This is a genomic window from Clostridia bacterium (assembly GCA_016887505.1).
Taxonomy (GTDB): Bacteria; Bacillota; TC1; order TC1; family UBA5767; genus UBA5767.
This window is the reverse complement of record CP069393.1, coordinates 288,358-403,700: the sequence shown is the minus strand read 5'-3', so window position 1 is coordinate 403,700 and position 115,343 is coordinate 288,358. Positions and strand designations below refer to the sequence as shown.

Below are 115,343 nucleotides of genomic sequence, written 5' to 3'. Positions count from 1 at the left end.
AATATCTCTTTATCCTTTACTTTACTTTCCTTTACTTTACTTTGGGTATTCTCGGTATCGGAAACTAGGTTTTCGGTGCGAAAACTCGGCTTGCGTGGGGTTTCCGCATACCTTTTCTTGTAAACATCTGCTATTCCATCCACAAAGTTTTGACTCCAAACTATCTTTTTTTTATCCCATAATTCTTTGTCAATTGCGCCTAAACTTGATAATAAATTTAATACATTTGTGCAGCTCTCGGAGTCCATTATTGTCTTCGCTTGCAAAAATTCCCACACTTCAATTTCGTTCAAATCCAAGTAATGTCCATCGGTATTCCCAAGCATTTCTAACAACTTAAACCAGAAGGCATAACCATCATTTCCATACCTTCGTTCGATGATATATAGAGTTTTTTTATGTACACAAACATGTGGGAAATAGTCCACCGTTTGCTTTCTTGGTCTCGCCATTATTACACCTAGCTTTCCCTATATGGATTCTTTGTTTCGCTCATGATATAATGTCCTTGTTGATTAACGTTTGCTCCTCGTCCGGTGTTCTAGCACCAGAGGGGCTTTCTTTTTTTGTCCAAGCTAGGCATGACTCTTCTAAGTTATTAATCGCTAAACCAGTCATCCTGCATTTACCTAAGTTGTGTGGTCCATTGTCAATTCTGTTATTGCAGTTTTTACATGTATTCATCACTTGATCACCTCGTGTAATCCTGCACCAAAGTTATCATTGTTTTTGTACATTTCTGTGGTTTTAAAATCTTTTTCGGTATACCAAGTTTTACAAGGTAACCACCCATTAGTTGACGGATATTTCTTTAAAAATTTGAGTGCAGCATCTTTTTCATTCAACGCTTCCACGACTACCCAGCCGTCTTTATATGGTTGAGTCTCATAATTAGGGCAAAAAGTGAAGTAAAAAACTGGATTTTTGTAATCTTCTTCTGAGTCATCATTCAGATAATTAATCGCATCTTCTAGTTGTGCGAAGTCTTCCATCCAGGCATCTCCGGTTGTATTGTCAATTGCGATATATCTATCATTAGATATCTCAATAAATCGTCCGCGTGGCTCTCTCGACAAAATTATTTTATGCGCTTCTACGTGCGAAACTAGATTGATACTGTACAAACTGATCATGCTGTTTTTTCCTTTCTGGCCTTCTCTAAGTCAGTAATTTGGCCTTTTTTCCACTGTACATTGTTATACACTTCAGGGCTGAATAATTGCCACGTGTTTAGGCTTTCGAGATATTCCTCTTGTACCGCAATCGGCTGCTCTGTTATAACTACCTCAGCTATCTCTAGCTTTTCCTTGATAGCTTTGTAGCTTTCTTTTCGCATCTTGGGTGGTTCTACTCCGCTTGTCATTTTTTGGACCAATACCGTAATGCAGCCACCAAGTGCCATTGCTAAAAATAAATTAACTAGATCGTTCATTTCAACCTCCCTCTTAACCACGCCAGGCATTCGTCTGCATGTCTAAATTGTTTATCATCTACCTGGCCATTTTTATTATCAACTCCGATAAACATTCCTCTTCTTTTCACGAAGAATACTCCTCGTGGATAACTCGTGTTGCTCATATCCTGGTAGCACTCATCTGACACTTCTTTGATTTTTTCTTGCATGTAATTCCCTCCTTTTAGCAGCAATTTATACAGTATGGATATTCACCATGCTAAATGGTATAGTTAATACATAAGTTATATATTTTATTCATTAGCTAAAGAAAATATCTCCAATATTGATATCTGGAAATGCTCTTTTAAGTTTTTTTAGAAAATTGTAACTCGGTGTTCTAGATCCGTTTTCGATGTCGCTGTAAAAATTCTTTGGAGTACCAAGACGTTCTGTTACTTCACGTTGAGTAATTCCAAGACTTGCTCTGTATTGTTTAAGCTTTTTATTATGTTTCATTATTCACCTCTCATTTTGGATTCTATAAATTTAAGATATCTATTTATCATGCGGATTGCCGTCCCGCAGAAAGGAGGAAATAATATGACTGAATACTACACGAATACCAATAAGGACAAATATGGTAGATATGAAATACACACCGCTACTTGTTCTTACCTACCAAAACCAGAAAATCGCGCACTTATCGGATTGGCTTCTGATTGCCACGATGCAATCAGAAAAGCAAAAGCAAAATGGCCCGGCAATGAATTCGATGGTTGCTACTATTGCAGCCGTCCTTGTCACAAAGGTTAACTTTAATTAATAGGCTGTTTCCGGCAGCCTATTTTTTTATTTCAGGTGACCAGTCACTATTACTGCATCCCGATAATATAAACCCTTTATCTCTGCTACACAGAAGTCGAATTCTTCCATCGTTAGCCCGTCGTCAATCAGCTGTTCTGAGATAGTGTTAATCAACAGTGGTATGTTCTCGTTCTCGTAAAATCGTCTTGGCACTTCCTGCTCAATCTCTGGTGTTATTTTCACAGTCAAGTTACCTATGTTACGTTTTTCCTCATCCATCTTTCTTACCTTTTTCTCTTTCTCCGCCGATTACTGGCGGGCAATCTACATTGCAATAAATTCGTTATTTTCTATGTTGCTTCATGCCTACAATATGTTCATTTCAATTAATTGAAAGATAATATTAATTATCCCCACAACGATTATCGCAATTAGTATTTTATTCATTTCTTCTCTCTTTCCCTTATCACGCAGCCGATGTCCGTCGGTCAGTTATAAAACTATGGCTCTCGTTGATTAGATAACCTGCTTCCATCCAAGTCCTTAACATTCTCTGGATCGGTTAAATCCATGCCCTGGCTCTCTTTGACAAACCGTTCCAATTCATAATCTGGAATCTTAATTCTGCCAAGTTTTAAAGCAACAATATGCTTTGATTTAATCAGCGCATATACCATATGTGGATTGGTTTTTAACTTAGTTGCTGCTTCTTTTACTGTGTAAAGTTCCAAGCTTTTTCCTCCTGCATGTTATTCTTTATCGTCTTCTTCATTTACACTATTTATTAAAATAAAATCATTTGGTTCTTTGCCTAGAGCTTTGCAAATATCGGCAATATCCTCAGCAAGTATTTTTCTATTACCGTTCATCATTGCGCTGAATTGTTGTTCTGAAAAACCTGCTTTTTCTGCTACTGCCTTTTGTTTAATTCCTTGGTCTTTTAGATATTTTGATATTCTCTTAAATACCAATGAGCTCACCCCCTTCCGTGTACAGTTATTCTGTATGTTGTTATATTATCACAGCATATCTGTGTTTTCAATAGTTAAATCTAGTATTTCTGTATTTTCTATTTACAAATATACAGAATTTCAATACAATACATACACAAGGGGGAAATAAAATGGATAGGATTAAGGAAGTTTACAATCGAAAGGAATCTACAAAGAGCAGTAGTATAGGAGAAAACATTCGTACAGCTAGAAAAAGAAAAGGCTTAAACCAAAAGGAACTAGCTGATAAACTTGGCCGTACAAAAAACGTAATTTCAAATTGGGAAAGAGGAGACAATCAGCCAGATGTAGAAATGATTGCTAGGTTGTGTAGCATTCTAGATGTTACGCCTAATTGGTTGTTGTCATGGAACACCGAGCCTGAAACAATCGATACTATAGCTGCTCATAATAGTGGAATAACCTTGACACAAGAAGAACAGGAAAAAGTTAGAGAGTTTGCAAAATTTCTTAAATCCCAAAGAAAAGGATAAGCAATGACACTACACGAATTATTACTTGAAGAAGCGGCACAAAATAGTATTGATGTAGTTAATTATGATATCCCCGTAAGCGCATTAAAGGGTCTGTACTGTGATGGAATGATTATATTGGACAATTCCCTTGAAACCGAAAAAGAAAAGACTTGCGTGCTTGCTGAGGAACTAGGACATCACTATTTTACTGTGGGGGATATCTTAAATGAGTCTCCAATTGTAAATGCTAAACAAGAAAAGCTGGCCCGTTGTTGGGCCTATGAGCGAATTGTGCCCATTGGGAGTTTTATTGAAGCATACGAAATACAGCCCGCCAGCTGTGTGGATTTTTCAGAATATTTAGGTGTTACGGAGGATTTTTTAAAACAAGCCATTAAGCATTATGCTGTAAAGTATGGCAATAGGCTGGAGCTAAATGAATATGTTATTATATTCTCCCCTTTAGGGGTTATGAAGAGGGTGTGATGAAATGCAAGGATCAGTAAGGAAAAGAGGAGATAAGTGGTACTACTCGTTTGAACTTGCTAGCATAAACGGCAAAAGAAAACGTGTTGAGCGTGTAGGCGGACGCACAAAGAAAATTGCCCTTACGGCTATGCGTAAGGCAATAGAAGAATATGAGTTGGCTGGTCAAGTGGCAGATATAACAAAAATGAGTGTTGCAGATTATTTTGATTACTGGTTAAAAAACTACGTAGAAGTCAGTTTGCGATACAATACCAAGGTATCTTATGCGAGTACTATTAAGAATCACATAAAGCCTGCTTTAGGTTCAAAATATTTAAAGACCTTGAAACCAGCTGCTATCCAAGAATTATTGAATCAGATGCATTTAAACGGATACACTCACGGTACCATTGATTTAACGCGGGGGATTATGAGAAAAGCTTTAGGTATGGCAGTATATCCCTATCAGTTTTTGCACTCAAATCCAGCGCAATACACTAGCGTTCCGAAAACAGCAAAAAAAGCCAAGAAAGACCATCCAGAGATAATTACTCCTGAAGAGTTCAAACAAATATTAGAGTTGTTTCCTCGTGGGTCAAGATTCCACTTGCCGCTATTAATTGGATACCACACTGGTCTGCGAGCAGCAGAAGTATGTGGACTTACCAAAGATGGAATCGACTTGAAAGAAAAAAAGTTAAGTGTCAATAAGATAATGGTTTACGAATCTGGCAACGGTTACCATCTTGATGATCCTAAAACTCCAGATTCAATGCGAACCATCACTATAAGTAAGTATCTTGTTAGTGAGATCAAAAATCACTATCTAGACCAAAAAAAGAATGCACTAAAGTATGGACCTCACTACTCTCACTCCAATTTCGTTTGCACTGAAGAAAACGGACGACCTCTTAATACGAATATTTTGAAATATATGTATCGTATCATTAAAAAGAAAACCGGAAAGAGTTTTCATTTTCATCTTCTACGACACACACATGCATCTATGCTTCTTGCTGCAGGCGCTAACATTAAAGCAATTCAAGCACGACTTGGACATGCTCAAATTACTACGACATTAGATACGTATTCTCACATTACTAGTGATTTAGAAAAGACAACAGCAGCTTTCCTTGAAGACCTTGCAAATTAGGCTTGCTTACTTGAAAATAAAAGCGTCGGCAAAGCGTCGGCATAAGCAAATAATAAAAGGCCCTAGATAACTGGGGCCTTTTATTATTAGGACTATTCTGTTGTTTGACACTTTATCTTTCAAAATATGTCAGTATGCCGTTCACAATTCCTTCTGCCGCCAAGGAGCGGAAAGAAGAAGTCTGTAATAATTTTTCTTCCACAGGGTTGGATAAAAATCCAACTTCTACAAGGATGGAAGGCATATCCGTGTTTTTAATAACAAAAAAGCTTCTTAACTTGATGCCATTATTCGGACGGCCTGTATAGAGTGCCAAATTGTTCTGTACTTCTGTGGCCAAGTCAATCTTCTCATCAATATTGCCGTTTCCGTGGTAATAGTAGGTCGCCATACCACAAGCAGACGTATTTTCAGGAAAGGAATCAGAATGTATGCTGACAAAAATATCTGCATCTTCAGCGTTGGCCAACTTGACTCTGTCATCCAAGTCCATGTTGATTAGTTTTCCATCATCATGCGTAAGAATAACATTTGCGCCATGTGCTATTAAGCGATTTGCAACATCCATGCCAATATCATTGTTGACGATATACTCGTAGATACCACTTGGGCTGGTTGCCCCTACATCAAAGTTTCCATTATCCTTATACGCCCCATGACCCGGGTCAATAACGATTGTTTTTCCTGCCAGCAAGGCCTCTTTAACTGTAAAGGTAACTTCTTCCTGACCTTTTTTGGCATCTCCAGCAACATCCAAACTTGCAGCTCCGTCAAAGTGCAGTACAATGCGAACACCACTTTCTCCGTAAGAATCAATTTCTACCTTCTCTAACTTATCCCCACCAACTCGGACCGTATCTATAAAGTCCTTATCTATGGTTACATCGTAGAATTGAATCATAGCACGATTAGGATTGTCTAACACAAACACTTCATACAACAAGTCTTCATTACTTTCCACAACAACCCCTGCATCCGAAATATCAATATCCTCAATCTCCGCTAATTCCTTACGATCTCTTTCTTCAATCTGATCTGCATAACGAATCTCACTTCGAGCCACCCCCAGCCACGAGGCCACATAGCCGATTCGCCCATCCTGTAAAGAAATCTTATACCAGTCACCACTGGTTCCCATAATTTTGAAAGCTGCTCCTTCGTCTACGCTGGTAATCTTATCGTAATCTTTATCAGGTCCTTTTCGGATGTTTACATCATCGGTATCGATAATAAAAATCTTGCTCAAATTCTTCAGTTCAATTCCATCAGAACTAATCGTATTGCCAAATGAATCCAATAGGTCCACTGCTCGTTTTACGAGCCAACCCGTCTTACCATTTTCTAGTTCGATGGCATACCATTCATCTGTGCTGTCCACAATGTCATAGGTACTGCCAAAAAGCACCTGGGTGATTTTGTTACTGTCGTCTTCCATAACTTCTGGTGTTGAACGAACATTCACTACTGGCGAATTGATTTTACAGTACTTTGCTTCGATGTTATCATAATCGATTTCCTGAACTTCAATCAATTTAGCATAGTCCTGGTGTACATAGCCAGTCGTATTGGCATACTCAATCTTGTACCAATCTCCAGATTTTCCCAAATAGTTAAATGTATCTCCCCTGACTACTCTTCCCAAAATATCTGCCGTCATGGATGCACTTTCCCGAACATGCAAACTGCTTCCATACGACACATCTACTTGAACCTTCTTAACATCAATCACGGGAATTTCATCCTCATCATTAGAATCCTCAACGGAAGGTTCATCGTCATCATCTGTTTCTTCGGTAGTCACATAGCGGTATTTTTCTATAGCACAGTATTCCGCAGAAACCCATCCATTTTTACCATTGAAATCGATTTCATACCAGCCTTCTGTCGTATCTTCTACTGAATATATACTTCCATTCTCTGCTTTTCCAATCACATTATCCTGATCTGTTCTAGGAGATGTCCTTACGTTCAGAACAGTGGAAACCTGGATGCGAATCTTATCAACAACCTTGGTTCCCTCTTCTTGTTGAGGGGAAGTAAGCATAACCGTTTTACTAGAAGATTCATAACCTACTGTAGCACCCATCTGTTCCATGACAAATCTGAGTGGGACCATGGTTCTCCCCTCAACGATGATCGCTTTCGTATCGATCATCACGGTTTGGTTGTTTACCAGGGTTTCTTTAGAACCAATCTCCAGTTCTATATCCGTATTCTTTCCACTAACAGATACCTTCTTTTCTGCAGCATGCCATAAGACATCATAGCCCATAGAGGTACTAACAAAGCTAATCGGAACGATAGTACGTTGATTCTCATCGATATAAGGTTTTACATCCATCGACAAGGGCTGGTTGTCCAGCTCTAAATTTACATATTGCACTTCCCCAGCCCAAGCGAATTGAGCGGGAATCATGAGTAGCGCGCACACCATCATTATTATCCATCGCTTTGTTCTACGTTGCATTCTATACCTCCTGTTAGCTCTTGAACTGCTGTTTTTCTCCTATTAGGATACCCCATTTGCAAGCGTAAATAAAGAAGATAATCCTATTGCAAAGTGAAAAAGAGCCTATAAAAATAGGCTCTTTTACTAATTATTACAATACTTCTTTTAATGCCTTGATAAATCGTTTGTTTTCGTCCATTGTCCCTACCGTAACCCGGATATAGTTCGGGAAACCAAATACGTTTCCGGTCCGAATAATCACACCTTTTTGGAGCAGTTTATCAAAGACAAGATTATCATCTTGTTTGATATTTATCCAAATAAAGTTTGTATTGGTTTCAACATACTCAAGTCCCATTCCAGAGAGCTGTTCGTAAATATACCTTGCACCTTCATTGTTAACCTTCCGGCTCATCTTAAGGTGTTCATCATCATGGATCGCGCCAAGAGCACCGGCTTGTGCTACTGAGTTCACATTGAATGGCTCACGCGCCCTGTATACCCATGACAAAAGGGACTCATCAGCAATCGTATAGCCAACCCTTAGACCAGCTAAACCATATATCTTTGAGAAAGTGTACATTACCGCAACATTCTCCCAGCCAGCCTTCACATAGTCTAAGCCATGTGGATATTCCTTTGAAACAGCGTATTCATGATATGCTTCATCAAATATTACGACTACATTATCAGGAACTTTTTCCAAAAAAGCATCTATTTCTTGCTTGGTTACAATAGTTCCGGTCGGATTATTAGGGTTACAGATGAAAATCATCTTGGTTTTTTCATCTATTGCCGCCAGCATTGCATCCAGATCATGCTTAAAGGTATCCGTAAGTGGAACCTTTTTCAGAAAGCCACCCATCAGACTAACAGCAAAGTCATATTCAGAAAAACTAGGGTTTGCCATAATGGCATTATCGCCTGGTTCAATAAACGCTTCCGCCAACAATTTTATGATTTCATCAGACCCATTGCCCACAATAACCTGTGATGGTTTCACACCTTTGGCAGCAGCAATTTCCTGTTTCAAATAGAAGCAAGTACCATCAGGATAGAGATTTACTTTTTCAATGGCTTCTTTCATCTTTTCGACTGCTTTTTTTGAAGGGCCGAGTGGATTTTCGTTAGAAGCCAATTTAATTACATCATCGATACCAAGTTCCCGCTTTACTTCTTCAATGGGTTTGCCTGGTGTATAAGGTTTTATATTGTCCAAAGCCTTTCTGGCCTTGGTATTGAATTTATTCGTCATTACGTATTGTTTCCCCCTTAGAGACCATACACTTCGTCTCTGCTCAGAACTTTGATGTCTGTAGACTGTAGCTTCACTTCTGCATCTTCAATATTCTCTACTTTAAATACCACCAAAGCATCATCTGAAGCCTTGCTGACAAAAGCATACATGTATTCCACATTGATATCGTTTTCATTCAGCACTTTTAATACATTAGATAAGCCGCCTGGTTTGTCGGGCATTCTTACACTGAGCACATTGGTGATGCTCGCAGTTAAACCATTTTCTTTCAATTTGGCATAGGCTTCCTCAGGCTTATCTACAATCAGGCGTAGAATACCAAAATCTGACGTATCCGCAATTGAAAGGGCGCGGATATTGATATTATTTTCTGCCAAAATACTAGATACTGCAGATAGTCTGCCTGGTTTATTCTCAATAAAGACTGATATTTGTACGATTTTCATATGTATTCACTCCCTATTTTTTCTCTTATCAATGACGCGCTTGGCTTTACCGGTGCTTCGCTCAATGGACTTTGGTTCTACCAAACGTACCTTGACCGAAATACCCAAAGTGCTTTCAATCGAATTCTTAACCGTTCTTTCCAGGGCTTCAAGACCCTTTACATCATCTGTAAATAATCCTTGGCTTACTTCCACTTGCACTTCAATGGTATCCAAATTTCCAACCCGGTCTACAATAATCAGATAGTGGGGTTCAACCTGTCCAATATTTAGTAAGGCACTTTCAATCTGGCTGGGGAATACATTCACACCACGAATGATCAACATATCATCACTACGTCCACTAATCCGATCAATACGTACATGAGTTCTACCACATTCACACTTCTCATAGTGTGCAGTCGTGATATCTCTTGTACGGTAGCGAATCATGGGAAGGGTTTCTTTGGTGAGGGAGGTGATTACCAGTTCACCTTTTTGGCCTTCCGCTACTGGTTGTAAGGTTACTGGGTCCACAATTTCTACAATAAAATGGTCTTCCCAGATATGTAGTCCTTTTTTGTAGGGACATTCGATTCCAACTCCAGGCCCAATAATTTCAGATAAACCATAAATATCTAGCGCCTGAATGCCCAACAGCTTTTCAATCTTTTCACGCATCTCAGCTGACCACGGTTCTGCACCGAATATGCCCACCTTCAATTTAAGGTCTGTGGGTGCAACACCCAGGTCGTTCATTACTTCTGCCAAATTAAGAGCATAGGACGGTGTACAGCAAAGTACTGTGCTACCATAGTCCTGCATAATCATAACCTGCTTTTTAGAATTGCCTCCAGAAATTGGGATAACTGAGGCACCCAGTTTTTCACAGCCATAGTGGACACCCAAACCGCCGGTAAATAATCCATATCCATAGGCGTTGTGAATCACATCATTCTTGGTCGCACCAGCGCAAGCTAGGCTTCTCGCCATCAACTCACTCCAGATGTTTAAATCATGTCTATTATAGCCAACCACTGTCGGCTTACCCGTGGTTCCAGAAGAAGAATGAATTCTTACGATTTCACTCATGGGTACCGCAAACATTCCATACGGGTAATTATCCCTAAGATCTGTCTTCACTGTAAACGGTAACTTCGTTAAATCATCCAGCGACTGGATGTCGCTAGGGTCTATGCCTAATTCCTGAAATTTCTTCCGGTAATGTGGCACATCATGGTAGCAACGCTCCACTGTTTTTTGCAACCGTTCCAATTGCAATTTTTCCAATTCAGCGCGCTCCATCACTTCGTATTTCTGATTCCAATAATTATCCAATATGCTACCTCCCTATATGCAATAGATTAATCCTATACTACCATAAAAAGCCAGCCTGCGCCCCACTTTTAAACGCAAAATAAGGTGCAAGCAACAAAAAGGACCCGGAGTCTGTTCCGGGCCCTCACATATCCATTCTACTAGTTTTAAAGAATCGAACTTAGAAATTCTATCGTTCGTTTTTCCTTGGGTGAGGAAAAGATTTCGTCAGGTGGACCTGACTCAACAATTACACCCTCATCCATAAAAATCACTCTATCGGCTACTTCTCGCGCAAATCCCATTTCATGGGTAACCACAATCATGGTCATCCCCTCACGGGCCAGTTCCTGCATAACGGAAAGTACGCCACCAACCAGTTCTGGGTCCAAGGCGCTAGTGGGTTCATCAAAAAGCATGGCCTGGGGTTGCATAGCCAAGGCCCTTGCAATGGCCACCCTTTGTTTCTGTCCACCAGACAGCTGATTAGGATAAACATCTTTTTTGTCATCTAAACCGACCTTAGTCAAAAGTTTCAGAGCCAAGTCTGAGGCTTCTGCGCGTTTCATACGCTTCACTGTCAGAGGTCCTTCCATCACGTTATCGAGTGCACTCATATGTGGGAATAGATTAAAGTTTTGAAACACCATTCCCAACGAGCTTCTAAGCTGAGCAATATTCTCTTTCTTATCTTCCACCAAGCCCTTTTTACCTTGAATCATTCCGACCGGTTCTCCGTTAAAGAATATACTCCCCTTCTCAATTTTTTCCAGACAATTTATGCAACGAAGCAATGTACTCTTACCCGAGCCACTAGGACCAATAATACACACCACTTCTCCTGCCTCAATGTTCAGACTTACACCCTTCAAAACTTCCAGATGGTCAAATCTTTTATGAATATTTTTCAGTTCAATCATAATAACCTCCTAGATAATCTTGAATCGGCGTTCCATATAATCTATGCCATATACGAACAGGGTAGTAAGCAACAAGTAAATGACTGCTACACTAAGATAAATTTCCATCGAACGGAAATACGTAACATCCAAAAGGACACCCGTACGCATTAGCTCAATCATGGTGATAACCGAGACCAAAGAAGTATCTTTTAGCGAAGTAATAAACTCATTACCGAGGGGTGGCAGGATGTTTCTCATGGCTTGTGGTAATATGACACGTCTCATAGCATTCGCACTACTCATCCCCAACGAAAGAGCGGCCTCTTTCTGACCATGATCAATGGACTGGATGCCAGCTCGGATTATTTCGGCAATGTAAGCGCCAGCGCAGAGTGACAAACCTGTAACAGCTGCCGTAAAAGCATTCAGTTCAAGAACGCCAATCTGAGCTAGTCCATAATAGAGAACGTAGAGTTGTACCAGCAAAGGCACACCTCTTAGCACCCAAGTATACAGATTACCAAAGGCTCGCAAGGGCCAAATAGGAGACAGCTTAGCCAGCGCAACCATTAATCCGATTAAGGTACCAAACACGATGGCCAACACAGTTAGTTCCACCGTAATCAGTGCTCCTTTTATAAGCAAGGGAAAAATAATCCCCAAAAATTCCAGATCCAAAAATGAAAACATATTCTTTCCTCTTATTTCTTACTTACTTTTCGTAGGCAATCAGATCATCACCGAACCACTTAGTGGAAATCGTTGCCAAAGTGCCATCTTCTTTCATTTCAAGCAACACACGGTTGAATTCTGCTTCCAACTGATCATCTTCTTTGCGTAAGCCTATGGCATAATTATCGTCAACCAGTCGGCCTTCAATCATGCGGTATTCTCCCGGCTTAGTATCAATGAAATGTGCAGCCGTTGTAGCATCAACCACAATTACATCTATACGTCCAATGCTAAGATCCTGGAATGCATTGGGGTACTGGTCATAGAAAGATACATTTTTATAACCGAGAGTCTCACAAGCTTCTGCTCCAGAACTTCCAGTTTGGGTACCTACCAACATATCAGCAAGACCATCCAATGAATCGATTTCTGAATCTGCAACTACGACCGCACCAATACCTGCATTAATATATGGTTTCGTGAAATCGATTTCTTTTTCTCTATCTTCTGTAACGCTCATTCCATTGATGATTGCATCAAACTTTTTGGAATTTAGTGAGCCCATAACGCCTTTCCACTCTGTAGGCTGCCATTCAATTTCAATGCCCAAGCGGGAAGCCATTTCATTGCCCATGTCAATATCGAAACCAATTAAATCATTGGTTCCCTCCTCGCGATAGCCCATAGGAGCAAAGGTGTCATCAAGGCCAACAACCATTTTCCCTTCATCCTGTATGCGCTCCCAAGTACTCATTTCCGCATCCTCTGCCGGTGCATTTGCACAACCAGCCAAACTTAGCATCAACATCAGAATCAGGGTAATAGATACAATTTTTTTCATGTTTTTTTCCCTTACCTTTCTTTATGATAATATTCATGTGTATTCCTTTGATAGTGTATTGCATTAGCACGCTAAAGTCAATCACATCCAGAATAAGTGTACGCATCAATTTACTTCTTAAACTATTTCTAATCTTGACGCATTATCCCCTATACATTAGTATATAATGTTGCTAAGGCAAATATCAGGAGGTTACCATGTTTTACGATAAAGCGGTGACAATGGACCCAAGCGGCTTACTACGGTTTTCTGACCATATAGTGCACGCTGAACCCAAGTTATTCTATTTAAATGCAGCTAGAGAGTATTATCTGAATGCCGATACGGAAGATAATCCCTTGCTCTATGCCTTCTATGAAAGAAACTATTGGGAAGAGGATGAATCCATCTTCAAACAATATAATTTGAACTATAATCTTAAGCTAGTACGACCTGGCATCATTGGAAATGAGTATCTAAAGACCATCCCTCACTTTCACATTTTAGATGACTTAACGGAAGAAACCTATCCAGAGATTCATGAAATCCTTGAAGGTTCGGGCGTATTCTTACTGCAGAAGCACCGTTCCGTAGGTCAAATCCAAGAAGTGATTGCCATTCCCTTTGTGAAAGGGGACCACATCTTTGTAAAAAACGGATTTGGGCATACAACCATCAATACTGGCGAAGACCCTATCCTCATCGCTTCCTTAATCAAGAAAAATTCAGAAAAGGACTACCAACCTTATTCTGCAAAGGAAGGAAGCCCTTATTATCTAATTAAGAATGATGAGGGAAATCAAGAATATATTTTAAATGCAAATTATGAAAAAGCGTTAGGACTGGAAATTCAGACTTCTCCCTATGCAGATAACCCGCTACAGTTTGAAGGAAGTCTCTACGAATCCTTTGTGCATGACCCCGAGTATTTTTCGGTACTATGGAAATAGCTATGAAACCTAAATTCAAAAAAAAAGACTATCAACGCATTTATAATTGGACCCGTGAAGACAGCCCCTTAAGTAGGGAATGTGACTGTGGTAAGCTCTGTGGCAGCATATGTTGTTCCGATACTGACTCATATGGGATTTATCTATTGCCCGGAGAGGAAAGCATATTCACCCGAGAAGAAGATTGGTTGGACTGGGAGATCCAGGACGCATCCGATCCAGGATTCCCAGATTCTTGGAATGGTCTTGTCTATTTTTTAACCTGCAATGGACATTGCGACCGCGACAAACGTCCGATGCAGTGTAGAACCTATCCCGTTGCCCCCCACCTTACACAAGAGGGAGAATTTATTCTTGTAATAGAAACGCTCGAGACTAACTACCGCTGTCCTTTAATTGAAAACCCCAAGTTTAGAGACTCTTTTTCAGAAGAATGGCTGCACAATCTTTACCGCAGTTGGGCCATGCTTTTGAATGACCCTCTCATCTATGACTTGGTTTTAATGGACTCGGAATACCGAAAAGCAATGCATGACAACATCATCAAAGCATATCCTAAACCATAGATACAAAACCTGTAAAGCACTTCATCACGCTTTACTAGCTCTTTGCATATCTAGTATTTGGTTTGGTGTCTAGAAGTAACTGCAGTATGCTCCGTTTACTTAGGAGCATACTGTGCAAATCATTTCCTAGGCCATCAATTCTTCCCATTCCTGCATCAGTTGATTCAATTCCTCTTCACGCTTCTCAAGTTCCTCATTCACTTCCCTACATTTTGAAGGATCAGAATAAACTTCTTCCAGAAGTAACGACTGATGGATTTCATCCAAACCCTGTTCCAAGGAATCAATCAAGCGCTCAATTTCTCCGATTCTTGCTTTTCTGACTCGCTCTTGTTTCTTGTCTCCTACTTTCTTCGGTTTCACAGCGGTTTCGTTTTCCTTCGCTTCTAGACGCTGTTGTTGCAAACTCAGGTACTGGGCATAACCATCCGGTATTATATCCAACTTTCCATTCTCAAATACCAGCAATCTCTGGGCCATTCTTTTAAGAAAATAGCGATCGTGCGATACGAATAAAATAGTTCCTTGGTATTCTTCAAGGGCATCTTCTAGGGCTTGTCTTGCGTAAATATCTAGATGGTTGGTTGGCTCATCTAGTACCAGTAGATTTGGTTTTTTGTACATCAACACGGCCATGACCAACCTAGACTTTTCACCACCCGAAAGTCGTTCACATTTCTTGTATACTTCTTCTCCAATGAACCCATATTGAGCTAGTATTTCTCTAGCTTCTTGGTAATCCCGAGCACCTTCTTCCATCAAAGTATCTAGGACACTTAATTCATCTTGGATGAGTTCATGTTCTTGAGAAAACCAACCTACCTCCACATTGACACCATATTGGATCTTACCCCCAAAGGGAAGTTCTCCCACCACCGCTTTTAGCATGGTCGTCTTACCACAACCATTGGGACCGATTATGCCCACACGTTCTCCACGCATAAGCTCAAAACTAACATTATCTACAATAGTTTTATCCCCATATCCAACTGACACTTTCTTTAGAATAAGTACCTTCTTACCCGATACCACCCCTTGTTCTAAGTGCATTTTCATGTGTTGGTTCTCGCCACGTTTTTCCAATCGTTCCAAGCGGTCAAGTTGGCTTTGACGCCCTCTTGCTTGTTTGGATTTAATGCCAGCCTTGTACTTCTGAATATAGGCCTCAGTCTGCGCTATCTTCTCCTGTTGCTTAGCATAAAGTTTATTATGGTTTTCGACAATCTGCTCTTTTTTTTCCACAAAAGAACTATAGTTTCCTACATAGCTATATATTTTCCCTTGCTCAAATTCTAACACTCTATCAATGACTGCATCTAAAAAATACCTATCATGTGATACTACTAAGACCGCTCCCTTATAGTTACTCAGGAACTGTTCCAACCAAGCAAGAGCCTGCAAGTCCAAGTAGTTGTTGGGCTCATCTAGAATTAGGATGTCTGGTTCACGCAAAAGCGATCTTGCCAAAGAAATTCTCGTCTTTTGCCCCCCGCTGAATTGGCTCATCGGCCTTTTCAATTCTTCTTCGCCGAATCCCAATCCGATCACTACTTCCTTAATCCGAGCTTCCATTAAATAACCACCCAGACGTTCATATCGATCGGTTGCCCTAGTATAACGTTCTATTGCCTCCTTAAGCATTTCAGGGTCGTCTGTAGATTTCTCCATCAGCAGTTGGTATTTATGCATCGCCTTTTCAGCCTTTAAGATGTCCATAAACATCTCCAATAAATAGGACTGCAGATTTTCGGTTTCTTGTTCTGACTCTAATTTTTGAGATACCGTCGCAATCACCTTGTCTTTTGCAAAGATAATCTCCCCATCATCGTATTCTATATCTCCTAAAAGTGCTTTGATAAGCGTCGATTTACCACAGCCATTCGGTCCTAGAAGTCCAACTTTCTCTCCTATTTCAATGGAAAAGGAAATATCTTTCCAAAGATATTCCCCATTAAATACTTTTCCTAATTGCTCTACTCTTAATAATGCCATATTTTACTCTTCCTCTTTATCCTCCAGGCAAACGCCATAGCTCTCCGCCTCTTTATTTCCTCTGGGTTCTATATGGACAAGCACATCATAAATGCCTTCCACCTGCTCGGTAATTTTACGCTCAACTTCTTGAGATATTTGATGAGCTCTGGCTACATCCATGGTTGCTGGAAGTTCGATATCCATATACACCATGTAGTGTACGCCTACCTTTCTGACGCGCATTCTATGAGGCTTTTCCACGCCTTCTACTGATGAAGCCGTTTCTGCAATATGTTTATATATTTCAGTGTCGTCCAATCCATCCATCAACTCTTTATTGCTCTCCATAAACAAGCTGATAGCCGTCCAGATAATAAGAATTGAAATGAGGAGTGTCACGACTGCATCTATGCCATAGAATCCAGTCCAATGACTAATCAAAAGTCCTGCCAATACACTTACCGAAATCAAAATATCTGCCGTCATGTTCTTACCGTTGGCCACCAACATATTGGACTGGGTCTTCCGGCCAGCTTTGATTTGACTGAAAGCCAAAAAACTTTTCCCAAAAATGGATATGATGGTCACTATAATGGCGATCAAAGAAACTTCCACCTGTAGAACGGGATTCAGTAGTTGCCGAATGCTACTAATACCCAATTGAAGACCAGCATACAGAATTGCGAAGGCCAGCAAAGAAGTAGCCATCGCCTCGGCTCGACCATAGCCGAAAGGAAACTCCTTATTGGGTTCACGGCTAATGATACGAGATGCAAAAAGGGGGACACTTGAAGTCAAAATGTCCACAGACGAATCCACGCCGTCTCCGATAACACTCAAGGTATGTGTAGCAATGCCTACTGCTAATTTTATCACTGCCAAGATTGCATTGCCCACCATCGCTAAAATGGCAGCTCTACGGATGGCCTGCAGTCGCTTGTGTTCCATATTTATCCTCCGAATACCGTCTTGATAAAGACGCGTATTACTTCTCCGCCCCCTACTAAGGTTCCGATTGTACTACCGATATTCGCAAAAACAACGACCAGAAGAACACGAGTCACGCGATTCTTCCAAAATCCAGTAATACCCGTAAGATCTGTCGATAATTTCTCAAAATCTTCAACTTTTGGCTTTCTTACAAATGCTTCCACCAGACCAGCAAACCATCCGGCAGCTAGTAAGGGATTTAGAGAGCTAATAGGTGCTACTACGAATGCAGTAAGGATGCTTAGTGGATGCCCAAAAGCTAGTAAGGTACCTAGCGCAGAAAATGAACCATTCCAAAGAATCCATGCAAGGAGTCCCTCCCAACCTGAAGGGGCATCATGGCTAAACGTCGTTGCCACCAATCCTACAACTAGTACAGGAATCAGCCAGCCGATTTTTCGCCAAGACTTGTTCTTCTTTGGTACACTAGATATTCTCTGCATATCCTGTTCTTTAAACAGCTCTAGTTGTACACCCGGTAGATGGCCAGCACCCAAAATTGCCAAAATCTTTTTCCCGTTCGATTTTTTCAGTTTGTTTGCGATATATTGATCACGCTCATCAATTAGAGTTCTCTTCAATTGTGGAAAGGATTCAGCCATCTCATTCAGAGCAGCAGAAAGTGCATCTCCCTTACGAAGCGCTTCTAGTTCTTCTTCTGCAATTTCTTCGTCAGAAAAGATACTCATAATTAATGCTAGCATCACTTTGGCCTTGCCTCTTAGGTTCATCATATTCCAAACCCTAGACAAGGTAGTTTGGATATTTCTATCCGCTAGCAACAGCTTTTTATCCTTCTCTTTGGCAATCTGAATGCCCACCTTCATTTCTTCACCTGGTTCAATACCGAACTGCTCTGCAATACGTCTTTGATAAGAACCCAAAACTAGGTTTGCCAAAAGAAGTCCAGACTTCTTTTCCTTGATGATTTTGATAATATCCGTGCCCTTCCAACGGCTTTCTTGCTGCAAACTACTATAGCGTGATTGGCAAAGCTCAACCGCAATCGTATCCGGGTCCTCTGCTTCAACAATTTCAATCACTTGAGCAGCACTCTCCTTGGAAACATGGGCCGTGCCCAAAAGAATAATCTGTTTGTCTTCCAATTCTATGCGTACGATGTTATCTTCGTAACTATTTCGTATTTCGTTCAATCTGTTTTCCTCCAAAAGCTATGCTTGGTAATATGCTGTCATCCAGCGGATACAAGATTCGATATCTTCAAGACAGGCAACTTCCAAAGAAGAATGCATACCCAAGATGGGTACCCCAATATCTACTGCAGCAATTCCTGCCATGGCGCTAGTTAGTGGGCCAATCGTAGTGCCGCCCTTAATATCTGAATGGTTTTGATAGATTTGAGTTGAAATGCCTGCTTGCTTGGCCAACCCCATCAATTTTGCTCTTTGAGATGTATCTGTTGCATATTTTCCCTGTGCCGATACTTTTATAGCAGGTCCCTTTCCCAATAGGGGAGCGTTCTTTTTGTCATACCTAGATGCATAGTTCGGATGATATCCATGCGCAAGATCCAAGGAAACCAGGTCGCAGGCATCCATCATTCTAAAATAGTCCTTCCGGTCTCCGCCTTGAGATAATAGGAGACGCTCCAATAATTCCAGTAACATCGGTGAAAATGCTCCTTCGCTAGTCATACTACCAATTTCTTCATGATTCACTAAAAGTACTAGCTGAGCAGCCTTAGTAGGCTTACAATCCATCAGGGCTCGAATCGCTACATATGCTTCCGATAGGTCATCTAGCCTTGGGGCCATAAAGAGGCCGCTGTCTTCATCCAAAAGTGTACATCCTTCCGAAGAAACCAAATAGGTTTCCCAGGCAAGAATGTCTTCTTTTTCCAAAGACATCTCTTCAATAAGCCTTTCCTGAATCGGTCTATTCCTTAGTGACCATAAAGCCTGTAGGTTTTCTTGGATACTATCTTTTTGATTCTCAGCTTTTAAGTGTACTGCTAGAGATGGTATGACTGCTTTTTGCTTTGAAACAAAAAGTCTTTCCTCTGGTTTTTCAGGACCACCAATAAAGACACGCCCAGCCATGCGCAATGGGATATCTTTAAAGCTCTCCAAATTCATACCACCATAGCGCTCCAGTGAGAGTCTAGCCATGGCATCAAATTGATCTGCCTGCTGTTTTACAGCAAAGCAGGGTGAATCTAGATGGGCCATTACAATGTGCACACCACTTTTTTTTAGCGGTTCCGTTCCAGGCCTTATGGCCCAAAGAACGCCACCACTTTTCTTATAGGATGGTTCTGATAGATCCCCTTGGTATGGAATGAATCCAACATCACTAAGCATATCGGCCAAGTTTTGTGCCGCGTGGTATGGTGTATAAGATTGCTCCAAAAATCGGAATAATTCGTTTTGATTCATTGGGATATGACTCATGAATCCTCCTTCATGCACTGAAATCCTCCAAAGACCCAGCGTCTTCTTTTGCAATTCAGACAATTGACAACCGATTCCGTTGCCCATTCTTCTTCGTCGTCTTGCAAAAAGGACGCACACTGGGCGGCCATATGGTTGAATTCCGTTTCCCTACTTTGAATATCTAAACTATCTAATTCAATATATCGCATCAATAAACCTTCATTTCTTGCCGATTCAAGGTGCGGTATCCCCCGCTTCGATCACCGGTAATCATCAAAACAGACTTGCTATTTAGATAGGCCGTTTTTAATCTCTCCCCTAATTTAACTGCATCGGTCAATGTGATTGCTTCTCCTGAAACATGACGTACTTCTTCAATTTTAGGATGTGCTAACAATTCTTGCACTGTCGTTTCAGTGCACTCCCCCAAGGTGAAATAACCTATGAATCGGCCATTGTTGCCGCCCAAACGAAGTGATGCGCCAGCTAGAGCGCCAATTACCCCGATGCCCTCTCCACCATGTTCAGATAAGTGTACTCCATTCAAACGTTCTGCCAAACCATAGGCTTCATTTTTCTCAATATATTGGTTGAGAGCTCGCATACCATAGGTGAGAAGCCGGTCCTTATCATCTAAAAGTTCAGGAACCACAATACAGAGTCCCGGGTCGGACCCTTGCGCAGCATAGTTCCTTACATAATTCTCACAGAAGTCCGTCATCTCACGTAAAACTGAAAAGTCACTTAGGCCACAAACTGCCATTGAGGAATTATGAGAAGTATACCGGATATTTTCCATAATGGGCAACTGATGTCTGGTAACACCTTCTGACGTAAACCACCCCTTATCTGCTAATTCTGCCACCATTTCTTCTAGTAATTCTCCTGTGCCAATGGATGTATAGTTGTCCGTATCGTCTAAAGCTATGATGATTTTCATCCACTATTCCTTCCTCTTACGCATATCTTTACCGCTCAGAATATCCTGCAGTTCATCATCCGTCAACTGGTAATCCCAGAACTGCTCGTAATAGTCCTCGGCAATTTCTTCTATATCTATATCTTCAAATCGTTCCGGGTAAGCTATCTTGCCTGTATATAACATCGCTAAGGGGATCTCGATGGAATTCATATGTCCCCACCGAGAAATACCATTTGGCAAAAGATATACCCGGTCATCGTGTACAGCCTTCAATGATGACCAAGCACTTTCAGTCCGGATATATTCATCTACTCCACTTTCATTGCATAAAATAAGGTCCGGATCCCATAATAGGATCTGTTCAAGAGAACTATAATACTTGTTATCCGTAAACTCTAGTTCTTCATGCGCCGATACATTGATCAGTCCGGTCCGCTCAATCCAATCGGTCGACAATGAGTCGATCGGGTCTGTACGAATTGCCTCATTTACACTATGGTATACGGTCAGTTTTTCAGACTCTGGAATATCGGCAACCCGACTTTCCACCAATTCCACCATATCCCTATACCAGCTTACATAGGCAGCAGCCTTTTCTTGTTCCCCAAGAGCCTCACCCATGGATTCAATTGTAAATAATTGAGAATCAATGTCTGTAAAATCCACGACAAAATAGGGTATGCCAAACATTTCTAGCTTCTCTTTTTCTCCTTTGGCATAGTAGGTTTCTTTTTCAATAAATGCTAAATCTGTTTCTACCCGAACAATCTCTTCTATGTTTAATCTGCCTGAGTCCTTAACGACAGGGTTTTCTCCGACACCTGGGCAGGCCCGATTAAAAAGAATATCCCGAGTCAAGCCATTGGTGATACACACAATATCCTCATCGTGGCCTAGTAGACCCACGATATGTCCGCTTGCTGCAAAAATTGTACCCAAATGATGAGCATCCTCCGGAACAATGATTTCACGTCCGATTGAGTCGGTCACGCTCACCCCTTCGGTGGGCATAGGAATCGGTTCTTCCTTAGAACAGCCAACTGGCAAAATTAGTACTAGAAATAACACTATATATAATATAACAATCCTATTTTTATTAAACATTTATCCTCTCCATACATTCTGGGGAACGATATATCCCAAATCTTGATCTGTCATGATAACACGCGCCTGTACCTGATATACCTCTTTGATATTCTCTGTTGTCAATACTTCAGCTGGACTTCCACAAGCGTAATCCCTTCCATCATGCATGAGTAAAACCTTGGTTTTCACGCCCATACTTTGAAAGTAGAAAGCATGGTTAGGAAAGTGTGTGGCCATAACAATGCACTTATGTTCTTTTACAGCAAGTGTAGAAGCTAGGGTCAAAAATTCAAGTTCATTTTTAAAATCCAAATGTGCTGTCGGCTCATCTAATACGAGTATATTGCTTTCTTGAGCCAAGGATCTTGCTAAAAGCACCAGCTGGGCTTCACCACCTGAAAGGCTGGGAAAGGGTCGATCCGCGAACTTAGTAACACCCACTAATTCCATAGCACGCTCAACTTTTTTTTCATCCTCAAGGCTTGGCACCCCCAGTGGAGAAATATAAGGCGTGCGTCCCATCATAATCATATCCCGTACTAAATAGGGGAAGGTGGTACGTTTACTTTGAGAAACATACGATACCAAGGAAGCCATCTTGCTACGGCTAAGTGCCCGAATATCCTTTCCTTCAATCTGAACAGTGCCAGCATCCGGTTGATTTAAGCCTAACAATATATCCAACAAGGTGGATTTTCCACAACCATTCGGCCCCAATAGTATTAGAACCTGGGCATACTCCGCCTTTAAGTTGATTCCCTTTAGAATTGGTTTATTCTTTTTATAAGCAAACTCTATCGATTCCGCGATTAAGCTCATCACCATCCACCACCCTTGGTTCTAAGAAGCAAATAGATATAGAAGGGTCCACCGATTAGAGCTGTCAATATACTTAATGGCAACTCGCTCCCAGTAATGCTTCTTCCCAATGTGTCAATCAGGAGCAGGAAAGTCCCCCCTAATACAAAACTCACCGGAATCAAGGTGCGATTATCATTTCCTACGAGCATACGTCCTACGTGGGGAATAACCAGGCCAATCCATCCAACTACCCCCGCCACGGCAACAGATGCTGCCGTGGCTAAGGTTGCACCAGTTATAATCATGATCCGGATAAGGCCCACGTGTACGCCCATGGATTTTGCTTCCTTATCCCCCATACTTAGTACATTGAGGCGCCACCGGAAAGCAAAAATAATCAGCATCCCAATGCTAATCGGAATTAACGAGATGAGTACGTCTGAATACCAAACACTAGCCAAAGAACCCATAAGCCAAAAAACAATGGACGGCAATTGGTCATAGGGATCTGCCACATACTTCATAAAACTCAGCAGTGCACTAAAAATGGAAGAAACAATCACGCCACCCAATACTAGCATTACTTTGTTGTGTCGGTCATAGACACTTCCGATTAGTAAACTAGATAAAACGGCAATAATGCTAAAGACAAAAGACAATAGATAGATCATTCCATAACTACGGTTAAACAATATGATGGCTAACGCTGCACCAAAACCGGCGCCAGAGGATACTCCCAATATACCTGAGTCCACCAACGGATTATGAAACATTCCTTGGAATGCAGCACCGCTTACAGACAGTGCTCCTCCTACTAAAATGGCTAAAAGAGCCCTCGGCATACGCACATCCAATATGACCGCTCTTTCAACTGCAGAATAGTTTGTAGAGCCCCAATCGAATAGTATTTTAAACACCTTCTGTAGGCTCACTGGATACCGTCCCACCAAAATAGCGATGCTGAATGCGATAAAAAGTGACAATATGATTCCGATTCTTTTTAAGCTCTTATGAGGCATATGCTCGCGAGCCTATTATGCTTTCTTACGCCTGCGCACGAGAGCAAGCACAGCGACTGCAGCTAAAACGATTGTTCCAGCAGAAATAGAAGAAAGTCCAGATTTTTCTTCCTTCGTTGAAAAATGGATCACCAAGTCTTCTGCCAAAGTTACACCACTTTTAGAGCTCAGCTCTTTGTTCACAACTAGTTCGTAATCGGTATCCTCCTTTAGAGGCTCAAGCGGGGTAATAATTGCATCATTTCTTTTTTCACGATCAACTTGGTCATCGGCCAAAAAAACATCGATAGCAAGCTCATCTCCACCATTTTCCTTTAAGGTAAATTGAGTACGATTGTTATCTGCAACAGCCATATTGACTATATTTTTCGAAAATGTGAGTGTAATTGTAGCGTCTGTCGCAACCCCATATGCATTATCAGCTGGTGTAGACTGTTCTAGCACTAGTGGTGTCTTTCCGCTAGTATCCTCATCTGCCAACGCTACTGGTACCACGCTAAGTGATAGGAAAAGTACAACTAGTATTCCTGTAATTATTCTTTTGTTCATAATATTCCATCCTCTCCATATGTTATGCTTGCTCATAATATACTACCCTTTTTCCCTTCAAAAAGAAAGCATTACGCCCTCTTCTCATTCTTCATTTGAAAAAAATAGGTTTGTTTTTCTTTGCAAGTAAAATTCAGATTTCAAACATTGGTGACAGCTACATAAAAAAGAGGAATTTCATATCCCTTTGAAATTCCTCCTCAATTTTGTTTTGTACCCCTAGGTGCACTAGTTTTTCTTGTTGGACTCTGTAAAATAGGCTGTTAGCTCTGGTCCAGTCGCAAAGAAATTTCCCGATTCAGCTGCTGCTCGTTCGCTATAAGCTTTATTAGAATCTAGAGGCTTCTCATTTCTAGAATCATAAAGAACATAGGGAACGGCGTCTTTTACATGTGTTCTTATCCGTACCGGTGTGGGATGATCTGGAAGAATAAGCATCCGATAATCTTCTTTCTTTTCCTGCATACTCTCAATAATTGGAGCAATAACCTCTTGTTCAATCAGTTCCAGTGAATGGATTTTTTCTTTTAGCTCACCTTGATGTGAACACTCATCCGGTGCTTCTAAATGCAGATACAGATAATCAACCCCACTAGACAGCGCTTTTATTGCAGCTTCAGACTTCCCTCTAAAATTTGTTTTGATGGTTCCGGTTGCTCCTTCCACATCAATGGTTTGCATGCCCGCGGCCAAAGCAATCCCTTTTAATAAATCCACGGCTGAAATGACCGCACCCTTTAATCCATATCTTTCCTCAAAAGGATCCAATACCGTCTTTTTACCCATCCCCCAAAACCAAACGGAATTTGCAGGATTTTTGCCTTCACGAATTCTTCTTAAATTAATTGGGTGGTGTCTTAAAACAGCATCACTCCCTTTCATCAAGGAAAATAATGACTCTGCTTTTTCTCCTTTAGGCAGATAATTCCGAATAGGTCTTCCGCTTATATCGTGGGGAGGAGTAAGAATCACATTCATATCCGGCTTATCCCAAACCAAAGCGTGTCGGTAACTAATGCCTGGATAAAAAGTAAATCCCTCACCATCCAAAGCCTCTTTTAGGTCGCCAATCAGTACTTTTGACTCTTCGGTTGTAATCTCGCCTGCGCTATAGTCTACCATACTACGAGCTTCGTACTCTGTCTCATCCGACAAACTAACTAGGTTGCAACGCATGGTGGCCTCTGATTCTTTCAGTTCAATTCCCATACTAATAGCTTCTAGCGGTGAACGGCCAGTATGATAAATATCTGGTTCGTATCCCATTACAGACAGATTCGCTACATCGCTACCTGGGGCCATTGAATCTGGAACAGTCTTTACCAGTCCAATTTCTCCTCGCGAGGCCAGACCATCGATTAACGGAATATCTGCACTTTCCATGGGACTCTTACCGCCCAATACTTCATATGTTTCGTCTGCCATTCCATCTGTTAAAATCACTATGTATTTCATATCTTATCTCCCAATTCTTCAAAGCGACTGAATTTCCAACCTTCGTCAATATAGATTACATCCGCCATTATGCGGCGTACATAATCATCGTCTGCTTTTATGCCCTTAATTTCCAAAATAAAGACTACTTCGCCTTCACTACCTCTGCCGTTTAGCTCCACATTTTCTACTTCTATGGTTGCATCTACATAGAAGTTCATCATATTAGACAGGTAACTACGCCAAAAAGCAGGCTCCCGCACCTCAACGATATCATCACCGATGAGTCGTCCTTCGCATCCATCCGCAAAATAACTTAGGCCAGCTTGCAAATCATCATTTTTTAGGCTGAGTAACCATTCATCCAACATATTTGAGACATAGGGTATTTGACCATATTCCAAGGCCTGTTTTTCTTCGATCGGTGCAGACAAATCATTTGATGCTTCTTCTTCAATCGGCGCATCATCTGTTGTGCCTGTACATCCGCTCAATAAAAGCAATAGGCACAGAACTATTATCTTGCTTTTACTACGCATAGGCTCACCCTTTCCCTTGTATTGTTACAAGAATTAATATATCACGGTTCTCTTCATTTTGAAACCACACGCAAGCTTATAGTTGCCGTTCGCTTGTTGTTGTGTGATAATATACGGGTAGTTTGCAAGAAATAGGAGTTTAATAGGAGGTTCTAATGCATAATAAGATACAAATGAGTGTCCCACTAGTTGAAATGGACGGAGATGAAATGACCCATGTCTTATGGGGCTGGATTAAAGATATTCTAATCAAACCTTACGTGGATCTAAAAACCGAGTACTACGATTTGGGACTGGTCAAAAGAGATGAAACGAATGACCAGATTACAGTTGACGCAGCCCAAGCTACCCAGAAATATGGTGTAGCTGTAAAATGTGCCACCATTACCCCCAACGCCCAGCGTGTTGACGAGTACAATCTTAAAGAAATGTGGAAGAGCCCCAACGGCACCATCCGGGCCATTTTGGACGGAACGGTTTTCCGTGCTCCCGTTCAAGTTAGCAGTATTAAACCTTTTGTAAGAACTTGGATCAAACCCATCACCATCGCGCGTCATGCCTATGGTGATATATACAAGAATGTCGAACATATTGCAACTATGCCAGGAAAAGCTGAGCTTGTATTCACCGACGAAACGGGCCATGAAACTCGCAAAACCATTCATGATTTCGAAGGCCCAGGCGTAATAATGGGCATGCACAACACAAACAAGTCCATCCGTAGTTTTGCTCGTTCCTGCTTCGAGTATGCTTTGGATGTAAAAGAAGACCTGTGGTTTTCCACCAAAGATACCATATCCAAGCAATACGACCACACCTTCAAAGATATCTTTCAAGAAATCTTTGAAGAGGAATATGAAGCACGTTTCAAAGAAGCTGGTATCGTTTACTTTTATACCTTAATTGACGATGCTGTAGCTCGTGTAATGCGTTCTGAAGGTGGCATGATTTGGGCTTGCAAAAACTATGATGGTGATGTAATGTCTGATATGGTTGCTACCGCATTTGGCTCTCTTGCTATGATGACTTCTGTACTAGTTTCACCAGATGGAATTTATGAATTTGAAGCAGCACACGGTACTGTTACTAGACATTATTATCGTTACCAAAAGGGTGAAGAAACTTCTACCAATCCCATTGCAACGATTTTTGCTTGGTCCGGCGCCTTCAAAAAACGTGGTGAGCTTGATGGCAACAAAGAATTAATTGCTTTTGGTGAAGCCTTAGAAAAGGCTAGCCTAGAAACCATCGAATCCGGTTTCATGACCAAAGACTTGGCCTTACTATCCACCAATACGGATAAACAAGTCTTAAACAGCAAGCAATTCCTCGAAGAGATTGCGAAACGTATCAGCCTATAGTTGCAAAATATAAAAGAAAACAAAAAAGGTCCTATCCTTTAGGACCTTTTTATATTCAATAGATATGCTAAGAAAAGTAGCACTGCACGATATTAGACAAATAAATGACTATTCCATGTGTAAAATCAGTTTGACACTGAATAGTCTCTTTTTTCTCTCCTTTACCAACTTTTCTTCGCCTCATCCCTCAATTAGCCTATAATGTTGCTATACACTAAAACACAAATCAAGTGAGGAATCCTATGAAGCAGCAAAGCAAAGTTCATCTTTACTACCTAATCATCCTTATCCTTTTTGTTTTTTCCGGTTATTTTATTCCTACTAGCTGGTATGAAAACACCTATTTTGAACTGTTCTTTTCGCAGATTGCCCTACTTATGATTCCAACAGCAATTTTCTTGTTGTTCAATAAACGCCATCTCCATAAGTATCTTGCTATTCAAAAACTCTCCATGCAAGATATAATATTTATACCGTTTATCGTTCTACCTCTCATCTTTATAGGGGCTTTTTTCAATTCACTCATAGTATTTCTGGTTTCATCTTGGCATGGGCCAGTATATGCCCCTCAGTACGCAATAGATACAACCCTCCCTCTTTTACCCTACATCATCGGGATGGCTATTCTACCAGGTATTTTTGAAGAGACAATTCACAGAGGGATCCTACTTGCCACCTACCGTAAACAAGGTAAGCGCTTTGCCATGATAACGTCTGCACTCTTATTCGCTCTACTTCATCTGAGTGTAGCCAATCTCGCCAATACCTTCATGCTAGGACTATTCTTTGCCTGGTTAGTATATTTCACGGGTTCGCTACTCAGCTCAATGTATGCCCATTTTTTCTATAACGTATTCATCGTACTCTCAGAGTACTTAATTACTTCTGAAAAAATGCCAGAATACCTTAGCATCGATATAAATCAGCTTCTCAGCTTAATCCCCTTTACACTAGTAGCTGCCCTACTGTGGTTTCTCATATTCAGCCTATATAAAAAGAGTCACCCTCCGGTGACCCTTGAACCTGGTCGTCAAGCCTTGCGTAGCTTCAGTACACTACTTCAAACAGACGGCTTCTTTACTATTTGTCTAATCTTTATTCTATCTGTTAATGGATTTCTCTTATTTCTCTAGACTCAATTAATCTTGCTTGTCTTCACTAGTGCATAAATCTTTTAATGTACAGATAGCGCATTTCGGATTTCTAGCAAGGCAAGTTCTTCGCCCATGAAAAATTAACCAATGATGTGCATCCTTCCAATCTTTTCTTTCAAAAACTTGCATCAACTCTTGCTCCACCTTTTCGGGTGTATTCCCCTTGGCAAGTCCCAATCTCCTAGAAGTTCTAAACACATGCGTGTCTACCGCGAATGCTGGTATTCCAAACGCATTGGATAAAACTACATTGGCCGTTTTCCTTCCTACACCGGGTAGCGCCACCAATTCAGGCAAGGTCTTAGGCACCATGCCCTCCTGCTTTTCAAGTAATAACTTGGTAGTAGCAAGAATATTCTTCGCCTTATTACGATACAAGCCCACAGAACCAATCTTTTTTTCAAGTTCTTCTTGACTCAATTTAGCCATGGATTCAGGATTGCCATAGTCTAAGTAAAGAGAGCGAGTCACTTTGTTTACTTGCTTGTCTGTCGACTGAGCGGCCATCATGGTGGAAATCAGTAGTTGATATGGTGTTTCGAATTCTAGTTCTGTATCTGCCCCTTGATAGGTCTCCCGCAATGTGTCAATAATCATTTTTGTTTTACTACTCATTCTAAATGCTCCTTTAAGAAGGCAATTTCCCTTTTATGGCCTTCATCATCGTATGGTGTTTCTAAAAAGAACGGAATTTTTTCAAACGGTTCGTGACCCAAAATATCAAGCAAAAATGGCATGCCCAATTCACCTTCACCTATACCAGCATGACGATCCTTATGACTCCCCATCCCATACTTGCTATCGTTCAAATGGATAGCCTTCAGTCGTTCTAAGCCCAAAATAGTGTCAAATTCTTCTAGTACCCCTACCATATTATCCCGCAAGTCATACCCTGCATCATACACATGGCAGGTATCGAGGCAAATGCCAAACTTCTCCGGATGGTCAAGCTCGGATAATATACTTCTTAATTCTTCAAATCTTGCCCCTACTTCAGAACCTTTTCCAGCCATCGTTTCAAGCAAGATGGTCGTAGTTTCTCTACCGCTTACTACTTCATTCAAACCACGTACAATGCGTTCTATACCTACCACCACACCATCTTTAACATGGCTCCCTGGATGAAAATTATATAAGTGTGCTGGTAGTTGCTCCATGCGTAAGAGATCCTCACGCATCATATTCTTTCCAAAGGTTCGTACGTCCTCTTTTCCCGATGCTAGATTCAGTGTATAGGGTGCATGAGCAAGTAAGGGACCAAAATGATGTTCTTCCATAATCTTCTTTAATGCTTCAAGATCGGACGGTTCTAACTCCTTGGCCTTTCCACCGCGAGGATTCCTCGTGAAAAACTGAAAGGTATTCGCCCCAATATCTACCGCCGTTTCACCAGCCTTCTTGTATCCTTTCGCAATGGATAGGTGACTTCCTAAAATCATCTTGTCTCCTCTTCTAACGGTCATAGAATACACTGTCGCCAATGAATTCTCGAATGATGGAATTGTTGGGTATTGCTCCAGTATCCTCAATTGGTTCAAAAAAATCTACAATGTTTAGTAAGTTGACGGCTTCTGCAAAGTAAGGAGAACTTGAATCAAGTCCACACAGTAGTTTCTCGACCAAGGGTTTTAAAACTGCCAATTCGTAAATTAAATGTGAGTTGAACATCACATCCGCATTTTCTTGATACGGAAAAATATTTTGATCCTCTCCCCTGCGTACGCTGGACCACCTAGCCAAAGTATCCTCTGGTGAAATTCCTCTAACCCTAGCATCGCGTACCATACGGCGCATCAGTCTAGCATCCGTCGTCTTAATTCGATTGCTGCAATCCAAATTCAATTGGGTCAAGGCGCTAATGTAGATAAAGAACTTCCTACTCCTAGGTATTGCTTTTGTTAACACATTATTAATGGCATGGATTCCTTCAATGATAATCGGCTGATCCGCCCGTATCTTTAGTTTTTTCCCCTCCGAGTATGTTCCCTTCTTAAAATCAAACAAGGGAAGTGTAACTTCTTCTCCCTGTATAAGGGAGGTCAAATCATCATTGAATTGGTCCAAACGAATGGCATGAATAGATTCATAATCCACCTCTCCAAATTCATCTATCGGTGTTTCCTGTCTTTTGACAAAATAATCATCTAAAGAAATGGAAACTGGTTCTATCCCATTTACCATGAGTTGTACTGACAATCGTTTGGCAAAGGTGGTCTTACCGGACGAAGATGGACCCGCAATCATAATCAGCTTTAATCTTTCCCTGTCACAAGTAATCTGATCGGCTATGGCCATAATCTTTTTCTCATGCATTCCTTCGGCAATGCGCACCAGTTCATCCGTTTCACCCGAGCGAATACATTGATTCAAGGTGCCAGCATCGCTTACCCCTTGGATTTGACTGAATCGTTCACTGTCCCTCAAGATATTGAATAGCTTCGGTTGTTCCCGAAAAGGCGGTAGACGGTTGGGGTTGTCCTTCTTGGTAAGAAGCAACAAAAATCCTGGCATATAATAACGAAGTGAAAAATGTTTAAGTACGCCAGTGCGGGGCACAATATACCCATACATGTAATCTTGATACTCTTCCAACTTGTAAATGGAGGTGGTCTTTTTGCTACGATTATTCTCAAATAAGCGTGCCCTAACTAGATTGTTCATCGAAGTGAAAAGCTCAATTGCCTCTTTCTTATCAACGGTCTCTCGCTCAATGGGCAAATCCTGACGGATTAGTTCCTTCATGCGGTTTTCCATCCGTTCCACATCTTCTTTTTTGATGCGGCTTTGTCCCTGCAGTAAACAGTATAACCCATTGCTTATGGAATGCTCCGCACTAAGTGTTGCCAAAGGATAGAACTCTCTTACTACCTTGGCCAATAAAAATACTAATGAACGTTCTAAAATGCGGTGTCCTATGCTCGTTGATAAATCTAAAAATTCTACCTTGGCATCCTCAAAAAGTTGCAGTTGCAAGGGGCGGAGCTGGTTATTTACCTTAGCTACTACAACGGGATATTTATACTCTTCTTGTACCATCTCGCCTAATTCGGACAAGGTAATACCCTTTTCCACCAAATATTCCTTATCTCTAATGTGTACTCTAATGTTCCCCATACCATCCTCCATTTTTAACTCGTTTTTGTATCATTCATTTTTTCCCTTAATTAGAGTATAATCTATTCTGGGCCGGAAAGTAAACAACCTCCGGCAAGGGAGGTATCACTTGGAAGACAGCTTAACCTATATCGTGGAAGCTAAGTACAACGGTCAAACGCTTCAATCGGTATTGCAAAATGAATTTCACTTTTCCAGAAAATTACTACGAAGTCTCAAGGTCAAAGACGGTGTTTATCTAAACGGTAAAACAGGCTACTACTACCTAAGGGTCAAAACCGGCGATACCTTGTGTGTTGAAATGTCTGGAAATGAAGAAACTTCCGTCATACCAGAGAATCTTCCACTGTCCCTTGTCTTTGAAAATGAGGACTTTCTTTGCGTGGATAAGCCACCAAAGATTGCCTGTCATCCTGTGGGCATCTACCAAAGTGGAACCATTGCAAATGCAGTCTGCCACTATTACTTACATCAAGGAAAAACCCGCAAATTTCGGCCGGCTGGAAGACTTGACCGAAATACTTCTGGTCTTCTATTGGTCTGCAAAAGTTCCTTTGCACAAGCCTATTATGTAAAATGCAACCAGTTAGGAGAAGTTGAAAAAATCTATCTTGCGTTTGTGGAAGGACATCTAAATAAGCCCTCTGGGTGTTTAGACTTCCCCATTGACAGAATCGAACACACTTCTTTAAGACGTGCTGTGATGCCTGGAGGAAAATCGAGTCAAACACAATACCAGGTTATACAAGAAACTAAACATCATAGCCTAGTTCGAATCCGCTTACTAACAGGAAGAACCCACCAAATCCGGGTCCATTTTTCGCATATTGGACATCCTTTGGCTGGTGACGGACTATACGGAGGCAGTGAAATAGAAATGGAAAGACACGCTCTGCACTGTCACATGCTTCGGTTCCCTGACCCTAGAAATAAGGGTGAGAAAATCGAAATCATCTCTGAACTTCCGCTTGATATGCAAGAACTTTTATCTAAAGATCAATAATCTACATCAATATACTTGCCATCCTTGGTAAACCCTTTTTCCCTGATTTCTATATCCAGGTTTCGCTCCAATTTACCAACTACAAATTTTGTATGTTCCTCTACAAAAGTGATTACCGTACCTTTTCGTCCCGCACGAGCCGTCCGGCCACTTCTATGGATATAGCTGGTTTGGTCTTTGGGTACATCATAGTTGATGATGTAGCGAACGTCCGGAACATCCATCCCGCGGGCAAAGATATCCGTAGTCACCAGATAATCTACTTTTCCTGTTCTGAAATTTCCAATAATTCTTTTCCTATCCTGGGATGAAAGACCACTATGGATGCCTTGAGCCTTAAGACCGGCTTCTTGCATGCGTCCGGCTAGGCCCTTCACACCTGCATTGCGAGTAATGAAAACGATAGCCCGCTTAATTTTCAATTCTTCAGAAAGCCTTATCAATAAATTAAACTTCCTGGGGTCTTCTGCCATGATGAACTGGTGCAAAATATCCTCATTGGTTTTCTTTTTACTCATGAGAATTAGCTCAAATTTCCTTCCAATATCCCGCATCATTCGTTGCGCATCATCGGTCACTGTAGCAGAAAAGAATAAGGTCTGGGCATCATCTGGCAATTGGTTCAATAAATCTCTGACACCGTTATAGAATTTTTCATCCGCTAGCTTATCCGCTTCATCCACCACAATCATATTGACTGAATCTAGGTTCAACTTCATTACCCGTATCGCTTCATCAATCCGTCCTGGTGTTCCGATGATAATCTGGGGTTTCTTCTTTAGTTTATCTTTTTGTCTTTCTTTATTCGCTCCACCAATCAGCATTGCCTGCCTAAGCCCTGGCATTTTATACATGCCGAGTACATTATTCAGCTGGCCCGCCAATTCCCTAGTGGGCATTATGATGAGTGCCTGACAATTCTTCTCATCTATTTTAATTTTTTTCAATACTGGTAGCAAAAATGCTAGGGTCTTGCCGGTTCCTGTCGGAGACTGAACCAACAGATTGGCACCAGATAAGGCCTTTTCAGCTGTATCTGACTGCACTGCAAGTGGAGCAACTATTTTTTGTTTTTCGAGAGATGCCAGCACTTCTTCTGGCAAACCATATACTTTAAAATCTTTCATTATTTTCCTTCTTCCAACGACAAAGCACCAAAGATAGAGGACAGATATGTTTGTCCGTTGCGATCTAGGATTTCCAAATCAGATACCCCAACCTGCATCACTTCTACCCGTTCAAGATTGCTTCCGTTAACCTTATAGTATTCAACATAATCATGAATTACCAAAACTTGTGATTCTTCTTGCTTATACACCATCATAACATGACCTGGCATAAATAATAGTGAGCCGACCGGTAAATTACTGATTTTTCTGAGCTTGGCACTATCTGTGAGTCCTTCGTCAAAACGAATGCTTCTCAATCCGCCCAGTTCTTTTGCATACAGCGCCTGTGGACCAGAATCTCTGGGAATCCATAGGCCGAATCCACTATAGATATCTCTTACCATAGCAGAACAATCCCGTCCCTGATCAGCGCCACCCCAATCATACGCTTCGCCCAAAAGCTTGTCTGCCTGCTTGGTAATAGTATCTTGGGTAAAAGGCAAATATCCTAGGCTAACTACCGCGTTTTTGTCTACTTCCAATATGGCAAGTTCGCCTTGACCATCATAGGTAAGCCCATGAAAGCAGCCGCTGCTCAGTAGGGAAGAAAAGGCAGTGGTATCTTGAGCATCAGCAAGAGGCACAACCGTACCCATCGGCAGTTCAATTCGTTTTCGAGCACCACTTTGACTTACTCGAAGTGCTTCAACTCGGTTATCTTGAACCACGATAAAATTATCTCTATTTAGTATAGATTCCAATTTTTCCTTACTAATATTCGCCACATGCTCTTTAAGAATCCAACCCGCATAATAGTCACTAGCCACCAAAAGGTACTTGCCATCTTTGCTGGTCCCAAAAACAAATACTGGTTCTTGGGGATAAATAGCGCTTAGCTGCAACCGGTCGAATCCTGGATTCTTATTGGGATTAACATATTTATTCATGGTGGGCAAGGCCCTTAAAGAACCTCTAGTCAGTATCAAACCATAGCCATAATTCTTTTGTAGAGTAGCATTGGCTAAAATCCCAGATTTTTCTTCAGCAGACACAGGACTCAAGTTTTCTTTCGCCAAAGCTGATTTGGGCCAGGTAAAGCAATCCGAAAGAATCGTATCGATCTTCTCTGGTGTTAGGTCGAAAATATCAATATAGGCATCTGAGTTAGATGCTCGTCCGTTTAAACTATCTATTTCCTGAATAGCCAATAGCACTTCAGGCTCTGCATGCTTTTCAGGTTCTACCAATAGAGGTTTCACAACTATAGGGTCTTTTTCAGGTGTCGCTTCAAACTCTTTTTGACTTACGCCTGCTCCAACTAAAAAACCAAAGGAAGCTACGAATAGCATAATTCCAATACCCAACAGCATGCTTTTCTGGTTATCAACCATTGATTCCGTATCCTTTCTCATTTTCCTTTGCCAAAAGGGAAATCAGCTCAACAGGTGTAGCGATGCAATGAGTAGCCTCAATAAATTCTTCATCCAAACCATATCCGTAAAGTGCGGCAATACTATCAATGCCCAAATTCTTGGCTCCTTGGATATCATATATCCGGTCTCCCACCATCCACATCTCTTCTTGCACAATGTCTGGGTGGTTTTTCATTACTTCTGTAATAATTTCATTTTTATGAATTCTATTTAAACGAACATCTGAACCCACCAAGGTCTGAAAATATTTCGTTAGACCGAAATGGTCCAGTACAATCGTTACGTTTTTTTGCGGTTTGGCTGAAGCAACCGCCAAAACACAATCCTCGCTTAGTTTCTGAAGCGTTTCAACCATTCCGGGATAGGGCTTACCCATAAAGATTCCCTCTTTATTATAGAATTTCCGAAAAACCTTCAGCATAAGATCGATCTCTTCTTCAGGAATATCAGCGTAAGTTTGAAAACTATATTCCAACCTTGGTCCGATGAAACGCTCTAGTACCTTATCTTCTGGCACAGCCCTCTTCGTTTCTCTAAAAGTCTTCTTAAGAGAATCGAGTATTCCCGGTCCAGTTTCCACCAAAGTTCCATCTAAATCAAACAATATCAGTTTTTTCATTTTTTCCCTCTTCAATTTTCATTCTTTTCTTCCGCTCTAACATCTCATTTTTAGAGTAAACACAGCCGCAATAATCTTGGCGGTACAAGGCATACTCCTTAGATAATTCAACGGAACGTTTCATACCATTATTCTTCTTCAAATCACAGGGCAGATACTGTACACCAATACGTTCCTGAATGTTTAGCCCTAGCTGGTGAAGTAAACTTGCATTCTTATAAGGGCTAATAGACAAGGTTGTTGTGAAATAATCATAATGCAGTTGTTTGGCAAGTTCGGCCGTCTGCGTAAATCTTAGTTCAAAACAAACCTCACAACGCAGTCCACGTTCCGGTTCATTTTCAAGACCTCGTACCATATCAAAATAAACCTCTGGAGTATAGTCCGCAATGATTACCTTGGGGCGATTATTGAAAGGATAACTAGCTACAAAGCGTTTCAACTCTTCAGCACGGGCCACAGCTTCTTTTTCAGGATAAATATTGGGATTATAATAGTAGGCCGCGATATCAAAATCGTTGGACCAATCCACCAAAGGCACACTTGCACAAGGGGCACAACAGCAGTGCAACAATAATTTGGGTCTTATCCCCTTTTTGCGGTTGTTTTCTATAACCTCATTTGTCATCTTTTGATAGGCTTGTTTCTCGTTCATATTTCCCTCACAAATTGTTTCTAACTCCTAGCATTATAGCCTAGAAAAACGGCTTTGACCACAAAAGTCAAGCCGTTCTTATGATTGCTATATGCTCATCTGATTGTAAATCTTTGTTTCCGTTTCCTTGTTTTTATAGATAGATACCACGTTTGCTGGTTTTTTATCAATAATCCTAGCTGGCTCACCTACTGCTGTAGAGTTGGTTGAAGTATCCTTAATTACGATTGCACCAGCCCCTATCTTACTACCAGAGGCGATTCGGATATTGCCTAAAACTTTGGCACCTGCCCCCACAATGACACCATCTTCTAGGATAGGATGCCTAGTAACCTCATTCTTACCAGTACCTCCTAAGGTAACACCCTGATAAAGCGTCACGTTGTCACCGATTCTTGTAGTTTCACCTATAACAACTCCCATGCCATGGTCAATGAAAAAGTTTTTGCCAATGGTAGCTCCTGGGTGTATTTCAATTCCAGTAAGCCAACGGGATACCTGACTAATCAACCGGGCTAGGAAATACAGTTTCTTGCTAAACAGAAAGTGAGCAATCCTGTGATTCAAGGTCGATAAAACGGTGGGATAAAGTAGGACAATTTCCAAATAGCTCTTGGCTGCTGGGTCCTTCTTCTTAATATTATCCAAATAATTTTTCAAATTCTTAAACATCTTAGTTACCTCCAAACACTTTGGTTGAAATATATTTTTCTCCACCATCAGGTGCAATAACCACAATGGTCTTTGTTTCTGGAAGAGTCTTGGCCTTGATTAGAGCAGCGGCTACAGCAGCTCCAGAGGAAATTCCCAAAAATAATCCTTCTTCAGCAGCTAGCCTTCTTGTAACTTCATAAGCTACATCATCACTTATGCTAACGAGCTCATCAATCAGATCTCTTTCTAGAATTTCAGGAACAAATCCAGCACCAATGCCTTGAATTTTATGAGGCCCAGGACTTTCTCCCTTAAGTACGGAAGAGGCCAACGGTTCAACTCCAATAATCTCGACCTCCGGTTTATGGATTTTTAGTTGTTTCGCTACTCCTGTCAAGGTTCCACCCGTACCTATACCAGCTATAAACATATCTAGCTCTGGTACGTCTTCCAAAATTTCTTTTGCTGTTGTCGTTTCATGAGCTCTTACATTTCCTGGATTTTCAAATTGGTCTAATGACAATGCATGCTCGTTCTCACTTACCAATTCATGTGCCTTTTCAATGGCCCCTTTCATTCCTAAAGGACCAGCTGTCAGCACCAATTTCGCACCATAGCTCCGAATTATATCTTGTCGTTCCCGGCTCATGGTCTCCGGCATAACGATGATTACAGAAAAGCCAAGCAGATTTCCAGTTAAAGCCAAAGCAATACCTGTGTTACCACTGGTTGCCTCCACGATAACACTCTTTTCGTTAATCTTTCCTTGTTCCCTTGCTTGACTAAGCATTCCCAGTACAGCCCGGTCTTTTACAGAACCACCCAAATTGAATTTTTCAAGCTTCACATATATTTTTGGGCCATTGTCTTCTACCATTTTTCTCAAACGTACTACCGGGGTGTTTCCAATCAGTTGTATCGCATTTTCAACTCTCATATCGTCCTCCAAAATAAAAATACTCCGCCTCTTATAGAGGCGGAGTTATCCGCTATTCCACTCTAAACGTGAATTTTAAAGTACTTACATACTCGATCTCTGTAACGGGAGATCCCGGCATAGCCTACTCAATTTCGGTATGCAGCTCAAAAGGGCACTTCATAAAGCTTAGCGGAAGAACTTCTCACCAACCGTTCTCTCTCTTTACCGTTACACTTTACTACTTTTCTTTATCAAAGCCATTTACTACTATCTTTTAAAAAAATTATATCCACCTTACCAGCCCTTGTCAAGTTATATCCTACTAATTTGGTAGAGTTTCTAGTTTTTATCCTTTTTTCGTTCCGCACGTATGGTAAGTAGGGGCAAGCGCTCACGAATATTAGCTACCTTTCTAAAGTCCAACGTCCATAGAATCATAGCCTCTTCGACATCAGCACTAGTACAAATTTCTCCCCAAGGGCTCACGACCATTGAATGTCCATGGGACTGATAGGAATTTCCTTTTACGGGACTGGTGGCCACCATCACCATATAACACTGATTGTCCACAGCCCTGGCTCTACCCAAAATTTCCCAATGCGCTGGTCCTGTTATCGTATTGAAGCTAGCAGGCATTAGTATTGCTTCGGCCCCCTTCATACTGAGCTTCTGGATGTATTCTGGAAAACGGATATCAAAGCAGATGGCTAAACCAAATTTATGGCCAAATGCCTCAAAGACGATTGATTTCGATCCATGTGATAAGACACGACTTTCACGAAAAGTAATCTCCTCGGGAATATCTACATCAAATAAATATTTCTTTCTATACTTTGCAAGCCTCTCACCTTGTTGATCATAGACAAAACAAGTGTTATACAAAAACTGTTCGTCCCGTTCAGGGATACTACCGCCTACGACCACAATATTATTTTCTTGTGCTGCTCTCGAGAGCATTTGGCATGTTGGTCCCACCTCACCCTCAGCATAGCCACCAAAGGTTCGGATATCATAAGGAGTATTGAACATCTCGGGTAAGACCGCAATCTGTGCGCCATGTATTGCCGCCTCTACGATCATTTCTTCCGCCCTCTTTAAGTTCTCTTCTTTGTCCGCAACGGTTTTCATTTGACAAAGTGCAACGTTGATTTTTTCTATCATGCTCTTTCCTCCCTCATCAGTAACGAAATCATCAGCTGCTCAGCTGAGCGGCCACTCATACCATGCCCTGAGATCTCCCATTGCAAGGCTTCACGAATTAATTCTTCATCCTCGATAGTCAGCCCTTTTCGACTCGACATAAAACGTACCATTTCCAGATATTCTTTTTTATTCAAGCGCTGGAAGGTAAGCAATATACCAAAACGATCCACTAGCGATAGCTTTTCTTCCATGGAATCGCTCTTGTGAATCTCACCCATTTCATCCATTCGATCTGACCAATCTTCTCTTATGAAATGTCTTCGATTGGATGTAGCGTAAACCAAAATGTTATCTGTTTTCTCCTCCAGTTCACCCTGCATCAACGCTTTTAGACTTTTATAATCGTTTTCATAGTTTTCAAAAGATAAATCATCAAGAAAAAGAATATACTTTCCCCCTCGATTGCGCAATAGCTCCAGTAAATATTTCAAGTGTTTTAGGTTTTCTTTGTCTACTTCAATCATCTTAAGGCCTGCATCCTTGTAACGATTTAGAATGGCTTTTATGGTCGAAGATTTCCCAGTACCTCGTTCACCATAGAGCAAAGCATTTAATGCCTTCTTGCCCTCTAAAAATGCTTCGGTATTCATGCAAAGAATATGCTTTTCCTCTTCAAAACCCAACAAATCGTCCAAGGATACTTGGACAATGTTTTGTACGGGCCTTAGCTTTTCCTGGTATACGAAAGCACTGGCAGACCCCAGCACACCCGTACCGTGTTTGGCGACATATTCCCGAATTGCTTGTGCCAACGATTCAGTTGTACCATTCAAGAGTTCTTTTTCCACTTTACCATATCTTGTAGTCGCCGGACAAAGAAGTGAGGCGCTTATAGGAAGTTCTTTAAGCGCCCGTACTATAAATGCCTGGATTAATTTCAAATCTCGCAGCAACATTTCCCAATGGGGAAAGCTTTGCTCTTTTTCACAAGCCAAGGTGTAACTGTTCTTACTTAGCACAAGTCTTCTCGCTAAATATTCGCTTGGTGAAATACCTCCCTCGATTTCCAAAAGACGAGCTGATACATTGTACACGGCATTTTCATCACCATTTAGACCATCTTGCATATCTTGTATTAATTTATCTGTAACAAGTTTTCGATATACCGTCAGTGTGTTTAATTTCTCCATGAAGTACTCCTATTTCAGTTTCTTTCCACAATGTGGACAATAATTAAATGTTGGGATGATGCGTTTTTGGCAGTTGGGGCAGATACCTCCGCGAACCATGTTGTTTTCCAACATTTCCCAATAGCCGATGCTATCTTCGTCACCCTGCTCCAATTTTTCCCCTTTTTCCTTTTTAATCCAGTACAATGAACCGCACCGTTTGCATTGGACGCCATAGCGCGTATTCCAACGGAATAGAGGAAAAAAGAAGAATGAAAAAATTCGTTCGACTTTGAATAAAACGCCAGATTCCTCTGCCTCACATACTCGACAGGGATTTAGACGAATTGTCCTTATTCTCTCCTTATGATCCATTACTCCGATTATTCCCAGAAAAAACATTAATCCTCCTCAAACCACTCGATTCCTGCACGTAAAATAGGGTCGAGTGAACCATTCGCCTCTTGACTTGAATATGGGATTTCTACATCCATGACCAAGGGCTCATTTTCCAACTTTTTCATCGTAGTGTCATATAAATACGATGTAGACAACCTAAATCCATAATTCAAATATGGTGTGTCGACTGAGATATTCTTACCGAGAGCATGTACCTCAAATCCACGACCAATCAGTGTGGCATCTGCAAGTTTAACTAAGCCTACAATCAACTCATCTGGTGATTCCATATAATTTTCATCCACCAGCACCACCAAGGGCTTTGCATAGTAACCTGAAGCCGGTAGCACCGTAACACTTAAAGCAGGATAGTAAGCACGGTCAATCGGTTCATATTCAAAATCACTAAAGCGCAGTAATATTGGTGAATATCTAGTCTTTTCATAAAAAATGGTCTGCTCCGAAGCAGTAAAATAACCTAGTATTGCCTTTTCAAAGGTAATGTAGTCTATGGATTTATCAGCACCCCTCAGGTCTACAATCAGTCCCGAAGTATTCTGCATCCGGGCCATTTCGCTTTGAAAAAGTGGCAGGTTTTCCATATAGAGACTGTTTAAACGAATATATCCTAAATTACCGTCCTCTAGATACTCCCCATACGCAACTGAACTATTGGAACTAGAAGTCACCACTCCATTTACGCCAGTTATGTTTATTGCATCTTGCCATTCCAATAGCACCGTATACTCTGTACCATCATCCTTTCGAAAATCCAACTTACAAAATTGAGGATTTATCTTCTCAAGATACTGGTGGTAGTAGGTTCTGAAATAGCGTTCCATAAAAATATCCTGCGTCTCAGGAAAGAGACCAAAGATACTGTCTTCAAGAAGGGCATTATAAAGACCTAAGGCATTGCGGTCGTCGACCTTCAATAGAACGTCTCCCGGTTCAAGATACTGCATATAATCCTCATTTTCTCTATATATCTCATGATAATTTTTAAGGATTAATTGATCATCTTGCAAAGTCACATTCATCAACAGATTCCGCTCCACGCCTTCCAATATGCGGTCAGACAGTCTCGTGCCAGGGTCATCTAGCAAGCTAAGCATCTCAGAAATAGTATATAGATAAGCCTGCTCAGGAAGTGATTCATTCGTCACGATAGAACTATAATAATCTGTGATTTCCTGCCATTTATAGCCAAAACGAGATTCTTTAATATTTACGTACGGAAAGGAGTCACGAACGATACCTGTAACACTATTGAAAAAATTCAACCGTCCATCTAGTTCTTCGTTACCTGTCGTCTCACTAATTTCGTACAGTTCAAACTCCTCCCATTCTTCTGCGTTCAAAGAATTTTGGGCATACTGCAACGAAAATCGCAACACAAAGGCGACTACCAACACTATCAATATTAAACCTGACCATTGAAACTTATCGTCCACTCAACTACTCCTTAAAATAACAAGGCCTGTGCCTTATCTGTCAAAAAATATATTCTTACTGGAAACAGACAAAGGAATTCCATAGGCAATCGTAATCTTTTCACTAAAAAGCCCTAACCGCAAGGCAGCTATTCCTGCAGTATAAAAAACGCGGTTATCCATACGCTCGTCTGAAGCCACCGATATTGCTGAACCTACTGCAATGCCCAAATCCGTTATGGCCAATGCACAACGCCCTTGTGCCTCAAGCATACCTTGGCAATTGTCGAAACTGCACAAGCCACAAGGTACAATTCCACGAGCACCAGTTTTGGCACCAATAAGTACAACACCACCTGAATTGCGTATGCATTCAGCATCTCTTAGAAAGAAGTCCTTATCATTTTCTGTGCCAATTTTTTCAATCTCGTCAGCTAACGCAAAACGATCTTCTCCTGTCAAAAAAAATGTCTCAATCCCGTCAAACCCTTTTGCTTTTGGTGCAGTACGGGCAGCTGTACACATTTTAGCAGCTACAGCTGATATATGTTCTCCTACCAGTCTATCCGCGCTATAGTTCATGATATCCTCCTTATAAAGAACTCCAATGAGTAATCTGCGTCCAATCTAATGTGTCTTTAGAACGCCCAATTGTTTCTTCTTTCTTATAGCCCAAAGCTACCATGGATAAAACTTCAAAATTATCAGAAATATCTAATAGTTTCTTTAGATAATCATTGGAAAGAATTGTCTCCTCTTTATCATAATAACGGTTACGAATTTGTATCCAACAAGAGCCCAATCCTATTTCTTCAGCCATCAGTTGAATAAAGGTCGTTGCTATAGAGGCATCTTCAACCCAAGTATCTGTTATGGTCTTATCTCCCATGACTACAATAGCATGAGATGCTCCTTCAACCAACTGTGAGCCATGAAGTTTTGCAACCGATAGTTTAAGCAAAGTCTCTTTATCATCCACAACCAAAAAGTGACATGGCTTTCTGTTTCTTCCTGCCGGTGCCAACAAGGCTGCCTCAAGGATTAACTGAATTTTTTCATCAGATACCTTGTCCTCTTTAAAACTCCTGCAACTTCTTCTTTTATAATATAGATTTCTTAACTTATCCATAATCCCCTCCATGCCATAAAACATTATACATCCTTCTAGGCGGGAATTAAAGGCGACAAAAGGCAAAAAGAAAGCCGCGTTATACACGCGGCTTCTGACACCTTATTTCAACCGATAGGACGCTTGGACAGAAACATTTACTCTGACCTCACCAGGAAGAATCTCATACGATTCATCTGATGCTACATCAGCTTCCATCATATAATCAGCTCTGTAATAAGGCGTTCCATTATCATCACTTACGTTTAACGTCTGTATGCCATCGATACTTTCACCGCTAGCTGCAGCCGCCGCATCAGCCTTCGTTCTAGTACTAGCTACTGCTTCTTCTATTAAGGCATTCTTATATTCTTCTTTTTTGTCGTCCGATATCGTGAAGCTAACATTGTCTATCATTTCAGCGCCAGCAACAACCGCATCATCTATTACTTGTCCCACAAGTTCCAAATCCATAATCGTGATTTTTAAGCGATGAATTGCCTCATAGCCATCAATCTCACTTTTGTATGTCTCCTTGTTGTAGACATAGTTAGGGCGAAAATCAATACTAACCGTCTCAATATCTGTCTTATCAACACCGGCGTCTACAATGGCTTCTATCACCTTATCGCTAAGAGCTGCATTGTCTTTTTGGACTTGCTCGGTCTCGCCTCGTGAAGCAATCGATACATATATCTCTGCTTGGTCGGGTAGCACATCCATGAATGAATTAGCACTTACTGAAATTGTAGCTGGGTTTTGTGCTTCTAGCATCGCCTGCTGTGAGCAACCTCCCAAAACTAGAGTAAACAACAGGAGTACCATTGCCATAATCGTAATCTTTTTTTTCATCATTATCACCTTTCCTTTATTAATTTGTTTCAATACTCTAGACGCATCCCAATCCAACTTGTTCCCTATTCAGAAAGATAATACTCTTTGGCCACACCTTCTTTATCGGTCACCTTTAAATAGACAATCTCTGTCTTTGGGCTGACTAATAAATCATTCGGAGTAACTTGTAATCCGTCATAGTTCAAATTATACCCCGCCTCTTTCCAAGCAATCCATGGTACCTCAGAACAGTAAATCCAGTATTCTGTGCGATTGAACAAATAGTCGTATCTTTTTCCCAACAGAGACTCGGCCTTTTCTACTGCCACGGCAGCCTCTTCTTCTGTAGACCCCTTAACCCGAAGCATTAAGACTACATCATATCGTTCCCGCCAATTGTTTCTCCAATATTTGGTGATATTCTTATCCCAAGATTCCAGTCCGCTAGATTCAACCACTCGTCTATTATCTACCACTACACCCGAGTGTCCTCCCACAGCGATTGTGATCGGCAAATTCAAGGCTTCAAATGTTAGCGGAATATCTCCAGGTGCCCCCAAATGTTTTTCCCCTTCAACTAGTAGCGGTACGGTTCGATTGTCCGTTTCAAGTGGTCTGTTGGCCTCAACCTGCTCGATAAAGTTTTCCATCTTTCTATTCATAGTCCACCATTCACCACCAATTTGCAAACAGTAGAGCAGCAAAAGAAAGATGGCTATACGTCCTAGTAGCCTACGCATCGGATTCCTCCACGAAGTGCTGTTCAAAGCCTGTCTGCGGAGACTTGCAGTGTGTTTTAAAATACCTGTTTAAAATATCCACTTTCTCTTTACGTCCCATAAGTTTATATAATTCTAGCCAGTCTTCTAAATACATCAAGGGTATCGTCTGACCATGTATAACAAGATCGCGTTCTATGCTTTCCTTAGTAATGCTAATGCTGCCAATATAGCCATCCCCTCTAACTCCAAAAGCTGCTATAACATCGACGTCTACCTTTTCAGTAATAAGTGTGAAAAAAGATCTACTCGTATAGAGTTTTTTCCCTGGTTTTAGTCGTATTTCACCCAAATGCCTAAGAAGTGCACGTACTTTATCGGTGGATTCTTCATTAATGAATAAATCAATATCTCTCGCTTCATCTACTAAACCATTTAGATACAGTAGCATTGATGAGCCAATCCCAAATTCTATGTTTCCACTATGAAGTCTTTCTGCTATTTCTGCCAGCATTATTAGTTTATCTTCCAAGTCAGTTCACCTCGACAATCATTACTTTCAAATAGTTGCTCTCTGGATAAGCAGGCATTGGTGAAAAATCTTCTGGGTTCCGAAATTCTTCAACAATCCGGTATCTTCTACCACTTTTTTTAAAGGCCTGACTTGCAAATTGACGAAATTTACCCAATTTAAGCGTAGAACAATTGGTGGATAAAATCAGAATTGCATCCTTACCCGCCACCGCAATGGCCATTTCAATTAGTTCTTGATAGTCTTTTTCAGCTTGAAATATTTTCTTTTTTGACCTAGAAAAACTCGGCGGGTCTAGGATAATCATATCGAAAAGCAACTGTTTCTTTTTTGCATAACGAAAATAGTTGTAAATATCTTCAACAATAATTGTTTCTTCCGAAAGATCGATTGCATTCAAACGAAAATTATCTTCCGTCATGGACCTACTACGATTCGCCAGGTCTACCGAGACCGTTTTTGTGGCGCCTCCAGCCTTCGCTGCTACTGAAAAGGCACCTGTATAGGAGAAGGTGTTTAAAACCGCTCTACCACGCGCATACCGCTCTATAAGAGCCCTTCTTACCTCTCGTTGATCCAAAAAAATACCGTACATTGCACCATCATCCAAATTGACCCTGTACCGCACTTTGTTTTCCTTTACAAAAAACTCATCTGAATGACGTTCTCCTCTGACGAAGTCATTGCCTTCTAAATATTTTCCTTTTTCTTTAAAGCGACGTTTCTCATAGATTCCTCTGTAGTCCATGAGCTCACAAAATGCCTCAAGGATAGTCTCTCTATATTGATAGATTCCCTTGCTATACCAATGGAATACATAATAACCATCTAGACAGTCAATCTGCATTCCACCAATCCCATCACCTTCACCGTTGAAAAAACGGTAGCAATTGGTTTCATCCGAAACAAAACGTCCTTCTCTTTTTGCTAGTGCTTCCCCAAGCTTGCGAAAGAAAAATTCTTTATCAATCTTTTCTTCTTCCTGCAAGCTAAGAATCCATCCTAGCCCCTTATTTTGGTAACCTATATAACCTCGAGCCATCCACTTATTTCCATCATATAGTTCGAATAATTCTCCTTCAACCATGTTCCTACTATCACGCGCTAGTGCCTCTTTCGTAAGAAGTGGATACCCTTTTTTATAACGTTCCACTTCATTCTTTCTTATCTGCAGGCGTATGCTCATCTGCTCTTTCTCTCCTTTTGATTCTTATCCCCTGGCTACGTAAGCGTTCAATCCGGTCTGCCAAAAATCTGCCTGTAATACAGTATCCATTTTCCACATATTCGACCTTTGCATCTTGAGCCAAATCAAATATTTCTGGTAGACGTTCTCCCATATCATAGGGTAAGGTAACAACCGCATCTACTCTACCTGTATCCAAGTGTTCTTCAATAGCAGCCATAAGCACGTCAATATTCGTTCGATTACGACAAGAAATCGGTATTGCTTTCGGTATGAGTAGCTTTAGCGCCTCTACTTCCTGCTTCGTTATGGCGTCAATCTTATTCAAAACTACAATTTGAGGTTTTTCTTCCACCTCCAATTCATTCAGAACGGATAATACTGAACGAATCTGATGCATACATTCCGCATTGGATCCGTCTACTACATGAAGAAGCAAATCCGCACTTTGGACCTCATCTAAGGTTGCTCGAAAAGCGGCTATTAAATCATGTGGTAGCTTATGAATAAAGCCGACTGTATCTGATAAAAGAAAACAGCCATGCTTTTTAGTGCAGACTTTACGAGTTACAGGATCGAGGGTAGCAAAAAGTAAATCTTGAGCTTTTTGCGTCTCATCTGCCATAAGGTTCATCAAGGTAGACTTTCCGGCATTTGTATAGCCTACTAATGCTACTTGATAAAACTCCTTTTTCCCTGTTGAACGATGTTCCCTCGCTTTGAGAACAAGGTCCAATTGTTTTTCAAGAATATTTATTCTTTTACGGATAAGTCGCTTATCTACCTCTAGTTTTGTCTCTCCAGGACCCCTAGTACCAATACCTCCACCTAGCCTGGATAAAGAAGTGCCCTGTCCTGAAAGTTTGGGCAAAAGACTCTTTAACTGAGCCAATTCAACCTGCAATTTACCTTCCTTACTCTTAGCTCTACTTGCAAAAATATCCAAGATTAGTATAGCTCGGTCGATAACCTTAATACCCAAAGATTCTTCCAAATGCTTTTGTTGCCTGGGAGTCAGCTCATCATCTGCAACAACAACATTAATATTATGTTTTTGTATCTCCTGTCTGACCTCATCTAATTTCCCACGTCCTAGGTAACTGCCTGCAGCACTGCTTTCTCTTTTTTGATAAATTTCCGCTAAGACTTCAAGTCCTGCTGTCCGCGACAATTCTTTTAGTTCTTCAAGGCTGGGGTTTTCGCGCAAATCACCTGCTGTCATCACGCCGATGAGTAATGCTCTTTCTTTGACCACAATCTCCTTTGAAACACCATTTTGCATTCTTTGAAGACGGTGATTGGCTTCCAACATAGGAAGCACATCTTCATCACTCACTGATTCAAAACTTTGGTAGCTTTTATACTGTAAGCCATCTTCGCTCTGGTAAGCGATGGATATACCAGTAATTTCCCCTTTATCATTCAACCCTATCGCAGAAATTAGCCCTAAATCAAATTTTTCTAAAACTGACAAATCCAATTCACTTAGTTGGCTACTAGCATTTGGATGAGTATGGATGCAACGTAAATCGCCCGCAGAACTTTCTAAGTCCGGCGGTACAATGGCATCTCTTTTGTTACCCATCACAACGGTCAAAACCATACCTCTTCGATTTATATATATAGCGATTTCCTTTTGCAATCGATAACTCATAGCTACCATCTCTAGTGCCAATTCTTTTCCAATTAGCAAGTGTGGATCCATCTTTAGACCAATCCAGTTATTCATTTGCTCTATATCTACTTTTCGAACTGTATCCAAAGCACCAATAACTTCTTGTTGCATCGTATAACTCCCATCTTTTAGCAATCTGCATGAGACCTTTTCAAAGCACCCCATCATATTTTTATTATACTGAATTATATTGACTCTGTCATTGAGTCTCTTAATTTGAGAGACAGTTGGCAAAGAGAGCTCCCTCAATCGTAGAGGGAGCTCTCTTGGTATTATTCAATTGTTCTATCTTACTTCAACACTTACATTTAACCGATTATGACATAAACCATTGAAACCAATACATAAACAACCAAATCATATCCATGGTTAATTATGCCTAATTTAATGGTTCTTCCTTCAAAGCTCCAGTTTTTTACAATTGCTGGAATATTCGTGCCCAACCAAAGCAGTATTGCAAAGCCCAACGCACCAGCAATGTTCATAATCTTGAGATTGAGAATGAAGACACCGATTACATAGGATGTAAGTAGAGCAGATACTCCAGTCAAGCCATACATCATTCCCATTTTTCCCTGAGATGTTGCTAAGTCTTCTGGTGTAACGTGAGCTTCTTTCATCCAGACTTTTGCAAAGAGTACTGGCGAATACCATAGTGCACCCAATCCCATATTGAGCAGGGTGCCAATAACAAGTGCAAGTAGAGAAACTCTACATTCCATTAAAACACCTCCCGCTTAGCACATACAATCATGGTTTAATCTAGCATTCTACTTTAATAGCCTCTACTGGACAATTTTCAACTGCTTGTTTCGCCATCTCGATTTGTTTCTCATTGAGTTCATCTTTAATGGCCTCAGCCTTATCATCATCATTTGTAAAGAAAACTTCTGGCTGCTCATCCGTGCAAAGCCCACAACTTATACATAGTTCTTGGTCAACAAATGCTTTCATATGTCTTCCTTTCCAAAGAGAATTATCCTACCTTAGTTATTCTTCTAGTCCTCAAATGCTTCTTTGACATCCCATGCTTTCCATACATTACCAACTAAATCAATATTTGGCTTAAGTACCTTCTTGCCTGGTGTCCAGCCTGAAGGAGTTGCTTCTGTTCCTTTGGATGCACGAACCAACTGAAATGCCTTAATTTGACGAATGGCCTCAGCCACATTTCGTCCTACTGGAGGTGTGAGAACTTCAAATGCTTGTACATTGCCATCGGGGTCAATGAGGAATCTTCCTCGAGTTTCCACGCCCGCGTCTTCATCATAGATACCATACAAAGAGCCAATCGCTCCATTTTGGTCAGAAAGCATCGGGAATGGAATATCTTTGTTTATCATCTTCGATAATTCTTGGTCATTCCACATTTTATGGACAAAATGAGAATCCACTGAAACAGATAATACCTCTACACCCAAAGATTTGAAAGTATCATACTTGTCAGCAACTGCTGATACTTCAGTTGCTCAGACAAAAGTAAAATCCCCAGGATAGAAGCAGAGCAACACCCATTTACCTTTGTATTCCGAAAGTTCTACATTGACAAATTTACCTTGATAAAACGCCGGAGCGGAAAAATCCGGAGCCGGTTTACCTACCTTAATCATAGACTGTGCCTCCTTTTTGACTTCCAATGGCAATACTTGTTCCTCGGTGTTCGCCGTAGCCACAACACTACTTTTCGGTCGCTCACACCCTGCTTTAAATTCCTTTGGCATTAAAATCACCTCCAATAATGATTCTGCCTTAAACTGCGACAACGATAATTAAAACAATCGTTTGAAAATTAAATATGAAATGCTTGAGGTGGTAGCGCCTAATGTCGCCCCCCAAACAAGATCAACCAGTGTAATCAATAATGGCCAGTCACGTACTGTAGCCATATTGGTTAAATCATAAGTAGCATAGGAGACCAATCCAAAAAAGGCACCAGTCAACACAGCTTTCAAAACACTTTGCTGCACAAATGCAGGGTAAATACTGAAATACATCAGACCTGCAACGAATATTGCATAAAAGATAAAGGCGGCCGCCAGATTGAATTTATCCGCCATAAGATAGCCCAATTCTCTTTGGTAAAGGGCCTTAGCAATAAAGTTTAGCCAAACCATATCTATGGCAAGAAACACTGCAAGACTAATTAAATACATCCATATATATTTCATGTTACCCCCCCTTATCTTTCATTCTTCGGACGACGTGGGAAAAAAACACTAGTTCTTTCACTGTAAGCCTTGAATCCTGGCATATCTTTAAAGGCTCTTTCTAGCATCGGTACCCCTGAAACATAGCGCACCAAAACTGTGATGGTAATGGGAGAAATAATTACAGTCCAAGAAGCCCCCGCAGCCAAAGCCATAACGAAAATACCCCACCACATGGTCGCTTCGCCAAAATAGTTTGGATGCCTTGTGTAGCGCCACAAACCCTGGTCCATTATTTTTCCTTTGTTTTCCGGTTTTTTTAAAAATGCCTTCAATTGAGCATCCCCGGTCGCTTCAAAATAAAAGCCAATTATCCAAATACATACACCAAGCAGTTGGCCTAATTGAGAAGTCACTTCTCCTTGTAAATTAATATGCAAAAGTCCCTGTGCTATCAAATAAAGCAAAAGGCCTTGACCCAAAAAAAGTTGAAAATACGATCGAACAGCAAAACTGCTTCCCCAATCTTCCCGAAATTTTTGGTAGCGACTATCTTCTGGTTTTCCTGCATTTCGCTTATATATATGATAGGTCAGACGCACGCCCCATACGGTTACTAGCATAGTAACGAGTAGCCCTGATGATACCTCCGATGTTAGGAAACTAATCCAGGCAACTAGTACAAAACCTGCACCCCAGGCGATATCCAATATGGAAGCATTTTTTTTCGCAAGGGATAGAATGTAAATCGTCGTAAAATAAATCAAGAGGATGATTAAAATAGATGGATAAATCATAATTCTTCTCCTTTGATATAACCTACAGCTATTGCGCCTCGTCCAGCGTTCAGCGCTACTACTGATGAGATTTGAGTTGTGAAACTCGGTGGTTTACCCGTCTCTTCAAGCATGATTTCTCGTAGTTCTTCCAAATTTTTAGGTTCATCAGCATATACCAGTGCGTACTCGCTTATCCCGCTGTTATTAAATTCTCGCCTAATTTGCTTTCTAATTTCAGCTAATCCTTTCTCCCATGTAAGTGTTTTTTTAAATAAAAACCCTTTTCCTTCTTGGTCAATAGAAATAACAGGTTTCATTGTGATATGGGATAGGATTAAACTCTTTGGTTTCGAAATGCGACCACCTCGAAGCATATAGGAAAGATCCTGAACCAGTATTAGAGTTTTAACCTGTGATTTTATTCTCTCAATTTCTGATACAATTTGGCTATGTTCTAATCCTTCTTCAATTAGAGTGGCCATTTTCTTCACTAACAGTCCCTGCCCTACCGAATTATGACGCGAATCGATTACTGAAATCTGATATCCGTTTTTTCCCATTTCTTTTGCAATACGCAATACATTCTCATACGTCCCACTCATTTCACTAGAAACAAATAGTCCAATGATGCTGTCATATTTCATACTTAAAGCATATAGGGTCTTTTCGATAACATCGATGGAAGGCTGAGTACTAGTTGGATATAGTTCATAGTCATCCCAATCCTTGTAAAATGTGGCTGGTGTCATACTTAACTTATCTAAATATGCAACTGAGTCGCATATTACATTCAACGGAATAACACTAATACGCTGATCCCAAAGATATTCTTGGGGTAAATCTGCAATAGAATCAGTCACAACAGCAATCGTGTGGTCTTTTTGCTGAAGTATAAGACTTTGTAGTTTCATATCTTCGATACGATGCTCCAAAACTTGACCTCTTGTAAGTAGGAGTCGCATAATTTGATCTGGATAATCAGTGTGAATATGAACTCGCAGAATGCCGTCTCCTTGGGCGACAATCAAATCTTCTCCCCTATCCAGCAATAGTTCTTTTAACGCTGGTGCAGGCATGGAAGATTTTACCAAGAATTGAGAACAATATACATTCCTTTTGACTTCATCAAATTTATTAACGTGATTTGCCATCAAGGGTCCCATACTATGTTGGCTGGAACCTTTTGTATCTCCAGTCCTTATAAAATCAAGTATTCCCTCAACAAAAAACATAAATCCCAAGGCACCAGCATCCACCACATGGTTTTTACGCAATACCTTTAAACCATAACGTGTTTGCTCTACCATATACTCCAAATTTTTATATGCCTTGGCAAACAGTTTTTCCCACTCATTGTCTAAATGATTATTGATTAGTTGATCGCTAAAGCCTCGCATCACAGTTAGAACAGTGCCCTCAACTGGTTTTGCCAGTGCTTTGTATGTATAGTGAGTCGCTCCCCGAACCATGGAAGCAAATTCTCTCGTGGATATTCTTTCTTTGCCCTTTGACTCAATAGAAAGTCCCCTAAAATACTGGGCAAAAATTATACCAGAATTCCCATAAGCATTTTCTAGCGCTACATGGGATATCGATTGAAGTGTCTTATCTACTGCTTGGTCTTTCTTTGCATGTTGGACAATGGTACGCATGGTAAAGGCTAGGTTGGTTCCGGTATCTCCGTCTGCTACGGGAAACACATTAATTGCATTTAAATCTTGTTCCTCGGCAATCAGTCTATGTGCGCCAGATACAATAAAATTATAAATATCAAAACCATCTATATATTCCTTTTCCATGTTACCTCCTTAACAAATAATTCGCTAACTTGTAATATCATTATCACATAAAGGATATCCTAAGTAAAATTGTCAAGCACATAAAAAAACATGGCTTACGCCATGTTTATAGGACTTTACTTAAAAATGATTTGGTACGTTCTTCTTTTGGATTGGCAAATAATTCTGCAGGATGTGCTTCTTCAACGACCATACCTTCATCCATAAATATTACTCGGTTGGCCACTTCTCGTGCAAAGCCCATTTCATGGGTAACAATCACCATAGTCATTCCTTCACGAGCTAGTTGTTTGATTACTTCCAACACCTCTCCCACCATTTCAGGATCAAGTGCTGACGTTGGCTCATCAAAGAGCATAATATCCGGTTCCATCGCCAGGGCTCTAGCAATGGCAATACGTTGTTTTTGTCCGCCGGAAAGTTGATTTGGATAAGTATCCGCCTTGTCCAGCAGCCCAACTTTATCTAAAAGCATACGAGCTGTTTTCTCTGCCGCTTTTTTGTCCATTTTTTTCGCAATCAAGGGTGCCAACGTGATATTTTCCATTACAGATAGATGTGGGAATAAGTTGAATTGTTGAAAAACCATACCTACCTTTTGACGCAATTTATTAATATCTTGTTTGGCATCGGTAAGAGCCATACCTTCAATAAGGATCTCACCCTGTTGCGGCACTTCAAGCAGGTTAATGCATCGAAGAAAGGTGCTTTTCCCAGATCCACTCGGCCCAATAACAGCCACAACCTCACCTTTGTCCACATGCTCATCGATTCCCTTAAGAACCTCGAGTTCACCAAATTGCTTATATAAATTGCTAATGCTGATCACCTTTTCTCAACCTCCTTTCAATGACTCCCATTGCTTTCGAAAGTATGGTTGTCAGTATGAAGTATATGATAGCCGCTGATATCAGAGGCATCATCGGTTCGAAAGTCCGGCTTCGTATGATATCTGCGCCCTTCGTTAAGTCTTCTAAGGCAATATATCCTACTATGGCCGTTTCCTTGATTAAAACGATAAATTCATTCACCAACGCTGGGAAAATATTCTTCAGAGCTTGTGGAATTACTATGTGTATCATCGTTTGGCGGTAGCTAAGACCGAGAGACCTGCCGGCCTCCATCTGGCCCTTATCTACAGATAGTATTCCTCCACGTACGATTTCAGCCACATAAGCCCCACTGTTCACACCAAAAGCAATGATGGCTACAATAACCTTGGATATATTCACACTTCCAAAAAACACGAAGTAGATGATTAACAGCTGTGTGACTACTGGTGTTCCTCTAATCACGCTGATATAGGCTGATGCAATGCGTTGTAAAGCACGGGATTTTGACAACTTAAAGAAAGCCAATGTAAATCCTAGTAAGATGCCGAGTAGAATGGCAAAAAAACTCACTTGGATTGTAATGCCCAAGCCTTTTACCAAAAACATGTAACGATCTTCGGCTATGAAATTCGAATAAAAATCACTGGTAAAATTACTCCAAATCTGCATTAGATTCGCGTATTGAACCAATATCATGGAATCCCCCTCCTTCCTGCCTTATTAATCTAGAATAAGAAAAAGAAAGGGCTGGTTAAACCAGCCCTGTTACTAGTCGCCGATATATTCGTCATAAATCTCTTGATAGCGTCCGCTATCCTTTAGTTCAGCAATAATTCGGTTAACTTCGTTAAGGAAAGCATCATCACCCTTGCGGATAGCAATCGCATATTCCTCTTCGGTGAAGTATTCGTCAAGAACGACGATATCATCATTCTTTTCAGCGAAGACGGCTGCTGGTAAAGCATCAATCACGACTGCATCAAGTTTGCCATTTTGCAAGTCCATTACTGCATCCACGCCTTTTTTAAAACGCATAACAGTAGCACCCTCTACCTCGCTCGCTTCTAAATCACCAGTAGTACCTTCTTGCACTCCAATGGTTTTTCCGACCAAGTCTGCATTGCCTTTGATCATATCATTGTCAGCCTTTACGATGATTACCTGGCTAGCATTGAAATAGGCATCTGAAAAATCAGCATTCGCCAATCGATCTTCCGTCACGGACATACCAGCCAAACCAAAGTCAATTTTTCCACTTTGTAGCGCGCTGATGATTGAACCGAAGTCCATATCCTCAATTACCAGTTCCACACCTAGACCAGCTGCAATTTCCTTGGCAATTTCCACATCAAATCCGGCTACATCGCCGTTTTCATCGCGGTACTCAAACGGTGGAAATTCAGCATTGGTTCCCATAATCACTTGTCCATCTTTTTGGACCTGACTGAGAGTATCCTCATCATCACCACCACAACCGCTAAAACCCAATACGAGCATGGCACATAGCAGTATAGCAATTAATTTTTTACTTTTTTTCATAACTTTTATCTCCCTTCATCAATCTCAATTTCTCATTTTATAGAATTTCCCCTACTTTGTCCAGCACTTATTAAATATTACTTCATATATCCTTACCTTTCAAGCAAGCAGCATATTTGGTTCCACAATAGCCTATTACCTATTTGACCACTATCTGCTAAGCGCTTATAATAATTTGGTACAAGGGAAAGGAGTTACTCATGAAATATATTAAGACAGATTGGGAAATCCCCTATTTTAACTTCGCATTAGAAGACTACCTGCTGAATGTGGCGCCGGAAGATGATTACGTATTTTTCTATATTCACAAACCCTCTATCATCATTGGTAAATTTCAAAATACCATTGAAGAGATTAACAAGGATTTTGTCGAACAAGAAAATATCATTGTAGCTCGCAGACTTTCTGGGGGTGGCGCTGTTTACCACGACCATGGAAATCTGAATTTTTCTTTCGTTCATAAGGCCGGCAAAACCGATATCAATAACTTTAAGAAATTTACCCGTCCAGTTATCGAGGCCATGGAAGAATTAGGGCTTGATGCTGTATTATCTGGTCGTAATGATATCATGATTGATACAAAAAAAGTATCTGGAAATGCACAATGCTACAAGAACGGACGGATACTACATCACGGAACACTACTTTATAATGCAGATATGTCAAACCTTTCCAAAGCCTTGAAGGTTAAAGATTTAAAGATAGAATCTAAAGGTATTAAATCAGTTCGTTCTAGAGTTGGTAATATCGCTGACTACTTGAAACAGGATATGGATATTCAGGAATTCAAAGCATTTTTGCTGAAGCATTTTAAACAAAAAAGTGACATCAGTGAATTCCAGATTACCCCTGAAATTGAAGAATACATCGCGAAAAAGGCGGATGAACTCAAAAAATGGGATTGGGTATGGGGCAAATCACCAACCTACTCCCTAGAAAAGCTTGATAAGTTCACCTGTGGGCTAGTTAATGTCAAGATGAACGTTTCCAAAGGTGTAATTCGAGAGCTGCGAATTTTTGGCGACTTCTTTACTTCAGAAGAGCTTTCTAATCTGGAAAATGCATTAATTGGCGTTAAACTACAAAAGGAAGATCTAGATAAGGCACTAGCACCGTATAATATTGGAGAATACTTCCATCAGATGTGCAACCAAGACTTTGTAGAGTTTTTACTGCGTCAGTAAAGTTCTTACGCTTTATGCCGCCATTCTTTTGACTACTAGTCCGAAGGCTGGCGGTTTTATTATTGTATAACAATATACTGCAACGGTTACTCTTTCGGAGCCATTCCTATCGATTCTCGCTCCAGAATATGAAACTCATATTTTTTGAATACGACTTCCCTTTCACCTTCCAAAATACGTTTAACCAAAATTTCTGCCGCCTCTGTACCTAACTTATATGCATCATACAAAAGCGTGGTCAAAGGTGGATTCAGCGATTCGCTTCCAGGTTCATTATTGAAACCTATTATGGAAATGTCCTGCGGTACCCTTAAGCCCATCTTTTGAACGCACCCCATAGCGCCTAGAGCGATTGTGTCCGTAGCTGCAATTATCGCTGTAGGAGGTTTCTCCAGTGATATTAGTTCCTCGGCACTCATCCACCCATCTTTAGCGGCCCACATGCAACTTTGGATGTACTCAAGCGGGACAAAGAGTTCGTGTTTTTGCATTGCTTTCTGAAACGATAGAATAATCTCCATCCCAGTATGGGAATTGGCATCCCCACATATTAAACCAATACGTTTATGGCCATTATTCTTAAGAATCGCAATAAGTTCATCAAAGCCTGTGTTGAAATCAGGCATCAGTGTGTCTATATCAAAGGCCCTTCCATCTCTATCGATGAAGAGTCTCTCCGTTTCAACGGTAATATCCTCTATTGGTGGAGTTACACTGCTACCAGATGCAAAGATAACGCCATCAATATGTAATTTAGATATTTCTGTACAAATTAATCGTTCCCACTCAGCATTCTCATGTGAACTGAAAATAAGCATCGTGTATCCATATTTTCTCAACGTATCCTGCACGCCACGCGCTAGATTTGAAAATGAAAGATTGGTGAAATTCGGTACGATCAATGCGACGAGATTACTCTTTTGTGTTTGCAAGCCACGCGCAAATACATTTGGTGAGTAATCAAATTTCTTGATTACTTTCATAATTCTATCTCGCGTTTCTTGTTTTACCATATCTGGATGATTCAAGGCTCGTGAAACCGTTGAAGCGTTATATCCTGTCATTTTGGCAATCTCGACAATTGTAATTTTCTTTTTACTGTTCATGTTACACCTCTCCCACCACGAAAAGCATTCCACACAAAGCAGTTAATTTATCGCAGCTTAAAACATTCTACTATACTGCATAAGAATGAGCAATTCTTATCTTCGTACTATGTTATTCAAAATTGTTATAATTTGAAGGCAGGCAGAAATAAACCATAGTCAATCTGACTATGCGCAAGTAATTTCTCAAAAATCATCCTTACAGTCAGGGGCACTATGGTATTCCAAAACCATATACAAAATGAATGGGCCATGCGATCGGAAAAATGCTGTTTGGACATGCCTCTTTACATTTTTTCATAGTGTAAAATAACCAAAATTTGGAGTGGTGGTTAGCGTGGCCATTCCTTTTTTGGGGTCTATCCATGCACATCTCAGCAATTTTATAATCACATCGCCCATTTTCAAGAGATTTTCGTTACAATCCCGTATAGGAAAACTAAGCTGTGTCAAATACAATCAAGTAAGCCATCAAAAGGTTACTACAACTCGATACGTATTAGGACTGATTGATGCTTCATAAGCTTTCTGAATCTCGTCAATTGGGTATTGGGCATCAATGTAGTCATTCAATGAAACGACGCCTTTGTTAAGCATGCGGGTCGCTCTTACAAAGTCAGCAGCACCAGGATTTACAACACCTGTAACGGTCAATTGTGAATAGTGAATCAAATTAGGACTGATTGCAAGAGGTGTATCAGGGTGGAATGATCCATAAAGAACCAATTTACCAATTTGGGAAAGCATCTTAACTGCATCCTCTGCAACTTTAGAAATAGCAGGTGTACATATCACTACTTCTGCACCTTTTCCACCAGTTATTTTCTTAACATATTCTACGCTATCTATTTCTATAGGGTTAGAAACATGGCTTGCTCCTAGTGATAGTGCTTTTTGCCTTCTTGTCTCATCCACTTCAAGAACAACTACATCTGCTCCTTTTAATTTAGCAAGTTGCAAATGCAATAATCCCATGATACCAGCACCGATAATTACTACCGTGTCACCAAACTGAATGTTTGCTCTATCGATACTGTGAATTACACATGCCAATGGTTCAACTAAAGAAGCTTCTATCAGAGACTGTTTATCACTCAATGCAAACAATGCTTTAGGTTTCGCTACTAAAAACTCAGCTAATCCACCAATACCGTCCATTTCCGGAACTCTTCTGCCAGATTTCCCAACTTCAGTGCACATAGTGGTTTCACCCAATTTGCAGAAATCGCATTCACAACAGAAATCTAGTGTTCTTACGGCAACATTTTGTCCAGCATACCAAGCATTTTCATTTACATCTGAACCGAGTTCTTCAATTACTCCTGCTACCTCATGACCTCCCAAGTACGGGTATCCATAGTTTTTTGTACCATCGAATATTCTTTGTTCAAAAGTACAGATTGCACAGGCTTTCACTCTTACCAATACCTCGTCACTTTTAATCTTGGGTTTTGCAATTTCGATGACTTTAGCTTCCTTGATCCCTGTAATAGCACCAACTTTCATAATAGACCCTCCTTACTCGAGTTCCTTCAAAGCTGATTCAACTGAGGCTCCCTCGTGTACAACTTTAGCGATTGCCCTGCAATATGCTCCTGGATTTTCATGCTTCCATATAGAGCGGCCAATTGCTACACCTTTACCACCTGCTTCGAGTGATTCTTTGATATTCGTAAGCAATGCACGCTCACTACCATCACCAGGTCCTCCCAAAATGATTACTGGTTGATAACATGCTTCCACCAGAGCTTTGAAACTTTCTATATCTCCAGTGTATTGAGTTTTAATGAAATCCGCGCCATATTCAGACGCAATCCTACAAGCAAAACTTAAGGATTCTGTCGTCCATGTTTTACCATCCCAACCAAAAGGTAGCATTTCTGCGCATAATAACATATTCCACTCATCCGCTTCGCGAATCAAAGGCATTAGATTCCCAGCAAGGGACTGTACTTCCTGATCTGCTCCCGGAAATCCCATTGTAACTGCGCCATCAGCCCCCAACTTAATAATGTCTTCCATGGAAACCATTTTTTTACTAAAGCTAGGAGTGCCTAATTGTGATGTACCTCCATCAGCTCTAACAATAACCCCAGATTGCCCAAAAGCAGTTCCGTATTCCTTGGCCATACCATAGGTTGTTATAAACGCGTCTACGCCATTGGCTTTACCTACTTTGATGATGTTTTCAGGGTGATTTAAGAATGGATGAATATCCATACTGGCCCCATGATCCAAGGCCAGTATGAATGTATTACCATCTGTATTGAAAACCCTGCTCATTCTGGTTTTCATATTTTTTGCTCCTTACTTAACAATCTCATGCAGCACAAATTTATAAGGTCCAAATTCTCCCCCAAAATTCATTGCTCCAATATGCACTACACCAGGAATCTGACAGGCAGCCTTGATGGCTACGCCCAAAGCTTTGCCCATTTTTTCAGGAGCAACACCGAAGACTAGAAGGTTCAGGATAGAACCAGTGTCCTCAGGTACTTTACTGTTTTCGATTTTTTCTCTCAAAGAAGGTACATAATCTTTTTCACGATAAACCTGTTCAAGGCCGATTCCCATAGGGCAAACGCCATCAACAGACTTAACTGCTGCTTTGGCCGCACTAACAGCCAATACAGCCGCATTACTATCTTTGCAATAGCATACGAAGTGTCCATCACAGCCACCGGTAGCAATGGATATCTCTTTTTCAAACTTATAGGTACCTGTCAAGGTAGGAAGCACAAACATTTTTCTTCCATTGATTTCTTCTTCCCAACTATCGCTTTGAAGCTTCTCTGCATTTTCACGATCAAGTTCTGTAGCATCTTCCCGAGTCAAATGGTTGAACAAATGATCTGCAATATTTACTTTTTCCATGGCTACACCTTCAACCATGAAATCAAAGATTGCAGTGGTTGCTACTAGAGTAGCTAAATGAAATCTCAATGCTAGTTCATCTAAAAATTGTTTTCTAGATGCAGGTACTTGGGTCAGAGCTACTACAACACCGATACGTCCATCCGGAGTTTCCGTAGGAAGAGCAACTCTTTCAATACCACCATTAATCACAGAACCCAATTCTCCAGAACCTGCAGCGCCTACAAACTGATTGGCGCTTGCCATAGCCATTTCTTCATTCACGGCCGTAATTACAAAACGTACAACTTCGAGTGCCCAAGCTTCTGCATAAGTGTCAATTATTTCTACGCCATTAATTTTCATTATATTACTCCTCATTTTTAATCATTATTTTAAGACCATCGCGTTTAACAGCTGTTAAGAAAGCTTCTGAAATATCTTCAAGTGCAAATTTATGACTAATCAAAGCATCGCCATCAATCATTCCTTCTGCAAGGACTTTAAGAGCTTGTTCGAAATGCCAAGTTGTTGAATCATAGCTTCCTATAACTGAAAGTTCTTTGTAGTGAATATAATCACTTTCTAAACTAATGCTGTCCTTCATGTTCGCAGCAAAGTACAGAACTTGACCATATCTTGCAGCCATTTCCAGGGCTTGACCAAAGACAGGAGCTGCACCAGCTGCAATAACAATCTGATTGGCTCCTTTTCCTCCAGTAAGTTCCATTACCGTTTCAACTGCATCTACTTTTCCTGCATCAATTGTATAATCGATGCCCATATTCTTAGCAATGTCCAAACGTTCCTTCATTAAACCTACTATTGCTACTTTAGCACCGCGCAATTGTAACAGCTTGGCATGCATAATTCCGATTGCACCTTCACCAATAACAACAGCAAAATCTCCAACTGATACATCCAGTTTTTTATCCCCATATAAGCAGCAAGACAAAGGTTCAGCTAAAGCTGCATGATCCATAGGCAAGCCATCTGGTACAGTTACAAGGCACTTTCTTGGGTATACGCTATATTCCATAAAACCGCCTGAGGTATATCCACCATTAGTACAAGCATTAACATGACCAGAACGGCACATACTGCAAATACCACATGGTAAACGTCCATCCGGCACAACTCTGTCACCAACTTTTAAATCAGTAACATCGGGACCGACTTTATCAACCACTCCAGACAATTCGTGGCCCATACGGAACGGGTAAGTAATAACCCAACCCTTTGGTGCATTGCCTTTATATGCTTCGATATCGGTACCACACAGACCCGCAAAAGCAACCTTAATTCTTACTTCACCACTCGCAGGTTCTGGCATTTCAACATCTCTGACAACAACCTTTTCTTTCCCTTCTAATAATGCAATCTTCATTTCGACCTCCTTGGTCTAATTAATTGTTCGTAAAATAATCTGGCAATTCCATGCCATTATCACGCAAAGCCTTGTAAACAAACTCCTCCGCTTCTGCAAGTTCTTTTTCTTCATCTAGGCAAGTGATTACACCATCTTCCATGAGGATATTACCCCTTGCAATCACCGTCTTGATGTTATGGCTGTTGGCCGCAAAGACGATATTGTTGAAAATGTTGTTTAAGGGTCTTATATTCACGTCTCTTAGGTTCACAAGAATCATGTCTGCATCCTTACCCTCTTCTAGAGTTCCGATACGATCCCCCATGTTCATGGCGCGTGCGCCCAGCCTAGTAGCCATTGCCAATGCATCACGTCCCAGCACAATTTTAGGATCTAAAGTTGTTACCCTCTGCAGGAATACGAAGGCACGCATGGCTTCGAAGAAATCTGTATTGTCGCTAACAGCACAACTATCTATACCCAAACCTACATCCATACCGAGATCCAGCATTTTGGCTATCGGGGCAGCGCCATCAGCAATTTTCATATTACATTTTGGATTGTGAGCTATTCCCACATCATGACTGTGGAGGATCTTTATATCCTCGTCAGTAAGCCAGATGCTATGAGCAGCCCATACATCACTATCCCAGAAATTCATATCTTCCAGAAACTGGGTAGGACTTTTCCCATATAGCTCCATATACTTATCGAACTCATACTTGGTTTCCGCCAGATGGATGTGCACCTTGGCCTTGTTGTCATATGCCTCTTGACGCGTCCGTTGCAACATTTCTTTTGTATTGGAGTTCGGGCAGGCAACCGCATAAGCAAAGGAGAGCTGCTCATCACCCTTGCAACCTTCAATTAGCGCCTTGGATAAATCAAAGTACTGCTCCCAGCTTAGTACCGCCTCTTTAGGCGTCCAGTCACAGTTGTCGGTCAGAGTCAATCCATTTATCACTTTGATTCCCAGCTTCTTGTAGGACTTGAGGATTTCTACAGGAGTAGCCCATTCCATATTTATGGTTGTTGTAATGCCTGAACGAATCAGGTCAATTCCAGCATGCATCACCGAATGGTGATGGTAACCGTAATCCCCCTTACGGTACTGTGAAACGATGTGCTTGATGCGAGGAAAACTAACCTGGTCGATCCAATCGAGCAGATCCAAATCATCCCTAGACCCTTTCAGAAAATTCTGGGTAAAGTGAAAATGTGTATTCACAAAGCCCGGTAAAAGAGCCATACCATTCGCATCGATAACCTTTTTAGCGTCTAGCCTAATGCCTTCAGCATCGGGCAAAATCGATGTGATTTCACCGCCATCAACTGCCACGCTTCCTCTAAACCATGTCTCATTATCTGTCATTGGAAGTACCAAGGCATTGCGGACGACTAAATCATGTACACTTCCTTTTTCATATTTTGACGAGTCTTCAACAATTTGGTTTATGTCCATTTTTCTCCTTCCTACTTCTTTAAAAAAGCATACTTTGAGAAGGATAAAAATGTCTGGTATGCTTCTTCATACTCTGAAACCATTGCACTGTTTTGCTCAACGGTTTCAACATTCTGGAAACTTTCTGCAAGTATTGATTTAAATGGTTGACCTTCCAATTCACTTTTCGCCATAGCGAACAGAACATTGGTTACAGTCTCTTGTGCCGAGTATACGCTCACTTTTACCTGACAGATATCAGCAACCATTTGCACAAAGCCCTTGATTCTCACACCTCCTGCTGCAACGGCAATTTCATTAATCTCAATTCCGTTGCGTTCATAAATCTCAATTGCTTGCCGCAGACTGAAACAAATACCCTCCAGAACTGCTTTCAGCAGGTGCTCTTTTTTATGGGCCAACTCGAGGCCATAGAATCCTGCGCGGATACTATCGCTCCAATATGGACTTCTTTCCCCAGATAAATAAGGGATAAATACCAATCCGTCTGAACCGGGTCCGATGGTCTGGGCTGCATCGATCATACCTGGGAAGTCAGTTTTCTTTTCCCAAATATTTTCAAAAGCCCACATCAGTGAGGCACCCGTAGTAGAGGAAACACCTCCGTATAACTTACTGCCAAACATTTCAACCTTATATAGTTCCTTGTTTTCTGGCTGGTCGTCTTTACCAAGTTCAGCAAAAAACATAGAAGAAGATCCGAACGAATATACAAGTCTACCTTTCTTATGTGGAGCCCCACCTAGCAAAGCTAAAATATCACCAGCTCCTGCAAAAATTCTAACCTCAGGGTTAATGCCATACTTTTCTGCGATTTCAGGCAAAATATTTCCAGCATCCTCCCCATCCTTTAAAACGTTAGGTAATACGTTAGGATTCCAGTCAATCGCTTTTAATCGGTCAGCATCAAACTCTCCAGTATCCCAGTTCAAGATACCTGCACCCAATCCTTCAGTCGATTCTGTCGCTTTCAGGCCTGTCAATTTAAAACGAATGTAGTCTTTAGGCCATAAAATGCAATCCACTTCATTGACTATTTCTGGCAGATGCCTACTGAGCCAATACATTTTAGGTAATGAATACGTACTATTCAGCATGTAGGATGGTAATTTGAGTTTCTTTTCTAGAATACTAGTCTCTTCCTGTGCTCTACGGTCAAGCCAAAGTATACATGGCTTAAGTACTTGGTTGTTCTCATCCAGCATTACAAAGGAGTGCATCTGCCCTGTGAAACTCATTCCTCTTAGTTTTGCTAAGGAGTATTTTTTCCCTACACGTTGCAATAATGTCCAAAGAGCTTCATCCCAATTTTTAGGATCAAACTCTGCCCAACCCCTTTGTGGTGTCTCATATTCGTATTCAACGGAATCCTTGTATCGTATTTCACCGTCTATATCGTATAAGACTGCTTTGAGGGAAGAAGTTCCTAAATCAAAATTCAAACAATATGCAGATTTCACTCTTTTACCTCCCCTGTATGTATCGTCTAAAATTCCCAACCATGTTCTCTATTCCATTCACGCTTTGCACGACCCATAGCAATCACATTATCAGGCTTTAACCATGCTGCCAAAGAGTTACTGCTAGATAGCATATAATTGCCTCCCTTATGCAGATCATCCATCAGTCCTCGCACTTCTTCTTCGACATCCGCTTCGCTGCTAAGGCTCAAAGTATTCAGATTTACATTGCCAACTAAGGCAACCCGATCTCCGTAGTTCCTTTTCACCTCTCGAATATCCATCGCTTCCGGTTGCATCGGATGAATTGCACTCATTCCTAGCTTTAGCAAGTCATCTAAAACTGCAGCATAGTTTCCATCGCTATGATAGATCCAAGGCTTTTTTATGTGAGATGTAATCTGCTTGAAGTAGGGGTAAACAATTTCCATAAACATTTCTGGTCGAATGTAGGTACCACTGTTAAATGCAATATCTTCGCCTATCCATATAAAATCTATTTCTGGAAGCGAACTATATAATTCATCAAGCTTAGAGTAATACTCCACATAACGCTCCATGAGTTCTTTAACAAAATCCAAATTCGTGTATAAACTTACACAAAAATTTTCGAATCCCATGTCCATGCTTACAGGATCAAGACAAAGGAGATGAGCTACAAATAAAGCTAACCCAGAATCGCCGATAGCTTCCTTCGCTTTTTTAACATTCTCAATTAACCGTTCTTTATCAATATCTTTCGGCATAAGGAATTTATCCATATCATTCTGGTCTTTTATTCTGGCAGAAAATCCCAACACATCTCCATTGTTGATAACATCGCAACCAAATCGTTCCCAATGTGAAAACCCAACGGCATCTTGCCCAAATTCTTTTGCATATCTCACTCGTGTAGGCCAATCAACAGCATCATCTTTTAGGCCATAAGTTCTCGCAATTAATTCATCTCTAGTTTCTATTTCTACCCATGGCACTGGTCCAGCAACACTGCCATCCAGTATACCCATAATGATTTCACGAGAATTCATTGTTTTCTCCTATATCCACCAGTTGTGATCAAACGCATGATTTTTCAGACGTTTTACAGCTTCTTCTGGTAGTGGACCCTTCGCTATAGCCTTACAGTTTGTTTCAGTATGTTTTGAACTTCTCATACCAACAATAATGCTAGAAACTACTGGGAAACTGATGCAATATCTAATGGCAGCTTCGGCCATATTCTCTACAAATCCTTCGTCAATTAACCATTTCATTTCAGCAATCTTTTTTTCGACAATCTGTGGTCTGTCATCTTTAAAATAACTACCTAAAAAGCTTTCCTCAGGAAATACTGTGCTTGAATTAATTTTTCCACTTAGTGCACCTTCGTCCAAAGGACATCTGGTAATAATTCCTACACCTTTATCCGCAGCAGTAACAAAAATATCTTTTTCTGCTTCTTGTTGGAAAATGTTATGTACAACCTGAACTGTATCAAATTCTCCTTGTTTCATTGATTCAATACCATTGTCTGCCTCAGAATAGGGGAAATTGATTGAAGGTCCTACGAAACGGATTTTCCCTTCCTTCTTCAACTGTTCAAAAGTATCAATCCACTCAGCATCTCCTTGCCAATCATTGATCCAGACATGAAATTGTTGTATGTCTATATAATCCAAGCCATAGTTTTTAAGACTTTTTTCGGTGCATTCAATAATCCATTCCTTGGAATATGATTCTTTAATTGGAGTGCCTGGCTCTTGTGGAAATACCCAGTTGTTAGGTGGAATCTTAGATGTAACCACAAATTTATCACGATCAGCTTTAGAGCCAATAACCTTACCAATCAATTCTTCACTATGTCCATCACCATAGCCAAGTGCAGAGTCAAAGAAATTTACTCCAGCATCTATGGCCATTTCAATAGAACGAATTGATTCAGAGTCTTCAGCACCCTTCCAGCCACCAATTCCCCAGCCACCAAAACCTAATGCAGAAACCTTTAATCCAGTTTTTCCTAAATCACGATACAACATTTTTTTTCTCCCTTCTCTTCAGCGCGTTTAATATGAAATCATAGCCTTCATCAACAGTTAGCGGAATATCATCATTGGTAAATCCAAGATAAGCAAAATCCGGATCCCTGATTACATCGTTGCCAAACTGTGCAATCTGCGGCGGGTAAACACCGTATTCGAGTAACTTATTCACTTGACGGAAAAATATTTTGGGCGGTTCATGCATTATTAAATCGCCATTGTGCACTAATGCTACGTGATCAGCATATTCTAAAATTTCATTAGATCTGTGCTCGACCAATACAACAGTCATGTCATGTTCTTTTCTTAATTTTTCAACAACTTCAATAATTTCTTGTTTTCCCATTGGGTCAACCTGCGAAGTCGGTTCATCTAATACAATAATCTCAGGTCTTGCCATTAGAGCTGCAGCTATAGCTACCCGCTGTTTTTGTCCACCTGAAAGGTCTGTTGGTGCCTTCTGTAAAAACTCATCACTTACATTTACAGTCCTCAGCACGTTCTTCAATCTTTCCTCAATTTCGCTTACGTTAAGTCCCATATTTTCAGCTACAAAAACAATTTCTTCTTCTACGGTACCTCTTAGAAACTGTGCACTAGGATCTGATCCCACCATACCAACCTTTTGGGCTAGAGTTGCTAAATCAGTGTCAAAAGAATCATACTGACCTGCTAAAATTACATTCCCGCCAAGATCTCCTTTGAAGCGATGAGGAATCAATCCATTTATGGCACGACATAAAGTTGTTTTTCCTGAATCATTTTGACCCATTATCCCAATGAACTCACCTTTTCCCACTTCCAGTGTGATATCATTCAGGGCCTTCTTTTCATAACCTTCATAGGTCCAGGAGAAGTTTTGGAAACTAATCATTTGATTTCCCATTTTTACCTCCTTCCCATTGCTAATTTGAATTCTTTATTCAAACCTTTAACTGTCATAATTTCTTTATTAAATCCTTCATTATTCAATTTTGAAGCCAAAAGAACAATTTCCGGAGGGGTAACAAATGCTTCCTCTAGTTTTGGTATATTGTTAAATACCTTTGAAGTTTCATCATCTAGTATTACTTTTCCGTTAGCCATCACGATGGTTCTTCTAGCAAATTCAGCTGAAAAACGCATCTCATGGGTAATGAAAATAATTGTCTTATTATGTTCTCTGTTTAATTTTTCAAATAGTTGTAGAAACTGGTAGGCACGTTTGAAATCCTGGCCTGTTGTAGGTTCATCTACGATAAGCACCTCAGGTCCCAAAGCTAACACCGCTGCGATGGCAACCCTTTGCTTTTCTCCCATAGTCAACAAAAATGGATATTCATCTGCCTTATCCCACATATCAATCATTCGTAGTGATTCTTCCACTATTTTGTTTACTTCTTCTTCATCTTTCTTAAGAAGGCGTAGTCCAAAAGCTACTTCATCTCTTACACTTCTACGAAATAATTGTAGACTTGGATTTTGGTAAACATAACCAACTTTCTGCGCCAAAACTGCTGTAGATTCATCTTTTGTTTCCTTACCATCTACGATAACCTTACCTGTTGTAGGTTTTAGAATCCCGTTAAAAAGTTTAACTACAGTAGTCTTTCCTGAACCATTCTGTCCAATGATGGATAGCATCTCTCCCTGCCCTATATCCATCGATGTTCCAAATAAAGCTTGTGTACCATCAGGATAAACAAACTGTACATCCTGAACGCTTATATAGGCATTATCCATTATTTTCCTCCCATTTTTCTATGATTACTAAAGGCTTATCAATTCGCTCATGGATGACGGCACCCATTGTAAGACTGCGGAAGTTTCAGGAATAGCATTCAAGCCAATGAACACGACAAATAGTAAAATTGCACCGATCAATACCACTTTATCCTTTGCTTCCATGACTACATCTCTTCCGATAAATTCTGTTCTTTCAATCTTTTCACCAGTTCCTTCATCAAAGGGAACATAACCACGTGAATCGGCTGCATCAGACATAGAATCTGCTTTTTGCATCTCGATCATAACTAGTGGTACCAAGATAGCGATATAATACTTGAGTCTTCGAAAGATATTCATATTCATGAAGTCTAGGCCTCTGGCCTTCTGTGCTTCCAGGATTTGCATTGCATCATAGTAAAAAGAAAAAAAGCATCTTAGTCCGGTCGCAATAACAAGTCTTAAAAAGAATGGTACGCGTAGTGTTTTTAGTGCGATGTTGATATCTTTTTCATCAATAATCGCAAATACAAACAACGCTCCAAAAATTGCTGGCATCCAACGGAGCCACATAGCAATTGAAACGATGAGATTTTCGAAATGATATGTGAATGCGCCAATAGTAATTAAGTTATATTTATATGGTGGATCTATATAAATAGATGGAAAAAATGCATAGGTTAGAAATAGGAAGAAAGTTAGCGTTATGCCAAATGGCAAGAACTTCATAAAATATGCTTTCGGTACTTTTGCTATTCGATAAAGTGCCAATACCATAACCAAAAAGAAAATATTAATAATTGGATTAGCCATCAGAAACGGTATATTAAATACCAGAATCAGACTCATCCTTGCAAGTGGGTGTAAATTAGAGAAAACAGGAGTCTGTCAAGAAATTGGTGTAAACTTCCTTAAAGATTTTTCTTAACTCAATTCGTGGAAGGTCAAATACGTCCCTCGAAGTGAATTGCTAGCTGATTAATAATTTTACCCCAGTCCCGAGTCCTCATAGTCCATTTCTTGGTTATATCAATCATTGCCAGATACAGCATTTTCAACAGGGCATCATCGGTTGGAAACACACTCTTGGATTTCGTGACTTTGCGTAGCTGGCGGTTAAAGCTTTCGATGGCGTTTGTTGTGTATATCATCCTTCTGATTTCAGCCGGATACTCGAACATTGTTGCTACTTCATCCCAGTTGTCTTTCCAAGGTTTTACCGCGATATAATACTTCTCGCCCCACTTGTCTTCTAAATCTTGTAGAGCGTTCAAAGCGGAATCTTCGTTGATTGCTTTGTAGATTGGTTTAAGATCATTGACGAATGCTTTACGGTCCTTCCAGGACAGGTATTTCGTTGAATTGCGAATCATATGAACGATGCACCGCTGAATTCTGGTGTCTGGATAAACAGCCTGTATTGCTTCTTTAAAGCCATTCAGTCCATCGATAGACACTATCAGCACATCCTTAACACCACGATGCTGCAAATCAGTTAACACTTTAAGCCAAAATTTACTGGTCTCATTTTCTCCGACCCACATACCTACAACGTCCTTTTTACCGTCCAAATCAATACCTAGTATGATGTAGACTGCTTTGTTGACTATCTTTCCATCCTGACGGACTTTGTAGTGGATGGCATCCATGATTAGGTGGGCATAAACCTCTTGTAGTGGGCGTTGCTGCCATTCCTTTATTACAGGTAATATTTTCTCAGTAATCTGTGAAATCATGGTTGGTGATACATCAATTCCGTAAAGGTTATGTAGATGATCCTGAATGTCTCTGACAGTCATCCCTTTGGCATACATGCTTATGACCTGGTCATCAATACTTGAAACATCACGTTGGTTTTTCTTAATGATTACAGGTTCAAAATCCCCATTACGGTCTCTAGGTATGTCAATTTCCATTTCTCCATAATCGGAACGAACCTTTTTAGAACGAATGCCGTTACGGCTGTTTGTAGTATCCTTGTTCTTATAGTCATACTTGCTATATCCGAGTTCATGATCCAGTTCAGCTTCCAGCATTTCTTGCATGATGTCTTTGAACTGTGCTTTTAGTAGGGACTGGATGTCTTTGACATCCTTAAGCTCGCCTTCTTTCATGAGTTCGCGGATCAGTTGTTTGTCGATGAGTTTTTTCTGGGCCATTATAGTGTTCCTCCTTGAAGATAGATTTAGTTTATACAATCTCAGGAGTTTACACCAATTATTTTACACCCTCGAAAACAGTCCACTTTGGTGTATAACCGAAAATGGTCTTTTTATATGAACTCTTTTCTTCAGCTGTCATAACCTTAGTAGCCATGTTGTGTAATACCCCCTATATTTTTGGAGGAAATGGTGGATTTCCACCACCTCCTCCGGATAACATTAATAGCTAATTAACTGAAGCCACCATTCTCAATGCATAAATCAAAAGGCCAGCAGATAACAAACAATATAGCACGACATAAGTTTTAATAATTTTTGCCCATTTTAATTGTTGCTTCTTTGCTAATTCTTGTTCTGTACTCATTGTTTTCTCCTCTCTTAAGCGATCCAACGATCCTTCTCATTTGGAACATAGCCTCTAAAGCGTTGAATAAATGGAGTTAGGACCACCAATGCTAGGCCACCTAAAACAGCTCGACCAATGGCTGAACCAGCGAACCACCCAGGAAGGATTGCATATAACCAAAACTCAGGAGCTGCTTGACCTAGTACTACATACCAGGCGCTGAAAATACTGGATATACCACTTGCGATAATTGATGCAGATATTATCCATACTACCCAGCTTTTCAAGTCTCTTAATCTTGGGTCGCAACCAAACCATCTGAATGCAATCATCGGAACCGCAATTTCAAAAATTGTTGCTAATTGAAATAGTAGTACGATTGATATTGGCAAGCCACCAATGGTATTCCCAATAATCATTCCGACACATGCTCCTAGAATTCCCCAAACACCGAACCATAATCCTGATACAGCATAAAGGCTAACAGCCACATTCAAAGATACGATAACAGCAGAAATTGAGAATCCTAACATAGATATAACCTGTAAAACTGCAATAATACCTGCCCAAACCGCCGCTGTCATGATATGAATAGTTGATGGTTTATGAATGGCTTCTCGCACTCGAACTTCATTATCACCCATAATTTTCTCCTTTCAAAATTGAAAACATCATCGTTCGCAAACGTTTGCATTCGTGCTTTATGCAGCTCAGAATTTGGGTCAATTGTGTGGCACAAGAATCATTTGTGGCAATCATCCTGATAGTACAAGATATCTGGGTCTCCTTTAGATTGGCAAAAACACGCGTATTGCATCTTTGCACCATTCTATTACGTTAGACTACCCTTCCAAAATTGTACTGCGTCATGCCCGCCTTAGTATTCCCTCCTTTCGTTAAATTGAATCTGTGCTTTATTTGCTATTCACTTATGTTTGCGTATCCTATTGTATTTCTTTCAATTAAATGCATTTTATATGAACGTTTTACCACACCTGTTTGCGTTCCCTCAATTCTGGAAACCATCGTAAGTGCAGCATCTAATCCCAGATCATATTGATCACAAGCCATAGTTGACAGCCTTGGATAAAGATAGTTACTTAAAGGCTCATCGTTAAAACCTATTACTGAAATTTGTTCCGGTATTCTATAATTGATATTTTCCAAGTAACCCATCACACCAAAAGCAATAGAGTCTGTAGCGGCAATGATAGCCGTCGGCTTTTCCGGTTGTTGCATTAAACTATTACATGCTTTCCATCCTTCTGCAGCACTCCATAAAGCTTCTTTGATGAAGTCATCCTTTACATCTAAACCATATTTCTTCATCGCATTACGATATACTTTCTCACGGATTTTCCCTGTATATGATTTTCGCCCACCCATAAGCAATGCGATTTTTTTATGATTTCTATTTTTCAAGTATTTTATTAGTGTGTCAAAGGCTTGTACGTAATCAAAGTAAAGGGAATCAATTCCTTCCTTTGAAGCATCTCGATCTATCAAAACAATTTTTGTAGTCTGTGGAATAATATCCATGAATGGAAGTTGGTCGGTAGTCGACATGATAATTGCTCCATCAAGTCTCAATCTTGCAATATCACTTAGGATACGCTTTTCCCATTCCTCACTTTCATGAGTACTAAAGGTCAACATAGTATATCCTTTTTCCTGCAACCCAACCTGGGCTCCTCTAGCAAATTTGGTAAAAGACAAGTTGGTAAAGTTAGGAACTACCAGAGCGATCATACCGCTTTTTTTGGTCTGCAAACTTCGCGCAAGCAAGTTAGGTTGATAGTTATGTTCAATGAGAAGAGCCTGCACACGCTTTTTGGTTTCATCTTTAACCATTTCTGGATGATTAATTACTCTTGAAACGGTTGAAGGGTTCAGACCTGCCATGTTTGCAATATCCGAAATGGTGATAAGTTGTTCCTTCTGCTTCATGCGACTCCTCTTTCCAACTGAGCAAAACATACAATCCATTCAGTTTTATTTATAATCCCATTCGGCTACTCATACTATTACTAGAAAAATCGGCCTCCTGTTAGCTTTATAGGAGTATTCAAGGAGCAGCACATTTACAAAAGGCCGACGTTCTCTCTATATAAACTTATTTCTTATCAATCGTAGATACCATCAGATGGCAACGGCATTCCAAGTTCAGCTGACAATTTTCTCATCCGCAGGTACATTTCTTTGTGCTCTGGAATAGGTATCATTGTATCCATATCATATAGTTCGTTGATAGGTCTGCCTGCTGGTGGATCTTCCTTGTGCCATTTTTCGTACTCAGGAATCAACGTGTTTGCAATTTCATTGGCCTTTTTAAGCGTAATCTTGCCTCCAGCTTTATGACAAGCTGCTGCAAACCAAATATCAAGAGGTGTTAAGTGATTCTTATACTTTCCACCGGCAGATCTTGGTCCAATGGTATAGGTTAATCCTGATGCTGAATTCGCTGCAAATCCAACTATTGATTCTTTATAAAACATTTCAGTACATGGGCCTGCTACTTGGTTAATGGTTTTAAGCATAATCAAGTGAGTATTACGAGCTATTGCTTGAGTTGAAATACTTTGTGACCATAACGCATGACGGTCACAGTTGCCAGAATATCTGATGTCGTAGCATGGCGCACCTGACATATGGGCTTGGTGAATTGAATACTGCAATAAATCGTCCGCGATATTTGAAAGTGCTGTAGTTTCGGGGCCACCTGTGAAACCACCAATCATGTTAGGTGAACCAGACTCAATATATCCGCCTACCGCTAACGTTTGAACACATTTATGTAAAGAACAATAGTTAGTTTTTAAGGAAGATGGGATCAGTACCAAAGCTATTTGAGGTTGTTCCCACATAGCAAATGTCGCCAAATTTCCGTATTCTGTGCTAGAGCTAGATACCAACATATTGGGCATCCCTTGTCTGCCGGCTAAGTACTGTGCCTTTTTACGCATTTCCATCTCGTAGAATGAGGCCGCAGTCTCATAAGGCGTATTGGCCAACAATGGTGATCCATAAATTGTATCCAAAGATGGTCCTTCATGAACATCTACAAGTCTACTTTTTAAAGTTTCTGAAATGAGCGGAACATAGTATTCTTCATTCATTTGGATAGATAGAGGTCCACCAAAAGCTGGAGAAACACCATCTTCAGGTTTTCTAGCTTCAATTACTACCTCATTAAGGCCTTTTCCAAGGACCAATTTGGAGGGAGCCGCTTTGAGGCTAGCTTCCAATTCTTCTTCAGTAATCGTAGTTATGGTTTCTGTATCGGTATTATATAGACCCAATCTAAGAGCTACTTCCTTACCAGCCTTATAAAATGTATCCGCAAGTTCAAGATCCATGTTTACAGGATTCTTTAAATCGCAAGTTTTAAGCAAACCATATTTTTTGGCTACTTCATTAAGAGTCTGCGGAACTATTACATTATCCCATTCCCTTTCAGGTACTCTTCTTCCTCTTTTTCCTCGGTCCATATATTTGATTAGTTCTTTTATTGAATGACTCATCTATTTTCTCCTTTTGGCCTATTCGTAAATCAACGGTTCTTGTTGAGTATTGGCATCTGTTCCAACCAAATCGATACATAAATCGACTGCTAAGTTTGAAGTCCGTGAATATCCATCCGCTCCAATTTTCTTAGTCCAGGTAGGAGTAATGGGACCTCCTCCAACAACCACTTTATATTTATCTCTTAAGCCTTCAACCGATAGTCTAGATACCAGTTCCTCTTGGTAATATGCGCTAGTAGTCATTAAAGATGATACCGCAATGATATTTGCATCCACTTCTTTGGCTTTATCAATATACTCACCAACACCTACATCCGTGCCCATATTGAAGATTTTAAAACCATTAATTGCTAGCTGTGTTGCAACAAGATTCATCCCAATATCATGCAGGTCACCTTTTGCACATCCTATTACAACGGTACCTTTGTACGCGCTTTCTCCTTGAGCTTCGAGCAATGGAGCCATCTCAGCAATCAAGGCTTTCATTGACTCAGCACCCAGCATAAGCTCCGGCAAAAAGACTTCCAAATTGTCAAAGTCCTCGCCAAGTTTATCAAGGCCTTTAACACCTCCGTCATTTATTATGACATTGGGATCTAATCCTTCTGCGACTGCTTGTTTTGCGTACTCAATAGTTTTTTCCGTGTCCCCCTCGTAGATAACTTGAGCAATTTTCTCCAGTACTTCCATAACCATTCTCCTTGTCATAAATTGCAAACGTTTGTATACATTTCTAAAAAAATATTGCAAACGTTTGTATTTTTACATTTCTACATCTATAGAGAAATTCCTTCTATTCTTCTAAAATTTTTTAATTTAATTCACCATTGCTTCAAATTCCATCAATTGTGAAAAAAATCATATTCCTCTACTAGCTCAATTTTTTTGGATTATATCAACAATTTCATCAACTCTTGCAGTATTCGCCTCATATGTAGAATCTCCAATATGCGGAGTCAAAGAAACTCTACTATGTGCCATTAATTCTGCATTAGTAGTCGGTTCCTGTTCAAATACATCAAGGGCAGCTCCGAACAAATGCATATCTGCCATAGTAGCACCTAAGGCTTTTAGCAAGGCTTTTTCATCAACCAATCTACCGTCAGTACAATTGAATAGGTTTCCACCTTTTTCCATGCTAAATAATTCTTTTTCACCCATAATATAGCCTTTTGCAGGGTCATATTCTGCATGCAAGGAAAGATAAGTAGAATCAGAAATTAATGCATTGAATTCTCTATATTCGTATTCGTCAAAGCCTTCTGCTTTGCCATTTATATCCCAATATCTCACTTTCATTCCTAGAGCTGCGGCCTTTTTAGCTAGTATTTGTGCAGTTTTATCAAATCCAACAAGTCCCAATGTCCTATTGCTTAATTCAATACCTGTGCAAGAAGCCTGATCCCATATTCCTTCTGGCATATTTTTAAAGGTCTTGAAAAAGAACCTAGAAACCGATACGATATGTCCTAGAATCAATTCTGCTATGGCATTTCGGCTACACTCTGGAGTGTTTTTTACAATAATTCCTTTGGCTTTAGCAGCATCGATGTCAATATTGTTAAAAAAGCGACCAGCTTTAACAATCATTTTAAGGTTGCTTGCCTCGATGACTTCTTTATCAACTTTTAAACTTTCGCCAACCACAAGAACATCATACCCATTTATTGAATCTTTCAGTTCTTTGTCAGAAAATGACTCAATATCTGCGCTATACCCAACAGCCTGCAATTTCTCTTGCAAAATCTTGTCCAATGGCGACCATGTAATGGATATTTTCAAGTCTTCACCATTTGCAATCAATACTCTTTTCATAAACTCGTCCTCCTCAGATTTTAATATTCTCAGTCCTATCAGATCTGAAAAAAGCACTCTACTCTCTTATCCAATACGACTGTAGATATTCACAGTAATAATTCAAACGCGCTACCAATTCGCAAATTCAAACGTTTGTATTCCATTATATGTAATAACAAAAAGCAACACTTCTTTACCCCTCCAACTAATCTCGGTCTCTATAGAAGGGTTTGCCTTGATATTTTGGGGCAATCGATGAGCCTACAATAAACAACGCAACCAGTGTAACTACATAGGGCATCATGATATACAACTGATAAGGGATTTGTGAACCGAGTACCTGCATTTTTAATTGCAAGGCATCTGCCATACCAAAAAGCAATGCACCCATCAAAACCCCCAATGGACTGAAACGTCCAAATATGATTGTAGCCAAAGCGATATAACCACGACCAGCTGTCATTCCATCCTGGAAGAATCTCAAATCTCCAACGGTCAGAGCACTTCCACCTAACACTCCAAACAAGGTGCTTACCAATATACATAGATAACGAACCTTGACCACGCTGACTCCCAGAGAGTCGGCAGCGTGCGGATTATCGCCAACTGCTCTAATGACGAGTCCTGCTTTCGTCTTTTTCAATACAATTATGGTTACGACAACCATAATTATGGCTAGGTAGAACAATATATTCTGATTGTTGAATATGCTTCCTATATATGGAATTCCGTTTAAAGCCTCTATTTGTATCTTCGGTAATAACGGGCATTTTTCATAGCCACTGCCGATGGCAAACGATTTTCTAAATAAGGTGCTGGTCAGGCCAGCTGCCAACATATTAATTCCTACACCATAAACAACTTGGTCCACCTTGAGTGTAACCAAAAAAAGACCATTGATTAACGCAATCAAAACTCCGATACCGAGAGCAACAAAAATTCCCTTCGCTGCGCTATCTAGAAAATATGCGAAATGATAGGAAAAATAAGCCCCCATAAGCATCGTGGCTTCAATCCCCAGATTTAGTACCCCACTTTTTTCAGCATACAGGTCGCCCATTGATGCTAGAAGGATCGGTATCGTTAATATCAAGCCCGATACGATAAATAACTCCATCTTCTTCTCCTCGTTATCTGTTAGATACTATTTTTCTCACACCATTCATGCCAATTGAACCAAGGATGGCGAGAGCCATGATAATCTTAACAATGGAAACTGGAACTCCCATGGTAATCTGCATAGAGCTTGATCCATTAATAATGGCTCCATAAAGGAAAGCAGATATCAGGGTCCCTATGGGATGTAACCCGCCCAGTAAAGCAACCGGTATGGCATTATATCCATAGTCAATTAAAAAGTTTTCTGTAAGCCTATGTTGTATACCCAAAATCTCAACGCTCCCTGAAAAGGATGCGATAAAACCACTAAAAAACATGGCCAACATGATGACTTTCTTGCCATTAATTCCTCCATACTGGGAGGCATCCTCATTAAGGCCAACCGCATCGATTTCATAGCCAATGGTGGTATTTTTCATTATGTAGTGTAACAGGAATCCCAATATGAATATCAGCAAAATACCGACATGTAACGTTGTTCCCGGAAAATATGGCAATTCAGCACTATCCAGTATTTTGGCACTCCACGTTATCCCTTGTCCTGGTGCCTTTAGCACGCTAGACACTGCTGCGCCCAACAAATTAATAGCAACAAAATTAAGAAATATGGATACGAGAATAACATTTAGATTGTATTTCACCTTAAAATAGCCTGGTATGAATCCCCAGAATCCGCCTGCCAAGCCACCTACTAATAGTGCTAATGGCATATGGATTATGGCTGGTAAGAATGCAAAAGAAGTGCCTACCCAAGTAGCAAAAAGTGCCCCCATGTAAAGTTGTCCTTCAACTCCTATGTTGAATACCCCTGCTCTAAAGGCCAACGTCACGGCTAGACCCGCAAAGGCAAGTGGCGTGAATCGTAGCAAAGTGGTAGATAGACCATAGAAAGATCCCAAAGAACCGCTTAGCATTTCCTTATAGGCCAAGATAGGATTTACACCCATCAAGGCGATTACTATGCCCGCTCCAAACAGTCCTAACAGTATGGACAATATTGGGAAAACCAGACTTGCTAAGCCCTTAAGTTTAAACTTCTCGAGTATTTTCATTTCCTTTTTCCCTCTTGCAACTCATTGACTGATGGTCTTTATTACCTGCCATCAGCAAACCAATCTGCCACTTGTCGAGTTCTCCTGTCATGAAAGTCTTGATTATTCTGCCTTCATAAAATACAACTACACGGTCGCATATTTCCATGATTTCATCCAATTCTGTGGATATATAGAGAATGCCAGTACCCTTCTCTTTCTGCTCCATGATGCATTGCTGCACAAATATGGTCGATGCAATATCCAAGCCACGCGTCGCCTGTGTAGAAATTAAAATCCGGGGTTCAGCTGACAATTCCCTTCCAAGAATAATTTTCTGCTGGTTGCCACCGGATAAAGTACGTGCCTTCTGCCATATATCGGTCGCCATAACATTGTACTCTTTCAACAATTTTTCAGACATATCATTGTTGTATTTATGGTCCAGTCTCAAACCATGGCTACTTGGTTCAGCATAAAATTTACCCAACATATAATTATCACGTAGTGAATAATCCAAAATCAATCCAACACGATGTCGGTCCTCAGGGATATATCGAATCTGCATCTCCTGAATTTTTCTAGGACTCATGTTTGCAATATTCTCACCGTCATAGAAAATTTCACCTTCATGAATTGGCCTTAGTCCTGCCAGTGCCTCTGCCAATTCTGTTTGACCATTGCCTGACACACCAGCCACACCAAGAATTTCACCCTTATGCAGATCAAAGCTTACTCCATTTAAAGCATTAAGTCCCCGATTATCCCGAACGACTAGGTTCTTTACCTCAAGTACTTTTTCTAGTCCTTCTGTATTCACCTTGCGTTTTATGTCCCATTCTATGCTTTCACCCATCATTTTCTCCGCAAGTTCTTTTTTATCTTTTATATCTGTTTTACGAAATGTTCCTGTTTTAACACCGGCACGCATCACTGTAATACGGTCAGCAATTTTCATAATTTCATCTAATTTATGCGTTATCAACACAACAGAATTGTCTTGCCTGATGTATTCTTCAATAAACCGAAAGAGATCTTCAATCTCCTGCGGGGTCAAGACAGCAGTTGGTTCATCAAGAATCAGCAAGCTGCTCTGCCTATACAAGGCCTTGAGAATTTCCACTCTCTGTTGAGCCCCCACTGACATATTCTGAATTTGACAGTTCATATCTACATGCAGATGGTACTTGTCCATGATTTCGGATAACCTAGCTTCAACGCTTTTCTGATTAATGAACACCTTACCGATATCCTCTAAGCCAATCATGACATTTTCTGCAGCATTCATATTGTGAACCAGCATAAAATGCTGATGCACCATACCTATGCCTTTCTTAATCGAATCACTTACAGAATGATTCTCCATACTTTCGCCTTCATAGTATATCTCGCCTTCATCAATCTTGTGTAAACCATAGATACATTTCATCAATGTAGTTTTTCCGGCTCCATTTTCGCCTAGTATAGCATGGACCTCGCCACTCTCCACAGTAAGGTCAACGTGTTGATTCGCTTTCACACTTCCAAAACTCTTACTAAGGTTTTTAACTACAAGTTTTTCCATTATAATCTCCACTACTACTGACAAATATACTTAGATATAAATGCAAGAAACAGGGCTCCGGGTTTCCTGCCAGAGCCCCCATTTCACTAGTCCCAGCCTTCTACTGAAGTATCCAATACAATGATGCCATTCATGATATCATCTTGGATACCCATTAACTCTGCTACATCCTCTTCGCTAAGTACGTTGCCGAATGAACCATAACCCACGGCTCCAGTTTCAATGCCCAACTGAACGGATTCACCAGGAGTGTAACCGTCATTCATAATTTTTTCAATCGTGGCATATAGTACTATGTCATTACGAATCACTAGACTGGTAGCAATCATATCCGGATCCAATGGTGCTTCATCTCCAGACCAACCGATTACTTTAGCATCCTTTTCTCTCGCCACGTCAGCGACCGCCTGCGTTGCTCCATCAATTCTGTTGATAATTACATCCACACCTTCATCAGCCAAAGAAACAGCAGCCTGTTTGGCTTTATTCACATCAGCCCAATCACCGGTGTATACCGATTTAATTTCAATTCCAGTACCAAGTTCATCATATGCTCGCATCATATTATTGAGATCAGCCTGCATCTGAGGGGATTCCACTGCACTAATTATGCCGACCTTATTCGTTTTCGTCATCTTTGCCGATGCCATAGCAGCCAAATATCCGCTCGTACCATACTCGATTCTAGCAGTTGACAGATTTGGTCCGGCATTGGGTATGTTCATACCAACAAACATAATGTCCGGATATTCTTCGGAGATTTCATTCAATGCATCGGTAAATGTATATCCGTTGGCGATGATTAAGTCGTATCCCTTGTTTGCGTAATCTCTCATGATTGTAGCTACTTCATTTTGGGGAATCAGTTCGGTGAAGTCTCCTTCAATTCCCAATTCTGTTTCAGCCTTCAATAAGCCTTCATAGGGCAGCTGATTCCATCCACCATCGTTAATGTTGCCATCCAAAAGCAATGCCACTTTTAACGATTCCATTGCAGGTTCTTCTGTTCCATTTTCTTCAGGTTCAACTTGAGGCTCTTCTTCACTCGCACATCCGACAATTGAAGAAACCATTGTCAATACAAGCATCAATGCTACAACCCATTTCATTTTTCTCATAATCTTCCTCCCGCACATCAAAATAGCAACAGTATTCATCATAATTTTGCAAACGTTTGTTCTTCTAGCGTTTTATTCCTTTTTTTACAAGGTTTTTAATTTATGCAATCGTTTGCATTTCTGACTATAGAATTATATTTCGATATATTTATCAATTCTCCTGCATCAATATGAAACATTTCATTAAATTTCTCTGTCAACAAATCAACTTTACAAGGATTTTGCATATAACTTTCTTTCTGATTGCATTCCTACAATATATCCAAATGCGCAGTATTCCTCCATGCGCGTACTGCATGGGACTAATAACCCAAGGTCGCTACGCTAGCAAAAAAGCCAGACAACACTAAGTTGCCTGACCTTTATCATTTACTCAATTCAATTTAATATGAAACAAATATTTTATCTAGCCTAATGCCACATCCAATATCATCATGACTGCAAAGCCTACCATTACTCCAATCGTCGCGATATCGCTCTCACGATCATTTTGAGCCTCAGGTATTAGTTCCTCCGCTACCACATAAATCATGGCACCCGCCGCAAAAGCCAAGGCAAACGGTAAAATAGCTCTCATGCTTACGACAAGCATTGCACCTATTACCCCAGATATGGGTTCTACGATGCCAGACGCTTGACCATAAAAGAAACTCTTTTTCCTACTGAATCCTTCTCGTCTTAGAGGAATGGAGACCGCTGCCCCCTCCGGGAAGTTCTGAATTCCAATTCCTAGAGCCAACACTACGGCACCAGCCAAAGATGCTGCTGGTAAATTATATGCCACTGCACCAAAGGCAACGCCGACAGCTAATCCCTCTGGAATATTGTGCAAGGTAATGGCCAGAACAAGAAGAATACTTCTATGCCATGTGGTTTTAGGTCCTTCTTTCTGGTCTGTGTTTCCTGCCCCCAAGCCGGGATGAATATGGGGTAGCAATCTATCAACGATCCAGAGGAAACCTCCGCCACTTAAAAATCCAGCAGCGACTATCAACCACGGAATATAACCCATCCTCTCAGCAAGGTCAATCGCAGGAGCAAGCAAGGACCAGAAACTCGCAGCAATCATCACGCCAGCTGCAAATCCCAACATTCCATCCAAAGCCCTTTTCTTGATGGTTTTGAAGAAAAATACCATTGCTGCACCCAAGGCGGTTAACCCCCAAGTGAATAACGTTCCTAAAAGAGCTTGTCCTACCGGCGGAAACTGTGCTAGCCACTGCAGCATTAGACACTCACCTCACTATTCAGCAATCGGTGTAAACACCCTAGTTCCCAGTTCACGGTCCAACATAATCATACCGTTGCCATGACCTTCAAGTCTTTCAAGTTGACTAAGAATAGCTTCAGCAGAAGCCTCTTCCTCAACCTGCTCATCAATATACCAACGTAAAAATGATTCTGTTGCATAGTCGCGTTCTTCCAACGCAACATCCATCAGATGGTTTATGCGTTCTGTTACCATACGTTCATGGCTCAATGTATGTTCGAAAATTTCAACTACAGAAGCCCACTCAGTTTGTGGTGCTTCAATAGCTTCCAAAGTCACTTTTCCACCACGTTCATTTACATAGTCAAAAAACTTCATTGCATGTGCTTGTTCCTCTTGGAATTGAACACGCATCCAGCTGGCAAAACCAGGTAAATTTTCTGATTCAAGATAGGCACTCATAGACAAATAAAGATAGGCAGAAAATAATTCTGCATTAATCTGATCGTTGATACTTTCTTCTACTTTTAGGTTTAACATTTTTTTCATCCTTTCTTTTAAAAGGATGGGCCAATATATTGGCCCATCCGCAAACAGCTACATGTAAATCACTGGTTACTCGCTTTTCCAGTGACCGTGCACATTGCAATATTCTCGAGCCACAGCTGAGTCGTTATGAGAACAGAAAAATTCTGCAGCTGGTTCATCCCCTGGCTTAAGTTCTTTCCTAAGCACATAATCACCGACTAGAAGTTCAATCCATTGGATATAGTGTTCTTCAGTCATCGGATGGGCTGCATTCTCACCTACCCTCACCGTATAGCCGGATTCCGTCTCTTCGATGAATGGTACGTGTTTCTCAGTAGAATGGTCCGCAGTCTTTTCTTCCATGAAAATCATGTTTTCACCACAACACACAATTGGTGCTGCACCTTCTACGAAAACCTCTACAATATTTCCACAATGCTCGCATTTGTAAATACCTAGTTTTGCTGCCATCTTTTCCATCCTTTCTATACTTGTAATCTAACTATACTATACCACTTTCAACACAAGGCCTGTCAAATAAATTTCATGTATATACCAAATCAAGTAATACCATTTTTTTCTTTTAATTTTAGAAAATAATAATAGCCACTGCATTCACATAATAGTCCAATTCAAGGTGACATTCTAGTCATTTACTACCACATTGGGACAAAATTAAGAAATAGATATATGCCATATAACAAGAACAAAACGAAGCCTTCAAACCGGTTGATAACCTGATAAGCATTTTTAGCTACGATGCGGAAAAATCCGACTATTAATATCATCGCTGGGATCTGCAATTTGTAAAATGCCAATGGAACATCAAGGCCTTGGGAAGTAACTGCGGCTGCACTTCCTACTACAAATAACACATTCAGAATATCAGCTCCTATAATATTTCCCACTGCCAATTCACCATGCCCCTTACGCACCGCTGTAATCGCAGTCACCAGCTCAGGCAAGCTAGTTCCAAATGCCACCAAGGTCGCTGCTATTACTCCTTGCGGAATTCCTACATTGATTGCCAGCGTTTCAACGGTGGGAATTAGAACGCGTGAAGACAGAATAACCAAAGCAATACCAGTTACTAGTTTTCCCACTTGTTCCCAAAGTGGACGTTTTTTCTCCTCGAGCACCACACCCTCATCTACACCAGATGTCACGGCCCAACGCATTGATAGGTAGATGTAGCCAACTAGTAAAACGAGAAAAGCAATACCCATCCATTGATAAATGGTTCCATGGGTTAGGCCTTCTGAAAAGAATGGCAAGCTTACGATGGCCAACAACACTACGGCCATGACCTGGAGTCGACCTTGTCGATTGATGGTTTTCGGATCTACCGCGAGAGGTCCAATCATAGCAGCTAATCCCAGTATCAAGCCGGTATCAGCAATGATGGAACCTATGGCATTGCCTAGTGCTAGATCTGGATTCCCATTGACCGCAGCTAGAACAGATATCGTCGCTTCAGGCAAGGTTGTACCTAAGGATACAATAGTAGCTCCAACCACCATCTTGGGAATACCCCAGTGAATTGATAGGGATACTGCCTCATCCACTAGCAGGTCTGCCCCTTTGGCTAAAATAAACAACAATACTGCAATCACCCCAATAAGGCCAATCATTGGCATGGTTTCGACCAAGTCCAAAATATATTTTTCCAAAATTAATCCTCCCTCTACGATGTAAAAGACTCTACACCCTTGGGTGTAGAGTCTCACTAGACATAATTGCCACCAAGACCGGGATTTAATCCGTCATGACGGCCTTGATTCCTTTGGAAAGTTACTCCCTCTAACGCTTGAAGTATAGCTTATACGGCAAGGTGAGTCAATAGCAGCCATTACACAGTTCTTGGACTAATTCCATATGAGCCATCTTACTGCTCGTAAAACGTCTTTCATTGGCAAGCATTTCCCGTCGGAGTCTGCCGTAAGCTAATACAGGGTTACAAAAAAAACGGGCATTTGCCCGTTTCTTATTGCTATAGATATTTGGTAACTTTATCCACCACGTTCTCGACATTGAAACCATAGTTGGATACTACTTGACCACCTGGAGCACTAGCACCAAATGTATCTATCGAGATGCAATATCCCTTTAGACCAACGTATTGTGTCCAACCGAAGGATGAGCCCATTTCAATGGAAACTCGTTTCATAACATCCAATGGCAAGATGCTTTCGCGATATTCCTCTGGCTGTTCATTAAAGCGCTTAAATGAAGGCATCGATACTACTCTTGCATCAATATTCTTCATTTTAAGTGCTTTCTTCGCTTCAAGTGCTAAGCCAACCTCACTGCCAGTAGCAATCAGGATTACATCTATCTTTTTATCTTCCTTGGCAATAATATATCCACCTTTTGCCACACCTTCTTCATTTACGCCCGCTAGCAAAGGTACACCTTGTCTAGTCAGAATTAAACAAGTAGGATGATCTTTAGATTCAAGCGCCAACTTCCAGGCTACTTTCACTTCTTGCACATCAGCCGGACGAATCACATCCATATTGGGAACTGCCCGTAAACCAGCCAGTTGTTCAACCGGCTCGTGGGTGGGTCCATCTTCACCCACCGCTACTGAGTCATGTGTGAATGCATAGATAGCTGGTAGACCCATAAGGGCAGACATTCTCATCGCAGGCTTCATATAGTCACTGAAAATGAAAAATCCTCCTACAAAACTTTTCAAGCCATGTAGGCTCAAGCCATTATTTATGGCCGCCATAGAGTGCTCTCGTACACCAAAATTAAGATTCCGGCCTGTTCTAAGGCTCTTACTGAAATCCCCGTCTATGCCTTTCACTTTGGTAGATTTTGTAAGGTCTGCGCTACCACCAATCATCTGAGGATAGTGTTTCTGCAGCTTTTTCAAGATTTCTCCAGAGGAAGCTCTAGTAGCAATCTTTTCTTCAGGCAAATAGTCAGAAACTATTTCCAAATCCACTTTAAACTCACTTTCGCCCATTACCGTTTGTAGAATTTCAAATTCTTCAGGGTATTGTTTTTTATAAGATTCCAACATATCCAACCATTGTTGGTACGATTTTATACCCTTCTCTTCATTTTTATTTTGAATATCAGTATAAACTTCATCTGCAATTTCAAATGGCTTATAGTCGTAACATAGTGTCTTACGGGTTTCAACCGTTCCTTCTTCACCGATAGGTGAACCGTGCGTGGCACAGTCGCCTGCTAAAGGAGAGCCATATCCAATAATGGTTTTAACCTCGATAAGACATGGTTGATTGGGGTTAGCCTTTGCTGCTTCTATAGCAGTAGAAATACTAGCCGTATCTTCACCATCTTCTACCAAAATATACTGCCAATTCATCGCCTCGTACTTTTGCTTCACATGTTCAGAGTTAGCGGCTTCTACCGGTCCATCCAATTGAATATCATTTGAATCATAAAGCACAATTAATTTTCCTAGACCAAGATGACCTGCAAGACTGAAGGCTTCTTGTGTAACCCCTTCTTGAAGATCTCCATCACCACAAAGTACATATGTAAAGTGATCAATAATATTCAACTCTTTTTTATTAAAGCTAGCAGACAGGTAGCTCTCTGCAATTGCCATTCCTGTGGCCATAGCAATCCCTTGACCTAAGGGGCCACTCGTTGCATCCACACCTTCTGTATGTCCAAACTCTGGGTGTCCTGGTGTCTTAGAACCCCATTGACGGAATTGCTTCAAATCCTGCATACTCAGATTGTGCCCACTCAGGTGCAACATTGAATACAATAAGGCAGAACCATGGCCTGCTGCCATGATAAAGCGGTCTCTATTGAACCAAGTCGGTTGAACCGGATTATAGCGCATATGCTCCGTGTATAAAGTATAAAGCATAGGTGCTGCATCCAATACGATACCCGGATGACCACTGTTGGCCTTGTTGATCATGTCTACTCCCAACAAACGTAGCGCATTAATCGAATAGTTATTACTCATCATTCACCCCAAAAGAGATTCTACTCTCTCCCTTTCTCTATAAATCAGTTTCCCAAAATTACCCCATTATTGTATCATATCTTTACACGAAAGCTATAGTTTAAGCTGAGGTTAATTTTTCCAATCAACCAATCGACTTTCACCCTCCAACTCTTGGATTTCCGTAATATCCTGGCTGGCTTCCAAAACACCTTTATAATCACCCTTTGTATCCCTTAACGCAAAATATTGAATTAACAAAAGGCGTCCCTTGATTCGAATCCAAAATCGAGCAATATCCTTTTCGCCACGACGAAATGATTCCAAAATTTCCAATACTTTTCCTACACTTTGTGGCGGGTGGCACTGACTTACATCTCTACCAATAGCGGCTGCAGATCTTGGGAAAAATCTTTCCTTCGGTTTGGAAAAATAGCGCACCTTATTGTTTTCATCTACTAGCGTAAGGTCAATAGGAAGATTGGATAGTAGCATAGTCAACTGCTCATAGCTTAACGAACCCGTGTCCGTTTGGTAGCTCCACTCCGTCCAAGATGGCTTCGTCTCCTTTGCTTCAAGCTCTTCCATAATTGCAGGTGCTTCAATAAAGGAAAACCCATATTCGAAAGATTGGTGGAGCATCTCTTGGAACTCTTCCTCTGTGAACATCTCAATTGCACTTGGAAAGAGAATCCATTCCTCTTTCTGCGTCAATCCTATCAGGTTAAAGAACATCTTTCCAATATCCGAGTTTAGCTTTTGGTCATCACCATCCTTAAGATCGGCCAAAACTGACTGAATACTTTTCTTAGAAACGTCGTGTAATTCCCACATTATGGATAGCCCCAGAAATCTGTCCTGCTTTTTTTCCATGTATGGAAATAGGATGTTTTCTTTCTTCAAATAATGTTTTTCTATTTCCATCAAAGCGCTTATTTTATCAATTAAAAGTGGTCTATCTGCTGAAATATTCTTCTTTTTCAAAATTTGTTTGATTTCTTGCATCCGCTTTCTTAATTCATCATTTTCAGCCCTGAGAACTCCTAGAAAGGTACCAGGCTCAGGTTCTTTCCAAGTTTTCTTGCTTAGACCTTTATGAAACAAGTGAATTAGTTTATCCAAATAGGTCAAGACCTCAGTAGATTCGATGCCTTGATTCAATTGTCTAAATTCAATTTCCATAACTTCCTGCGGTCCTACTTGTTCTAAATCATCATTAAATGACTCGATATATTCTTTATCCGCTTGACCACTACGTATCTTCATCGCTAGTTCTAAAAGTCTTTGCACTCGGTCTTCATTCATCATTTCAGCCATTTTTTACCCCCTATTTTTGCTTTTCATCGTTTGTTAAACCACTTTTATCCTATCCGGAAAACGATTATCCTGCAATAAGAATTGACCACAATGACACCAAATATGGAAATATTTTACACTACAAAACAAAAAGTGAGCCACGTCTAAGACGTGACCCACCTTCTTCCTTATTTAATCTCAATCTGTTTGCATTTTTCGGATTTTTCTTTCTTAGGTACTTTAATATGCAAAATCCCATCTGCAAGTTTTGCTTCTACCCCAACATCTGCAATATCTTGCAAGTGTATACTTCTAGCCATGGAACTTGTCTTTCTTTCACGATAGACATAGTCTTTTTGTTCTTCCTCGTTTTTCTCCTCGTGGTTTACCGCTATATAGAGTATACCTTCCTCTATAGACACATTGATATCCTCTCGATTTATACCAGGTAGCTCAGCTTCGATTTCATATCCTTCGTTTGTTTCCTTAACATCCATTTTAAAATCTTCTAGTTGGGTTCCCTGCGCCCAATAATTACTATCCAGGAAGTCATCGATCATGTTGTGAAAGTACATTGGATCTCCGATTCTTCTCAAGGGTCTGCGGTTAAAAATTGTTAATCCTGACATATCAATTCCTCCATTTCATAATAATTTTTAGCACTCTCTTAATTAGACTGCTAACTCTATATTTATTATATCACCAGATAATTGGCAGTCAAATTTTCTGACCTTTTCTGACTATTTTTTTATAAAAAAACCGGGTCCTAAAACCCGGGCTTTTTTTGAACTATAAATCCTCTATTTGAACCTCATAACTGAAGTCAACTGCCTTTTCTACCAACGCGATGCCTCCGCAATATTTTTCTCTGGATAAGCGGCAAGCCTTATTAACGTTATCGTGATTCAGGCCCTTACCTCCAATTCGGTAAATCAAATGTACCTTAGTATAAGTATAGGGATGCTCAGTAGTAAGTTCTGTTTCCACTTTCATATTAAAATAATCTACCGGTTCTTTCATCTTTTTAAGAATAGAGACCACATCCATACCCGTACATCCAGTCATGCCAGCAAGAATCAATGGTTTCGGCCTAGGTCCAGAATCTTCTCCTCCAAATTCGGCTGATGAATCCATGCGAACCTTATGTCCCCCGATATCCATCTCAAAAGCCATATCACCCAACCATTCTGTTTTGTAATCAACACTCATCGTTTCTCCTCCAATGCTCTTTTTCTTCTATAACTGCATTCTTAGACAAAACTACGACAATATCCTTCCTCTACCGATATACTAATAAAAAAAGAATGCTCATTCCATCAAGGGGAACTCACATTCTTTTTCAACTATCACTTCATCTTGCTATTTAACAACCATATACTCCATATAATCTACAGACAGATTGTTTTCTGGCAAAAAGTTTCGAACCTTAGCACGAACCATCTTGGCATCCGGTTTATCCTCATAGACCTTTTCAACCATCTTACGAGCCAATTCATAGGGTGCATCACCCTTGTTGGCTTTGATGGTATCTACCGCCACATCATAAACCGTAGTATAGCTGTAGCTATAGGCAATATCATCATTTTCGATGGATGGACCCATATCGAAGGCTACCTCTAGATCTGCTTCGTATTTGACATCCTTGTCGAATACTCTAGCACTGCGGATCTTGGTAAAGTTATAGTCTTCAAGATGTTCATATACCGGTGTGTAACCCTTCTTACGACGGCTCACTGTAGTACTTACATACTTGACCAAGCCTCCTGGCATACCGATACGGATGGGTGTAGACGGCTTTTTAACCTCTACCCGTACTTCCATTAAGGCATCTGAGCTGGCTTCTAAAATCAGGTCTCCCACGCGGCCGGCTACCGCCTGAATCATGTCGCGGTGTACGTCTATCGCCTCTTCTTGGATAAAACGCTCCACCTCCGCCTCAGATACGGATGTATCCACTTTGGATAAATCTTCTCCAAACAGGGTTATCTCTAGCACAAACTTCTGTCCCAATTCTTTTTCTTGAATGGCGTGTCCGTGTGTGGCAAAGATGGTAATATTTTTATACATTTTGTAATTCATCGATTTATTCCTCCCTTTCATTAAATCTAGTTTGCCTAAATCTAAGCTTTGTTGGTATCAAATTTTTCTTTTACTTCTTCCACCCAATAAAGCACATCCTCTTGGTTCACCGTGGTAAAGTTACCATCACGGTAGATTACCTTTCCGTCTACTAGGACCATTTCTACATTACTGGTATCGGAAGTGTACACTAAAGAATTCACTGGGTTATAAACTGGTGCGGATTTGATGCGGTTGGGATTATAGACCATCAAATCAGCTCTCTTTCCTATTTCAAAACTTCCTGTCTTATCGGCAAGGCCCAGGCAATGAGCTCCACCCAAGGTAGCCATTTGTAGAACATCGGCTGCTTTAAATGCCGTTGGATCTTGATTGGCTCCTTTTTGCAATAAGGCAGCAAACTTTATCGTCTCAATCATATCTTGGGAGTCACTCGATGCAGCACCATCTGTACCCAGACCTATGGTTACGCCACGTTTTCTGAGTTCCTCCATGGGTGGTATGCCAGAACCTAAAATTAGGTTGCTCATTGGATTGTATGACACCTTAACTTGATATTTTTCTATCAAATCTAAGTCGGTTTCGTCCAAAGTCACGCAATGAACTGCCGTCAACCAATCTTTCATAAATCCAATACTCTCTAAGTAGGGAAACATGCGCATGCCAAAACGTCGCATACTGTCTTGGTTATCATCCTCGGTTTCGGAAGCATGAAGGGCCACTGTCATATGATGTTGGTCAGCATAATCTCGAATCGTAGCAAAACCTTCTTCTGAAATTGCCCAGAACACACTACCGGCAATACCAATGTCCATCCGGTCCTTATCCTTCACATATTCCCTCAAGATGTCCAGCTGTTCTATGACTTGCTTTGGTGTTTCTACCAACCGATTATGGTTTTCATCCTCTAACTTTATATCAATGAATCCTCGTCCCATAACTGCCCGGACTCCCAAATCATCCAACCCATCGATAGCCCCTAAGATATTATCTTTTTTTTCATTGGCATACATGAAATCCATTATAGAAGTCCCACCGGACATCACCGTATCCATCGCGCCGAGTATTGCACTATAATAGCAGTCCTCCCGAGTCAGCTTAGGCGCATTCGGCCTTATAGAAGCAGCCAACCAGTCCATTAACTTTAAGTCACGGCCCAGGCCTTTAAACCAAGTTTGGAATAAATGGGTATGGGTATTCACCAAGCCTGGGAATACATACCTTCCCTTCAAGTTGATGATTTGTTTTGCTTTTATTTCTTCCTTTGCATTGGGTAGAAGTATTTTTTCGATTTTTCCATCAACTAGTAGCATATCTTTTTTTTCTATTTGACCATCTTCATGGACCAAACTACCACCACGCAACCAAATATCTGCTTGTAACATATTTTTCTCCCTTCAACTGAATTCTACGAAACCTAAGGCAACGCAAAATTGTTAAAAAATATTAAGGAGAACAATAAAATATTTCTCTTTTTCGTGCATATGATCCTCCAAATGTATACTGCATGTAAAACCATCAGTATTTAAATATTTTACCCCATCAATACGTGATTGGCAATCTCTCTACCAAGGTGTGGTCAAGCATTATCTCCATCGAAGAGTTCAAGCTATTACAAAAGATGGTAGGAGCATCGAACGATGCTCCTACCATTACTTTTCATATGGCAAAAATTAGCTAGAGATTATTTAAGCATTAGGATTCCTTCTGTTTCATCAGATACTCATAGGCTTCATTTGCTTCTTTTACCTTTTGTGTAGCATAGTCCACATATTCCTTGGGCATGCCTTTACTGGCTACCTTGTCTGGATGAAATTCTTTAACAATTTTCCTATATGCACTCTTTATTTCCTGGGTGCTGGCATTCTCAGATACACCCAATACATCCGTATAGCGTTTTGTTTGGTTTACTCGGGGTGGCGCATAATTAGTGCGTTGACCCGAACCAAAAGCATCCTGCCAATTCCCTCCCCAAGCACCGCCGTTTTGACGGGCATAATATGAATTCTTCATACCCATGTATTCCATCTGCGATATACCCATAGAATAGAGAATATTTCGAAGCAATACTTCGTCTGCTATAGTGCCCTTATTGCCCTGCGCTAGGCCCATAAAAAGATAAGCCAAACCCAATAAGGTCATGCGATTGGTATAGTATCCTCGAATTACCCTTGTAAACTGTTCGTATTCCTCTGGATGCTTTTTCCCGTAATTGAAGGCACCACGATAACGATCCAGGTCTTCTTTGGAGATTCGGAAGTTTTGAGCTACAAACTGCTTAACCTGCAGAATTTCAGATTCTGAGACACGTCCATCACTCTTCGCTACCATGGCAGCTAAACTCATGATGGAAGCGATTACAGGATTTAGCCCTCTAAATTCTTCCATATTTTTATAGCGCGCATCAAGTTTTGGGGTCTTTCTGGGTATCCAAAACAGCAAGAATATTGCCCATGGAAAGAAAAAGACCGCAACACCATATAGTATTCCATTTCTATTTTTGAAACTCATTATCACCTGAACAACGGCAAAAAGGAACAAACGGAACAAAATGGAAATCAAGTCCAACCCGAATCCTATAACACCTTGTAACATTTCTACTAAACTCATTATTTCAACTCCTTATTCCGCATATTATACAACATACAAGGACAAAAAGCACTTCATCTTCACAGCCTGAATATTTCCATGCTATAATTAACACAAACATAGTTAAGGAGGTCTGCCGTGAACCGATATTATCAGCGTTGGAAAAATAAAACATACTTCATTCCGGCTTTATACTGCCTTTTAGCAGTCATCTTCTCCTTTGCCATCATCGTATTGGACCGCACTTTGATTCATAATATGCAGATGGTGAACAATCCAATATTTCTTCAACGGATTGAAGCCGCAAGAAGCATACTAGCTGTTCTTACTGGTGCCCTACTTTCCATGATTACCGTTACCTTTTCTACCATCATGGTTGTACTTACGCTCTATTCAGCACAGTTCTCGCCAAGAACCCTACCAGACTTCCTAGAAAGCAAGATTTCTTTACGAGTACTAGGTGTTTTCATGGGGACTTTCATTTACTCTATTACCCAGATGTACTTTTTACCAGATCCACAAGATGAGCTTTCTAGCATCGCGGGAAGTGTAGGCGTACTTTTGGCTATCTTATGCCTAGTGTTATTCGCTTATTTCATACATCACATTGCTAATTCCATCCAAGTAAATCTGATGGTTGAGCGTATTACCAAGGATATTTTGGCTCTCATTAATAAAAAGCAAATGCAAAAATTTAGGAATAAGAATAAAGAAATCACCACGGAACTTCCCGATGAGTACGAGGACTATACTTTCGGGGAATCCATTAAGGTGAATGCAAAAGAGGACGGGTACATCCAAAAAGTAGACAATTCTGCCCTTGTAGACTTTGCCTCGGAGCATGACTGCACCATCCGCCTAGAACAGTCTCTAGGAGACTATATTACCAAAGAAACCACAATCTTTTCCTTATGGGGAGAAACGCTTTCTTCTCCTGTCTCGGAAGAGGAAGAAGAAAAATTGTTTCTATGCATAGAAATTGGAGAAGAACGAAATTCTGAAGAAGATGTAGAATTTGGAATTATCAAGCTCGTAGAGGTTGCTCTAAGAGCTATTTCTCCAGGAATCAACGACCCGAATACGGCTATTTTTTGCATCCAAAAGATTGGTTATGTGCTTTCGAATATCGCACAAGCTAGGAGGCATAAGACTTATTATTATGGTGAAACCAACAAATTACGGCTCATCGTCAATAAAATACCCTTCAAGGACCTTCTTTACCAATCTTTCTCACAGATTAAACACTATGGAAGCCATGACCACTCAGTCATGGGAGCCTGTGTTGATGCACTGTCTTTTATTTCCAAACACAGTGCTAAAAGTATAAAAGAAATATGTTGGGAGTTTTCGCTCTACTTGTTCGAAGATTGTGATTGCAGTAAAATGGCCTCATTGGACAGGCTGTTCTTAGAACGAAAAATGCAAGAACTCGCCTTTGTAACTAGACACCTAGGAGAAAGCCCATTCATGATAAAGGATAACTCCAAAAAAGAAAGGACAAACAATGACTAAAAAACCAATAATCAAACTTGAAGTACTAAAAGAAGAATATGCGGTATGTCGCATGCCTGCCTCTTCCCCGATTCCTAGCTGGATCTCTTCGGATGGATTTGTAAGCATAACCAGAACGGATGAAGAACTTTCCATTGTCTGTTTAGACAAAGCTATTCCCGACGATACTTGTTTTAAGAATGGCTGGAGAATCATTAAAGTCTTGGGGCCTCTAGATTTTTCTTTGGTTGGAATCCTCTCCTCCATTAGTACCATTCTCGCAGATGCACAGGTTAGTATCTTTGCTGTATCTACCTACGACACTGATTATATCTTGGTCCAAAATGAAAAATTGGACAATGCAATTGATGCATTATCCAAGTCAGATTACTCTTTTATTCATTCTGAACAAAGGTAGTAAAAAAGTATAGAACACCCTGCATAATGATATGCTCCTGTCGAAGTAGACACTTGAAATAACAAAAATTTCGAGTCTACTTTGACAGGAGCATATCCCTTTCCCATACCGTTCTATTTTTTCAAAAAACCAGAAAGTAATTTTCCCGCATCATCCATAATGCTGCCATCATTATCAAAATCTAAAAAATCAGCAGCCATATCCAACAAGCCATCGCTTTTCCCTTGTTCGAAGGCATTACCCAACAGTCCAGCAATCTGTCCCGTATCTACATTTTGTTTTTTCTGTTGTCCCAGCATGCCTAAGACAAAAGGAGCAAGCCTACTCATAATCCCCATTACTTGACCAGAATCCATTCCGGATTTTTGAGCGAGTCCTTGGCTAACCTTGCTGTTATTGGAAGAGAACACATGAGATAGAATTTTATCCCCCTCATTCACATCCACACGTTGGAGAAAATCATTAAAATCTCCGGTATCATCATCTTGATGTTGTTCCAACACACGTTCTAGGGTGCTTCTGCCTTCACTAGTACTCGCATTTTGTCCCATCTTTTGCATAAGAATTGGGATGCCCATCTTCATCAGATTCTCAACTTGAGATGGTTCTGCCCCAACTTCAGAGCCCAGTTTTCCAAGTGCATTAGACTCATCTACTTGGTCGAAAATCATTTTTAATAGATCCATTTGCTACCTCCTTGAGAGTACATCTTACCTCTTAATCTATTTCGACAGTATATGTATAAAACCTCTTCTTACGGACAAATAACAAAGGACCCTCTCGGGTCCTTCGCATTAATACTATCTTGGGGAGATCTATTTTAATACATCTTGGTATTGTTCCCAATCATAGGTAATACTACCATCTGTCATTCCTGCAATTGTATCATCCATCAAGGATTTCAATTCAGGCATAGACTCATCAAATCCGTGCCAATCAGCTAGGAAAATAGCTCCTTCATCAATACCGAGTTTATAGAATTTACCTTCAAATTCTCCTTTTTCAACGATATCAATGATGTATGAGAACAATCTTGTCGTACTTTTGATTACACTCTGAACTACAGTATCTGGAGCAATGGGGTTTTGGTCTTCGTTAGATCCTATTGCATAAATACCAGCTTCTTGGCATGCTTCTATAGAACCCAAGCCAGCCTGGTTTGCATTCGCGAAAATCACATCAACACCTGTGTCAATCATCGCTCTAGCTGTTTCTTTTGCTTTGGTAACATCATCAAAAGATCCAGTTAAAACAGACGTAACTTCAATATCAGGATCGATATACGCTGCTCCTGCATAGTATCCGTAAATAGGACCAGTAATAGGAGGAATTTCAACACCGCCAAGGGCACCAATCTTACCAGATTCAGTGAGTGAAGCTGCCAATACACCAGCTAGGAAACCCTGTTGGTCAACACCAGAGTTCACTGAGCCCAAATTTGTTCCGTTGCTTACTGAGCTAGATGTGATTACAAAAATTGTATCAGGGAATTCCTCAGCTACCTTGGCTGCAGTATCTCCAAATTGGAAACCATGCCCAAAAATAACATCGTAGCCTGCCAATGCATAATTGCGGAATACCTCTTCCATATCAGACTGTGCAACATTTTCTTGGTACGCAATTTCTGCCCCGAATTCACTTTCAACAGCAATTAGTCCATCATAAGCAGATGCATTCCAGCCCATATCATTAATAGGACCCGGCAAGAGAGCAGCCACCTTAAGAGGCATCTCATCTGCTACTTCAGGGGTTTCCGTTTCTTCAGCACCAGTTGGTTCGTCCACAGCATCTGATGGTTCCTCAGTAGCTGTACAACCTACTACTGATATGAACATCATCAATACCAAAGCCATCACAAAAAACTTTTTCATATCCACCTCCGAAAATATCTAACGACTTTTAGTGTAAAGTCGTCAAGCAATTGGTTAATCGTATAACCAACGTAGCAACATAATTGCCAGCCTTCAAAGCCAGCAAAGATTAATCGTTTAACTCGTTATATTTTACTTACTATTCCACAAAAGTTTTTAAAATCCTTCCTACTGAACTTAGTTAATTAAATTAACTAAGTTTTTAATTATCTTTGCTCAAATTAGAACTATCCTCTACTCCATCATTTAGCATTTTAAGTAGTAAATACTGCATGTTTTGCCTGTAGACTAGCAAACTCCACTTTGAAAATAGTTTCCACCTACCAACTTCCTAACAAACTGGTAGGTGGAAATGCAGGTATCCTTTATGCCATTTGGTTTATGAAGAAATCATTTCTCTTTTCATTAAGGCTAAATACCTTCTTAGGAAGGATCCCAGGCCAAACCGACATAGTGTACAGTAATATTCGTACTCTTAGCTGCCACTTCAATTGGTTCCAATTCTTCCTGCGTCAAATCATACTGGGCTGTAATTTTTTCCACTTGCTCTTCTAATTCCAATTCTAAAGCGCCCAATTGTTGTTCTACGGATTCTAGTGTCTCCTTGGCCTGTTCAATGCTAGAAGAGCTCTTAAATGCTCGGCTAGTACTCTTCACCGCTGTCCCCATCTTGGAAATGGAGGTTGCGCTGAATGTTTTTCTACCAAACAGTGCACCGAGTATGGCTGTTCCAGCAGATACTGCCGCCTCCATCTTCTTTTGAGAAGACTGGGTGCTATGTCGTTCCAATGCCTGCCGTGCTCTTCTTTCGCGGTCTGTTAAGGTATTCATCTTTGACGTGTATTTCTTTTTCAGCTTTTCAATATCTTGGTCACGTTTTTCATGAGCCAAATGCTGCAGGCGAATCCGAAACTCTCGTTCCGATTCATCTACTTCAGATAATACCTTCAAACTGGGGCTTCTCATTAGTTGTAACTTATGTTCAGTTCTAATATTCTGCTTAAGCAGTTTTTCCCATTTCACATAATTTTTAGCATTTGCTGCCGCTTCAGGATAGCTGTGAAAGAGTGTTTCTTTTTCAGGTTCACCTAGTAAATCTCTAACATCTATCTCCAATTGTGTGGCTTCCTCCCAGTCAAGGGGGATGGGTCCTTCACAAAGCGAAGCCTGTAAGGTGATTTTTCGTTCTACTTCAACCTTATTCTTAACATGGCTATATAACACCTCCGCGACACCAAGCACAGTGGGTCTGTATACGCTTGCCCCTTCTTTATTTGGTTTGGGAATAAACAGCTGTTTAATCTGCGGTGACAAGATTGGTGCTAGGTTACTTGCCTTGGTCAAGTCAGTAGATGGTTCTTCGGCCATTTCTATTACCGGGCGGACTTCATCTGTGGTAGCTGCAGGTTGTCTTTTAGCAGAAGGTAGCATTCTTATCTGGTCTCCAGTTAAGGGACCAGCTAGATATGACATGACCCATCTAGTATTAAAAATAACAGGTTCATTTTCGTGTACACTATGCAGGTAGAACTTTCTTTTACCTAGACCTGCCAGAATTTGTTCCGTTTGTTTGCGGTCAAATTCGCCTCCAGCTGCTGCACCTTCAAGACCGGCCAGAACCCGTTCCTTATCTCGTTCAGTCTGCAACCTTCCAATAAACCAGGTACCTGCATTGGACAATGCTTTGTAGTCTAAATCAACAGGGTTCTGTGTAGATAAAACTAATCCTAGTCCATAGGCTCTTGCCTGTTTAAGCAAGGTCAAAAAAGGTGTCTTGGATGGTGGATTCTTGGTAGGCGGTAGATAACCAAATATTTCATCCATATACAGTATTGCTCTCAGGCTTCCTGTTCCTGGTTGTGAACGTACCCAAGATAGGATTTCGTTCAACAGCATGGTAACGAAAAACATCCGTTCTCCATCTGAAAGATGGGCTATGGAGAATACCGAAACCCTAGATTTTCCTGAATCATCATATAGAAACTTGTTTACATCCAAAGCATCACCCTCCATCCAAGCTTCAAAGCTAGGGGATGCTAGTAGATTGTTTAGTTGCATAGCCAAACTGAAACGGTCTTTTGATGGATAAAAGTTTTCCAAATCCATTACGCCAATCTTAGCTATCGGAGGATTCTGGATTAAACCAATCAATTCGGCTAGACCCAAGTTTTCTCCTTTATTCCAAGTCTCTTCGAATAAATTCGCCAGCAAAATATGCTCTCTGCTTGTAAAAGGGTCTCCGTCTATACCAATCAGTGAGAGGATGCTGGTCGTCGTAATTTGGATCTTATCACGAAAGGCATCCTTATCATCGCGGACAGATTTTGGCGGTGCATTAAAGGATTTCAGAACAGATACACCCACACCAGCTGAACCACCGGGGGTATATACTTTCACATCCGCAGCATTCTTAAATTTCTCTATCCTAGCACCATCCTGCCCCCATTTTGCCAGGCCTTCTTTCCAAAGCTTGGCTTGACCTGCGGCATATTCATCGGCACTCATGCCCTTGTTGGACGCATCCTGCAGATTAATCCAGGGTTTAAAGTCTTTCGCTTCAAGTTTCGGAAATGTTAAGGCCAAATTGCCAAGGTCTCCCTTGGGGTCAATGGCAATGACCGGGATATTATCTAGTGCCGCTTCTTCTATCATGCTGACACCAAGCCCTGTCTTTCCACTGCCAGTCATACCGATAATCACGGCATGTGTAGTTAGATCTTTGGTCTTGTAAAGGACCATGTCATCCTGAAGTTGATCGTTTCTTAGATCAAACTCTTTGCCTAGATAGAATACACCGAGCTTCTCATAATCCTGCATAGCGGTCTCCTTTGATTTCCTAATTCATATCTTAATAGAATTATGTTCTTTCTGTTATTTTACCATATTTTTCTGTCTTTACGGGTATCTTGAAAGCAAACATCGTCAATCTTCTCCCATACTTTAAATCAATTTCCTCTCATTTTGACAAGGTATACTCTTTCAAAATATAATTGTAGAAGCCCATACTGAATGTGGACATATACTTTGGAAACTAAATATTGAAAAGAGGTAGAACCATGGCCCTAATAGCCAATAAGAGGATCTTCACAACTGGTGAATTCTACCATGTCGTATGTGAAGCCGTAGGTGGCATGAAAGATATGCGTCAAGCCAAAAGAAAAGGTCTAATAGATCATGAACTGCAAAACCATATCATGTTGGTAGTAACTGAGGTGAATGGCTGTGCACTATGCTCTTATGTTCATACAAAGGATGCTCTAGAAATGGGCATGTCAGAAGAAGATATTCAAGCCATCCTCTCCGGCAGCATCAATCACCTAGACCCAAAAGAATCTGTGGCTTTGTTTTTTGCTCAACATTATGCTGAAACGAAAGGCCAGTATTCTAGTGCAGCATGGAAAAGAGTCGTCGATACCTATGGCCTTGAAAAAGCAAAGGGCATTTTGGGAGTAACCAAGGTTATTATGATGGGCAACGCACAAGGGATTGCTTTTGGAACACTAAAAAACCGACTTAAGGGTAAGCCGGATAAAAAAAGCAGTCTCTGCAAAGAATTGGGTGTTATTTTCTCCACTATTATATTTCTTCCAGTAGCATTGTTAAAAACTGCTTTCAAAAAACAACAGAATTAATTTCTAGATACTCATACTACTCCATTGGTCATTTTGTACAATATCCCAAAGCACATCCACAACGTCGGCGTCATATTTTGTACCAGCTTGTTTCTTTATTGTATCTAGTGCTTCTTGTGCTTCCATGCTAGCTTTATAGGGTCTATATGAAGTCATGTTGTCGTAGGCTTCTGCTACGGCTATGATACAGGCCTCCTTGGGTATCTGTCCTGCCTTCAATGCCCTAGGAAAACCGCTCCCATCGAGTCTTTCGTGATGCATATAAACAATATCTGCAATATCAGAAAAAATTATACTATTGCTAAGTATCCTAAACCCTCGTTTGCTGTGAGACTTAAGCAAACTTTCATCTTCTTTGGTAAGTGCTCCTCTTTTATTTAAGATTTCACTACTAACTGCGATTTTCCCAATATCGTGCAGCATGCCTGCTTGCTTTAATCTTGTCACATTCATCTGCTGATCCTGCATTTTCAAGCCAATTAGTTCACTTAGCCTGCCAACTCGTCTAGCATGTAGCATCTCGAAACTACTCTTTTCAAAAAAAGCAGCCATCATGGTATTTAGAAAAATATCGCCATAATCTATTATCTGCTTTTCACGAATAAAAAAGGATTTATCCTCCTCACCTGCAGTAGACTCTGTCAGAGTCGTGACAATATAGTCATCCTTAATACGAAACGCGCTGACCCTGAACCACTTTCCCCGTGTTTCCGAATATAGCTTGGTTTCTACCTTTTGCGCATAATAATGTGTTGCGATATGGGTTTCACGACAGCTCCCGTTATTTTTTTCTACTCCACCAAGGATAAATGAACTATCTAGCCCAATTGCTTCATCATGGCTAATCCCGGTTATTTCTTCAAATTCTTGATTGGTTTCAATAATCTCATACTGAAAGTCATCATCTTGTCCATCATCAATACGTTGGTGGCAAGCATAGCCAACTGAGATATTGTCCAACACCTGAAAATATGTACTATTATCCATTATTCTTCGATTGCCCCCTATATTGTCCTTTACTAAATTCAAAATATCAATTAACTCAATATTGTTTTGCCCCACAAAAAAAGAGTTTTCTGATCACCAGAAAACTCCAACGTATTACATACCTACTTGTCCTCGGCGACCCGGCGACCATAGCGAAAGCATTAGGCCCGTGGTTTTGCGTCCCTAGCTTTCGCTAGGTTTGCCTTTTCTATTTTTATTCTTTTTTATCCATTGGTAAAAATGACCAACTTTTATCTACAATTTCTTCTTAGGCTAATCCTTTACTGGTTTACTAGGTGAATTCTCTACTACAGGTCTGGCATCCTTCGCTACCGATTTCAAAAATACAAAACACAAGACCCACAATCAGCAAAATAAATCTATAAAGAGCTTTTTCCAATTCAACTATACTGTTGCGATATAGAATTATACCACAACTAGGCTGGTAATGTATATCTTAATTTTTTAGGCCCACAAATATACCCCTACTATCTCATTTTGTGGTTTGGCAATATCCTTGAAACACTCAAGATCATATTAATTCTGATGAATTGCTAGGTATTCTGAAAGGAAAAGGTAAGATTCGCAAATATCCGTTTTTTCCTGTCTCAAACTAACTGCAAATAGCCACTTTATCATTTTTAGTTTGAATTGCTTGTCCTCGTTCATCTTTAATAGCAAGAGGGAGAATCTCTTTTTTTCAGCTGCCGTTGCCCCATCTTCCAATGATGACCAGACAGATAAGATTGCCTGTTGTAACTGTTTTGATTGGATTGGTTTCGAAAGAGCGTCTTCAACAAAATCGTAAAATTCCAACATGTTTAAATCGGAATTGGCAACTAGTTTTCGGTTGATTGCATCATATACTCCCTTCGAACGGCTCATCACTAAGAATCGATAACGATGCCATTCCTGTAAGAGCTTGTCCCTACTCGCATCATGCATAAGTAGATTGATGCACTTGATTGCAGAAATCTCCTTATCCTTTACTTCCAACATGATATCGATATCCGGTGAGTTCAAAGAATGGTAGAAGTCCAGAAATTCTCGGTGCTGAATCGTTCTGCTATGGGCGCCACGTCTTTTGCTACCATCTTGTTGAGAATAATGGATTTTTTGTATACCATCCATTTCCTGCCAAGTTTGACAAAACAGGTCAATCCAATTCACTATGGATTTCTTTTCAGACGGTAGATTAAGGTTATGGTGCAGGATGTCAAAGATACATGGATTTCCAGTTTTCATTCCTATATTCAATACATCACGCACTGAATATATTTTTTCATCATTTTCTATGACCAAACGCTTCTTAGCACTACTATCCAAATACTTCACATTATTTATAAATCTATCTTGTGCTAGAGACTTGTCACCATATGCACCACCAATATGTAGAATAATTTTATGGGTATAGTCTAAACCAAGCGCATTCAAGAATTCCGCATGATAGTGAATATCTGCGATTGCCCTTGATACTACCTCTTGGTGAGGCGAATTAAGGACCGTATATTGCCCCGGATGCATTGACACCCTTAGTCCAGCCTTCTTGATTTTTAATCCAATCTTTGTCAGCTGTTCTGCATACTTGAATTGCCAATCTATCCCATTAATTGGGTGCGTCGCGAAGGGAATCACGTCTGAACTAATCCTAAAAAGACTGATTTGATTCTTAATATTAAAATCAATCATTTTATCAAGAACCGCTACATTCCCAACCATAATTTCATTCAGCCGCTCTTTTGAAGCATTACTTAGTCGACATGTTGAAAATCGTAGATCCGGTCTACTAGTGATAATACACGCATAGCCAATACTCATTCCATCCAGTCCTTTCTACCACAAAAACAGCCCAAGGGCACGCGACATGAAATATAATTCTAGGTTACCTTAGCTTGCACTACTCCAGTATATATCAGTAGCAAAAACTCTGCCCCCCAAAAAATAAAAAAACTGGATTCCTATATATAGAAATCCAGTTTGGAGCTTCGCAGGAAATTCGAACTCCCAAACAGCTGATTACGAATCTACTATTGCTAGCTTTATGTTTTCCGAGCATTTTGAACTACTTTGATTCTAGACTGACCAACGGGATTCGTAAAGGCATGAACAGCATTGTCCAAACGGCAAGATACCGAAATAGCGTGAAGCCGAAATTAATGGCCAAAGCAATGTGAAAAATGAATAATGGTGGCCAATATTACCAAGCAAAGGGTACTATATGTTTACAAGCAATCTTTGCATCAGAACCACTATACTAGTTCAGCTTATTATTCCAATTTAGGAGATCAAGATTTTTGCCAACCAATTGGTGAAAATTTGCGGTCCTCCAGTAGCTGTAATCCCCCCCACCATGAGGCCTGTAAAAATAATCAGTATAAAAATAACACTTATAGCAACCGGCCATTTCTTCTTGGTAGCAAAGCTTATCTTTTTAGAACCCACAAAAATGATTATGAATATATTACAGATGCAAGAAGCCATCCAACGCGGATAATCTATACCAATGAAGACTAAGCTTAGTGGCATAAGTAAAAGAAGTAACACCAATATATTTATAAGTTTTTGAAGCATGTCCTCGCTCTTAGACCACACACTCCTTATAAAAAAGACAAACCCCATTATAAAAGTAGGTAACAAGGCTATCAATGCAGAAATGTAGCGTTTCACATTATACGGATTGCTAGCAAGGGCCGTGGTAAATCCTTGGTTATCATTTATAGTGCGAAAATGAATCAATACCGCATCTTTAACAATATCAAAATCTGAAAAATTTCTCAGATAAGCCACCATCTCTTGCACCTTTTCAGGGCTATAGGGTAGCCTCGCTTTCGTAAGCATAAAAAAAGCTAGTAGAGTAGCAGGAAGGCCTATAGCCATATATCTTAAAATTAATTGTATACAATCCCTAACACTTCTAATGTCTCCCTTTTCATTAAGAAGATGATAAGCAAATAATAGGCTACCTATTAACACCAATAGTACTTCATGTATAAGCACCAATACACACAAGAGAAATGCTAATATGAAACCTCTACTCTTCTTAGGGAGTCTTTGATACAAAAGTAGATAGATAAGGGCCAGAACATATCCTATCTGATCTAAGCGCCCCTTATCTACAGCCAAAAAGGCCATCGTAGCTGGGGAGGTCAAAAATACCAAAGTCATAAGTAGACTAGTAAAAGTCTTTTGTTTACAAAAGTACCTGTAAACTAGAATAAGGAAACAAAGAAACACTGAAAAAAGCACTACATTCCCTATGGCTTCTATAACCCCATATTTTCCATACAAATGAGGGGCTATATAATCTAGTATGCTACCGACAAAGGCTCTAGATAAAAGTCCCTTCTTTATTGAAAATATATAATGAGTAGCCATCCATTTGCTTACATTTCCAATATTCTTAGTAGTGATATATAGTATTAATGCCACGTATAGGTATAAGGCATAAAAATTATTATGGTTATTCTTGAGATGCCTATTTATCATCGCCACCTCACTAGAAGAACCATTTTGCAATCTTTAAAGCTCCTTGCTTCCATGGTACTCTATGAGAAACACCTTGCTTATTTTCATAGTCCTGATAATTTTCTAAATACCATTTATAATTATCTAAGAGAGCCTGCTTATTGGAGTAGTTAGGCTGCCATCCCAATTGATTCTGTAATTTTTCGATAGAAACAAAAGAATCCTTAGCTGCTGTTTCGTATATCCATTTATATAAAGGTGAAAGTTTTAACACCTCTAAAATTCTAAGTAAAATTATTGCAGGAGTTGCTGGAATGGGGATTATCTTTTTACCAAAACCTGCTGCATCTAGAACAGCTTGATAATCTTCCTTCATAGTAGTAAACTCCTTAGCCCCAGCATTAAAGGTGTCATTGGCTAATTTCGCTTCCTGCGTTAGCATAAGATAAACCGCCTCGGCCAAATCACGCACATCCATAAACTGATACTTATTTTTACCGTTTCCTAAAATGGGGAAATTCTTAGCATCCTTGGCCCACTCATAAAACATGGCAAAAACGCCTAATCTTTCAGGCCCTACAAATGATTTAGGCCTTACCACTGGCACAATTAGACCCTTTTCTCTATAGCTTACAGCCAAATTTTCTGCCTTTACTTTCGCTTCTCCATAGTTGCCTACGCCATATTTTTCATCGCTTTCGTATAGAGGATGATGATCCGGTATCCCATACACTGCCGTTGTAGAAGTATGAACAAAACGCTCAACCTTTTGCGCAAGTGCTTCTTCTAAAAGGTTTCTAGTACCGTCAACCTCGGTAGTGAAAATTTCTTGCTTAGAGTATAGCGGAAGGGCAGCTGCGCAGTGCACTACAAAATTTACGTTCGCCATCGCCTCTTTAACCTTGGCTTTATCCCTGATATCGCCTTTTATAAAATCTACAAAGTCTTTTTCCGGATAATCAAAATCCGCGATGTCTATTACCCGAATATCAGTATAGCCTTTTTTACGGAGCACCCTTATAAGATTGATGCCCATAAACCCGGATCCACCGGTAATTAAAATCTTTTTATCCATTTGCATTCCTCTCTAGCCTCTTATTTCCATATATTTTCTTGCATTCCATAGACCTATCATACCAATTATAACCCCTAGCCATAGTGTTGAAAACCTCGTAACAAGAGTAGTCGCTGCGCTCATCTCCTTGGAAACACCTAGCAGCATTAAGATCGCCACTATGCTACCTTCAGCCACCCCTAAACCTCCTGGAAGAGTAGAGACTGCTCCCACCACAGAAGAAAAAGCTACTACGAATATTGACCCCAATATACTTATTTCTCCACCCAAAGCGCGTAGGCTAAAAAAGACCACTAGCCCTTCAAAACCCCAAGATATGACCCCAATCCCTATAGCAAAAAACAAACTCTTAGGGGCAAATAGTTTCTTAGAACTTTCCTTAAAGCGATCCAACCACGTGAAATATTTGCGCGTAAAGTCAAACCTAAAAAACAAATCTTTCACTATTAAATATGGTTTATCAAAATAAAGAAAAGAAAGCCCTACAGTCATAACTAGCAAAGTCAGGATTAGCACTAAAAAGCCATACGAATAAGTAAGTGTTCCAACTGAGGCCAAAATAATCATGGCTATGCCATCGGTAGCTCTTTCCGCTACAATAATCGGCGAACTCCTAGCAATAGGAATATTTGATTCCTCTTTTAATAAGTATGACTTAAACAACTCCCCTATTTTACCAGGTGTAATCGTCATGGCAAGTCCACTAATAAAGATATTACGACTAACCTTTTTATCAATATGTATGTCTAGGCAGTTCAAATAGTAGTTCCACTTCGCATAGCGCAAAGCATAGTTCAAAGGTGCTAATATAAATATGATCGGCAAATAGGCAATATTGATATTATGCAACACCTTACTGACCGCTTTAAAATCTGCAAAAAAAAGTAGTGAGAACACTACTAATAACCCCAATACAAAACCCATAAAGACAAGCTTTCTATATTTTTTAAAAGATATTTGCATAATGACTCCTAGATGAAATAAAAGCAGGCAATCGTAGCAACTCCCCATAACAAAATAGTAATAAGAAGTGGTTTATCGGTAACTAGCAATTCTTCAGGACTACCACCTTGTTTTTTTTGATGTACTAAGTAAAGATAACGAAAAATACCATAAATAACTAAGGGCATAGTTAGAACCATCATTTTGGGCTTACCAGAATTCATGGTATACAAGGCGTAGACCACTATCGTTCCTGTAGTGACGATAGAAATGAGCTGATCTAAATAATTTATAGAATAATCCTTCAGTACCTTTCTATGCAATGTAGCCGTATTCTCTAAAAGTACTAGTTCATGTCTTCTTTTGCATAAAGCCAAGAAAAGTGCTAGTAAAAGAGTACATAAGACAAGCCAAGGTGAAATAGAAACCCCAATAATAACTGCACCTGCCACAGCTCTGAGCACGAAGCCTAGCGCTATTACTAATACATCTAATATAACAATTTTTTTCAGATATAAGGAATAAAATACCATCAAAATAAAATAGAGAATCGTAATTAGAAAAAATTGCATATCCATAAAATAGGCCATACTCAAAGAACCTAGAAGTAATGCGAATGCCCAAACCGTGGCTACTTCTTTAGGCAATCTTCCTGAAGCTAAGGGTCTAAGTTTCTTTTTGGGATGTCTTTTATCTTCCTCAATATCCCTTAAATCATTAATTATATAAGTTACACCTGAAACGATTGAGAATATCAAAAATCCATATACAGCTTTAAAAAGATTCTCGGGGACAAAAAGAGTACTAGAAAAAATTAACCCCGCAAATATGAGAAGATTTTTAGTCCACTGCTTAGGCCTCAGAGACTCAATTAGTCCATACGTTGCCTTCACCCTATCAGTATTTTCCTTTTGCAAACCGAGCATTATTATCTCCTTTATCAGATTAGATTATACCACAAACTACAAGAAGGATTCTAAGCCCCTTCTTTCAGCGAGGCGACTAGTTAGTCTCATTATTTCTGCAAATTATTTACCCTATCATTAATTGTATGATACCCTGCATATTAAGTGCTTCTGTGTATACTACAAAAAAAGGCTGGAGCCCTTACAGAATAAGGATTCCAGCTTGGAGCTTCGCAGGAGATTTGAACTCCCGACCTGCTGATTACGAAACAGCTGCTCTGCCACTGAGCTAACGAAGCTTACCCTATACATATTACGGAATACAAATCATTTGTCAAGACAATCCGTAATATTTTCGTGATTTCATCACAAGGTTACTCCTTAGCTTCTTCCTGTTTTTTAATGGCCATGTATCCGGATATGATGTCACTGATATCTTCTGTGATTTGGCTTTGGCGTTCCCGCCTATAGTGGAACTCTAATTCTTCAAGACGTTCTTGAATGTTTTTCTCAGCTGACTGCATTGAAGCCAAGCGACTGGCATTTTCCGTAACCAATGAATAGCAAAAGGTGCGGTATAGACTGATAAAAAATATTTGCTGAATTAAATCAGATAGCATTTCTTCCTTGTCCATAAATACATCTGGTAGCGATTTGGAATTCCAATCTGCAGGTTTTCTGGTCATTTTAGCTAAATCTAAAGGAAAAAGTATCTCTTTTACTTCTTTCATAGAAATCTTGCCGACCGGTTTATTATAATATAAAATGATGCGGCCAATAGGACGCTGCTTTCTGAAGTCGTCAATGCTCAGCAACACCCTCTGCACAATCGGTGTGATACCTTCCTCCGTCTGGGGTACATTAAAAAACGTTCCAACTTTTCTTTTGTGTTGAATTCGAGTTAAAATCTGATAGCCAATGACAATCAATTTGTCATCTTCACCAGCAGGAATCTGCGGTAATGAAAAATCCACAATTCTCTCATTAAAGCGACCGGATAGTCCAAAGTCTGACCCGAATACTACATGGATAGTCTGCCCTTCTTGTTCAGCAAGATAAGGAAAGGGGCTTTCTTGGTAAAGTAGCATATACAGGGAGTCTCTTAGCACTTCCCCATAGGCGTTCGAAGCATCTGAAGCATTCTGAAAATGTAGAATATTGCTTGAAGCATAGGCCTTCATCGTACTAACGATAGATTCTAAACTAGTCGCTGAATGAATACTTTGCTGAATGTGTTTTAGACTTTGCATCTATTCCACCAACTCCTTTTTAAGAATCTCCTCCACTTGTTTTATGAATGCTTCCTTCACCTCATCTTCTAATGGTTTACTTCCTTTCATGGCCTTTTGTAATTCGTCATCCTCGCGTACCAGTTGGCGGATAATCTCTTCTGCCTTTTCTATATCGTCCAAAGCAACCGGATCAAGAGCACCAGACACCACTGCCAAAAGAAGGCCCATTTGCTCGGTCACTTCTATGGGCTCATACTGCACTTGTGAAAGAACCCGCCTAATGCGTTGACCCTTATCTAAAATTTTTCGAGTTTCCTCATCCAACCTCGAGCCAAAGCTTGAAAAGCGCTCTAACTCTTCAAATTGAGAATAGGTTAACTTTAATGCACTCGTAATCGCACGATAAGCCGGCAGCTGCGTTTTACCACCCACTCTAGAAACACTAGTCCCAATGCTAACAGCTGGGAGGTTGCCTTTCTGGTATAACTTTGGAGAAAGATAAATCTGGCCATCGGTGATGGAAATCAAGTTTGTAGGAATGTAGGCAGAAAGATTCTCCGCCTGTGTCTCGATAATTGGTAAGGCCGTAATTGAGCCTCCGCCGAACTCATGCGTTAAGTGAGTCGCCCTTTCCAATAATCTGGAATGAATATAGAAAATATCACCCGGATATGCCTCACGACCGGGTGGGCGCTCTAATAGCAAGGATAGTTCTCGATATGCTCTGGCGTGGCGTGTCAGGTCATCATAGACAATTAGTACATTTTTCCCCTTTCTCATGAAATATTCTCCAATAGAAGTAGCAGCATAAGGGGCAATAAAAGAAATGCCAGGCGGTTCCTCGGAACCAGCCACCATAATGATGCTGTATGCAAGTGCTCCATGTTCCCTCAGCGTTCGAACAATTTGGGTGATAGAACTGGTGCGTTTCCCTACGGCACAATAGATACAGATAACATCGGTATCCTTTTGGTTGATGATGGTATCAATAGCAATGGCTGTCTTTCCAGTCTGGCGGTCACCAAGAATCAGTTCGCGCTGGCCTCTGCCGATAGGCACCACGGAATCAATAACCTTGATTCCAGTTTGCAAGGGTTCGTAAACCGGCGCCCTATGCATAATAGGTACAGCTTCTTGCTCTATGGGGAGACGTTCTTTTTCCTCAATAGGTCTTCTCTGATCATCGATTACCTCACCTAGGGGATTGATAACCCGCCCCAGCAAATCTTCCGATACCGGAATATCTGCCACCCGGTATGTTCTACGCACCTGGTCTCCTGCTTGAATATGGTCATAGTTTCCAAGCAAAATAACACCGATTACTTCGGGATCAAGATTGAATACCATGCCCATCGTATTGCGAGGGAATTCAATAAGTTCTTGATTTTTAACGGAATATAGTCCCAATACCAAGGCAATGCCCTTGTCTACAGATAATACTGTCCCGCTTTCCTCGATAGAAGGATCTCTAGGAAGAATTCGTATGGTCTCTTGTACTGCTTCGTCCAATTTGCTCAGCTGTTCCCAAAGCATGTTTACACCTCTTCAATAACGTGTCTTAGGTTCTTTTCCGACTCTTCCAAGTACTTGCCTAGATGGCTGCTAATGGTAACTGTCTCGAATTGTAACTCATAGCCCAATACAAAATCTTCTTTTACCACATACTCCACCGTTTGCAAATCTTTAACTCTACCGGCTAATACTGCCTGAAACTGTTCTTTTTCTTCCATCTTTAGGGGATAGGCACTGCGCAGAGTGATGGTACGCCCCTTCGTATTTTTATCGTTAAAGATTTTTTCATCCATCTGGATTAGCTTATGCAGAAAGTCTTCGAAGAAAATACGCTGTAATTCGACTCCCGCAACGCTCTTCAGAATATGCTCAGAAAGCATCACCGCATTACTACTAAGAGTTCTACGTAGTTTGGTCAAAAACTGTTCTCGTTCCTCTGTCACTTCATCCAAAAAAGCTTGCCGTTTAACCTTTGCTTCTGCCTGGTACTCTAAAAGCAATTCTTCCCGCCGTTCTTCAGCAAGCAACTTAGCGTCTAACATCAATTCTTCTTCTTTTTCAGCCAACTCCTTCTTCTTTTGAAGATAAGTCCGGATTAGTTCATTGGCTTGCTCCATTTTTTCTTGCGCTTCTGCTTGCACCAGATTGATTCGTTCCTGCCTATCTTTCATTGCTTGAAGTACCGGCTTGTAGAAAAACTTTTTAAGCAACCAAATCAATACTAGAAAATTAACCATTTGAGCTACAATTTCAAACCAGTCTATGGCCATAACGCTACCCTATAACCAAATTCCAGAAGGGATTGGCAAATAGCAGAATCATGGCTATTACAAAGCAATAAATTGCAGTTGACTCAATCATGGCCAAACCCACGAATAAGGTTCTAGATATTGTATTGGCCTCATCAGGCTGCTGCGCAATTGAGCGCAAGGCCTGGGCTACTGCGTTCCCTTCCCCCAAGGCTGGTGCTACAGAACCAATTGCCATAGTAAACCCCGCTGTAATAATGGATGTCATGCCTATCAATCCAATAGAATCCATAGTATTCCTCCTCATTTAGTTGAATCTATTTCGCTTTTTTCTCCTTGTGCTGAATCACGGATGATATATACACAATGGCCAAGATCGCAAAAATATACGCCTGAATCACTCCCGTCAACAATCCCAACAGTTGGATAACAACGGGGAAGATAAGTGGAATCACCCCCAACAATATGGCGATGATGATTGTAGAACTCATCACATTTCCATAAAGACGAATCGCCAATGAAAGCGTCCTTGAAAATTCACTGATAATATTAAATGGCAACATAATCGGACTCGGTTTCGCATATTGCTTTAAATAATCTAAAATACCCTTACTAGAAATTCCAAAAAAGGGCACAGCGAAAAACACACAAAGCGCTAGTGCAATCGTCGTATTCAAAGAACCTGTCGGCGCAATGAATCCTGGTATGACAGAAAATACATTTGCGCTAAAGATAAACAAAAAGAGGGTTGCCACAAAGGGAAGAAAGGGCTCTGGATCTTGTTGCGCAATTTCTCTAATCTGACTTTTACTTACTTCCATTATGGCTTCCAAGAGATGCTGCGACGGTCTAAGTTCTGCTTTCTTACGCAGGTTTCTTGTCGATATCGCACAGAACAAGGTCAAGACCAGCATCGTAATCCAAGTGAATACCAGTGTCGCTGTAATATGGACAAAACCTATTTCAAAATAGACAATACTGCTGGGATCAATGCTCATGACTCACCCCCTACTATTCTTTTGCACAATTTCACTTTTTTGCCACCGGACAATCACGATCCGCATACTGACCACACCGAGCAGTGCCAACAGCATAACGATTGCTCCGTGAAAGCTAAGCAGATAAAATCCACTTAATACGATTAGCATGCGTAACGTAGTGGTAATAAATATGAATACTGCCGGATGCTTATAGTTTGTCATTTTTCTAACACTCACGTAGAGTCCTAGAAAGAAGATGGCTCCCATTAGCAAACCGCCCACAAAGCCTGCAAGATACATATCAATCCTCCCTGCTCTTTTCTTTGATCCAATGCCAGGCATTTAAACAGCCAATGACAATACCCACAAAAAGGAGTGTCAGTGTCCAAGAAATTCCTGCCTGAAAACGCTTGTCTAAAAATACACCCAGCGCAATACCAGCTATGGTGGGTATGGTTATCGACCAACCAATAATCCCAAATAGTCCCAGTCCAAAAAGGACTTCACTGCCTTCATTTTTCGACTTTATTTTCTTTTGGGCCTGGGCATCAATAATCTCGCAGAGCTTTTCTTCCGGGCTCTTGTTTTCCTTCTTTTTTTTCTCCTCGTCCATTCTCACACCTATTTTTCCAATTCAACAAAACGTTTCAAAACATCCACTTCTAACTTGACCAAAACTTCTCTTGCCATTCTTTCCATTTCATCAATCTTCCGAAAATTGCTTTGCAAGTTCTTCTCCAGTTTCTGCAATGATTCTCCTTCTACGGCCTGTAAGCAGGCTACCTGCACAGAATCACCACGTTTCACCAAGAATCCCTCATTGATAGCGAAGTAACGTTCATGTTGCTCTTGAAAAACCGTCAGGATGCCTGCCCTCAGGCTCCAAGTAGCATCGATATGTCTTGGTAGAATCTGAAAGTATCCATCCCTACCAGGCGCGCTCACCTTATCTGCATCTACATCCAACAAGGTTTGATTTGGTTTTATTAGTTTGATTCTCATCTTTGTTTCATCCTTAGTGATTTTTTATCGTCCGCCTCGTCTATGCTGCCGATCATATAGAGATCACTTTCTTCATAGTCGCTATATTCATCATTTAAAATTCGTTCACAACCGGTAAGTGTTTCCTCTAGTTCCACCATCTTTCCATTCAATCCGGTAAACTGTTCCGTGGTAAAAAATGGTTGCGTTAAAAAGCGCTCTATCCGCCTAGCTCTATAAACAATGTTCCTATTTTCATCACTTAGCTCTTCCACCCCGAGCATGGCTATAATATCCTTTAATTCCTCGTAGGTTGCTAGGGTTCTCCTTATGGCTTTGGCAATTTCATAGTGCCTTATACCGAGCACAGCCTTAGAAAGCATCTTAGAGCTAGATTCCAAAGGGTCAATGGCTGGATAGAGTCCCTCGCTGGCTCTCTTTCTAGAAAGCACTACAGAAGCGGACAGGTGGGAAAAGGTATGGGTAGCCGATGGATCTGTGAAGTCATCTGCTGGAACGTAGACCGCTTGAATAGAGGTAATTGAACCAGTTGCAGTGCTACTGATTCTCTCCTGCAGTTCTGATAATTCTGTGGCCAAGGTCGGCTGATAACCCACTCTTGATGGCATCTTACCCATCAAGCCGGAAACTTCAGAACCGGCTTGGATGAATCTGAATATATTATCGATTAAAAGCAGTACATCCTTTTTCTCATGGTCTCGAAAGTATTCCGCCATGCTTAAGGCGGCATGGCCTACCCTAAATCTAGCACCTGGTGGTTCATTCATCTGTGCGAATATGAGCGTTGTCTTATCGAGAACGCCTGCCTCTCGAATTTCACGGTACAGTTCTTCTGCTTCTCTAGATCTTTCACCAATACCACAAAATATACTATATCCCTTGGTGCGGCTGGATGTATTGTTTATTAGTTCAGTAATCAACACAGTCTTACCGACCCCGGCCCCTCCAAGTAAACCAATCTTTTCCCCCTTGGGAAAGGGAATCAACAAATCAATCACTTTTATTCCGGTAAGAAATATTTCATCCGAAACACTACGTCTAGAGAAAGAAGCCGCTTTTTGGTGTATGGAGCGCTTTTGCGTTCCCTCTGGGCTTTGTTCACCATCCAGTCTGTCTCCGAAAAGATTGTACATCTTTCCTAATGTCTCCACGCCAACAGGGATGTGTAAGCTTTCTCCCGTATCTAAAATTGCATCCCCCCTGGCCAGGCCAGCTGTATAGGTCATTGCCATGGCCCTCACGGTCTGAGCATCTACAAAGGAGCTTACTTCCAAAATTATTTCATTGTTGCTTCCCGAAACAAGTTTATTGTTTATATGAGGCAGTTTTTTAGAAAATACCGCCTCAATTACGCTACCCCGTATGCTTTTAACGACACCGATATTGGCTCTAGGCATAAAATTTACCTCCTACTATCTATATTAGTCCTTTCGTGATAGTTCAGCTTTTTCCTGCAAAGAAGCTTTTAAGTATCGAATTTGACCTTTTACACATACAGTAAAAACAGGCAGTCATCTGACTGCCTGTCGTTGCAATGATTTCATTTTTAAATTTACGAAACTATTCAATAACCATCTGCCAATATGTGCTCCTACTAGATTTCAAATCCCAGATACCGTTTAACCAGAAATCCTATGGCAAAGGAAATCAAGGCTACCCCAATGCTGATCGAAGCCATTTCTAAAAAGCGGCTCCCAAATCTTTCATCTTTTACCACACTTACATAGTAGTTAAACAGGGCAATGATACCGATACCTAACAGTAAGGTAACGGCCATAGCAAGCAGATAGCTTTCGCATAAGAAGAAGGGTAGGACCAGAATCAAAACGGTTGCTACGTAGGCAAGCCCTGTATAGATTGCTGATTTTTTGGCATCAATCTCTACATTGTTTTCAGCACGTGTAGACAAGTATTCTGAGGCTGCCATGGAAAAGGATGCCGATATACCAGTAATA

124 protein-coding genes, 1 tRNA gene, 1 riboswitch and 1 other annotated feature (2 of these 127 only partly in view) are annotated in these 115,343 nt (G+C 40.5%); of the genes, 13 read left to right on the top strand and 112 right to left on the bottom strand.

The features are described 5' to 3' along the window. From JR334_01890 to JR334_01865, 6 genes are all read right to left on the bottom strand, one after another. Positions 1 to 248: the 5' end (the start) of a conserved phage C-terminal domain-containing protein gene (locus JR334_01890; GenBank protein ID QRN86833.1), read on the bottom strand. 346 nt of this gene lie to the left of the window's left edge; 248 of the gene's 594 nt are visible here — the first part of the coding sequence; its start codon is at positions 246 to 248; its stop codon lies off the left edge, out of view. A gap of 244 nt (positions 249 to 492) precedes the next feature. Then, the gene (locus JR334_01885) at positions 493 to 684 is read right to left on the bottom strand and encodes a hypothetical protein (GenBank protein ID QRN86009.1); all 192 of its coding nucleotides are present in this window, start codon (positions 682 to 684) and stop codon (positions 493 to 495) included. Then, the gene (locus JR334_01880; protein QRN86008.1) at positions 684 to 992 is read right to left on the bottom strand and encodes a hypothetical protein; all 309 of its coding nucleotides are present in this window, start codon (positions 990 to 992) and stop codon (positions 684 to 686) included. Before JR334_01880 ends, JR334_01885 begins: the two co-directional genes overlap by 1 nt. A 137-nt stretch (positions 993 to 1,129) precedes the next feature. Continuing rightward, positions 1,130 to 1,432 (bottom strand): hypothetical protein, encoded by a 303-nt coding sequence (locus JR334_01875; protein ID QRN86007.1) that lies wholly within the window; start codon positions 1,430 to 1,432, stop codon positions 1,130 to 1,132. Continuing rightward, on the bottom strand, positions 1,429 to 1,623 hold the full coding sequence (locus JR334_01870) for a hypothetical protein (protein ID QRN86006.1): 195 nt from the start codon (positions 1,621 to 1,623) through the stop codon (positions 1,429 to 1,431). Before JR334_01870 ends, JR334_01875 begins: the two co-directional genes overlap by 4 nt. A 91-nt stretch (positions 1,624 to 1,714) precedes the next feature. After that, a complete protein-coding gene (locus JR334_01865; GenBank protein QRN86005.1) occupies positions 1,715 to 1,912 on the bottom strand; it encodes a helix-turn-helix transcriptional regulator in 198 nt (65 codons plus the stop codon). 84 nt (positions 1,913 to 1,996) lie between these two features. Between JR334_01865 and JR334_01860 the strand changes: the two genes are divergently transcribed. Further along, on the top strand, positions 1,997 to 2,209 hold the full coding sequence (locus JR334_01860) for a hypothetical protein (GenBank protein QRN86004.1): 213 nt from the start codon (positions 1,997 to 1,999) through the stop codon (positions 2,207 to 2,209). A 36-nt stretch (positions 2,210 to 2,245) separates the two neighbouring features. Here JR334_01860 and JR334_01855 read toward each other — a convergent pair whose 3' ends face one another. The 3 genes from JR334_01855 to JR334_01845 form a co-directional block, all read right to left on the bottom strand. Continuing rightward, on the bottom strand, positions 2,246 to 2,443 hold the full coding sequence (locus JR334_01855; GenBank protein ID QRN86003.1) for a hypothetical protein: 198 nt from the start codon (positions 2,441 to 2,443) through the stop codon (positions 2,246 to 2,248). Between the two features lie 257 nt (positions 2,444 to 2,700). Continuing rightward, entirely contained in the window at positions 2,701 to 2,931 is a 231-nt protein-coding gene (locus tag JR334_01850; protein QRN86002.1) for a helix-turn-helix domain-containing protein, read from the bottom strand. Between the two features lie 18 nt (positions 2,932 to 2,949). Continuing rightward, positions 2,950 to 3,171, bottom strand: a complete 222-nt coding sequence (locus JR334_01845; protein QRN86001.1) for a helix-turn-helix transcriptional regulator — start codon at positions 3,169 to 3,171, stop codon at positions 2,950 to 2,952. 152 nt (positions 3,172 to 3,323) lie between these two features. Here JR334_01845 and JR334_01840 point away from each other — a divergent pair, with 152 nt between their 5' ends. From JR334_01840 to JR334_01830, 3 genes are read left to right on the top strand one after another with little or no spacing between them, the layout of a single operon-like run. Continuing rightward, entirely contained in the window at positions 3,324 to 3,686 is a 363-nt protein-coding gene (locus JR334_01840; GenBank protein QRN86000.1) for a helix-turn-helix transcriptional regulator, read from the top strand. A gap of 3 nt (positions 3,687 to 3,689) precedes the next feature. Then, on the top strand, positions 3,690 to 4,154 hold the full coding sequence (locus JR334_01835; GenBank protein QRN85999.1) for an ImmA/IrrE family metallo-endopeptidase: 465 nt from the start codon (positions 3,690 to 3,692) through the stop codon (positions 4,152 to 4,154). Positions 4,155 to 4,158: 4 nt separating this feature from the next. Continuing rightward, positions 4,159 to 5,289 (top strand): site-specific integrase, encoded by a 1,131-nt coding sequence (locus JR334_01830; protein QRN85998.1) that lies wholly within the window; start codon positions 4,159 to 4,161, stop codon positions 5,287 to 5,289. Positions 5,290 to 5,401: 112 nt separating this feature from the next. Here the strand turns inward: JR334_01830 and JR334_01825 are convergent, their stop codons facing one another. The 7 genes from JR334_01825 to JR334_01795 form a co-directional block, all read right to left on the bottom strand. Beyond that, positions 5,402 to 7,756 carry an N-acetylmuramoyl-L-alanine amidase gene (locus JR334_01825; GenBank protein ID QRN85997.1) on the bottom strand — a complete coding sequence of 785 codons (2,355 nt, stop codon included), beginning with the start codon at positions 7,754 to 7,756 and terminating at the stop codon, positions 5,402 to 5,404. Between the two features lie 133 nt (positions 7,757 to 7,889). Next, positions 7,890 to 8,993: a histidinol-phosphate transaminase gene (locus JR334_01820; protein ID QRN85996.1), complete on the bottom strand. Its 1,104-nt coding sequence runs from the start codon at positions 8,991 to 8,993 to the stop codon at positions 7,890 to 7,892. A gap of 17 nt (positions 8,994 to 9,010) precedes the next feature. Continuing rightward, entirely contained in the window at positions 9,011 to 9,442 is a 432-nt protein-coding gene (locus JR334_01815) for an ACT domain-containing protein (protein ID QRN85995.1), read from the bottom strand. Positions 9,443 to 9,448: 6 nt separating this feature from the next. Then, positions 9,449 to 10,726, bottom strand: a complete 1,278-nt coding sequence (locus JR334_01810) for a phenylacetate--CoA ligase (GenBank protein ID QRN86832.1) — start codon at positions 10,724 to 10,726, stop codon at positions 9,449 to 9,451. A 179-nt stretch (positions 10,727 to 10,905) separates the two neighbouring features. Next, complete coding sequence (locus tag JR334_01805) at positions 10,906 to 11,658, bottom strand: amino acid ABC transporter ATP-binding protein (GenBank protein ID QRN85994.1); 753 nt, start codon at positions 11,656 to 11,658, stop codon at positions 10,906 to 10,908. Between the two features lie 9 nt (positions 11,659 to 11,667). Next, positions 11,668 to 12,330: an amino acid ABC transporter permease gene (locus tag JR334_01800; protein QRN85993.1), complete on the bottom strand. Its 663-nt coding sequence runs from the start codon at positions 12,328 to 12,330 to the stop codon at positions 11,668 to 11,670. Between the two features lie 22 nt (positions 12,331 to 12,352). Further along, complete coding sequence (locus tag JR334_01795; GenBank protein QRN85992.1) at positions 12,353 to 13,153, bottom strand: amino acid ABC transporter substrate-binding protein; 801 nt, start codon at positions 13,151 to 13,153, stop codon at positions 12,353 to 12,355. A gap of 197 nt (positions 13,154 to 13,350) precedes the next feature. Here JR334_01795 and JR334_01790 point away from each other — a divergent pair, with 197 nt between their 5' ends. Together JR334_01790 and JR334_01785 are read left to right on the top strand one after the other, a co-directional pair. After that, positions 13,351 to 14,082, top strand: a complete 732-nt coding sequence (locus tag JR334_01790; protein ID QRN85991.1) for a hypothetical protein — start codon at positions 13,351 to 13,353, stop codon at positions 14,080 to 14,082. 2 nt (positions 14,083 to 14,084) lie between these two features. Then, positions 14,085 to 14,648, top strand: coding sequence for a hypothetical protein (locus JR334_01785; GenBank protein QRN85990.1), 564 nt, complete (start codon positions 14,085 to 14,087; stop codon positions 14,646 to 14,648). Between the two features lie 126 nt (positions 14,649 to 14,774). Here JR334_01785 and JR334_01780 read toward each other — a convergent pair whose 3' ends face one another. The 12 genes from JR334_01780 to JR334_01725 form a co-directional block, all read right to left on the bottom strand. Continuing rightward, positions 14,775 to 16,640 (bottom strand): ABC-F family ATP-binding cassette domain-containing protein, encoded by a 1,866-nt coding sequence (locus JR334_01780; protein QRN85989.1) that lies wholly within the window; start codon positions 16,638 to 16,640, stop codon positions 14,775 to 14,777. 3 nt (positions 16,641 to 16,643) lie between these two features. Further along, positions 16,644 to 17,570, bottom strand: a complete 927-nt coding sequence (locus JR334_01775; GenBank protein QRN85988.1) for a cation transporter — start codon at positions 17,568 to 17,570, stop codon at positions 16,644 to 16,646. A gap of 2 nt (positions 17,571 to 17,572) precedes the next feature. Next, positions 17,573 to 18,757, bottom strand: a complete 1,185-nt coding sequence (locus JR334_01770; GenBank protein QRN86831.1) for a TraB/GumN family protein — start codon at positions 18,755 to 18,757, stop codon at positions 17,573 to 17,575. A gap of 27 nt (positions 18,758 to 18,784) precedes the next feature. Then, complete coding sequence (locus tag JR334_01765; GenBank protein ID QRN85987.1) at positions 18,785 to 20,023, bottom strand: hypothetical protein; 1,239 nt, start codon at positions 20,021 to 20,023, stop codon at positions 18,785 to 18,787. Beyond that, complete coding sequence (locus tag JR334_01760; GenBank protein ID QRN85986.1) at positions 20,020 to 20,214, bottom strand: hypothetical protein; 195 nt, start codon at positions 20,212 to 20,214, stop codon at positions 20,020 to 20,022. The genes JR334_01765 and JR334_01760 overlap by 4 nt, the downstream gene beginning before the upstream one ends. Continuing rightward, complete coding sequence (locus JR334_01755; protein QRN85985.1) at positions 20,214 to 20,945, bottom strand: hypothetical protein; 732 nt, start codon at positions 20,943 to 20,945, stop codon at positions 20,214 to 20,216. The genes JR334_01760 and JR334_01755 overlap by 1 nt, the downstream gene beginning before the upstream one ends. A gap of 3 nt (positions 20,946 to 20,948) precedes the next feature. Continuing rightward, complete coding sequence (locus tag JR334_01750) at positions 20,949 to 22,031, bottom strand: ABC transporter substrate-binding protein (protein ID QRN85984.1); 1,083 nt, start codon at positions 22,029 to 22,031, stop codon at positions 20,949 to 20,951. Then, on the bottom strand, positions 22,032 to 22,832 hold the full coding sequence (locus tag JR334_01745; protein QRN85983.1) for an ABC transporter ATP-binding protein: 801 nt from the start codon (positions 22,830 to 22,832) through the stop codon (positions 22,032 to 22,034). Then, complete coding sequence (locus JR334_01740; protein ID QRN85982.1) at positions 22,832 to 23,833, bottom strand: iron ABC transporter permease; 1,002 nt, start codon at positions 23,831 to 23,833, stop codon at positions 22,832 to 22,834. Before JR334_01740 ends, JR334_01745 begins: the two co-directional genes overlap by 1 nt. A 15-nt stretch (positions 23,834 to 23,848) precedes the next feature. Continuing rightward, entirely contained in the window at positions 23,849 to 24,382 is a 534-nt protein-coding gene (locus JR334_01735) for an Ig-like domain-containing protein (protein QRN85981.1), read from the bottom strand. A gap of 228 nt (positions 24,383 to 24,610) precedes the next feature. Continuing rightward, positions 24,611 to 25,837, bottom strand: a complete 1,227-nt coding sequence (locus tag JR334_01730) for a cofactor-independent phosphoglycerate mutase (protein ID QRN85980.1) — start codon at positions 25,835 to 25,837, stop codon at positions 24,611 to 24,613. After that, complete coding sequence (locus JR334_01725) at positions 25,834 to 26,355, bottom strand: hypothetical protein (protein ID QRN85979.1); 522 nt, start codon at positions 26,353 to 26,355, stop codon at positions 25,834 to 25,836. Before JR334_01725 ends, JR334_01730 begins: the two co-directional genes overlap by 4 nt. A gap of 155 nt (positions 26,356 to 26,510) precedes the next feature. Between JR334_01725 and JR334_01720 the strand changes: the two genes are divergently transcribed. Beyond that, positions 26,511 to 27,716 (top strand): NADP-dependent isocitrate dehydrogenase, encoded by a 1,206-nt coding sequence (locus tag JR334_01720; protein QRN85978.1) that lies wholly within the window; start codon positions 26,511 to 26,513, stop codon positions 27,714 to 27,716. A gap of 242 nt (positions 27,717 to 27,958) precedes the next feature. Further along, positions 27,959 to 28,849, top strand: coding sequence for a CPBP family intramembrane metalloprotease (locus tag JR334_01715; GenBank protein ID QRN85977.1), 891 nt, complete (start codon positions 27,959 to 27,961; stop codon positions 28,847 to 28,849). Positions 28,850 to 28,855: 6 nt separating this feature from the next. Here the strand turns inward: JR334_01715 and nth are convergent, their stop codons facing one another. From nth to JR334_01700, 3 genes are read right to left on the bottom strand one after another with little or no spacing between them, the layout of a single operon-like run. Continuing rightward, entirely contained in the window at positions 28,856 to 29,485 is a 630-nt protein-coding gene (nth, locus tag JR334_01710) for an endonuclease III (protein QRN85976.1), read from the bottom strand. After that, on the bottom strand, positions 29,482 to 30,309 hold the full coding sequence (locus JR334_01705; protein QRN85975.1) for a deoxyribonuclease IV: 828 nt from the start codon (positions 30,307 to 30,309) through the stop codon (positions 29,482 to 29,484). Before JR334_01705 ends, nth begins: the two co-directional genes overlap by 4 nt. Positions 30,310 to 30,322: 13 nt before the next feature. Then, positions 30,323 to 31,984 (bottom strand): nucleoside kinase, encoded by a 1,662-nt coding sequence (locus JR334_01700; GenBank protein ID QRN85974.1) that lies wholly within the window; start codon positions 31,982 to 31,984, stop codon positions 30,323 to 30,325. A gap of 109 nt (positions 31,985 to 32,093) precedes the next feature. Between JR334_01700 and JR334_01695 the strand changes: the two genes are divergently transcribed. After that, positions 32,094 to 32,987 (top strand): RluA family pseudouridine synthase, encoded by an 894-nt coding sequence (locus JR334_01695; protein QRN85973.1) that lies wholly within the window; start codon positions 32,094 to 32,096, stop codon positions 32,985 to 32,987. Here JR334_01695 and JR334_01690 read toward each other — a convergent pair. From JR334_01690 to JR334_01560, 27 genes are all read right to left on the bottom strand, one after another. Then, a complete protein-coding gene (locus JR334_01690; protein QRN85972.1) occupies positions 32,981 to 34,114 on the bottom strand; it encodes a DEAD/DEAH box helicase in 1,134 nt (377 codons plus the stop codon). The two genes, JR334_01695 and JR334_01690, sit on opposite strands and share 7 nt — an antisense overlap. Next, entirely contained in the window at positions 34,114 to 35,508 is a 1,395-nt protein-coding gene (locus JR334_01685) for an SH3 domain-containing protein (protein QRN85971.1), read from the bottom strand. The genes JR334_01690 and JR334_01685 overlap by 1 nt, the downstream gene beginning before the upstream one ends. Beyond that, positions 35,480 to 36,148, bottom strand: coding sequence for an HAD hydrolase-like protein (locus JR334_01680; protein QRN85970.1), 669 nt, complete (start codon positions 36,146 to 36,148; stop codon positions 35,480 to 35,482). Before JR334_01680 ends, JR334_01685 begins: the two co-directional genes overlap by 29 nt. Then, positions 36,126 to 36,803, bottom strand: coding sequence for an epoxyqueuosine reductase QueH (locus JR334_01675; protein QRN85969.1), 678 nt, complete (start codon positions 36,801 to 36,803; stop codon positions 36,126 to 36,128). The genes JR334_01680 and JR334_01675 overlap by 23 nt, the downstream gene beginning before the upstream one ends. Positions 36,804 to 36,890: 87 nt before the next feature. Continuing rightward, positions 36,891 to 37,475, bottom strand: coding sequence for a serine O-acetyltransferase (gene cysE, locus JR334_01670; GenBank protein QRN85968.1), 585 nt, complete (start codon positions 37,473 to 37,475; stop codon positions 36,891 to 36,893). Position 37,476: 1 nt separating this feature from the next. Beyond that, entirely contained in the window at positions 37,477 to 38,394 is a 918-nt protein-coding gene (cysK, locus tag JR334_01665; protein QRN85967.1) for a cysteine synthase A, read from the bottom strand. A 32-nt stretch (positions 38,395 to 38,426) separates the two neighbouring features. Further along, positions 38,427 to 38,640 (bottom strand) — a binding site (T-box leader). Between the two features lie 75 nt (positions 38,641 to 38,715). Then, complete coding sequence (locus JR334_01660; GenBank protein ID QRN85966.1) at positions 38,716 to 39,537, bottom strand: carbon-nitrogen hydrolase family protein; 822 nt, start codon at positions 39,535 to 39,537, stop codon at positions 38,716 to 38,718. Next, positions 39,534 to 40,709, bottom strand: coding sequence for an ATP-binding protein (locus JR334_01655; protein QRN85965.1), 1,176 nt, complete (start codon positions 40,707 to 40,709; stop codon positions 39,534 to 39,536). Before JR334_01655 ends, JR334_01660 begins: the two co-directional genes overlap by 4 nt. 9 nt (positions 40,710 to 40,718) lie before the next feature. Further along, positions 40,719 to 41,090: a zinc-ribbon domain-containing protein gene (locus JR334_01650; protein QRN85964.1), complete on the bottom strand. Its 372-nt coding sequence runs from the start codon at positions 41,088 to 41,090 to the stop codon at positions 40,719 to 40,721. Continuing rightward, complete coding sequence (locus JR334_01645) at positions 41,090 to 42,541, bottom strand: hypothetical protein (GenBank protein ID QRN85963.1); 1,452 nt, start codon at positions 42,539 to 42,541, stop codon at positions 41,090 to 41,092. The genes JR334_01650 and JR334_01645 overlap by 1 nt, the downstream gene beginning before the upstream one ends. A 33-nt stretch (positions 42,542 to 42,574) precedes the next feature. After that, on the bottom strand, positions 42,575 to 43,102 hold the full coding sequence (locus tag JR334_01640) for a ferredoxin (GenBank protein QRN85962.1): 528 nt from the start codon (positions 43,100 to 43,102) through the stop codon (positions 42,575 to 42,577). 10 nt (positions 43,103 to 43,112) lie between these two features. Continuing rightward, positions 43,113 to 43,649: a nitroreductase family protein gene (locus JR334_01635; protein QRN85961.1), complete on the bottom strand. Its 537-nt coding sequence runs from the start codon at positions 43,647 to 43,649 to the stop codon at positions 43,113 to 43,115. 102 nt (positions 43,650 to 43,751) lie between these two features. Then, on the bottom strand, positions 43,752 to 44,483 hold the full coding sequence (locus tag JR334_01630) for an SIMPL domain-containing protein (protein ID QRN85960.1): 732 nt from the start codon (positions 44,481 to 44,483) through the stop codon (positions 43,752 to 43,754). 62 nt (positions 44,484 to 44,545) lie between these two features. Then, positions 44,546 to 45,202 carry a hypothetical protein gene (locus JR334_01625; GenBank protein QRN85959.1) on the bottom strand — a complete coding sequence of 219 codons (657 nt, stop codon included), beginning with the start codon at positions 45,200 to 45,202 and terminating at the stop codon, positions 44,546 to 44,548. Next, positions 45,195 to 45,713: a hypothetical protein gene (locus tag JR334_01620; GenBank protein ID QRN85958.1), complete on the bottom strand. Its 519-nt coding sequence runs from the start codon at positions 45,711 to 45,713 to the stop codon at positions 45,195 to 45,197. Before JR334_01620 ends, JR334_01625 begins: the two co-directional genes overlap by 8 nt. A 1-nt stretch (position 45,714) precedes the next feature. Further along, the gene (locus JR334_01615; protein ID QRN85957.1) at positions 45,715 to 46,899 is read right to left on the bottom strand and encodes a class I SAM-dependent rRNA methyltransferase; all 1,185 of its coding nucleotides are present in this window, start codon (positions 46,897 to 46,899) and stop codon (positions 45,715 to 45,717) included. Then, on the bottom strand, positions 46,868 to 48,685 hold the full coding sequence (gene hflX / locus JR334_01610) for a GTPase HflX (protein ID QRN85956.1): 1,818 nt from the start codon (positions 48,683 to 48,685) through the stop codon (positions 46,868 to 46,870). Before hflX ends, JR334_01615 begins: the two co-directional genes overlap by 32 nt. Positions 48,686 to 48,882: 197 nt before the next feature. After that, positions 48,883 to 49,296, bottom strand: a complete 414-nt coding sequence (locus JR334_01605) for a DUF1761 domain-containing protein (protein QRN85955.1) — start codon at positions 49,294 to 49,296, stop codon at positions 48,883 to 48,885. A gap of 40 nt (positions 49,297 to 49,336) precedes the next feature. Then, positions 49,337 to 49,528 (bottom strand): ferredoxin, encoded by a 192-nt coding sequence (locus JR334_01600; GenBank protein QRN85954.1) that lies wholly within the window; start codon positions 49,526 to 49,528, stop codon positions 49,337 to 49,339. A 44-nt stretch (positions 49,529 to 49,572) separates the two neighbouring features. Next, entirely contained in the window at positions 49,573 to 49,944 is a 372-nt protein-coding gene (locus JR334_01595; protein ID QRN86830.1) for a redoxin domain-containing protein, read from the bottom strand. A gap of 99 nt (positions 49,945 to 50,043) precedes the next feature. Continuing rightward, complete coding sequence (locus JR334_01590) at positions 50,044 to 50,295, bottom strand: redoxin domain-containing protein (GenBank protein QRN85953.1); 252 nt, start codon at positions 50,293 to 50,295, stop codon at positions 50,044 to 50,046. A gap of 48 nt (positions 50,296 to 50,343) precedes the next feature. After that, complete coding sequence (locus JR334_01585; protein ID QRN85952.1) at positions 50,344 to 50,742, bottom strand: DUF2177 family protein; 399 nt, start codon at positions 50,740 to 50,742, stop codon at positions 50,344 to 50,346. A gap of 11 nt (positions 50,743 to 50,753) precedes the next feature. Next, the gene (locus JR334_01580) at positions 50,754 to 51,518 is read right to left on the bottom strand and encodes a DUF1295 domain-containing protein (protein QRN85951.1); all 765 of its coding nucleotides are present in this window, start codon (positions 51,516 to 51,518) and stop codon (positions 50,754 to 50,756) included. After that, a complete protein-coding gene (locus tag JR334_01575; protein ID QRN85950.1) occupies positions 51,515 to 53,299 on the bottom strand; it encodes a DegV family EDD domain-containing protein in 1,785 nt (594 codons plus the stop codon). Before JR334_01575 ends, JR334_01580 begins: the two co-directional genes overlap by 4 nt. Before the next feature lie 106 nt (positions 53,300 to 53,405). Continuing rightward, complete coding sequence (locus JR334_01570) at positions 53,406 to 54,128, bottom strand: amino acid ABC transporter ATP-binding protein (protein ID QRN85949.1); 723 nt, start codon at positions 54,126 to 54,128, stop codon at positions 53,406 to 53,408. Next, complete coding sequence (locus tag JR334_01565) at positions 54,115 to 54,801, bottom strand: amino acid ABC transporter permease (protein QRN86829.1); 687 nt, start codon at positions 54,799 to 54,801, stop codon at positions 54,115 to 54,117. The genes JR334_01570 and JR334_01565 overlap by 14 nt, the downstream gene beginning before the upstream one ends. 99 nt (positions 54,802 to 54,900) lie before the next feature. After that, the gene (locus JR334_01560) at positions 54,901 to 55,671 is read right to left on the bottom strand and encodes a basic amino acid ABC transporter substrate-binding protein (protein ID QRN85948.1); all 771 of its coding nucleotides are present in this window, start codon (positions 55,669 to 55,671) and stop codon (positions 54,901 to 54,903) included. A gap of 200 nt (positions 55,672 to 55,871) precedes the next feature. Here JR334_01560 and JR334_01555 point away from each other — a divergent pair, with 200 nt between their 5' ends. Then, a complete protein-coding gene (locus tag JR334_01555) occupies positions 55,872 to 56,855 on the top strand; it encodes a lipoate--protein ligase (GenBank protein QRN85947.1) in 984 nt (327 codons plus the stop codon). Between the two features lie 86 nt (positions 56,856 to 56,941). Here the strand turns inward: JR334_01555 and JR334_01550 are convergent, their stop codons facing one another. The 34 genes from JR334_01550 to JR334_01385 all read right to left on the bottom strand — a co-directional run bounded on the left by JR334_01550 (position 56,942) and on the right by JR334_01385 (position 93,148). Then, positions 56,942 to 57,961, bottom strand: coding sequence for a LacI family DNA-binding transcriptional regulator (locus tag JR334_01550; GenBank protein ID QRN85946.1), 1,020 nt, complete (start codon positions 57,959 to 57,961; stop codon positions 56,942 to 56,944). 471 nt (positions 57,962 to 58,432) lie between these two features. Next, positions 58,433 to 59,467 (bottom strand): zinc-binding dehydrogenase, encoded by a 1,035-nt coding sequence (locus JR334_01545; GenBank protein ID QRN85945.1) that lies wholly within the window; start codon positions 59,465 to 59,467, stop codon positions 58,433 to 58,435. Positions 59,468 to 59,479: 12 nt separating this feature from the next. Next, complete coding sequence (locus JR334_01540) at positions 59,480 to 60,256, bottom strand: aldolase (protein ID QRN85944.1); 777 nt, start codon at positions 60,254 to 60,256, stop codon at positions 59,480 to 59,482. Positions 60,257 to 60,268: 12 nt separating this feature from the next. After that, positions 60,269 to 61,180: a hypothetical protein gene (locus tag JR334_01535; protein QRN85943.1), complete on the bottom strand. Its 912-nt coding sequence runs from the start codon at positions 61,178 to 61,180 to the stop codon at positions 60,269 to 60,271. A gap of 4 nt (positions 61,181 to 61,184) precedes the next feature. Then, positions 61,185 to 62,201, bottom strand: a complete 1,017-nt coding sequence (locus tag JR334_01530; GenBank protein QRN85942.1) for an alcohol dehydrogenase catalytic domain-containing protein — start codon at positions 62,199 to 62,201, stop codon at positions 61,185 to 61,187. Positions 62,202 to 62,220: 19 nt separating this feature from the next. Continuing rightward, positions 62,221 to 63,645 carry an amidohydrolase family protein gene (locus tag JR334_01525; GenBank protein QRN85941.1) on the bottom strand — a complete coding sequence of 475 codons (1,425 nt, stop codon included), beginning with the start codon at positions 63,643 to 63,645 and terminating at the stop codon, positions 62,221 to 62,223. A gap of 11 nt (positions 63,646 to 63,656) precedes the next feature. Next, positions 63,657 to 65,105, bottom strand: coding sequence for a hypothetical protein (locus tag JR334_01520; GenBank protein QRN85940.1), 1,449 nt, complete (start codon positions 65,103 to 65,105; stop codon positions 63,657 to 63,659). A 26-nt stretch (positions 65,106 to 65,131) separates the two neighbouring features. Continuing rightward, complete coding sequence (locus tag JR334_01515) at positions 65,132 to 66,133, bottom strand: hypothetical protein (GenBank protein ID QRN85939.1); 1,002 nt, start codon at positions 66,131 to 66,133, stop codon at positions 65,132 to 65,134. Positions 66,134 to 66,142: 9 nt separating this feature from the next. Further along, positions 66,143 to 67,117, bottom strand: coding sequence for an aldo/keto reductase (locus JR334_01510; GenBank protein QRN85938.1), 975 nt, complete (start codon positions 67,115 to 67,117; stop codon positions 66,143 to 66,145). Further along, complete coding sequence (locus tag JR334_01505; protein QRN85937.1) at positions 67,107 to 68,009, bottom strand: ATP-binding cassette domain-containing protein; 903 nt, start codon at positions 68,007 to 68,009, stop codon at positions 67,107 to 67,109. The genes JR334_01510 and JR334_01505 overlap by 11 nt, the downstream gene beginning before the upstream one ends. Before the next feature lie 2 nt (positions 68,010 to 68,011). Beyond that, positions 68,012 to 68,845 carry an energy-coupling factor ABC transporter ATP-binding protein gene (locus tag JR334_01500; GenBank protein QRN85936.1) on the bottom strand — a complete coding sequence of 278 codons (834 nt, stop codon included), beginning with the start codon at positions 68,843 to 68,845 and terminating at the stop codon, positions 68,012 to 68,014. Between the two features lie 27 nt (positions 68,846 to 68,872). After that, positions 68,873 to 69,640 carry an energy-coupling factor transporter transmembrane protein EcfT gene (locus JR334_01495; GenBank protein ID QRN85935.1) on the bottom strand — a complete coding sequence of 256 codons (768 nt, stop codon included), beginning with the start codon at positions 69,638 to 69,640 and terminating at the stop codon, positions 68,873 to 68,875. Between the two features lie 131 nt (positions 69,641 to 69,771). Then, positions 69,772 to 70,986 carry an IS256 family transposase gene (locus JR334_01490; protein QRN85934.1) on the bottom strand — a complete coding sequence of 405 codons (1,215 nt, stop codon included), beginning with the start codon at positions 70,984 to 70,986 and terminating at the stop codon, positions 69,772 to 69,774. Between the two features lie 229 nt (positions 70,987 to 71,215). Further along, positions 71,216 to 71,353, bottom strand: a complete 138-nt coding sequence (locus tag JR334_01485) for a hypothetical protein (GenBank protein QRN85933.1) — start codon at positions 71,351 to 71,353, stop codon at positions 71,216 to 71,218. Between the two features lie 14 nt (positions 71,354 to 71,367). Next, entirely contained in the window at positions 71,368 to 71,979 is a 612-nt protein-coding gene (locus JR334_01480; GenBank protein ID QRN85932.1) for a hypothetical protein, read from the bottom strand. A gap of 277 nt (positions 71,980 to 72,256) precedes the next feature. Next, the gene (locus tag JR334_01475) at positions 72,257 to 73,282 is read right to left on the bottom strand and encodes a LacI family DNA-binding transcriptional regulator (GenBank protein ID QRN85931.1); all 1,026 of its coding nucleotides are present in this window, start codon (positions 73,280 to 73,282) and stop codon (positions 72,257 to 72,259) included. 176 nt (positions 73,283 to 73,458) lie between these two features. Beyond that, on the bottom strand, positions 73,459 to 74,856 hold the full coding sequence (locus JR334_01470) for a monomethylamine:corrinoid methyltransferase (GenBank protein QRN85930.1): 1,398 nt from the start codon (positions 74,854 to 74,856) through the stop codon (positions 73,459 to 73,461). Positions 74,857 to 74,874: 18 nt separating this feature from the next. Continuing rightward, complete coding sequence (locus tag JR334_01465; GenBank protein ID QRN85929.1) at positions 74,875 to 75,549, bottom strand: cobalamin-dependent protein; 675 nt, start codon at positions 75,547 to 75,549, stop codon at positions 74,875 to 74,877. 186 nt (positions 75,550 to 75,735) lie between these two features. After that, positions 75,736 to 76,674, bottom strand: a complete 939-nt coding sequence (locus JR334_01460) for a 3-phosphoglycerate dehydrogenase (protein QRN85928.1) — start codon at positions 76,672 to 76,674, stop codon at positions 75,736 to 75,738. Between the two features lie 187 nt (positions 76,675 to 76,861). Beyond that, positions 76,862 to 77,773, bottom strand: a complete 912-nt coding sequence (locus tag JR334_01455) for an ABC transporter permease (GenBank protein QRN85927.1) — start codon at positions 77,771 to 77,773, stop codon at positions 76,862 to 76,864. Between the two features lie 13 nt (positions 77,774 to 77,786). Beyond that, positions 77,787 to 78,827 carry an ABC transporter permease gene (locus JR334_01450; protein ID QRN85926.1) on the bottom strand — a complete coding sequence of 347 codons (1,041 nt, stop codon included), beginning with the start codon at positions 78,825 to 78,827 and terminating at the stop codon, positions 77,787 to 77,789. After that, the gene (locus tag JR334_01445; protein QRN85925.1) at positions 78,805 to 80,370 is read right to left on the bottom strand and encodes an ABC transporter ATP-binding protein; all 1,566 of its coding nucleotides are present in this window, start codon (positions 80,368 to 80,370) and stop codon (positions 78,805 to 78,807) included. Before JR334_01445 ends, JR334_01450 begins: the two co-directional genes overlap by 23 nt. An 86-nt stretch (positions 80,371 to 80,456) precedes the next feature. Beyond that, on the bottom strand, positions 80,457 to 81,488 hold the full coding sequence (locus tag JR334_01440; GenBank protein QRN85924.1) for a BMP family protein: 1,032 nt from the start codon (positions 81,486 to 81,488) through the stop codon (positions 80,457 to 80,459). Between the two features lie 406 nt (positions 81,489 to 81,894). Further along, on the bottom strand, positions 81,895 to 82,716 hold the full coding sequence (locus tag JR334_01435; GenBank protein QRN85923.1) for a ZIP family metal transporter: 822 nt from the start codon (positions 82,714 to 82,716) through the stop codon (positions 81,895 to 81,897). 15 nt (positions 82,717 to 82,731) lie between these two features. Next, positions 82,732 to 83,238 (bottom strand): ferritin, encoded by a 507-nt coding sequence (locus JR334_01430; GenBank protein ID QRN85922.1) that lies wholly within the window; start codon positions 83,236 to 83,238, stop codon positions 82,732 to 82,734. 75 nt (positions 83,239 to 83,313) lie between these two features. Beyond that, positions 83,314 to 83,697 carry a desulfoferrodoxin gene (locus JR334_01425; protein QRN85921.1) on the bottom strand — a complete coding sequence of 128 codons (384 nt, stop codon included), beginning with the start codon at positions 83,695 to 83,697 and terminating at the stop codon, positions 83,314 to 83,316. A 185-nt stretch (positions 83,698 to 83,882) separates the two neighbouring features. After that, positions 83,883 to 84,863, bottom strand: coding sequence for a sodium:calcium antiporter (locus JR334_01420; protein ID QRN86828.1), 981 nt, complete (start codon positions 84,861 to 84,863; stop codon positions 83,883 to 83,885). Between the two features lie 353 nt (positions 84,864 to 85,216). Next, positions 85,217 to 87,184, bottom strand: a complete 1,968-nt coding sequence (tkt, locus tag JR334_01415) for a transketolase (GenBank protein ID QRN85920.1) — start codon at positions 87,182 to 87,184, stop codon at positions 85,217 to 85,219. Between the two features lie 111 nt (positions 87,185 to 87,295). Beyond that, positions 87,296 to 88,480: a DUF438 domain-containing protein gene (locus JR334_01410; GenBank protein QRN85919.1), complete on the bottom strand. Its 1,185-nt coding sequence runs from the start codon at positions 88,478 to 88,480 to the stop codon at positions 87,296 to 87,298. A 167-nt stretch (positions 88,481 to 88,647) separates the two neighbouring features. Beyond that, positions 88,648 to 89,088 carry an Hsp20 family protein gene (locus JR334_01405; protein QRN85918.1) on the bottom strand — a complete coding sequence of 147 codons (441 nt, stop codon included), beginning with the start codon at positions 89,086 to 89,088 and terminating at the stop codon, positions 88,648 to 88,650. A gap of 160 nt (positions 89,089 to 89,248) precedes the next feature. Next, on the bottom strand, positions 89,249 to 89,668 hold the full coding sequence (locus JR334_01400; GenBank protein ID QRN85917.1) for an OsmC family protein: 420 nt from the start codon (positions 89,666 to 89,668) through the stop codon (positions 89,249 to 89,251). A 150-nt stretch (positions 89,669 to 89,818) separates the two neighbouring features. Next, a complete protein-coding gene (locus JR334_01395) occupies positions 89,819 to 90,538 on the bottom strand; it encodes a dihydroneopterin aldolase (protein QRN85916.1) in 720 nt (239 codons plus the stop codon). Between the two features lie 41 nt (positions 90,539 to 90,579). Next, on the bottom strand, positions 90,580 to 91,923 hold the full coding sequence (locus JR334_01390; GenBank protein ID QRN85915.1) for an amidohydrolase: 1,344 nt from the start codon (positions 91,921 to 91,923) through the stop codon (positions 90,580 to 90,582). Positions 91,924 to 92,233: 310 nt separating this feature from the next. After that, the gene (locus tag JR334_01385; GenBank protein ID QRN85914.1) at positions 92,234 to 93,148 is read right to left on the bottom strand and encodes a DnaJ domain-containing protein; all 915 of its coding nucleotides are present in this window, start codon (positions 93,146 to 93,148) and stop codon (positions 92,234 to 92,236) included. 117 nt (positions 93,149 to 93,265) lie between these two features. Between JR334_01385 and JR334_01380 the strand changes: the two genes are divergently transcribed. Together JR334_01380 and JR334_01375 are read left to right on the top strand one after the other, a co-directional pair. Further along, entirely contained in the window at positions 93,266 to 94,639 is a 1,374-nt protein-coding gene (locus JR334_01380) for a DUF2254 domain-containing protein (protein ID QRN85913.1), read from the top strand. Next, on the top strand, positions 94,632 to 95,036 hold the full coding sequence (locus JR334_01375; GenBank protein QRN85912.1) for an ACT domain-containing protein: 405 nt from the start codon (positions 94,632 to 94,634) through the stop codon (positions 95,034 to 95,036). Before JR334_01380 ends, JR334_01375 begins: the two co-directional genes overlap by 8 nt. A 113-nt stretch (positions 95,037 to 95,149) precedes the next feature. Here JR334_01375 and JR334_01370 read toward each other — a convergent pair whose 3' ends face one another. The 3 genes from JR334_01370 to JR334_01360 form a co-directional block, all read right to left on the bottom strand. Then, positions 95,150 to 95,722, bottom strand: coding sequence for a DUF937 domain-containing protein (locus JR334_01370; protein ID QRN85911.1), 573 nt, complete (start codon positions 95,720 to 95,722; stop codon positions 95,150 to 95,152). 129 nt (positions 95,723 to 95,851) lie between these two features. After that, on the bottom strand, positions 95,852 to 96,907 hold the full coding sequence (locus JR334_01365; protein QRN85910.1) for a BMP family protein: 1,056 nt from the start codon (positions 96,905 to 96,907) through the stop codon (positions 95,852 to 95,854). A 423-nt stretch (positions 96,908 to 97,330) separates the two neighbouring features. Continuing rightward, positions 97,331 to 99,724 (bottom strand): DUF87 domain-containing protein, encoded by a 2,394-nt coding sequence (locus JR334_01360; GenBank protein QRN85909.1) that lies wholly within the window; start codon positions 99,722 to 99,724, stop codon positions 97,331 to 97,333. Between the two features lie 239 nt (positions 99,725 to 99,963). Between JR334_01360 and JR334_01355 the strand changes: the two genes are divergently transcribed. Next, complete coding sequence (locus tag JR334_01355; protein ID QRN85908.1) at positions 99,964 to 100,539, top strand: carboxymuconolactone decarboxylase family protein; 576 nt, start codon at positions 99,964 to 99,966, stop codon at positions 100,537 to 100,539. Between the two features lie 3 nt (positions 100,540 to 100,542). On the opposite strand, the gene JR334_01350 is transcribed toward JR334_01355, so the two are convergent. From JR334_01350 to JR334_01270, 17 genes are all read right to left on the bottom strand, one after another. Further along, positions 100,543 to 101,526 (bottom strand): HD domain-containing protein, encoded by a 984-nt coding sequence (locus tag JR334_01350; protein QRN85907.1) that lies wholly within the window; start codon positions 101,524 to 101,526, stop codon positions 100,543 to 100,545. 131 nt (positions 101,527 to 101,657) lie between these two features. Continuing rightward, positions 101,658 to 101,740, bottom strand: a riboswitch (cyclic di-GMP riboswitch). 323 nt (positions 101,741 to 102,063) lie between these two features. Then, a complete protein-coding gene (gene uvsE, locus JR334_01345) occupies positions 102,064 to 103,344 on the bottom strand; it encodes a UV DNA damage repair endonuclease UvsE (GenBank protein QRN85906.1) in 1,281 nt (426 codons plus the stop codon). Positions 103,345 to 103,803: 459 nt separating this feature from the next. After that, entirely contained in the window at positions 103,804 to 104,649 is an 846-nt protein-coding gene (locus JR334_01340; protein QRN85905.1) for a hypothetical protein, read from the bottom strand. 373 nt (positions 104,650 to 105,022) lie between these two features. Further along, positions 105,023 to 106,066, bottom strand: a complete 1,044-nt coding sequence (locus tag JR334_01335; GenBank protein ID QRN85904.1) for an NAD-dependent epimerase/dehydratase family protein — start codon at positions 106,064 to 106,066, stop codon at positions 105,023 to 105,025. Between the two features lie 12 nt (positions 106,067 to 106,078). Next, the gene (locus tag JR334_01330; GenBank protein ID QRN85903.1) at positions 106,079 to 107,029 is read right to left on the bottom strand and encodes a flippase-like domain-containing protein; all 951 of its coding nucleotides are present in this window, start codon (positions 107,027 to 107,029) and stop codon (positions 106,079 to 106,081) included. Between the two features lie 8 nt (positions 107,030 to 107,037). Further along, positions 107,038 to 107,934: a decaprenyl-phosphate phosphoribosyltransferase gene (locus tag JR334_01325; protein QRN85902.1), complete on the bottom strand. Its 897-nt coding sequence runs from the start codon at positions 107,932 to 107,934 to the stop codon at positions 107,038 to 107,040. A 203-nt stretch (positions 107,935 to 108,137) separates the two neighbouring features. After that, a tRNA-Thr gene (locus tag JR334_01320) sits at positions 108,138 to 108,212 on the bottom strand. 75 nt (positions 108,213 to 108,287) lie between these two features. Continuing rightward, a complete protein-coding gene (locus tag JR334_01315; GenBank protein QRN85901.1) occupies positions 108,288 to 109,163 on the bottom strand; it encodes a F0F1 ATP synthase subunit gamma in 876 nt (291 codons plus the stop codon). Then, positions 109,164 to 110,678, bottom strand: coding sequence for a F0F1 ATP synthase subunit alpha (locus JR334_01310; protein ID QRN85900.1), 1,515 nt, complete (start codon positions 110,676 to 110,678; stop codon positions 109,164 to 109,166). It lies immediately after the preceding gene. Positions 110,679 to 110,680: 2 nt separating this feature from the next. Next, a complete protein-coding gene (locus JR334_01305; protein ID QRN85899.1) occupies positions 110,681 to 111,427 on the bottom strand; it encodes a hypothetical protein in 747 nt (248 codons plus the stop codon). A 4-nt stretch (positions 111,428 to 111,431) separates the two neighbouring features. Then, the gene (locus JR334_01300; protein QRN85898.1) at positions 111,432 to 111,698 is read right to left on the bottom strand and encodes a F0F1 ATP synthase subunit C; all 267 of its coding nucleotides are present in this window, start codon (positions 111,696 to 111,698) and stop codon (positions 111,432 to 111,434) included. Positions 111,699 to 111,723: 25 nt separating this feature from the next. Beyond that, a complete protein-coding gene (locus tag JR334_01295; protein QRN85897.1) occupies positions 111,724 to 112,404 on the bottom strand; it encodes a F0F1 ATP synthase subunit A in 681 nt (226 codons plus the stop codon). 3 nt (positions 112,405 to 112,407) lie between these two features. Continuing rightward, positions 112,408 to 112,686: an ATP synthase subunit I gene (locus JR334_01290; protein QRN85896.1), complete on the bottom strand. Its 279-nt coding sequence runs from the start codon at positions 112,684 to 112,686 to the stop codon at positions 112,408 to 112,410. Position 112,687: 1 nt separating this feature from the next. Next, positions 112,688 to 112,999, bottom strand: coding sequence for an AtpZ/AtpI family protein (locus JR334_01285; protein ID QRN85895.1), 312 nt, complete (start codon positions 112,997 to 112,999; stop codon positions 112,688 to 112,690). An 8-nt stretch (positions 113,000 to 113,007) separates the two neighbouring features. Further along, positions 113,008 to 113,388: a F0F1 ATP synthase subunit epsilon gene (locus JR334_01280; protein QRN85894.1), complete on the bottom strand. Its 381-nt coding sequence runs from the start codon at positions 113,386 to 113,388 to the stop codon at positions 113,008 to 113,010. After that, a complete protein-coding gene (locus JR334_01275) occupies positions 113,385 to 114,785 on the bottom strand; it encodes a F0F1 ATP synthase subunit beta (GenBank protein ID QRN85893.1) in 1,401 nt (466 codons plus the stop codon). Before JR334_01275 ends, JR334_01280 begins: the two co-directional genes overlap by 4 nt. A 197-nt stretch (positions 114,786 to 114,982) precedes the next feature. Further along, on the bottom strand, positions 114,983 to 115,343 hold the 3' portion of the coding sequence (locus JR334_01270) for a VIT1/CCC1 transporter family protein (GenBank protein ID QRN85892.1). 554 nt of this gene lie beyond the right edge of the window; only the last 361 of its 915 coding nucleotides appear in the window; its start codon lies off the right edge, out of view; it ends in the stop codon at positions 114,983 to 114,985.

Coding starts and splice junctions, on each gene's coding strand:
- JR334_01885 (QRN86009.1), bottom strand. CDS start 684: ATGAATACATGTAAAAACTGCAATAACAGAATTGACAATGGACCACAC.
- JR334_01880 (QRN86008.1), bottom strand. CDS start 992: ATGGAAGACTTCGCACAACTAGAAGATGCGATTAATTATCTGAATGAT.
- JR334_01875 (QRN86007.1), bottom strand. CDS start 1,432: ATGAACGATCTAGTTAATTTATTTTTAGCAATGGCACTTGGTGGCTGC.
- JR334_01870 (QRN86006.1), bottom strand. CDS start 1,623: ATGCAAGAAAAAATCAAAGAAGTGTCAGATGAGTGCTACCAGGATATG.
- JR334_01865 (QRN86005.1), bottom strand. CDS start 1,912: ATGAAACATAATAAAAAGCTTAAACAATACAGAGCAAGTCTTGGAATT.
- JR334_01860 (QRN86004.1), top strand. CDS start 1,997: ATGACTGAATACTACACGAATACCAATAAGGACAAATATGGTAGATAT.
- JR334_01840 (QRN86000.1), top strand. CDS start 3,324: ATGGATAGGATTAAGGAAGTTTACAATCGAAAGGAATCTACAAAGAGC.
- JR334_01835 (QRN85999.1), top strand. CDS start 3,690: ATGACACTACACGAATTATTACTTGAAGAAGCGGCACAAAATAGTATT.
- JR334_01830 (QRN85998.1), top strand. CDS start 4,159: ATGCAAGGATCAGTAAGGAAAAGAGGAGATAAGTGGTACTACTCGTTT.
- JR334_01825 (QRN85997.1), bottom strand. CDS start 7,756: ATGCAACGTAGAACAAAGCGATGGATAATAATGATGGTGTGCGCGCTA.
- JR334_01820 (QRN85996.1), bottom strand. CDS start 8,993: ATGACGAATAAATTCAATACCAAGGCCAGAAAGGCTTTGGACAATATA.
- JR334_01815 (QRN85995.1), bottom strand. CDS start 9,442: ATGAAAATCGTACAAATATCAGTCTTTATTGAGAATAAACCAGGCAGA.
- JR334_01810 (QRN86832.1), bottom strand. CDS start 10,726: ATGGAGCGCGCTGAATTGGAAAAATTGCAATTGGAACGGTTGCAAAAA.
- JR334_01805 (QRN85994.1), bottom strand. CDS start 11,658: ATGATTGAACTGAAAAATATTCATAAAAGATTTGACCATCTGGAAGTT.
- JR334_01800 (QRN85993.1), bottom strand. CDS start 12,330: ATGTTTTCATTTTTGGATCTGGAATTTTTGGGGATTATTTTTCCCTTG.
- JR334_01795 (QRN85992.1), bottom strand. CDS start 13,153: ATGAAAAAAATTGTATCTATTACCCTGATTCTGATGTTGATGCTAAGT.
- JR334_01790 (QRN85991.1), top strand. CDS start 13,351: ATGTTTTACGATAAAGCGGTGACAATGGACCCAAGCGGCTTACTACGG.
- JR334_01785 (QRN85990.1), top strand. CDS start 14,085: ATGAAACCTAAATTCAAAAAAAAAGACTATCAACGCATTTATAATTGG.
- JR334_01780 (QRN85989.1), bottom strand. CDS start 16,640: ATGGCATTATTAAGAGTAGAGCAATTAGGAAAAGTATTTAATGGGGAA.
- JR334_01775 (QRN85988.1), bottom strand. CDS start 17,570: ATGGAACACAAGCGACTGCAGGCCATCCGTAGAGCTGCCATTTTAGCG.
- JR334_01765 (QRN85987.1), bottom strand. CDS start 20,023: ATGAGTCATATCCCAATGAATCAAAACGAATTATTCCGATTTTTGGAG.
- JR334_01760 (QRN85986.1), bottom strand. CDS start 20,214: ATGCGATATATTGAATTAGATAGTTTAGATATTCAAAGTAGGGAAACG.
- JR334_01755 (QRN85985.1), bottom strand. CDS start 20,945: ATGAAAATCATCATAGCTTTAGACGATACGGACAACTATACATCCATT.
- JR334_01750 (QRN85984.1), bottom strand. CDS start 22,031: ATGTTTAATAAAAATAGGATTGTTATATTATATATAGTGTTATTTCTA.
- JR334_01745 (QRN85983.1), bottom strand. CDS start 22,832: ATGAGCTTAATCGCGGAATCGATAGAGTTTGCTTATAAAAAGAATAAA.
- JR334_01740 (QRN85982.1), bottom strand. CDS start 23,833: ATGCCTCATAAGAGCTTAAAAAGAATCGGAATCATATTGTCACTTTTT.
- JR334_01735 (QRN85981.1), bottom strand. CDS start 24,382: ATGAACAAAAGAATAATTACAGGAATACTAGTTGTACTTTTCCTATCA.
- JR334_01730 (QRN85980.1), bottom strand. CDS start 25,837: ATGAAATACATAGTGATTTTAACAGATGGAATGGCAGACGAAACATAT.
- JR334_01725 (QRN85979.1), bottom strand. CDS start 26,355: ATGCGTAGTAAAAGCAAGATAATAGTTCTGTGCCTATTGCTTTTATTG.
- JR334_01720 (QRN85978.1), top strand. CDS start 26,511: ATGCATAATAAGATACAAATGAGTGTCCCACTAGTTGAAATGGACGGA.
- JR334_01715 (QRN85977.1), top strand. CDS start 27,959: ATGAAGCAGCAAAGCAAAGTTCATCTTTACTACCTAATCATCCTTATC.
- nth (QRN85976.1), bottom strand. CDS start 29,485: ATGAGTAGTAAAACAAAAATGATTATTGACACATTGCGGGAGACCTAT.
- JR334_01705 (QRN85975.1), bottom strand. CDS start 30,309: ATGATTTTAGGAAGTCACCTATCCATTGCGAAAGGATACAAGAAGGCT.
- JR334_01700 (QRN85974.1), bottom strand. CDS start 31,984: ATGGGGAACATTAGAGTACACATTAGAGATAAGGAATATTTGGTGGAA.
- JR334_01690 (QRN85972.1), bottom strand. CDS start 34,114: ATGAAAGATTTTAAAGTATATGGTTTGCCAGAAGAAGTGCTGGCATCT.
- JR334_01685 (QRN85971.1), bottom strand. CDS start 35,508: ATGAGAAAGGATACGGAATCAATGGTTGATAACCAGAAAAGCATGCTG.
- JR334_01680 (QRN85970.1), bottom strand. CDS start 36,148: ATGAAAAAACTGATATTGTTTGATTTAGATGGAACTTTGGTGGAAACT.
- JR334_01675 (QRN85969.1), bottom strand. CDS start 36,803: ATGAACGAGAAACAAGCCTATCAAAAGATGACAAATGAGGTTATAGAA.
- cysE (QRN85968.1), bottom strand. CDS start 37,475: ATGTTTAAGAATTTGAAAAATTATTTGGATAATATTAAGAAGAAGGAC.
- cysK (QRN85967.1), bottom strand. CDS start 38,394: ATGAGAGTTGAAAATGCGATACAACTGATTGGAAACACCCCGGTAGTA.
- JR334_01660 (QRN85966.1), bottom strand. CDS start 39,537: ATGATAGAAAAAATCAACGTTGCACTTTGTCAAATGAAAACCGTTGCG.
- JR334_01655 (QRN85965.1), bottom strand. CDS start 40,709: ATGGAGAAATTAAACACACTGACGGTATATCGAAAACTTGTTACAGAT.
- JR334_01650 (QRN85964.1), bottom strand. CDS start 41,090: ATGTTTTTTCTGGGAATAATCGGAGTAATGGATCATAAGGAGAGAATA.
- JR334_01640 (QRN85962.1), bottom strand. CDS start 43,102: ATGAACTATAGCGCGGATAGACTGGTAGGAGAACATATATCAGCTGTA.
- JR334_01635 (QRN85961.1), bottom strand. CDS start 43,649: ATGGATAAGTTAAGAAATCTATATTATAAAAGAAGAAGTTGCAGGAGT.
- JR334_01630 (QRN85960.1), bottom strand. CDS start 44,483: ATGATGAAAAAAAAGATTACGATTATGGCAATGGTACTCCTGTTGTTT.
- JR334_01625 (QRN85959.1), bottom strand. CDS start 45,202: ATGCGTAGGCTACTAGGACGTATAGCCATCTTTCTTTTGCTGCTCTAC.
- JR334_01615 (QRN85957.1), bottom strand. CDS start 46,899: ATGAGCATACGCCTGCAGATAAGAAAGAATGAAGTGGAACGTTATAAA.
- hflX (QRN85956.1), bottom strand. CDS start 48,685: ATGCAACAAGAAGTTATTGGTGCTTTGGATACAGTTCGAAAAGTAGAT.
- JR334_01605 (QRN85955.1), bottom strand. CDS start 49,296: ATGGAATGTAGAGTTTCTCTACTTGCACTTGTTATTGGCACCCTGCTC.
- JR334_01600 (QRN85954.1), bottom strand. CDS start 49,528: ATGAAAGCATTTGTTGACCAAGAACTATGTATAAGTTGTGGGCTTTGC.
- JR334_01595 (QRN86830.1), bottom strand. CDS start 49,944: ATGTGGAATGACCAAGAATTATCGAAGATGATAAACAAAGATATTCCA.
- JR334_01590 (QRN85953.1), bottom strand. CDS start 50,295: ATGCCAAAGGAATTTAAAGCAGGGTGTGAGCGACCGAAAAGTAGTGTT.
- JR334_01585 (QRN85952.1), bottom strand. CDS start 50,742: ATGAAATATATATGGATGTATTTAATTAGTCTTGCAGTGTTTCTTGCC.
- JR334_01580 (QRN85951.1), bottom strand. CDS start 51,518: ATGATTTATCCATCTATTTTAATCATCCTCTTGATTTATTTTACGACG.
- JR334_01575 (QRN85950.1), bottom strand. CDS start 53,299: ATGGAAAAGGAATATATAGATGGTTTTGATATTTATAATTTTATTGTA.
- JR334_01565 (QRN86829.1), bottom strand. CDS start 54,801: ATGCAGATTTGGAGTAATTTTACCAGTGATTTTTATTCGAATTTCATA.
- JR334_01560 (QRN85948.1), bottom strand. CDS start 55,671: ATGAAAAAAAGTAAAAAATTAATTGCTATACTGCTATGTGCCATGCTC.
- JR334_01555 (QRN85947.1), top strand. CDS start 55,872: ATGAAATATATTAAGACAGATTGGGAAATCCCCTATTTTAACTTCGCA.
- JR334_01550 (QRN85946.1), bottom strand. CDS start 57,961: ATGAACAGTAAAAAGAAAATTACAATTGTCGAGATTGCCAAAATGACA.
- JR334_01545 (QRN85945.1), bottom strand. CDS start 59,467: ATGAAAGTTGGTGCTATTACAGGGATCAAGGAAGCTAAAGTCATCGAA.
- JR334_01540 (QRN85944.1), bottom strand. CDS start 60,256: ATGAAAACCAGAATGAGCAGGGTTTTCAATACAGATGGTAATACATTC.
- JR334_01535 (QRN85943.1), bottom strand. CDS start 61,180: ATGAAAATTAATGGCGTAGAAATAATTGACACTTATGCAGAAGCTTGG.
- JR334_01530 (QRN85942.1), bottom strand. CDS start 62,201: ATGAAGATTGCATTATTAGAAGGGAAAGAAAAGGTTGTTGTCAGAGAT.
- JR334_01525 (QRN85941.1), bottom strand. CDS start 63,645: ATGGACATAAACCAAATTGTTGAAGACTCGTCAAAATATGAAAAAGGA.
- JR334_01515 (QRN85939.1), bottom strand. CDS start 66,133: ATGAATTCTCGTGAAATCATTATGGGTATACTGGATGGCAGTGTTGCT.
- JR334_01505 (QRN85937.1), bottom strand. CDS start 68,009: ATGGGAAATCAAATGATTAGTTTCCAAAACTTCTCCTGGACCTATGAA.
- JR334_01500 (QRN85936.1), bottom strand. CDS start 68,845: ATGGATAATGCCTATATAAGCGTTCAGGATGTACAGTTTGTTTATCCT.
- JR334_01495 (QRN85935.1), bottom strand. CDS start 69,640: ATGGCTAATCCAATTATTAATATTTTCTTTTTGGTTATGGTATTGGCA.
- JR334_01490 (QRN85934.1), bottom strand. CDS start 70,986: ATGGCCCAGAAAAAACTCATCGACAAACAACTGATCCGCGAACTCATG.
- JR334_01485 (QRN85933.1), bottom strand. CDS start 71,353: ATGAGTACAGAACAAGAATTAGCAAAGAAGCAACAATTAAAATGGGCA.
- JR334_01480 (QRN85932.1), bottom strand. CDS start 71,979: ATGGGTGATAATGAAGTTCGAGTGCGAGAAGCCATTCATAAACCATCA.
- JR334_01475 (QRN85931.1), bottom strand. CDS start 73,282: ATGAAGCAGAAGGAACAACTTATCACCATTTCGGATATTGCAAACATG.
- JR334_01470 (QRN85930.1), bottom strand. CDS start 74,856: ATGAGTCATTCAATAAAAGAACTAATCAAATATATGGACCGAGGAAAA.
- JR334_01465 (QRN85929.1), bottom strand. CDS start 75,549: ATGGAAGTACTGGAGAAAATTGCTCAAGTTATCTACGAGGGGGACACG.
- JR334_01460 (QRN85928.1), bottom strand. CDS start 76,674: ATGAAAAGAGTATTGATTGCAAATGGTGAAGACTTGAAAATATCCATT.
- JR334_01455 (QRN85927.1), bottom strand. CDS start 77,773: ATGGAGTTATTTATCGTATCGGGCTTGATATTAACGATACCGATCCTT.
- JR334_01450 (QRN85926.1), bottom strand. CDS start 78,827: ATGAAAATACTCGAGAAGTTTAAACTTAAGGGCTTAGCAAGTCTGGTT.
- JR334_01445 (QRN85925.1), bottom strand. CDS start 80,370: ATGGAAAAACTTGTAGTTAAAAACCTTAGTAAGAGTTTTGGAAGTGTG.
- JR334_01440 (QRN85924.1), bottom strand. CDS start 81,488: ATGAGAAAAATGAAATGGGTTGTAGCATTGATGCTTGTATTGACAATG.
- JR334_01435 (QRN85923.1), bottom strand. CDS start 82,716: ATGCTGCAGTGGCTAGCACAGTTTCCGCCGGTAGGACAAGCTCTTTTA.
- JR334_01430 (QRN85922.1), bottom strand. CDS start 83,238: ATGTTAAACCTAAAAGTAGAAGAAAGTATCAACGATCAGATTAATGCA.
- JR334_01425 (QRN85921.1), bottom strand. CDS start 83,697: ATGGCAGCAAAACTAGGTATTTACAAATGCGAGCATTGTGGAAATATT.
- JR334_01420 (QRN86828.1), bottom strand. CDS start 84,863: ATGCCAATGATTGGCCTTATTGGGGTGATTGCAGTATTGTTGTTTATT.
- tkt (QRN85920.1), bottom strand. CDS start 87,184: ATGAGTAATAACTATTCGATTAATGCGCTACGTTTGTTGGGAGTAGAC.
- JR334_01410 (QRN85919.1), bottom strand. CDS start 88,480: ATGGCTGAAATGATGAATGAAGACCGAGTGCAAAGACTTTTAGAACTA.
- JR334_01405 (QRN85918.1), bottom strand. CDS start 89,088: ATGTCAGGATTAACAATTTTTAACCGCAGACCCTTGAGAAGAATCGGA.
- JR334_01400 (QRN85917.1), bottom strand. CDS start 89,668: ATGAGTGTTGATTACAAAACAGAATGGTTGGGTGATATGGCTTTTGAG.
- JR334_01395 (QRN85916.1), bottom strand. CDS start 90,538: ATGAATTACAAAATGTATAAAAATATTACCATCTTTGCCACACACGGA.
- JR334_01390 (QRN85915.1), bottom strand. CDS start 91,923: ATGTTACAAGCAGATATTTGGTTGCGTGGTGGTAGTTTGGTCCATGAA.
- JR334_01385 (QRN85914.1), bottom strand. CDS start 93,148: ATGAGTTTAGTAGAAATGTTACAAGGTGTTATAGGATTCGGGTTGGAC.
- JR334_01375 (QRN85912.1), top strand. CDS start 94,632: ATGACTAAAAAACCAATAATCAAACTTGAAGTACTAAAAGAAGAATAT.
- JR334_01370 (QRN85911.1), bottom strand. CDS start 95,722: ATGGATCTATTAAAAATGATTTTCGACCAAGTAGATGAGTCTAATGCA.
- JR334_01365 (QRN85910.1), bottom strand. CDS start 96,907: ATGAAAAAGTTTTTTGTGATGGCTTTGGTATTGATGATGTTCATATCA.
- JR334_01360 (QRN85909.1), bottom strand. CDS start 99,724: ATGCAGGATTATGAGAAGCTCGGTGTATTCTATCTAGGCAAAGAGTTT.
- JR334_01355 (QRN85908.1), top strand. CDS start 99,964: ATGGCCCTAATAGCCAATAAGAGGATCTTCACAACTGGTGAATTCTAC.
- JR334_01350 (QRN85907.1), bottom strand. CDS start 101,526: ATGGATAATAGTACATATTTTCAGGTGTTGGACAATATCTCAGTTGGC.
- uvsE (QRN85906.1), bottom strand. CDS start 103,344: ATGAGTATTGGCTATGCGTGTATTATCACTAGTAGACCGGATCTACGA.
- JR334_01335 (QRN85904.1), bottom strand. CDS start 106,066: ATGGATAAAAAGATTTTAATTACCGGTGGATCCGGGTTTATGGGCATC.
- JR334_01330 (QRN85903.1), bottom strand. CDS start 107,029: ATGCAAATATCTTTTAAAAAATATAGAAAGCTTGTCTTTATGGGTTTT.
- JR334_01325 (QRN85902.1), bottom strand. CDS start 107,934: ATGCTCGGTTTGCAAAAGGAAAATACTGATAGGGTGAAGGCAACGTAT.
- JR334_01315 (QRN85901.1), bottom strand. CDS start 109,163: ATGCAAAGTCTAAAACACATTCAGCAAAGTATTCATTCAGCGACTAGT.
- JR334_01310 (QRN85900.1), bottom strand. CDS start 110,678: ATGCTTTGGGAACAGCTGAGCAAATTGGACGAAGCAGTACAAGAGACC.
- JR334_01305 (QRN85899.1), bottom strand. CDS start 111,427: ATGGCCATAGACTGGTTTGAAATTGTAGCTCAAATGGTTAATTTTCTA.
- JR334_01300 (QRN85898.1), bottom strand. CDS start 111,698: ATGGATTCTATTGGATTGATAGGCATGACATCCATTATTACAGCGGGG.
- JR334_01295 (QRN85897.1), bottom strand. CDS start 112,404: ATGAGCATTGATCCCAGCAGTATTGTCTATTTTGAAATAGGTTTTGTC.
- JR334_01290 (QRN85896.1), bottom strand. CDS start 112,686: ATGTATCTTGCAGGCTTTGTGGGCGGTTTGCTAATGGGAGCCATCTTC.
- JR334_01285 (QRN85895.1), bottom strand. CDS start 112,999: ATGGACGAGGAGAAAAAAAAGAAGGAAAACAAGAGCCCGGAAGAAAAG.
- JR334_01280 (QRN85894.1), bottom strand. CDS start 113,388: ATGAGAATCAAACTAATAAAACCAAATCAAACCTTGTTGGATGTAGAT.
- JR334_01275 (QRN85893.1), bottom strand. CDS start 114,785: ATGCCTAGAGCCAATATCGGTGTCGTTAAAAGCATACGGGGTAGCGTA.